Genomic DNA, 114,202 nt, shown 5'->3' with positions numbered 1-114,202 from the left:
CGATCAGGACGGCGACATCAGCCATGTCGAAACGCACTTCTGGCCGCTTCAGCAGCAAGCACTGCCGGCGCCGCTGGCACCTTTGGAGCATCCACGGGTGATCTTTCTGCATGCCGAAGAAGACGACAGTCGCGAGCCGGTGAAACGCCTGACCTGACCTCGCACAGCGCCGGTGTCAGGCCTGGATCAGCGTCCAGGCCTCTTTCATCCGCAAAGGTTGCTTCATTCGCTCGGCCAGCAGCGCCATTGCGCGTTGCTTGTCGCAGGCCACCGCCGCAACGACGATGCCGTCTTTTGCAAACAGGCCAATGAACGGCGGCTGTTCCGGCTCACCGCTGAACTCGACCTCGTCCCATTCCTGCGCGTGACCGAGATAGTCGTAATTCTTGCCAAAGTGGTAGGTCCAGAAAAACGGCACATCCAGATAATGTTCCTCGCCACCGAGCATATTGGCCGCAGCGATGCGCGCGTGTTGCTGGGCCAGGCGCCAATGCTCAATGCGGGTTGGCTGGCCATTCAACGGAAACGTGGCGATATCGCCGATGGCCCACAGGCCATCGCTGACGCGCATGCCGTCATCAACACGCAACGATTGGTCTTCTTCCTTGGGCAATGATTCGAAAGGTTCAGTGGCCGGGTGAACGCCGACGCCGGCGAGAACCAGATCCGCCGCCAGGCGCAGACCGTTGTCGAGCAGCACGCCCTCGACCTTGTCCTCGCCAAGGATCTGCGTAGCCTCGTGTTCGCTGATGAACTTCACCCCTTGCTCTTCGTGCAACCCGCGAATCGCTTTGCCCACCGCTTCGCCGAACTGCTTGGCGAACGGGATTGCATGGCGTGCCAGCACGGTGACGTCGAGGCCGAACTCGCGCAGGGCCGACGCGCATTCGAGAGCAATAAAACTGTCGCCGATGATGACCGCGCGCTGGCCCGGTTGAGCGGCGTTGATGATCTGTTCAGCCTGTGCTTTCGAACGCAGGACGAAGACGTTGGCCAACTCGGCACCAGGCAGCTTCAACGGATTGGGCGCGCCACCGGTGGCGAGTACAGCGGCGTCGTAGCGCAGGATGCCGCCGTTGTTCAGATGGAGTGCTTTGCCTGGGGCGTCGAGTGAAGTCACTTCGCCTTGCACACGTTCAATGCGTTGCGCTTGATAGAACGCCTCATCGCGCAGCGGCGGCACTTCTTTGGGCGACATCTCCCCGGCGAGGACAAATTTGCTCAACACCGTGCGGTCGTAGCCGGCATCCGGTTCGCCATCGACCAGCACGATGCGCCCGCCAAAACCCTTCTCCCGCAATGCCGCCGCGCAAGCCGTGCCCGCAGCCCCGGCGCCGACCACCACGAATGTTCTTGGGTCGTCAGCGGGCGGGGTGTGCGGATCGGGCAGGGGCTGGTCATCGACCCAGACTTCATCGCCGCGCAACTCCAGCGGATAGCGTTTGAGACTGTCCAGTGATGGCGGCTCGCACAGGCCGCCGTCCTCGGCACGGTACGCGGCTTTGTGCCAGGGGCAGATCAACCTGCCGTGACACAGCGCCCCCTCGGCCAACGGCGCCCCGGCGTGTGGACACAGGCCCTGAAACGCCCGCAACTCGCCGTTGGCACGCAGCAGGACGATCTTGCAGTCGCCGATTTCGACTTGCAGGCCACGGTCTTGCGGGACATCGGCGAAACGGGCGACACGGTGCAGGGACATGTTCGGCTTCCTCGCAGGCATTTTTCTTGTGAGTTGGCGGCGCCGCGCGAGGTTCAGCCATTTGCTACTGCCAAGGCACGAACGGTACAGCTATAGTCTGCGGGCCGACGACGGCCTCACTGCACAAGGTGCTCCCGGAATGACCCGATTGACCTCTCTCAACCCATGGCTGGCGGCCATCGCCGTGACCCTTTGCGTGCAGTTCCAGGCGCAGGCCCAGGAGCGCTTCACCCTGAGCATCCCCGGCGTGTCGGATAACCGTCTGTTCACCTCGGCAGCGGCAAGTGACGCACCCGGCTGCGGCGGCAAGAACCAGTCGCCAGCGCTGAGCTGGAATGCCGGCCCGGCCGGTACCCAGAGCTACGCCATCGTCATGCACGACCCGGACGGCCAGAAAGGCTTGGGCGTCGATCACTGGATTCACTACGGCATCAAACCCACCACCCACCAGATCGCGGCCGGCGTCGGCGCCAAATCCGCCCTCGAAGGCGTCGGCGGCACCAACAGCAAAGGCAACACCCATTACATGGGTCCATGCCCGCCAGTGGGCGACAGCGCGCACCACTACATCATTCAGATCTACGCCCTCGACCTCGCCCCGGACGCCCTGCCGGCTGGCCTGACCCGCGCCGAGCTGATGGAGAAAATCAAAGGCCATGTGCTGCGCAACAGCAGCGCGGTGCGGCGTTATCACCGCTGAGGCTCGGCCGCTCACGGGCGGCTGACTGCTCTGATTCCCCAGCCATTTGGCATTGCCCCGCGAAAACGCGCACTATCGAGCCATTGCCAATGCGCTGGAGGACACCGTGGCAGCAAAAATCGACCGCATCGCCCAGCTACTCAACTGCCCGGAAAAGGGCGAACAAATGCGGCGGGCAGTAACCGAGACACGTAAGGAATTTCTGCTGAATCAGCCGGAAGAAGACCTCGTTGAAGAAGACGAGGTATTTGACGAGGCTGAGGAGGAGGGGGATGACGACGATGAATATGATGAGTTTGACTGGACGACGGAGTGACGGCGTTCCAGCGACCTCGTCATTGCTCACAAAAAAGCCCCGGACCATCACAGTCCGGGGCTTTCTCGTATGATTCATGGTGCACCAGGCGGGATTCGAACCCACGACCCCTGCCTTCGGAGGGCAGTACTCTATCCAGCTGAGCTACTGGTGCAGCGGGCGACATCATACCTAGGTCGGCTCGGGGCGTCCATGCCGGGTTTGGCGGGTTTTGTCAGTGTGCGTGTCGGCGCAAAATCGCTGCATTCCTTAAAGCGGTAACGTCCTGCAAAACCCTCGCTTGGCGCTTTGCCGGGGTTGATCTAAGGTTTTTCCTGCGGCACGGGTTTTCAGTACGTTGATCTGAAAAACGGCATTTTTGTTCTTTTTTTCGAACGACCTATTGTCCTTTACCCCCTTTGAACCTACGATCCGTTTGAGATTTCAAACGCTCTTTGGCGGGATGTTGCAGCGCAAGTGCGCCCGGTCGTGCACTGTTGATGCGCCACAATCCGCTCACTGATTTCCCTGACGGCAGCCTTGCGAGGCGCCTTTCTACAATCATAATTTGCTCCGCGCAGGCCGCGGTGCTGTTAAGGAAAGCCGACATGCAGCTTAAAGACACCCAGTTGTTCCGCCAGCAAGCCTTCATCGATGGCGCTTGGGTCGATGCCGACAACGGTCAGACGATCAAGGTCAACAACCCGGCCACCGGCGAAATCCTCGGCACCGTGCCGAAGATGGGCGCCGCCGAAACCCGCCGTGCCATTGAAGCTGCTGACAAAGCGCTGCCGGCCTGGCGTGCGCTGACCGCCAAAGAGCGTGCCGGCAAGCTGCGTCGCTGGTTCGAACTGATGATCGAGAACCAGGACGACCTCGCGCGCCTGATGACCCTCGAGCAAGGCAAGCCGCTGGCCGAAGCCAAGGGCGAAATCGTTTACGCCGCATCGTTCATCGAGTGGTTCGCCGAAGAAGCCAAGCGCATCTACGGTGATGTGATTCCCGGCCACCAGCCGGACAAGCGCCTGATCGTGATCAAGCAGCCGATCGGCGTCACCGCTGCGATCACTCCGTGGAACTTCCCGGCAGCAATGATCACCCGCAAGGCCGGCCCAGCGCTGGCCGCCGGTTGCACCATGGTGCTCAAGCCAGCATCGCAAACTCCATTTTCCGCTTTCGCCCTCGCCGAACTGGCTCAGCGCGCGGGCATTCCGGCGGGTGTGTTCAGCGTGGTGTCCGGCAGCGCCGGTGACATCGGCAGCGAGCTGACCAGCAACCCGATCGTGCGCAAACTGTCCTTCACCGGCTCGACCGAAATCGGTCGCCAGTTGATGGCCGAATGCGCCAAGGACATCAAGAAAGTCTCGCTGGAACTGGGCGGCAACGCGCCGTTCATCGTGTTCGACGACGCCGATCTGGATAAGGCCGTCGAAGGCGCGATCATTTCCAAGTACCGCAACAACGGCCAGACCTGCGTCTGCGCCAACCGTCTGTACATTCAGGACGCGGTCTACGATGCGTTCGCCGAGAAGCTGAAAGTGGCGGTGGCCAAACTGAAGATCGGCAACGGTCTGGAAGACGGCACCACCACCGGCCCGCTGATCGACGAAAAAGCCGTGGCCAAGGTTCAGGAACACATCGCTGATGCCGTAAGCAAAGGCGCCACCGTACTGGCGGGCGGCAAGGCGATGGAAGGCAACTTCTTCGAGCCGACCATTCTGACCAACGTGCCGAAAAACGCGGCCGTGGCCAAGGAAGAAACCTTTGGTCCGCTGGCGCCGCTGTTCCGCTTCAAAGACGAAGCCGAAGTGATCGCCATGTCCAACGACACCGAATTCGGTCTGGCTTCTTACTTCTACGCTCGTGACCTTGGCCGTGTGTTCCGTGTCGCCGAAGCGCTGGAGTACGGCATGGTCGGCGTCAACACCGGGCTGATCTCCAACGAAGTCGCGCCGTTTGGCGGCATCAAGGCTTCGGGCCTGGGCCGTGAAGGCTCCAAGTACGGCATCGAAGACTACCTGGAAATCAAATACCTCTGCCTGGGCATCTAAGCCGGGAAAGGGATCGCTGCAAACGCAAAGGGCACGAGAGCGCTGTCCCTTTGCGTCGTTTCAAACAGGAATTTTCTCTGCGGCCAGGAACGCCGTGGCAGTCGATCATCGCATGCTGCCACCGCCGATTTCTCCCGCTTCATCCTTGAACCACGCCGCCCGATGAGCGGCGAATGAGGACTGTAATGAGCAAGACTAACGCTGAACTGATGGCCCGCCGCACCAATGCCGTACCTCGTGGTGTTGGCCAGATTCACCCGATCTTCGCCGAGTCGGCAAAGAACGCCACCGTGACCGACGTTGAAGGTCGTGAGTTCATCGACTTCGCCGGCGGTATCGCTGTACTGAACACCGGCCACGTGCACCCGAAAATCATCGCCGCCGTGACTGAACAGCTGAACAAGCTGACCCACACCTGCTTCCAGGTGCTGGCTTACGAGCCCTACGTTGAGCTGTGCGAAAAAATCAACGCCAAGGTGCCGGGTGATTTCGCCAAGAAAACCCTGCTGGTCACCACCGGTTCCGAAGCCGTCGAAAACGCCGTGAAGATCGCCCGTGCCGCCACTGGCCGCGCTGGCGTGATCGCTTTCACCGGCGCTTACCACGGTCGCACCATGATGACCCTCGGCCTGACCGGTAAAGTCGTGCCGTACTCGGCCGGCATGGGCCTGATGCCAGGCGGCATCTTCCGCGCGTTGTACCCGAACGAACTGCACGGCGTGAGCATCGACGATTCGATCGCTTCCATCGAGCGCATTTTCAAGAACGATGCCGAGCCGAAAGACATCGCTGCAATCATCATCGAGCCAGTGCAGGGCGAAGGTGGTTTCTACGTCGCGCCGAAGGAATTCATGAAGCGTCTGCGCGCTTTGTGCGACCAGCACGGCATTCTGCTGATTGCGGACGAAGTGCAGACCGGCGCTGGCCGTACCGGCACCTTCTTCGCCATGGAACAGATGGGCGTTGCCGCCGATCTGACCACTTTCGCCAAGTCTATCGCTGGCGGCTTCCCGCTGGCCGGCGTGTGCGGCAAGGCTGAGTACATGGACGCCATCGCTCCGGGCGGTCTGGGCGGCACCTACGCCGGTAGCCCGATCGCTTGCGCCGCTGCGCTGGCAGTCATGGAAGTGTTTGAAGAAGAGCAATTGCTGGACCGCTGCAAGGCTGTCGGCGAGCGCCTGGTCACCGGTTTGAAGGCGATTCAGGCCAAGTACCCGGTGATCGGTGAAGTGCGTGCGCTGGGCGCAATGATCGCGGTCGAGCTGTTCGAAAACGGCGACAGCCACAAGCCGAACCCGACTGCCGTGGCTGCCGTGGTGGCCAAGGCGCGTGACAAGGGCCTGATCCTGCTGTCCTGCGGCACTTACGGTAACGTGCTGCGTGTGCTGGTTCCGCTGACGTCGCCAGACGAGCAACTGGACAAAGGCCTGGCGATCATCGAAGAGTGCTTCTCTGAACTCTGATCCGCTCGTGTGACCCGCTCGACAAAAACCCGCTTCGGCGGGTTTTTTTCGTCCCTTGAAACACATCGGACCTGTTTGCGCTGTATCGAATCGCCAGCATTGGCTAAGGTTCAGGCATTGCAAGGAGAGCGCGCATGACTGCCGTTGATTTACCCGCCGTACCCCGGGTGCTGATTGCCGAGGCTGATCCCTGGTCCCGTGACCTGCTCAAACAAGTGCTGCTCAATGTGCGCTGCGATGCGCGCCTGGATTTGTGTGCCGATGGCCAGCAGGCAATGTCGTTGCTCAGCGAGGTGCCCTATGACTTGGCCATCGTCGATTGGGAGCTGCCTGGCATCGACGGATTGCATGTGCTGCGCAGCGTCCGCCAGCGCAAACGCAATCCGCCGCTGCCGTTCATTCTGATGAGCAGCCGCAACGACAGCGCCAGCGTGCGCGAAGCGATTCCGCTGGCGCCGACGGCGTACCTGACCAAACCGTTGAACATGGAAGGCCTGACCGAGCGCTTGCAGGGGTTGCTGCTCAACGCTGGCGAAGCAGTGGTTTGCGAAGTGCCGGCACTGGCGCCGGGCATAACGCTCTCGGTGTTCCTTGAGCGGCGTCGCGAGCAGGCCGATGGCGCGCCGTTGATGACCGACGTGCAAGTGGCGGTCAAGCGCAGCCTCAATCCCGAGGGGCTGGACCTCAAGCTGCTGGAAGAAGAGGTCCGCACCGATCCGCAGATTACCGCCGTGCTGATCGCAGCCGCCAACAGTGCCGCGCAACACTACGGCGCGCCGGTGCAAACCCTGGCCCAGGCGCTGCACCGACTCGGCACCGGGCAGAGCATGAACCTGATTCTCGGGCTGGCGCTCAAACGCAGCGCGCGGCTCAGCGATCCATGCCTGGCGGATTACGCCGAGCGCTATTGGGGGCTGTCACTGCACACGGCGGAATACGCCCGCACGCTGGCACGCCTGCTCGATCTGGATCAGGAGCGCTGCTATTGCGCGGGCATGCTGCATCGGCTCGGCGATCTGGCGCTGCTGCGCTGCCTGCAGGAATGGCAGCAGGCCGGCGGCGAGCTGGACGAGTTGGAGGAGGTCGGTGAAGCGTTGGCGAAGTTTGGCGCCTCTTATGGCTCGGCATTGCGCACCCGCTGGCGTCTGCCGCTGGAGTTGCGCGAGTTGATTGCTTCGGCCTACCAGCTCGGTGGTGGCGTTTACAGTCGCGAGGCGCTGGTGATGCACATGGCCGCGCAGATGGCGCGGCTGACCGAGCATGAAGGCGTTGAGGAACTGGCGAAGAGCCGGACGGCGCGGTTGCTCAAGATCGGGCTGCCGGAGTTGATGCGGATGCGCAAATGACAGATCACCACATTCCAATGTGGGAGCGAGCCTGCTCGCGAAGGCGCCAGCGCAAGCAACATTTTTGTTGAAGGTGCAGGCCTCATCGCGGGCAAGCCCGCTCCCACAGGAATTGCTGCAGCCACAAAATACGGGTCAGGCCGCAATGATCCGGTTCTTGCCCTGCCGTTTCGCCTCGTACATCGCGGCATCCGCGCGGGCGAACAGGCTGTCCAGGCTTTTGTCTTCGTCGGTGAGGTTGGTCAGGCCCTGGCTTACGGTGATGCTGAATGCTTGGCCGTCGTGGTTAAAGCGCAGTCGCTGGATCTCCTGTTGCAGGCGCTCCGCCACTTGCACCGCCATCTCCGGTGCACAGCCGGGGAACACCGCGGCGAACTCCTCACCGCCAATCCGCCCGAACAGGTCGCCACGGCGCAATGAGCCGCGCCCGCATTCGGCGATTCGTTGCAGCACATTGTCGCCTTCGGGGTGGCCGTAGCTGTCGTTGATCACTTTGAAATCGTCGATGTCCAGCAGCAGGAAGGCCAGCGGTGTGCCTTGGCGCCGCGCCTCGGCGAACTCGCGGTGGGCGCATTCGAAGAAGTGGCGGCGGTTGCTGCTTTGCGTCAGCACATCGGTGGTGGCCAAGCGTTGCAGCTCGGTTTCCATGTGTTTTTTGTCGGTGATGTCTTCGGCGATGCCGACGATGATCACCGGCTGCCCGGGCTCGTCCTGGCGATTGATAAAGCATTTGTCGCTGAGCCAGCGCACCTGGCCATCGGCCGCGATGATGCGGTACTCGCGATCTTCCACCGCACCTCGGTGCAGGACTTCGGCGAGGCTCCGCTCGGCGTACTCCAGATCGTCGGGATAAATGCTGTCGCGCCATTGGTTGTAGTCAGCCAGCACAAGCGCGGCGGAACGGCCGAAGATCCGTTCATATGCCGGGCTGACGTACAAAACCTGTCGGGTTTCCCAGTTGAAAGCCCAGAGCACGGCGTTGACGCTGACCAGCAGCGAACTGATCAATTGTTCGCGCTCGCTCAGGCGCGCGACTTCGCCCTGCGCATGCATCAGCGCCATCAGCGTTTGCGCGGCCTCAGGCCATTGGGTGAAGGATGTGTCTTTCTGGTTGTTGTTGACCATCGGCACAAATCTCAAAGGGCGCGCCGCAATGTCGACAACGGCCACAGGACAACCCGCCGGAATGGCGAAGTGTCTTTGAGATAGGGGATTTTCGGCGAAGTTCCCGGCCATTACCGAGTCCCGCCGGGCGGCGAGGTGCAGGAACCGAAGAGCGCAACGAGGCTGCGATCTTCGAGATCGCAGCCTCGTTGCCGGTCAGGCAGTCGCGGGACGCAGCGAGTAGGTTTTCAGCTGATCAGCAAAGTCACGCAACGACTGGATGCCACTGGCCTCGGCCTCGTGAATCCATTCCTTGATGGCGGCGAGCATGTCGTGGCCATTGGAACTGGTCTTGACCCAGATCTGCTGCAAAGCCAGGCGTTTCTCGTAGATCACTTTCAGCGCATGGCTGTGTTCGAGCATGGTCTGGATGCGCAAGTGATGACGGTCTTCCAGCAGGCTGGTTTCCCGCGACAGCAGGCGTTTGGCCCGGTGGAACTGGTGGCGCACCGAATGATCGACCTTGGCCAGCTCTTGCTTGACCAGCGGGCCGATCACCAATTTGCGGTACTGGGCCATGATCTGGAAGCGGTTGTTGAGGATCGCCATGGCGGTGTCCATGTCCAGGCTGCCCTTGCCTTCGACGCGGTGGGCAATCGGTGCGACCCGCTGCACCTTGGCCAGACGCAGGAAGCAGAAGACCTTGATCCACGCCCAGCCGAGGTCGAATTCCCACTTCTTCACCGACAGCTTGGCGGAGTTGGGGTAGGTGTGATGGTTGTTGTGCAGCTCTTCGCCGCCGATCAGGATGCCCCACGGCACCAGATTGGTCGCCGCGTCACGGCATTCGAAGTTGCGGTAGCCGACGGCATGGCCGAGGCCGTTGATCACGCCAGCGGCCCACACCGGAATCCACATCATCTGGATCGCCCAGATGGTGATGCCGATGGTGCCGAACAGCAGCAGGTCGATCACGCCCATGATCGCCACGCCCAGCAGCGGATAACGGCTGTAGAGGTTGCGTTCGATCCAGTCTTCCGGGCAGTTCTTGCCGTAGATACGCAAGGTTTCCGGGTTCTGCGCTTCGCTGCGATACAGCTCGGCACCGGTGCGCAGCACCGTGGACAGGCCCTTGATGACCGGGCTGTGCGGGTCATCCTCGGTTTCGCATTTGGCGTGGTGTTTGCGGTGGATGGCGGTCCACTCGCGGGTGTTCTGCGCCGTGGTCAGCCACAGCCAGAAACGGAAAAAGTGTTTCAGACCCGCATTCAGCTCGAGCGAGCGATGGGCCGAGTAACGGTGCAGATAGACCGTGACGGCAACAATCGTCACATGGGTCATCAGCAGGGTGACCGCGACCAGTGACCAGGCCGACAAGCCAAGAAAACCTTCGTACCACATAGGCTATAGGGCCCTCGATAAAGATAAAAACAGCCGTTGCATTATCACTAAGCACACAGATAAAACCAGTCGCCCTTTCAGATAAGAAGTCGCTGAATGTTTCTTGACCTATAATTCCAACCTTTTTGTAGGGACATGGACGACCGAATGTCTGCGACTTACCGCGATGCCTTGCGTGCAGCGCTGCTCTACCTCGTACTCGCCGCCGTGTGGCTGCAGGTTTCCGATCATTTATTAAGCAGATTCTTCGATGACTCCAGTTCGCTGGCCCGCTGGCAACTGATCAACGGTTATCTGCTGGCAACGATCAGCGCCGTGCTGATTTTCCTCGCACGGGCGCGGCTGTGCGGGTTTCTCGGCATCGGCGCGCATTTGCGCGAGCGCCACACCGACCGTGAGCGTCTGCGTCAGGCGGCCGCCGTGTTCGACTGCACCCGCGAAGGGGTGCTGGTTACCGACCACCGGGGCCTGATCGTCCACGTCAATCGCGCCTTTATCGAGATCACCGGTTATCGGCGCGACGAGGTCATCGGCCAGCAGCCCAGTCTGTTCAAGTCCGGCCATCATCCGCCGGGCTTCTATCAGGCGATGTTCGCTACCCTCGAGGCTGAAGGTGAATGGAGCGGCGAGATCTGGAACCGGCGCAAGACTGGCGAGATTTATCCACAGTGGCAAACCATCCGGGTGATTCACGATGATTCCGGACGGCTCAGCCATTACGTGGCGGTGTTCTCCGACATCAGTGCGATCAAGGATTCCGAGTCCGAGCTCAAACACCTGGCGCATCACGATCCGTTGACCGATCTGCCCAATCGCCTGCTGTTCAGCGACCGCGCCGAGCAGGCGTTGTCTTCCGCGCAGACACACAAGCGTGGCTGCGCGCTGCTGATGCTCGATCTGGATCATTTCAAGATGATCAACGACAGCCTCGGGCATAACGTCGGCGACCGATTGCTAAAAGCGGTGGCGACGCGTTTGCAGGAACTGTTCGGCCACGGCATTACCTTGGCGCGGCTCGGCGGTGACGAGTTCGCGGTGCTCGCGGAAAGTTGTCCACAGCCGGCCCAGGCTGCCGCGCTGGCGCAACGGACTCTGGACGCCTTGAAGGAGCCGGTGCTGGTAGATGGCAATCAACTGTTCATCAACGCCAGCATCGGCATCAGCCTGTTTCCCAGCGATGCCCTCAGCGCCGAGCAGTTGTTACGCAACGCCGACAGCGCGCTGTTCAAGGCCAAAAGCAGCGGACGCAATGGCTACGCGCTGTATACCGAAGAGCTGACCGCCCATGCCCAGCAACGGGTCGAAATCGCCTTCGAGCTGCGCCGTGCACTGGAGCAGGAGGAGTTGCGCGTCTACTACCAACCGGTGCATGACCTGCACAGCAGCCGTCTGATCGGCGTCGAGGCACTGGTGCGTTGGCAGCATCCACAGCGCGGTCTGGTGTCACCGGCAGAATTCATTCCGATTGCCGAGCGTACCGGGCTGATCGCCGAGATCGATGCGTGGGTGATGCAGCAGGCCTGCCGGCAGATGTGCCAATGGCAGCAGAGCGGCGTGGTGCTGGCGTTCGTCGCGGTGAATGTCTCCTCGCGGCTGTTTGCCCGACGTGAGCTTTACCAGCAGGTAGCGCAGGTGCTGCACGACACGGGGCTGGATCCGGCGTATCTGGAACTGGAAGTTACCGAAAGCGCGGTGATGGACGACCCGGAAGTGGCGCTGGAACAGATGTATCGCTTGCGCGAGCTGGGTGTGCGTCTGGCCATCGATGATTTCGGCACCGGCTATTCGTCGTTGCTGCGGCTCAAGCGCCTGCCGGTGCAGAAACTCAAGATTGATCAGGGCTTCGTCGCCGGGTTGCCGTGGGATGAGGATGACGTGGCGATTGTCCGGGTGATCATCGCGCTGGCGCGGAGCATGGGTATGCAGGTGCATGCCGAGGGGATCGAGCAGGCTGAGCAGGCGACATTCCTGTTGGCGCAGGAATGCGATCTGGGGCAGGGCTACTGGTTTGGGCGGCCGGTGTCTGCGGATCGGCTTGATTGGGCGAAAACGCCATTGATTGGCTGAATAGGCCTATATGGCTATCACCGACCTTGTGGTGAGGGGATTTATCCCCGTTGGGTCGCGTAGCGGCCCCAAGAAATGGGACTGCTACACAGTCCATCGGGGATAAATCCCCTCGCCACAAGTTCTCTTGACGATTTCAAATCAGCGCAAACCCCTTGCCGTCTCTCATATTATTTTCTGGTTATATAAACATTCTTAAATAGTCTTTTTAAGAATATCCATGCCTCTCTTATATTGCTCCCACGCCGAACGCAGTGCCGCCCACTGCCAGGCAAATCCCCTTCAAAGGAGCAGCACCATGAGCGCATCCCTTCGCAGTGTTGACGGTCAGGACGAAAGCACCATCTTGCGGGAAATCCAGAGCGCCCTGCGCGATCTGCGGTTCGGCGCGGTGGAGATCACTGTGCACAACGCGCAAGTCGTACAGATCGAACGCAAAGAGAAATTTCGTTTGCAGCAACCCGGTAAACAACCGGGCTGAAATCAAAAGATCGCAGCCTGCGGCGGCTCCTACAGGGGGCTGTGTGCAGGAGCTGGCGAAGGCGGCGATCTTTCAACGGGACCCGATTCCAGCAATACATAAGAACAAGCCACCACCAGGAATTCCAGGAGCTTTCACCATGTCGTCGATTCGCCGTTATGCTTTGGCCGCGCTGGCCAGTGCCGTGTTTGCCGGTTCCGCCGTTGCCAAGGATTACGAGCTGCTCAACGTGTCGTATGACCCGACGCGCGAGCTGTATCAGGAATACAACGCCGAATTCATCAAGTTCTGGCAGCAGGATCATGCCGGCGACACGGTGAAAATCCAGCAGTCCCACGGTGGCTCGGGCAAGCAGGGCCGTGCGGTGATCGATGGCCTGCGGGCTGACGTGGTGACCCTGGCCTTGGCTGGCGACATCGATGAAATCGCCAAGCTCGGCAAGAGCCTGCCCGCCGACTGGCAGAAGCGTCTGCCGGAAGCGAGCACGCCGTACACCTCGACCATCGTGTTCCTGGTGCGCAAGGGCAACCCGAAAGGCATCAAGGACTGGGGCGATCTGGTCAAGAACGATGTCTCGGTGATCACGCCAAACCCGAAAACCTCGGGCGGTGCGCGCTGGAACTTTCTCGCCGCGTGGGCCTATGGCCTGAAAGCCAACGGCGGTGATGAGGCCAAGGCGAAGGAATACGTACAAACCCTGTTCAAGCACGTGCCGATCCTCGACACCGGCGCCCGTGGTTCGACCATTACCTTCGTCAACAACGGTCAGGGCGACGTGTTGCTGGCCTGGGAAAACGAAGCGTTTCTGGCGCTGAAAGAAGACGGCGGCGCAGACAAGTTCGATATCGTCGTGCCGTCGCTGTCGATCCTCGCCGAACCACCCGTGGCGGTGGTCGACAAGAACGCCGAGAAGAAGGGCAACGCGCAGATCGCCGAAGCCTACCTCAAGCATCTGTACAGCCCGGCCGGCCAGGAAATCGCCGCGAAAAACTTCTATCGTCCACGTGACAAGGACGTAGCGGCCAAGTACGCCCAGCAGTTCCCGAAACTGGAACTGGTGACCATCGACAAGGACTTCGGCGGCTGGAAATCCGCGCAGCCGAAATTCTTCAACGACGGCGGCGTGTTCGACCAGATTTATCAGGCGCAGTAATCTCGCCCTCAACCGGCCTGATGTCTGGGCACATGACATGTGGGACTGAGCTTTTGTGGTGAGGGGATAAATCTCCTCACCACAGGGCTCGCTCCCACATTGATGCGTTTTCAACCAGGGACTTTTATGTCGCGTCGTATCTCCCCCGTCATACCCGGCTTCGGGCTGACGCTGGGTTACACCTTGGTGTACCTCAGCCTGATTGTGCTTATCCCGCTGGCGGCGATGTTCGTCCACGCCGCCCAGCTGACCTGGGATCAGTTCTGGACGATCATCTCCGCACCGCGGGTACTGGCGGCATTGAAGCTGAGCTTCGGCACCGCGCTGTGCGCGGCGATCATCAACGGCATCATCGGCACGTTGCTGGCCTGGGTGCTGGTGCGCTACACCTTCCCCGGGCGCAAGGTGATCGACGCGATGATCGATCTGCCGTTCGCCCTGCCGACAGCCGTGGCCGGTATTGCGCTGACCGCGCTGTACGCGCCGGCCGGGCTGGTCGGGCAATTTGCCGCTGACCTCGGTTTCAAGATCGCCTACACCCCGCTGGGCATCACCCTCGCGCTGACCTTCGTCACGCTGCCGTTCGTGGTGCGCACGGTGCAGCCGGTGCTGGCCGATATTCCCCGTGAAGTCGAAGAAGCGGCGGCGTGCCTGGGTGCGAAGCCATGGCAGGTATTCCGCCACATTCTGGTTCCGGCACTGCTGCCCGCCTGGCTGACCGGTTTTGCGCTGGCGTTCGCGCGTGGCGTCGGCGAGTACGGTTCGGTGATTTTCATTGCCGGCAACATGCCGATGAAAACCGAGATCCTGCCGCTGCTGATCATGGTCAAACTCGACCAATACGATTACACCGGCGCTACCGCCATCGGCGTACTGATGCTGGTGGTTTCCTTCATCCTGTTGCTGCTGATCAACTTGCTGCAGCGGCGCATCGAAACTCCATAAGGAGGCGCGAACATGTCCCAATCGTCCATTGCGGCCGCCTCTTCGGCCAACGCTGCGCGCCGTGGCAGTGCCACTTCGCGCAGAATCCTGATCGGCCTTGGCTGGCTGATCTTTTTCCTGTTTCTGCTGCTGCCGTTGTTCATCGTCGTATCGCAAGGTCTGAAAAACGGCCTCGGCGCGTTCTTCACCGCGATTTTTGAACCGGACGCGCTTTCGGCATTGAAACTCACCGTGTTCGCCGTGCTGATCTCGGTGCCGCTGAACCTGGTGTTCGGCGTCAGTGCGGCATGGTGCGTGAGCAAATACTCGTTCCGTGGCAAGAGCATGCTGGTCACGCTGATCGACTTGCCGTTCTCGGTGTCGCCGGTGATCGCCGGTCTGGTCTACGTGCTGATGTTCGGTGCGCAGGGCCTGTTCGGGCCGTGGCTGCAGGATCACGACATCCAGATCGTTTTCGCCCTGCCGGGCATTGTGCTGGCGACGATTTTCGTCACCGTGCCGTTCGTGGCCCGTGAACTGATTCCGCTGATGCAGGAACAAGGCACCCAGGAAGAAGAGGCCGCGCGCCTGCTCGGGGCCAATGGCTGGCAGATGTTCTGGCACGTCACCGTGCCCAACATCAAGTGGGGCCTGATTTACGGCGTGGTGCTGTGCACGGCGCGGGCCATGGGTGAATTCGGTGCGGTGTCGGTGGTTTCCGGGCACATTCGCGGGGTGACCAACACCTTGCCGCTGCACGTCGAGATCCTCTACAACGAATACAACCACGTGGCCGCGTTTGCCGTGGCGAGCCTGTTGCTGATCCTGGCGCTCTTCATCCTGCTGCTCAAGCAGTGGAGCGAAAACCGTATCAACCGCCTGCGCGCCAGCGCCGCGGAGGAATAATTCATGTCGATCGAAGTGCGTAACGTCAGCAAGAATTTCAACGCGTTCAAGGCGCTGGACAACATCAGCCTGGATATCCACAGCGGTGAGCTGGTCGCGCTGCTTGGTCCGTCGGGCTGCGGCAAAACCACCTTGCTGCGCATTATTGCCGGTCTGGAAACCCCGGATCAGGGCAACATCGTTTTTCACGGCGAAGACGTTTCCGGCCACGATGTGCGTGATCGTAACGTCGGTTTCGTGTTCCAGCATTACGCCTTGTTCCGCCACATGACAGTGTTCGACAACGTCGCGTTCGGCCTGCGCATGAAACCGAAAAACCAGCGCCCGAGCGAAAGCCAGATCGCCAGCAAGGTTCACGAACTGCTGAACATGGTGCAACTGGACTGGTTGTCGGATCGCTACCCGGAGCAGTTGTCCGGTGGTCAGCGTCAGCGTATCGCTTTGGCCCGTGCTTTGGCGGTGGAGCCGAAAGTGCTGCTGCTGGATGAACCGTTCGGCGCCCTCGATGCCAAGGTGCGCAAGGAACTGCGGCGCTGGCTGGCGCGGCTGCACGAAGACATCAACCTGACTTCGGTGTTTGTGACCCACGACCAGGAAGAAGCGATGGAAGTCGCCGACCGTATCGTGGTGATGAACAAAGGCGTGATCGAGCAGATCGGCTCACCGGGCGACGTCTACGAAAACCCGGCCAGCGATTTCGTCTATCACTTCCTCGGCGACTCGAATCGCTTGCTGCTGAGCGACGACAACCACGTGCTGTTCCGCCCGCACGAAGTGTCGTTATCCAGGCATGAGCTGGAAGATCACCACGCCGCTGAAGTGCGCGATATCCGCCCGTTGGGCGCGACGACGCGGGTGACACTGAAGGTGGAAGGGCAGACGGATCTGATCGAAGCGGAAGTGGTCAAGGATCACGACAGCCTGATCGGCCTGGCCAAGGGTGAGACCTTGTTCTTCAAGCCGAAGGTCTGGCAGAAAGTCGCCAATATTTAAAGGCAAAAGCTTCGCGAGCAGGCTCGCTCCCACAGGGAAAACTTATTCCAAATGTGGGAGCGAGCCTGCTCGCGAATACGATCTAGACAGCAGCGCGATTCGGATTGACCCGCACCACACCCGCCCGCAACTCGATCTCTTGTTTCAATTCCTGCCGCAGCCCGAGCAAGAACGCCAGCTCGGCCACGACAAACAACGGCCCGACAATCAGCGCGCTGATGTCATCGACAAATGCCGGTTTGCGCCCTTCATAGTGATGCCCGACAAACTGGATCACCCAGCCGATCACGAACATCGCCAGGCCGCTGCTCAGCCAGACCATGGTGCTCTGCTGCGCCAGTGCATGCCCGGCCCACACCGACAGGCCCATCAGCACGGTCATCAACACGCCGAGCTTCAATTCCAGACGCAGGTAAAACCACGCCGACGCCAGCGCCACAAAAACGGCTGGAGATATCCACAATCCGCTCAGCGTCCATTGCGGCCGTGACAGCAGCACAGCCACCGCCACCACGATCAGCGGAATGCCGATAAAGTGGCTGGCGATGTTGCGCGGGTCGCGGTGGTAGGCGGCGTATTGACTGAGGTGGTCGACGAGGCTTTTCATTGTTGTTCCTCCAGTGGGGTTGAATGCATCATCCCTCGGGATCCGCGTTCGCTCTGTCGGGCAGGCGACACTCCAGGAGTGGTTATGCAAATTCGTGCACGGTTGCTCAGCGGCCAGTGGTTCAGTCATCTGCCTGCATCTTTTCAGGATAGCCTGCTGGCGCTGGCCCGGGAGCGGCGGCTGACGGCGGGACAACGACTGTTCCAGCGTGGCGATGCGCCGTGCGGTCTGTATGCAGTGCTCGATGGCGCCGTGCGCATCGGCGCGGTCAGCGAGCAGGGCAAGGAGGCCTTGCTGAGTCTGGTGGAGGCGCCGCACTGGTTCGGCGAAATCTGCCTGTTCGACGGTCAGCCACGCACCCATGACGCCTATGCGGTCGGGCCGTGTACCTTGCTGAATATCCCGCAGGCGACGATGCTCAAATTGCTCGACGAACAGCCGGAGTACTGGCGGCATCTGGCGCTGTTGATGAGCCACAAATTGCGCCTGGCCTTCATCAATCTCGAACAGCTGAGCCTGCTGCCAGCCCCGGCACGTCTGGCGCATCGCTTGCTGATGATCGCCGAAGGCTACGGCGAACTCGACGCACCGCGTCGGGTGCTGCAACTGCCGCAGGAGCAATTGGCGGCGATGCTGTCGCTGTCGCGGCAGACCACCAATCAGATCCTCAAGGATCTGCAGGGGCAGGGGATTATCGGGTTGGCTTACGGCGAAATCGCAATCCTCGATGCCGCAAGACTGCGTGCCCTGGCTACGATCTAAAAACTCACGCCGATCCAATGTCGGAACTGGCACCTGTGGCGAGGGGATTTATCCCCGCTGGGGCGCGAAGCGGCCCTGAAAAAGGGACTGCTGCGCACGCCAGCGAGGATAAACCCCTCACCACAAAGGCTCACTCCTACAAAGGATCTGTGTTTATCTTACGACCCGCGATAGGTCGAGAAACCGTACGGGCTCAGCAGCAGCGGGATGTGGTAGTGCTGATCTGTCTGCTTGACCTGAAAGATCACCGGAATTTCCGGGAAGAACGTCTCGTGCTTGATCTTCTGGTAGTACTCGCCGGTCTTGAACACCACGCGGTATTCGCCTGCTTCAAAAGGCTGTTTGGCCGGGAAAAGCTCGGCGATCCGCCCTTGCTCGTTGGTGGTGCCTTGGGCCAGTGGCTGCCAGTTTTCGCCGACGTGTTTTTCCAGGGTGACGTTGATGCCCGGTGACGGCAGGCCGTTTTCCAGGTTGAGCACGTGCACGCTCAGCGGATTGCCGGCGGCCAGCGCCAGGCTGGAAACAGCGCTCAGGCCGAACGCGGCGAGGGTCATGCGCAGGGTGGTCATGGTGGATCTCCTTAGTGGGAACGGGTGATGCTCAGGCCGGCTTTGTCGGCGGCGGCGCGGGCGCAGTTTTCATCTTGTTCACCGCCGCCGGAACCGGCCACGCCCATGGCGCCGACCAGTTCGCTGCCGGCGAACAGCGGAATGCCGCCGCCGAGCAAGAGCAATTCATCGAGGGTGTTGAGGTTGGCGGTTTCCGGGTTGCTGCGGGCGCGCTCGGCGAACAGCCGCGTCGGCGTCTTGGTCGACAGCGCGGTGTAGGCCTTGCGCTGGCTGGCGGCGGTGTTGTGCGGGCCAACGCCGTCCCCACGCAGAGTCACCAGCAGGTTGCCGCCACGGTCGAGTACCGACACCGTGCCGGTGCAACTGCTCATCGCCTTGTCCGCCAGCCAGCGTGCGGTTTTCAGGTCGAGATCGGCGTGGCGCGGCAGTTCTGGCGTGGCGCTCGCGGCGCCGCTGAGGCCGAGGATCAGGCTGGCGACAAGGTATTTGACGGTCATGTGCAGGCTCCGGTTGGGAAGGTCTGCACCTTAACCGGCGCACTTCGTCAGAACTCCGTCAGGCGGATTACAAGTTTGTAATGGGCAACGGCGCCGAACACGCCTAGCCTGTGTGCCTGATCAATCGAGGTGTGCCATGCGTTTGCTGGTCGTAGAAGATGAAGCCAAAACCGCCAACTTCCTCGCCAAGGGCCTGGGCGAGTCGGGTTTCGCCGTGGATGTGGCGCTCAATGGCCTCGACGGCCGCTATTTTATCGAGCAGCAGGAATACGACCTGATCATCCTCGACGTGATGCTGCCCGGCCTCAACGGCTGGCAATTGTTGCAACTGATCCGTCAGCGCGGCGCCACACCGGTGCTGTTTCTCACCGCCAAGGACGCCATCGAAGACCGCGTCCGTGGTCTTGAGCTGGGCGCCGATGACTACCTGCTCAAACCCTTCGCCTTCGCCGAACTGCTCGCGCGCGTGCGCACGCTGCTGCGACGCGGGCCGATGCGCGAAGCCGAGTCGTACAGCATCGCCGACCTGGAAATCGACGTACTGCGCCGCCGGGTCAGTCGCGGCGGCCAGCGCATTGCCCTGACCAACAAGGAATTCGCCCTGTTGCAGTTGCTTGCCAGCCGTCAGGGCGAAGTGCTTTCGCGCACGCTGATCGCCTCGCAGGTGTGGAACCTGAATTTCGACAGCGACACCAACATGGTCGAAGTCGCTGTGCGTCGCCTGCGTGCCAAGGTCGATGACCCGTACATGCCGAAACTTATCCACACCGTGCGCGGCGTCGGTTATCAACTGGAAGCGCCGGACGATGTGGAGTAAGTCGATCGCCTGGCGATTGGCGCTGGCGTTCGCCATGGTCTGCGCGCTGGTGCTGAGCGCAATCGGCGTGTTCCTCTACCGCTCGCTGGCCTCGGAATTGGCCTTTCGTGACGACATGGCCCTGCTCGGTCGCCTCGAGCAAGTACGCGCCTTGCTCGCCGACAGCGACAGCCTCGACGCCTTGCAGGCACGGCCACGGCTGTATCAGAACATGCTCGGCAATCTCGACAGTCTGCTGCTGGTGCGCCGGGCCGACGGTTCCAGCGTGATCGCGATCAACCCGCGTCAGCGTGAACTGCCCGCGCTCAATGCATTACCGCGAGAGCAAATGCCGCAGCGCCGTGACGTGCTCACCTGGCAGGCCAGTGACGGCGCCGAGCTGGCCTTGCTGTCCGGCCAGGCCCAAGGCCCCAACGGTGAAACCCTGACAGTGATCGCCGGCAAGGTGCTCAGCGAGCGCGAGCAGATGCTCGGCAGTTATCGCCTGCGTCTGTATCTGTCCGTCGGCCTCGGCGCGGTGCTCGCGTTTGCTCTGGGCCTGCTGTTGCTGCGGCGTGGCTTGCAGCCCTTGCATCAGTTGAGCGAAGCGGTGCGCAGTATCGATCTGCGCAGCCTCGATCGACGCCTGCCCACCGAGGGCACGCCGAGCGAACTGCGCGAACCGGTGCACGCGCTCAACACCATGCTGGCGCGGCTGGACGACAGCGTGCAGCGCCTTTCGCAGTTCTCCGCCGACCTTGCCCACGAAATCCGCACGCCGCTGCACACCTTGCTGGCCAGCAACGGCCAGGCCCTGAACCATCCGCGCAGCACGGCCGAATATCAGGAAGTGCTGGCCTCGAACATGGAAGAGTTCGAACGGCTCAAGCGCATGGCCGAGAACCTGATGTTCCTCGCCCGCGCGGAACAGGCCGAACGTGCGCTCAATCTGCACACGCTGGACTTGCGCAACGTCGGCGACGAACTCTGCGATTACTTCGAAGCCCTGGCCGATGACCGCGACCTGCAACTGCAAAACCGCATGCACGGCGAATTGCTCGCCGACCAGCAACTGCTGCAACGCGCCCTCGGCAACCTGCTGGCCAACGCCGTACGCCACGCCGACCCCGGCACCCTGATCAGCCTGCAACGCTTCGATGAACCGGGTATGTGCTGGCTGCAAGTGCACAACCACGGCCCGGTCATCGCGCCTGAGCATTTGGGCAAACTGTTCGATCGGTTCTACCGCGTCGACCCCTCAAGGGCGGAACCGGGGGATTCGGGTGGGCTGGGGTTGGCGATTGTGCAGTCGATCATGCACTTGCATGGCGGGCGGGTGCGGGTGAGTAGTGATGTGTCGGGAATGGCGTTTGAGTTGGGGTTTGTGGTGAATTGACAGGCCTCTTCGCGAGCAGGCTCGCTCCCACAAGGAAACGCATTCCAACTGTGGGAGCGAGCCTGCTCGCGAAGGCGCTGGATCACACAGTGATGATTTCGGATCAGCGTAACCCATCGCGAAACTGCCCCGGCGTCATTCCTGTCCAGCGCTTGAACGCGCGGCTGAAGCTGCTGGTGTCGGCGAACCCCAGCAGATAGCTGACTTCACTCAACGAGCACTGCGGGTCGCGCAAGTGCAGCAGCGCCAGATTCTCGCGGCTTTCGTTGAGCAGGGTGTCGAAGCGACAGCCCTCATCCGCCAGATGCCGCTGCAGGCTGCGCAGGCTCAGGTGCAAGGCCTGGGCGATGCGTTCGGCGCTCGGTTCGCCTTCGGGCAGTTGTTCTTCAATGGCATCGCGCACCTTGCGCTCCCAGTTCAGCGGTTTGAGCTGGGCGAGGGTGCGTTTGAGTACGGCTTCGTTGTGTTCGGCCAGTTCCGGGTTGGCGTCGTCGAGGTGGCTGTCGAAGTCGCTGAGGGCGAATTCCAGGCGGTCTTCGGCGGCGCAAAAGTGCACCGGCGCGCGGAAGACTTTGTGCCATTGCTGGGCATCGCTCGGTTCGGGACGGCGCAAGTACACCGCCAGCGGTGCGTAGTCGCGGCCGAGGCGATTGCGGCAGGTGCGCACGTAGATCGCGGCGAAGGCGTCGATGGCTTCGAAGGCCGGCGTCGGGTTGCCGGGCGGGATTTTCAGGCGGAATTGATAGCGGTCTTCGCTGCGGCTCAGCTCCAGCTCCAGCGCATCGCTGACCACCGGGTGATAACGCACGATGCGTTCGAACACCTCGCGCAAGCTGCCGCTGGCCACCAGTGCATAACCGAGCGCGTGGAAGGTGGTCGGGCTGACGAAACGCGACACGCGCAAGCCCAGCGCCGGGTCGCCGCTGGCCTGCACGGCGAGTGCCCACAGGCGCGTGGTACCGGACAGCGGATAGCGCGCATTGGGGTCGTCCATGAGCGTCGGGTCGAGCCCGGCCTGTTGGCACAAGGCAAGGCTGTCCAGCCCGAGCGCGTCGAGTTGTTTGCGCAAGGCGCGGGTCCAGCTGGCGAGGGAGGTCGGTTCCTTCATGCGGATTGGCGCGTCCGGTCAACAGGTTGGCGTTCTTGGCTAGCGCGGATCGAACCCCGGCAAGGCACGATGCATTCATCTTAGACCCGAGGATGGAAGCATGGACGGTACTTCTGCAAGCCCTGAACGACTGAATGCGGCGCAGCGCTCGGCACATATTCGCCAAGTGGTGTTGGCAAAAGGTGCGCAATTGCGTGAGCGCTACCCGATTCTTCAGCATCAGGATGCCCTTGGTGCGGGGATTCTGGCGTTCGCGCTGGCCGGGATGATCGGCTCGGCGGCGCTGTACATCACTGGCCATATGGCTTGGTGGGTGTGCCTGCTGCTCAATGCTTTTTTCGCCTCGCTGACCCATGAGCTGGAACACGACCTGATCCACAGCATGTACTTCCGCAAACAACGCGTGCCGCACAACCTGATGATGGGCCTGGTCTGGCTGGCGCGGCCGAGCACAATCAACCCGTGGATCCGTCGTCATCTGCACCTCAACCATCACAAGGTTTCCGGCACTGAGGCCGACATGGAAGAGCGCGCAATCACCAACGGCGAGCCGTGGGGATTTGCCCGTCTGCTGATGGTTGGCGATAACGTCATGTCGGCGTTTATCCGCCTGCTCCGCGCCAGGACCTGGGCACACAAGTGGAGCATCGGCAAACGCGTGCTCAAGGTCTACGCACCGCTGGCGCTGCTGCATTGGGGCGCGTGGTATGTGTTTCTCGGCTTTCACGCAGCCAATGGCATCGCGCATTTGCTCGGCTCGTCCATCGAATGGTCGGCCACCACGCTGTCGGTGATGCAGGTAATCGATATCGCCGCCGTGGTGATCATCGGCCCGAATGTGCTGCGCACTTTTTGCCTGCACTTCATCAGCTCGAACATGCATTACTACGGCGACGTCGAACCGGGCAATGTGCTGCAGCAATGCCAGGTGCTGAACCCTTGGTGGCTGTGGCCGTTGCAAGCGTTCTGCTTCAACTTCGGCAGCAGTCACGGGATTCATCACTTCGTGGTCAAGGAGCCGTTTTACGTTCGCCAGATGACCGTGCCGGTGGCGCACAAGGTGATGCGCGAGATGGGTGTGCGCTTCAATGACTTCGGCACGTTTGGCCGGGCGAACCGGTTTGTGCGCGGAGACGAGGAAGTGGTGTCCGGGGAGGCGGTGGAGGCCTGACAGATGCCCCTCACCCTAACCCTCTCCCAGGGGAGAGGGGACTGATCTAGCTGTTTATGCTGGATACATCGACCTGAAATTTCGAGCCGACCTCAGGTTGGAAAAGCATGAAGATCTGCTCCCTTTCCCCCTCTCCCTCAGGGAGAGGGCTGGGGTGAGGGGGGCTTTTGATCTTGGTTCAATCCGGCTGAAACGGCGAAGCACTGAGGATCACTCCGGTCTCTTCCACATACCGCTGCCAATGCCCGATCAGGTCAGTGAGTTTCTGCGGCTGACTCAACGCCAGATCATGAATCTCCCCTGGATCGCTCGCCAGATCATAAAGCTGCCAGGTCGCCGGCCCGACCGGTCCAGGAATCCACACGGCTTTCCACGACCCTTGACGAATCGCCCGGCGTCCGAACAATTCCCACCCTGTCACGGTGTGCTCGTCATGCACCTGCGCGGTCTCGCCGGACAGGAAGCCCAGCCATGATTTACCGCGCAGTGGCGCCACGGCTTTGCCTTTCCAATGTTTGCCCGGATGCCGCACGCCAGCCAGATCGAGAATGGTCGGGGTGATATCCATCACCGTGCCGAAACCATGGCTGATCTGCCCTTTGAGCGGCAGTTGCGGATAGTGCAGCAGCGCCGGCACGCGGATCCCGCCCTCGGTGGTGAAAGCCTTGAACAAGCGTGACGGCGCGGTTGCCACTTGCGCCCAGTTCGGCCCGTACCAGACGTAGGAATTGGCCCGGCCGATGTTGTCGAGGCTGTTGTCGTAATGCTGGTTGAGGTAGGTCATCAGCTCCGGGCCGAACTTGGGGAACGCTTCCAGCAGCGCGCCTTCGGCACCGTTGTCGGACATGAACAGGATGAAGGTGTTGTCGAGCTGTCCTTGCTGGCGCAGGTAATCGACGACCCGGCCGATGTTCCAGTCCATGCGCTCGACCATCGCCGCGTACACCTCCATGGCTCGTGCGGAAATCTGCTTTTGTTCATCGCTCAACGCGTCCCACTGCGCGCTGAGCTGAATCAGCGGGTGCGGTTCGACGTCTGCCTCGATCAGACCCAGCGCCTTGAGTTTTTCCAGGCGTTCGAGGCGCAGCACTTGCGGGCCGGCGTCATAACGGCCACGGTATTTCTCGACGATCTCGGCCGGTGCCTGCAGCGGCCAGTGCGGCGCGGAGAAGGGCAGGTAAGCGAAGAACGGCCGGGTCTGATCGCGCTCCTTGAGGTACTGCAGCAGCTTGTCGCCGAAGGCATCGGAGGAATAGAAATCCTTCGGCAACACGTCAACAAACTGATCGTCCTCGATGTACAGCGCCGGGGTGGATTTCAGCAGGCCCGGCGTTTGCTCATCGTAGGTCGGCTCGAAACCATAGTGGTTGGCAGCGCCCGGCAACAGTGAAAACGAGCGCTCGAAACCGCGCGCATGGGGCGCCAGTTCAGCCTTCAGACCCAAGTGCCATTTGCCGCTCATCAAGGTTTGATAGCCGGCCTCGCGCAGCAGCTCGGGCAGGGCGACGACGCGGTCATTCAGGTAGCCTTCGTAGCCAGGTTTGCCGATCAGTTCCGGGGTCAACGCTTCGGCCATGGTGCCAATACCGGCGATGTGGTGATCGGTGCCGGTCAGCAGCATCGAGCGCGTCGGCGAGCAGGTCGGTGCGGTGTGGAAATCGGTCAGGCGCAGGCCGTTCTCGGCCAGCGCATCGAGGTTCGGCGTAGCGATTTCGCCGCCGAACGCACCGATGTCGGAAAAGCCCAGGTCGTCGGCCAGAATCACTAGAAAGTTGGGACGTTGCGGCATCGCGAAACTCCTGTTCAGCAGGCAATGAACGTCAGCGGCAGATCGCGGATCTGCACCGGTGCGCTCGGTTGGTAATGGTCATCACTGGTCAGCTCGTGCAGCAGTTCTTCACGCAGCTGATGAAAGTCGTAACCGCTGCGTTGGCGCGGGTGCGGCAGGGCGATGTCGACCACTTGCTTGATCCGCCCCGGACGCGGCTCCATCACCACCACGCGGTCGGCCAGAAAAATCGCTTCCTCGACATCGTGGGTCACCAGAATCGTGGTGATCTGTGCCCGCTCGCGGATCGCCAGCAGCTCGTCCTGCATTTGCTGGCGGGTCAGTGCGTCGAGGGCGCCGAAGGGTTCGTCGAGCAACAGGATTCGCGGGCTGGCGACGAGGCCGCGCGCGATCGCCACGCGTTGCGCCATGCCGCCGGAGAGTTGATGCGGATAGGCCGCGGTGAAATCGCTGAGGCCGACCAGCTCGATGAAATCCTTGATGCGTTGTTGTTTCTGCGCTCCGCTCAGCGGTTCATTGACCAGACCCAGGCCGATGTTGTCGGCGACCGTCAGCCACGGAAACAGACGATGTTCCTGAAAGACGATACCGCGCTCGCCGCCGATGCCGCTGACGGCCTTGCCATCGACACTAATCTGTCCGCGAAACTCGGTGTCGAGGCCGACCAGCAAACGCAGCAAAGTGGATTTGCCGCAGCCGCTGGAGCCGACGATGGCGACGAATTCGCCCTCGGCAATGTCCAGGTTGAATTCGCGAATCGCCTCCAGTTCGAAACCGTTGACGGCGAAGGATTTGCCTACGTGGTTGAAGCTGACAATTGGTGCGTTCATGCGTGTCTCCAGCGGGTCGCGCGAATTTCCAGGCGTTGGCCGATCAGGTTGAGCAGGGCGCCGGTGAGGCCGACCAGCAGCATGCCGGCCATGATCAGGTCCATGCGCAACAACTGTTGTGCGCCGATCATCTGGCTGCCGATGCCGCCATTGGAAGGCATGAAATATTCAGCGCCGATGGTGCCGAGCCAGGCGTAGATCAGGCTCAATCGCAGCCCGGCGAAGATCCCCGGCGCAGCACCGGGCAGGACCAGTCGACGCAGGCGCTGGCCGAGGCCGAGGCGCAGCACTTGCGCGGCTTCGTTGAGTTGCGGCGAGAGGTTGGCGACGCTGCGCTGGGTGGCGATGAACAGCGGGAAGAAGGCGGCGAGAGCGACGAACACCCACTTGGCCAGTTCGCCGAGACCGAACCACGCGGTGAGCAGTGGCACCCAGGCGAAAATCGCGATCTGCCGCAGTGCGGCGAGTGTCGGGCCGAGCAGGCGTTCGCTGAGACGTGACAGGCCGAGCAGCAAGCCCAGGGCGAAACCGAGGCCGCCACCGATCAGCAAGCCGCCCAGGGTGCGGCTCAGGCTCAGCGCCATGCCGTTGACCAGCGTACCGTCGAGCAGTCCGTCCCATGTCGTGCTCAGCACAGCCGCAGGGCTGATCAGAATATTCGCGTCGACCCAGTGCTGATCATTGGCGTGTTGCCAGAGCGCCAACAAGCCCAGCGGCAACAGCCACGGTTGCAGGCGTTGCCAGCCCTGATAGCGCGGGCCGCGTGTGATGTGCGCGGTGGCCGGGTGCGGCCAGTGCACCAGTTTGCGGTCGAGCAGGCCGATGCCGCGATCCATGGCCACACCGATCACACCGATGACCACGATGCACACGAACACGATGTCGAGCATGAACAGCTGCCGCGCCCAGACCATCAGATAGCCGATGCCTTCGCTGGAGGCCAGCAGCTCGACCGCCAGCAACGAGGTCCAGCCGGCAGCGAGTGCCAGGCGCACGCCGGCCATGAACGCCGGCAGCGCAGCGGGAAGCACCAAGCGCCGAATCAGCAAGCGCGGCGGCAGGCGCAACACGGCGGCGGCTTCGCGCAGTTTCGGTTGTGCATCGCGCACACCAACCAGTGTGTGCAAGGTCACCGGGACCACAATGGCCTTGATCAGCACCACCAGTTTCAGCAGTTCGCCGATGCCGAAAAAAACCATGAACAGCGGAATCCACGCCAGCGTCGGCACCTGCGCCAATCCGGCGAATGTCGGAAAAACCAGGCGCTCCAGACGTCGACTGAAGCCCAGTGCGGCGCCAAGCACCGCGCCGGTCGAAACGCCTGCCAACAAGCCCCAGAACAACCGTTGCAGGCTGATCCACAAATGACTCCACAACTCGCCTTGGGCCAGTTCCACAGCGCTGCTCCACACCAGCGATGGCGCCGGCAGGATCTGCTCGCTCATCCACTGATTGCGCGCGGCCAGCCACCACAGGACGAACAGGCTGACGGGCAACAGCCAAGGCAGCAGGCGTTGATTCAGGCGGGGCCAGGTGCGACGGCTTTTCAGCGGCGGCGCGGCCAGCGGCAGGCTGAGCAGAGATTGACGGGCCATGGGTGACCTCCGTTGTCGGGTTGCATGGCGAACCGCTTTTCATGTGGCAGCGAGCCTGCTCGCGAATGGCTGTTTCAGGCAGCACTGATGTCGGCTGGCATTGCCTCTTCGCGAGCAGGCTCGCTCCCACACTGGGTTTCGTCATATATGAAACTGATCTAACAAACTTGCGTTAGATGCTATCGGGAGATAAGCGAATCCATTTAAGGCTTGCCTGCTTGCGCGCATCCAATGCATTCGAAGAATATTTTCGATGCTGTTAATGCATATCGCGCTGCAAGCCGCACACGCCCTCACTTAGGTCATATGGATATAAAAATGTGCATTTATAGTATTTAAGTGAAGGTATGCATCCAGCCTACTTTCGGCTCCTCAGCGATCAAGGAGCCGCACCCATGAACCTTCCCTTCAAACGAATCATCAGCCTGCTGGCCGCCCCGGCGCTTGCAGGCTTTCTTGCGCTTGGCGCCCAAGCCGAAGAACTCAAGGAAATCCGCATCGCCGTGCCCGACCTCAGCGCCGGCACTCAATACAGCGGCGGCGGCATTGTCGATGTGCTGCGCGATCAGCAGATCTTCGAAAAGGCCTTCGCCGAGCAGGGCATCAAGATCCAGTGGAGTTTCTTCAAGGGCGCCGGGCCGGTGATCAATGAGGCGTTTGCCAACGGCCAGGTTGATCTGGCCTATCTCGGCGATCTGGCCGCGATCATCGGCAAATCCAATGGTCTGGACACGCGCCTGCTCAGCGCTACGGCGCGTGGGGTCAAGCAATACCTCGGCGTGGTGCCCGGCTCGGGAATCAAGACCCTGCAGGATCTCAAGGGTAAACGCGTGGCGATCTTTCGCGGGACGGCGACGCAGCTGTCGTTCGATGCGGCGCTGGCCAGTCAGGGCCTGAGCGAGAAGGACGTGAAGGTCATCAATCTGGATTTCAACGCGGCGGTCTCGGCACTCGCGGCCAAGCAGATCGATGCCTCGTGGGGCAGCTCCGCGCTGAGTGCCTTGCAAGCCAAAGGCCTGGCGGAATTGCCGCTCAACACCAAGGACCTTGGCGGCGCTGGCAGCGTGCAGGCGGTGTTGCTGGGTAATGGCAAGTTTGTCGACGCCCATCCTGAGGTCATTGCGAAACTGCTCAAGGCGCAGCAGCAAGCGGTCGAGTGGCTGACGCAGGACAGCAACAAGGATGCGTATGTGCAGCTGGTATCAGGGCTGGCCAGTTATCCGCCGGTGATTCTGGCTCAGGATCTGAAGGATCAGAATCTCAGCGAGATTTTCCCGTCGACACTGGATCCGGTGTTCTTGAGCGGCCTGCAGGACAAGGTCGACCTGGCGGCGCAGCAGAAGCTGATCCGCAAGCCGTTCAAGGTCAGCGATTGGGTGGCGCCAGAGCTTTCTGCAGCCAGGCTTTAGATCTCCAGCGACTTTCCAGATCGTTTCCACGCTCCGCGTGGGAATGCAGCCGAGGACGCTCCGCGTCCTTTGTGACGCAGAGCGTCACGGGTTTCATTCCCACGCAGAGCGTGGGAACGATCGGCGTGTGCCACGAAGGTTTTTCAGACGGCGACGCTGACGTCCTGCCGATCCACCGCGACCAACGTCTCGATCATTGCCCTCGCCGCCGGCGACAACCGGAATCCGGTGCGGCTGACGATGCCGCAGCGGGCGTTCATGCTTTCGAGGTTCTGCGGCAGGTTGCGCCAGTGCAACAGCACCAGCGAACCCTTGGCGACATCCTCAATAAACGCCTCCTCCGTGCCGACGCCGATTGCATTGGATTGCAGCACCACTTTGACCAGTGCCGGAAAGTGCTCGGTCTCGATGGTCGGCGAGAAATCGATGCGCCCGCTGAGATTCGCCAGCAGCTTGCGAATGCCCGGCGGGATCAGGGTGGCGGCCAGCGGGTAGTCGAACATGTCGTTGGTCGACAGGCTTTCCTTGGCCAGCAACGGATGCCCCGGCCGGCAGAAAGATACCCCGCGCTTGGGCGTCAGCGGTTGCGTCTGGAAATTCGGATCGGACTCGAAATGACGGATGTCGGCGATGAAGAATTCGATCTCTTCGCGGCTCAGCGCGCGGCTCAGTTTTTCCCAGTTATCAACCTGAAAACAGGTGCGCACTTTCGGGTGCGCATTGATGAATTGCGCCACCGCGTCCGGCACCAGTTTCACCGCCGGCGCCGGCCCGCAACCAAAATGCACTTCGCCGGCGTCGAGCTTGGTCATTTGCGTCACTTCAGCGCTGAGCAACGCTGCGCCCTGCACCAGGCTCAAGGCGTGTTGCAGCACCACCTGGCCCTCGGGCGTGGGGCGCAGATCCTTGTTGCCGCGATCGACCAGCACGCAACCGAACTCCTGCTCCAGCCCCTGAATGCTGCGGCTGAACGCCGGTTGAGTGATGCCCATGGCGTCGGCCGCACGGACAAAACTGCGGTGTTCGTTGAGGGCGATGAAGTAGCGCAACTGGCGAAGATCCATATGCTTTTCTGGCATCCTAAAAATAGCTCGAAGGCATTTGCGACGAGGGTTGCTTGAGGTTTTAAATGCAAGCTCTTATTCCGTCAACGAAGCATGTGAATATCTATTAGATATAAATGGAATATAGATAGAGCGTTGTTTCGCTGCCGCCAAAACCGCAAACCGTCGATGAGGGTCTTCCCATGAGCAATGCTGCACTCGCCGTAAAACCCGTTTCTCACGCGCTGGAAATTCATCCAGTGGCCGGTCGTATCGGTGCCGAAATCCGCGGCGTGCACCTGTCCGGTGAGCTGGACGCCGCCACTGTCGAGGCCATCCAGCAAGCCTTGGTCGAATACAAAGTGCTGTTCTTCCGCGAGCAGACGCAGCTCGACGATCAGCGTCAGGAAGCCTTCGCCCATCTGCTTGGCGAACCGGTGGCACACCCGACCGTGCCATCGCGCGAAGGCACCCGTTACCTGCTCGAGCTGGACGGCGCCGAAGGTCAGCGCGCCAACTCCTGGCACACCGACGTGACTTTCGTCGACGCTTACCCGAAAGCCTCGATCCTGCGCTCGGTGGTCGCCCCGGCCTTCGGCGGCGATACGCTGTGGGCCAACACCGCAACGGCATACAGCGGCTTGCCGAGCGAGCTGCGTGAGCTCGCCGACAAACTGACCGCTGTGCACAGCAACGAGTACGACTACGCCGGTGCGAAGCCGGACGTCTCGGCAGAGAAGCTGGAGCGCTATCGCAAAGTCTTCACCTCGACTGTCTACGAAACCGAGCACCCGGTGGTGCGCGTGCACCCGATCAGCGGCGAGAAGAGCTTGCTGCTGGGGCATTTCGTCAAACGCATCAAAGGTTATTCACAGGCAGATTCGGCACACCTGTTCGGTTTGCTGCAGAGCCATGTGATCCGCCAGGAAAACACCGTGCGCTGGCGCTGGCAGGCTGGAGATGTGGCGATCTGGGACAACCGCTCGACGCAGCATTACGCGATTGATGATTACGGCACCCAGGATCGCGTGGTGCGCCGGGTGACGCTCAAGGGCGAGGTGCCAGTGGGGGTGAGTGGGCAGCGAAGTCAGACCATCAAAGGTCCGGATATCGTCGGCGTCTGATTGGCCTCTTCGCGAGCAGGCTCGCTCCCACATTGATCGTTCCCACGCTTTGCGTGGGAATGCCTCAACGGACGCTCTGCGTCCGGTTTTGGGACGCGGAGCGTCCCGGGCTGCGTTCCCACGCGGAGCGTGGGAATGATCATTTGATCACAGCTACCACACACCAATCTGAACAACCTTCTCGGTTTCCGGCTCACCATAACGAAACCGCTGCCCGCGCAAATCGATCTCCGGATGGCTGATCGTCGTCCGCCGCTTCAATCCACGCATCCACTCAAACAGATACCCCGCATGCTCCTCGCGCACCGCCGCGTACGCCGGATCCTCACCCAGATCATTCAGCTCCTGCGGATCATTCAACAGATCAAACAACTGCGGTCTAAACCCGTCGTACGCCAGGTATTTCCAGCGCTCGCTGCGGACCATGGTCATGCGGCACCGGTCGATCGGCTGGCCGAGGCGTTCCCGCGCCGGTGCCTGGAAGGCGTAGTCGTATTCGCTGATCGCATAGCGGCGCCAATCGGGATTTTCCCCGTGCAGCAGCGGGATCAAGGAACGCCCTTCCAGCCGGTGTTCCGCGCCCGCTAATCCCAACGCTTGAAGAAACGTCGGCAGCGCATCGATGGTTTCCGCGAGCCGCTCATCGACAGTGCCGCGAGTGACATCCGCCGCCGCCCGAGGGTCGCGCACGATCAACGGCACGCCCACCGCCTGCTCGAGCAAAAACTCCTTCTCACCGAGCCAATGATCGCCAAGGAAATCGCCGTGATCGCTGGTGAACACGATCAACGTGTCATCCCAACGCCCGTTGCTCTGCAGAAAATCGAACAGCCGCCCCAACTGATCATCCACTTGCTTGATCAGGCCCATGTAGGTCGGGATTACATTCAATCGTACTGAGTCGCGGGAGAAGTTGAGGCTTTCCTCATGCTGGCGAAAGGCAGTGTATACGGGGTGTTTGCTGGCTGCGGAGGGCGTCGCGCGGACCGCTTCGAGAATCGATTTCGTACTGTACAAGGCGTGGTACGGTTCCGGTACGATGTAGGGCCAATGCGGTTTGATGTACGAGAGGTGTAAACACCAGGATTTCTCGCCTTGCTCGGTGATGAAGTCGATGGCGCGATTTGTAGTGTAGACAGTCTCTGAGTGTTGCTCGGGAATTCGTGCTGGCAAATTCGCATGACGCATTTTCCAGCCGCTGAGGATTTCACCGTTCTCGCCTTCGGCGGCATTCGCCCAGTCGTGCCAGGGATTGCGCCCCTCGAAACCGTGTTCGCGCAGATAGTGGGTGTAGGGCGCGGATTCACGCTTGTCGTCGAATGAAGGATCGTCGGGGTAGATACCGTCGTGGCGCAGATACGGTTCGAAGCCGACCTCATTGAGCAACTCGGCTTGCGCGCTTTCCAGGTTGATCGCCAGACGCTGCAAGGCGTCGACATTGGCCGTCGCATGGGTCTTGCCGACCAGCGCGGTGCGGATGCCGTGAGGTCGCAGGTAATCGCCGATCGTCAATTCATCCAGCGGCAACGGCACCGCGTTCCAGGCCACTTGATGGCTGCTGACATAGCGCCCGGTGTAGGCCGACATCCGCGACGGGCCGCATATCGTGCCTTGGGTGTAGGCACGGCTGAAACGAACGCCTTCGGCGGCGAGGCGATCGATGTTCGGTGTGTGCAGATGCGGGTGGCCGTAGCAGGACAGGTAATCGCGGCGCAGTTGATCGCACATGATGTACAGCACGTTGCGCACGGGATTGGGAGGAGTGGGCATGGAGTTCACCGGTCAGTGGGACAGGTGAGGGTTTTCGCTGTCGGTGGGGGTTTTCGGCAAGTGCATTTGGGGAATGGTTTTTATGCAGCGATTGCATCAGCCTCTTCGCGAGCAGGCTCGCTCCCACATTGGAAATGCGTATTCCTGTGGGAGCGAGCCTGCTCGCGAAGGGGCCAGCTCAGACAGCAAAATTCTCCAGCGAACACACTTCCTGATCCTCCGCATCAACCACTTTGATCTGCTCAATCATCGCTTCGGCCAACGGTGACAACCGATACCCGGCGCGGCTGACGATGCCATAGCGGGTGTACAGCTCCTCCAGATCATCGGCCAGGCCTTCGATCTTCAAACAGACCAGCTCACCCTTGGCCAGATGCAGCGCATCGGAATACGCGCCGACAATTCCGATCGCCTCCGAGCGCAACACCACACTCAATAGACTCGAGCCGTTTTCGCATTCCACATTCGGGGTGAAATCCGGACGACCACTGAGGTCGACGATGACCTTGCGCAGGTTCGGCGGGCGGATGCTGACCGCCAGTGGATAATTCAACAATTGCTCGGCGGTGATGCGTGCGAACGCCGTCAGTGGATGCCCGGCGCGGCAGCAGAAATGCCATTTGCGTGCCCGCAAGCGGTAGGTCTGGTAATCCGGATCGGCCTCGAATTGCCGGGTATCAGCGACGAAGAATTCGAACTCTTCGCTGAGCAGGCGTTTGCTCAGGCTCTGCCAGTCATCGACTTGAAATTGCACCCGCGCTTTCGGGTAGCGGCCGATGAACGCGCCGATCGCGCGTGGGATCAATCCAGCGGCTGGCGCCGGCCCGCAGCCAAAGCGCAATTCCCCGGCCTCGAGGCCATTGAACTGGCTGATCTCATTGGCCATCTGCTGCGCACCGCTGACCAGTCGCCGCGCATGTTCGAGCAGCACATGGCCCTGTTTGGTCGGCGGCAATTCCTTGCGCCCACGGTCGACCAACTGGCAGCCGACGCTGTGTTCCAGTGCTTGGATGCTGCGGCTGAATGCCGACTGCGACAGGTTCACCGCCTGCGCGCCAGCGACGAAGCTGCGTTGCTCAACCAGAGCAATGAAGTGACGCAATTGGCGCAAGTCGATATGCATTTTTCACATAAAAAATATCCGGGAAATGCATTGGATATGCATTAGGTCGACTCCTTATAAAGGCAATCTCTTATGCAGTAAATATTTCTAAATCCATAAATAAATAACTGAAAAGAATATGCAGCACTGAAGATGTCTGTGTGTTTTTTGACCAGGAGCCGCGCCATGAGTCCGTTGAATCTCGCGTTACCCTCATCACCCCGACGGCTCAAACGCCTGCCTTTGGCGCTGTTGCTGGCAGGCAGCGCCAGCTGGACTCACGGCTATGCCGCCGAAGCCGAAACCCCTCCGCCCGTCCCCGCAGGCACAGCGGCGGCCAACGGTTCGCAGCTGGAAACCGTGACCGTCACCACGCGCCGCCGCGAAGAAAGTTCGCAAGACGTGCCGACGCCAATGAGCGTGGTCAGTGGGCAGAATCTGGAGACGCAACGGGTTTACCGGATTCAGGACTTGCAGCAACTGGTGCCCAGCGTCAACGTCGCTTACATGCATGCGCGCCAGTCCAGCGTGTCGATCCGTGGCCTCGGTAACAACCCGGCCAGCGATGGCCTGGAAGGCAGCGTTGGCCTGTACATCGACAACGTTTATCTGGGCCGTCCGGGGATGGCGGTGTTCGATCTGATGGACATCGAGCAGCTCGAAGTCTTGCGCGGTCCGCAAGGCACGCTGTTCGGCAAGAACACCACCGCCGGGGTTATCAACATCAGCACCCGCGCGCCCAGTTTCACGCCTGAACGCAGCATCGAAACCTCGGTCGGCGAGGATGGGTACTTCCAGACCAAGGGTACGATTTCCGGACCGCTCAACGACCAACTGGCCGGGCGCTTCTCGGCGTATCGCACGCGCAGTGACGGCGACATCAAGAACGAATACGACGGCCACGACCTCAACGGCGGCTCCCGCGAGGGCTTCCGCGCGCAGCTGTTGTTCAAGCCCAATGAAAATTTCAATCTGCGCTGGATCGGCGATTACAACGAAGAAGATTCCAGCGCCGGCACTCGCGTGTTGTACAACACCGGGCCGACCATCAACGGCGTCAACCTGTATGAATCGCGGGCCAGTGCAGCCGGGGCAACGCTGGTCAACGGCCGGCATCGCAAGGTCAATCTCGATAACGACCAGCACGTCACCGTGCATCAGGGCGGCACTTCAGTGGAAGCCAACTGGACGTTGCCGAGCGACTTCACCCTGACGTCGGTCAGCTCTTATCGTTTCTGGAATTTCACCCCGCGCAACGACGATGGCCTCAACGTGCCGGCCAGTTACAACGCCGGCGTGTCGGTGGAAGACAAACAGTATTCGCAGGAATTTCGCCTGGCCTCGCCCAAGGGTGAGTTCTTCGATTATGTGGTCGGCGCCTACTATTTCGGCTCGGATCTGGACAACAAATCCTTCTCCTATTACGGCCCGCAGGCCGACATCTGGAATGGCACACCGGCGGGCAGCCTGGCCAACGTCACCAGCGTCGGCAACGGCCATATCCAGACCGACAGTTTCGCCCTGTTTGCCCAAGGCACCTGGCACCTGAGCGAACGTCTCGATTTCACCGCCGGGGTGCGTGGCACCTACGAAGAGAAAAACGCCTCGGTCGGCCGCAACGCGCCGCTTGGCGGTGTGGCGGTGGCGGGTGCGGCAGCCAATGCGCGTCGCGGCCGTGCCGGCGTCTACGATTCCGGTGACTTGAATCAGTACAGCTCCAGCCCCTCGGGACTGCTCAACCTGAGCTATCGCATCACCGATGATGTGCTCGGTTACGCCACGCTGTCCCACGGCGAGAAATCCGGCGGGGTCAACCTCGCGGTCGGTTCTGCGCCCACCGCGGGTGCCGACTCGCTATTGATCGGCACCGAGCGTGCGAACAACGCCGAACTCGGTTTCAAAAGCACCCTGTGGGATCACCGCCTGCAACTCAACGCCAACGTGTTCTGGACCCAGGTCAACGCCTACCAGACCAACGCCTATGACGCCGCCAACCGTGTGCAATACCTGACCAACGCCGGCTCGGTGCGCTCGCGCGGCATCGAGTTCGAAAGCACCGTGGTGCCGCTGCGTGGCCTGACCCTGAATTTCAACGGCTCCTATAACGACGTCAGCTACCTCTCCTACAAAGATGCACCGTGCCCGCCGGAAGTCAGCCAGGCCCCGGGTGCACCGGCCTCCTGCGATCTCAGCGGCCATCAAGTGGTCGGCGCGTCGAAATGGATCGGCAACGCCAACGGCGAATACAAATGGAATCTGGATAACGGCTTCGAACCCTACGTCACCGGCAGCTATGCGTTCCGCTCCAAAGCGGTGGGCACGGTCGAGGATTCCGACTACGGGCAGATCCCCAGTTACGCGGTGGTCAACCTATCCACTGGCTTGCGCGGTGATTTCAATCAGGGCCAGTGGGACGTCTCGCTGTGGCTGAAAAACGCCTTCGACAAAACTTATTACACGACTCTGTGGACCGGCGGCAACGGCGGCTATGAAGGCCTGCTCGGCACCCCGCGAACCCTCGGCGTTACCGGTCGCTACGACTTTTAATTGAGCTTTCAAGGCGCTGACCTGGACATGGCCGTTCAACCAATCCTCAGCGGCGCCGGCAAGCAGACGCAGCTGATCGACAGCGACGGCGGCAATCGCGCCTAACGTCGGCATTCAGCGAACCAAAACCAGCCTTTTAAGGCGTTAACGGATGCCGTATCCGAATACTTTTCATGCCGCAAAAGCATGGGGTTTATAGCAGATCGCTGCAGCCCTTGTGGTGCGCGGCTTCGGTGAAAACGGGCGATTTGCATATTCCTTGAAGGCCTATGCATAACGTCAAAGATTACTTTCGGTGATAAGCGTGCAAGCCCAATGATTACCCCCATCGACTACGCCGTGGGGGCTTCAAGAATGACGGGTCGATCGCTTTGGCTCGTAGAACGAAAGAGACCGCAGGGAGTTGAACAATGGGCAATGTCCAGACCGCCGCCAGCGCAGGGGAATTGCTGTGGTGGCACACGCCGAGTGGCGAACTGGTCGATCTTGGCCGGCCGCACCGGGTGCCGTTGGGGCAGTTGCGTTTGCAGCGTGCACCCAAGGGGATTTTGAGTCGGCGCGAAACCCTTCTGCTCGGTGTGCTCGCGTTGATCGTGCACGGTGCAGTGATTTATTGGGTCAGCCAGAAACCGACGCCGGTGCTGCCGGTGGTACCGCCGGAAATTCCGCCGATGACCATCGAGTTTTCACGCCCGGCTCCGCCCGCGCCGCCGGTTGTTGCGCCGCCACCACCGGCGCACGTGGTCGAGCCACCACCGCCAGTGGAGGACGAGTTGGCGGTGAAACCGCCGCCGCCCAAGCCGATCGCCAAACCCAAACCGGTGGTGAAACTGCCGCCCAAACCCGCGCCGAAGCCGGTAGAGCAGCCGCCAGCGCCAACGAAACCGGCAGCCCCGGTCGCAGCGCCAGCGCCCCCCGCGCCACCGGCACCTGCGCCCGTTACCCCGGCTTCAGCCAATGCGGCATACCTGAAAAACCCGGCGCCGGAATATCCGTCGCTGGCCCAGCGGCGCGGTTGGGAAGGCACGGTGTTGTTACGGGTGCATGTGTTGGCCAGTGGCAAACCGGGGGAGATTCAGATAGCCAAAAGCAGCGGCCGGCAGCAGCTCGACGATGCGGCGCTGAATGCCGTCAAGCGCTGGAGTTTCGTCCCGGCCAAGCAGGGTGATGTCGCCCAGGACGGCTGGGTCAGCGTGCCTATCGATTTCAAGATTCATTAAACCGAAACCAAATTCGCGCGAAATGTTTACACGAGGGAACACATCATGACGTTACTGGCATCTCCACTGGAATCCATCGAAAGCGCGGTGATCTGGCTGCTGGTGGTTTTTTCCGTCGCCACTTGGGGCCTGGCGTTGCTGAAGGCTGTGCAGTTCGGTCGTTTGAAAGCGCAGGATCGGCGCTTTCATAAACGTTTCTGGGCGGCGTCGAGCCTGGATGCCGCCGCCGAGTTGAGCGAAACCCAGCCCGGCGCCGCAGCGCGAGTGGCGCAGGCCGGTTATGCGGCGATCCAGGTGGGCGAGGCGCCGCAGGCAAATGACCTGAGCCAGGCGATCAACCATCAGGATCGCCTCGAACGCGCCTTGCGCCAGCAGATCGTGCGCGAGCGGCGTTCGCTGGAAACCGGTCTGGCGGTTGTCGCGAGTATCGGCAGCACCTCGCCGTTCATTGGTCTGTTTGGCACGGTGTGGGGAATCATGGAGGCCTTGAAAGGCATCAGCGCCGCCGGTTCGGCGAGCCTGGAAACGGTGGCCGGGCCGATCGGTGCGGCACTGGTCGCGACTGGCGTGGGGATCGCCGTCGCGGTGCCGGCGGTGCTGGTTTACAACTACTTTCTGCGTCGTCTGAAATTGACCGCGGCGGATCTCGATGACTTCGCCCACGACTTCTACAGCCTGGCGCAGAAGAGCGCGTTCCGCGTGCTGATCCACCCGACCGCACACAAGGTGGCAACGTCGGGCAACGCGGCAAAAGTGAAGGAGGCGTCCTGATATGGCTTTCTCCACGCAAGACACGGATGAGGTGCTCAGCGAAATCAACGTGACGCCGCTGGTAGACGTGATGCTGGTGCTGCTGGTGGTGTTTATCGTCACCGCGCCGCTGCTGACCAACGCGATCCCGATCAACCTGCCGAAGACCGAAGCGGTGGCACCGGTCGAGCAGAAGGATCCGCTGGTGGTGAGCATCGACGGCGCCGGCAAGCTGTTTATCAACAAGGACCAGATTCAGCCCGACTTGCTGGAATTCAACCTCAAGTCGGCCAAGGCCAAGGACCCGGAAGTGCGCGTGCAATTGCAGGCCGATGACGGGGTGAACTACGGCGAAGTGGCGCGAGCCATGGCTTCGATCGAACGGGCGGGGATTACCAAGTTGTCGGTGATTACTGCGCGGTGACAGGTTTTTGCTTTTCCGGGGCCGTCTCCTTGGCAGGGTGCGGCCCTTTTTTTATCCCGCGTTATTGCCACAACACACTCACCCTGTGGGAGCGCCTCATATGCATTATGGGTATTAATAAATAGCTTCTTATTCCTTAACGAATATAACTCCCATCCCTATACTCGACCCGGAACAGACACGCCGCAGGAGAGCTTCCCCATGCGCAACGAATCAATCCGCTACCTGATTGTGCCGGGCTGGCAAGGATCGCCAGAAGATCATTGGCAAAGCCACTGGCAGAACAGCCTGCCGAACAGCGCGCGGGTCGAGCAGGCCGATTGGCTGACGCCGCGCCGTGAGGACTGGGTCGCCGCGCTGGCCGAAGCGATTGCCGCCGACAGCACGCCGGTCATTCTCATCGCTCACAGCCTCGGTTGCATCACCGTTGCTCACTGGGCGGCGACTGCGCCGTTGCAGTACCTGCGTCAGGTGCGCGGGGCGTTGCTGGTCGCGCCGGCCGATGTCGAGCGTCCTGCCTGCGCGCCAGCGCTGCGCAACTTCGCACCGATTCCGACGGACCTGTTGCCATTCCCCAGTCAGGTCGTCAGCTCCGACAACGACGCCGCCGTCAGTGCGCCGCGCGCATTGGAACTGGCGCGCAACTGGGGCGCGGAGGCGGGGATTCTCGCCGGGGCCGGGCACATCAACGTCAAGTCCGGGCATCAGCGTTGGGAGCAGGGATTTGCCTATCTCTATCGCCTGCAAAACCGTCTGGAACATCACGCCCGCCGTCGCGCCTGACCTTACTATTCAACGCCCCCGTCGGCTGGCGGTTTTGGGCGGGAGCCTGCCATGAGTCTCGAAACCTTCGGTCAGCCCTTGTTGACCTTTCCCGATGCGGAAAAAAGCCCCCTGAGCATTCGCGCCAAGGCGTTGGTGTTCGTCGACCCACGCTCGCGGCAATTGCGCGAGGAGTTGGAGCAGTTGGCTCCACGTGCGATTTCAGTGTTGATTCGCGGTGAGACTGGCACCGGTAAAGAGCTGCTCGCCCGGCATATCCACCGCGCCAGTGATCGCAGCGGGCTGTTCGTTTCGGTGAACTGCGGCGCGATCAGCCCGACCTACGCCGACGCCGAACTGTTCGGCTACGCCGCCGGCAGCTACAGCGGTTCGGCCAGCAGCCGCGCCGGCTGGTTCGGTTCGGCCAACGGCGGCACCTTGTACCTGGATGAAATCGGCGATCTGCCGCTGCCCATCCAGATCAAGTTGCTCGCGGCATTGGAAAACCACGAAGTCACCCGCGTCGGTGCGCATCAGCCGAGCCCGGTGGATGTGCGCCTGGTTGCGGCGACCAGCATCGATCTGGCCCAGGCCGTGGACGCCGGAAAATTCCACGAGCGGCTCTATCACTACCTCAGCGAGGGTCATCTGGAGCTGCCGGCGTTGCGCGCGCGCACCGGCGATATCCTCTCCCTCGCGGAGTATTTCCTCGGCATCTACAGCCAGCGTCTTGATCTGCCCGTGCCGCTGATCAGCGAAGCCGCTCAGCATGTACTCGAACAACACAGCTGGCCGGGCAACACTCGCGAACTGGAAAACGTCATCCACTTTGCCCTGCTGGTCAGCACCGGCGACGAAATCCTGCCGGAACATCTGAACCTGCCTGACGCGTCTGCGCCGCAGGTTCAGATCGAACGTCTGGTCAGGCAGACCCATATAGGTGGTAGCAGTGCAGAGCGTAAGGCCTTGAAAGACTGGCTGATTCGCTTGAGCGAGGCGGTGTGAGCGTTTTCTTCAACATGAACAAAATGGAATATGAAGCTGAATAAACGTTATTGTCCGGGAATAAAAAATCCGGGTATTGTCCGCCTCACGCCAGCGATATCACTTCACTGGCACACGTATTAAATGCCGTCGTCGATGACGACCGTGATTTTCGATAAGGACACTGCATGAAAAAGGTTCTGTTGTTTACCGCATTGGCGGCTGCTCTGACGGCTTCTTTCGCCAACGCCGGCGAGAAACTGGTAGTTGCCGCAACGCCGGTGCCCCACGCTGAAATCCTTGAGCTGATCAAACCGACCCTGGCCAAAGAGGGCGTGGATCTGGAAATCAAGGTTTTCACCGACTATGTGCAACCGAACGTACAGGTCGGCGAGAAGCGTCTGGACGCCAACTACTTCCAGACCCTGCCGTACCTGAACAGCTTCAACCAAGGCAAATACAAGGACGACAAATCCAAGTATCTGGTGACCGTGCAGGGCGTGCACGTTGAACCGTTCGGTGGCTACTCGAGCAAGTACAAGACCCTGGCTGAACTGCCGGACGGCGCAACCATCGCCATCCCCAACGAAGGCAGCAACAGCGGCCGCGCCCTGATCCTGCTGCAAAAGGCCGGCCTGATCGAACTGAAAGATCCTAAAAACGCTCTGGCAACGCCGAAAGACATCGCCAAGAACCCGCATAACTTCAAGTTCAAGGAACTGGAATCGGCCCTGCTGCCGCGCGTGCTGAAGGAAGTTGATCTGGACATGATCAACACCAACTACGCGCTGGAAGCCAAGCTGAACCCGCAGAAAGATGCGCTGGTGATCGAAGGCGCTGACTCGCCATACGTGAATTTCCTGGTTGCCCGTGAGGACAACAAGAACAGCGACGCGATCCAGAAACTGGCCAAGGCCCTGACCAGCCCGGAAGTCAAAGCGTTCATCGAGAAGAAGTACAGCGGCGCGGTGTTGCCGGCGTTCTGATCTGACGCTTGAGTAAATCCGTTTCAGACGTGAAAACGCCGATGGCCAGTGATGGTCATCGGCGTTTTTGTGCGTGCGTTTCAAGCCGTTGAAAAGATCGTTCCCACGCTCTGCGTGGGAATGCCTCATCGGACGCTCCGCGTTCGGCTCTTAATGGGACGCGGAGCGTCCCGGGCTGCATTCCTTTGCTGCGCGTGGGAACGATCAAAGGCTCAGGCCACCTGCGTCTTCAACGCCCGGCGCAACGCCCTGAGCAATTTCACGATGTCCTGCGGATCCAGCCGCTGCGGCACTTTTACGTCCATTTTGTTCTTCCTTGTGGTGAATGGGCCGGAGAGTCTGGCCAAAAGCTGTGGTTCCTTGGAGGTCTTTCCTGAAAAAAAGATCCGTCCTACAGCGCAAAGAAAAATAGCCGTCTTATTCCTTCCCGGCAAACCCACAGGATAGTTTTTTGGGTGATATCAATATGCTTTAAAGGTATTTAAATTATGGTTTTTATACCTATAAAGTCAGTGCCTGCCGGACGGCCATCCGCCGTCCATGGATTGCATCATCGCCGCTTACCAAGCAGCGTCAGGACGCTTCATGACTTTCGACTACGCCTTTATCCTCAGCACTCTGCCGGCTTTTCTCAAAGCCGTCGGCGTGACTCTGCAGGTCGGTTTGATTGCGATCGCCACTTCGCTGCTGGTGGCGCTGCTCAACGCGACGATTCTGGTGTTTCGCACGCCATACCTGCAGAAAATGGTCGGCCTCTACGTAGAGCTGGCGCGCAACACGCCGTTGCTGATTCAGCTGTTCTTCGTCTACTTCGCGTTGCCGGCAGTGGGGATCCGGGTTTCCGGTTTCACTGCGGCAATCATCACCATGACTTTTCTCGGCGGCGCCTACCTCACCGAAGTGCTGCGCGCCGGCGTCGATGCGGTGCCCCAGGCACAACTGGAATCCGGGCGGTCGATTGGCCTGTCCCACGGCCAGTTGCTGCGCTATGTGATCCTGCCGCAGGCGGGGATTCTCAGCCTGCCGTCACTGTTCGCCAATTTCATTTTCCTGCTCAAGGAAACCACCGTGGTCTCGGCGGTAGCGGTGCCGGAAATCCTCTACACCACCAAGAGCTATATCGCGCTCTACTACAAAACCTACGAAATGCTCGCCGTGCTGACGCTGATCTGCGTGTTGCTGTTCTTGCCGCTGTCGCTGTTGCTCAGCCGTCTGGAAAGGAGGCTCCAGCATGGCCAGTTCGGGTCTTGAACTGCTCTGGGTGTCGTTGCCGCAACTGGCAAAAGGCGCCGGGCAAACCCTGTCGATCTCGTTTCTGAGCATCGCCATCAGCACGATCGGCGGCGTGTTCTACGGTGTGTTGCGCACGTTGAACGTCACGTGGCTGAACGTGATTCTGCGCATCTATCTGGAGCTGTTCCGGGCAATTCCGGTGCTGGTCTGGTTGTATCTGCTGTTCTTCGGTCTGCCGATTTTCTTCGGTCTGAGCCTGCCGAGCTTCTGGTGCGCGGTGCTGGTGCTGTCGCTGTGGGGCGCCAGCGAAGTTGGCGAGGTAGCGCGCGGTGCGCTGCATTCGTTGCCGCGCGGACAGCGTGAAGCGGGGCTGTCGATCGGCCTCAATGCGGCCCAACTCTATGGCTACGTGCTGCTGCCGCAAGCGCTCAAGCGCATGACGCCGCCGACCATCAATGTTTATACGCGGATCATCAAGACCAGTTCCCTGGCGGTACTGATCGGCGTCGTAGATGTGATCAAGGTCGGTCAGCAGATCATCGAGCGCACCTACGAATCGGTACTGATTTACGGTGCGCTGTTCCTGTTTTTCTTTTTCATCTGCTACCCGCTTTCGGCCGCTTCGCGCGTGCTGGAGCGGCGCTGGACGCAAGCATGAGCGCACTGATCAAGTTTCACGGGTTCAACAAATTCTATGGCGCGCAGCAGGTGCTCGACGGCATTGACCTGCAAGTGCAGAGCGGCGAAGTACTCGTCATTCTTGGTCCCAGCGGTTGCGGCAAAAGTACTTTGCTGCGGTGCCTCAATGGTCTGGAAGAGGCCCACAGCGGCAGCCTGAAATTCCTCGACCGAGAGCTGTTGGACAAGGCCACTGACTGGCGCGAAATTCGCCAGCAGATCGGCATGGTGTTCCAGAGTTATCACCTTTTCCCGCATATGAGCGTGCTCGACAATCTGCTGCTCGGCCCGCTCAAGGTGCAGAAGCGTCAGCGCCGCGAAGCGCAACAGCAGGCTGAAGCCCTGCTTGAGCGTGTTGGCCTGCTGGACAAGCGCGATGCTTTCCCGCGTCAGCTCTCCGGCGGCCAGCAGCAACGCATCGCCATTGTTCGCTCGCTGTGCATGAATCCACGGGTCATGCTCTTCGACGAAGTCACCGCCGCCCTCGACCCGGAAATGGTCAAGGAAGTGCTGCAAGTCATTCAGGGTCTGGCTCGCGAAGGCATGACCCTGCTGATCGTCACTCACGAAATGGCCTTCGCCCGCGCGGTGGCCGACCGCATCGTGTTCATGGATGCCGGGCGCATCCTCGAACAATCCCCACCCGAGATTTTCTTTACGAACCCGCAAACCGCACGCGCGCAGCAGTTTCTGGAGAAGTTCTCCTTCGTTGCCACATCGCCAGAAACGAATCCGAAAAAGGAACTGGAACTGCTATGAAAACTGCCGCTTTGTTACTGCCCCTGCTCAGCCTCGCCTTGCTTGCCGGTTGCGGTAAGACCGAAGAGCCACCAAAGCCGAAAGTCGCCAGCGAAAGCGCCGCGCCGGCCGGTTATCTGGACAAGATCAAGGCCCGCGACAAATTGATCGTTGGTGTATTTATCGACAAGCCCCCGTTCGGTTTCGTCGATGAGGCCGGGCGTTACGTCGGCTTCGACACCGACATTGGCCGGCGCTTCGCCAAAGATCTGCTCGGCGACGAAAACAAGGTCGAGTTCGTCGCCGTCGAGCCGGCCAGTCGCATTCCATTTTTGCAGAGCGACAAGGTCGACCTGATCCTCGCCAACATGACCGTCACCCCGGAACGCAAGGAAGCGGTGGAATTCACCAACCCTAACCTCAAGGTGGCCGTGCAGGCGCTGGTGCCGCAGGGCAGTTCAGTGAAAAAACTGGATGATCTGGCGACGCGCACCACGATTGTCACCACCGGCACCACCGCGGATATCTGGCTGACCAAAAACCACCCGGACTGGAAACTGCTCAAGTTCGAGAAAAACTCCGAGTCGCTGCAAGCCCTGGCCAATGGTCGTGGCGATGCTTACGCGCAGGACAATCTGGTGCTGTTCAGCTGGGCCAAGCAGAACCCGGGCTATCGCGTGCTTGAGGAAAAGCTCGGAGCCGAGGCGCCGATTGCGCCGGCAGTGAAAAAGGGCAATCTCGAGTTGCGTGATTGGGTCAACAGCGAATTGGCCAAATTGGGTGAGGAGAAGTACCTGCTCAAGCTATATGACCAATATGTGCGCAAAGAACTGAGTGATGACACCCGGCCCGAGAGTGTGATTGTTGAAGGGGGCAAGTGGCAGGGGTGATTGCCTGTTGATCGTTCCCACGCTCTGCGTGGGAATGCCTCCAGGGACGCTCCGCGTCCAGTGACGCAGAGCGTCACGGGCTGCATTCCCACGCAGAGCGTGGGAACGATCGAATGGGCTAGTCTGGCCAATGCCACGCCGGCTCATCCAGCACCCGCTGCCCGACAATCCCGGTCTGGCCCAGCGTCTTCTCCAGCACGATGCAATTGCATTCCGGGTCTTCCTGCAACGCCGAGATCAGTCGCCGTGCATGTGACACCACCCACACCTGACACTGCTCCGAAGCGCGAATGATCAGCCGCGCCAGCGCCGGCAGCAGGTCCGGGTGCAGGCTGGTTTCCGGTTCGTTGAGCACCATTAGTGTCGGCGGTCGCGGTGTCAGCAACGCCGCAACCAGCAGCAGATAGCGCAAGGTTCCGTCTGACAATTCCGCCGCCGACAATGGCCGCAACAAGCCTTCCTGATAAAACTCGATAGCGAAGCGTCCACCGGCCAACAGCGCGATTTTCAGTCGCGCGCCGGGAAACGCATCGCTGATCGCCGCTGTTAACGCCTGCGGATCGCCAATCTCGATAATCGTCTGCAAGGCCGCCGCCAGATCGCGGCCGTCGTGGTGCAGCACGGGCGTGCGAGTGCCCAGTTGCGGCTGACGCACCGGCGCGTCGGCATCGCTGCGAAAGTGATCATAAAAGCGCCAGCGGCGGATGAATTCGCGCATCTGGAATACTTCCGGCGAGCTGCGCAGATTGCCGACCTGATCGAACAGGCTGTCGAAGTTCGGCGTGTGTTGCGCCAGTACATCCCAGGCGCGACCTTCGCGGGCGCGGATCATCGGGCCGTTGCGGTCGACCAGCAGGCTCGCCGGGCGAAACACCGGGCCGGCCCAGATGCATTCCCGCTTGATCTCCGGGTCGAGGGCAAAGCATGAAGTGCTTGGCTCCGGCAGGCCCAGGCCGATGGCGTAGCTGAAATCCTCGCCGGCGAATCCCAGTCGCAAGCGCTTGGCGCCGTGGCGCACCGTCGGCTCGATGGCCACTTCACCGTTGCGCATGCGTCGACTGATGGTTTCCGGTCCGGCCCAGAACGTCGAGTCCAGCCCGCCTTCACGCGCCAGCGCATTGACCACGCCGCCCTGGGCGGTTTCCGCCAGCAGGCGCAAGGCGCGGTAGAGGTTGGACTTGCCGCTGCCGTTGGGCCCGGTAATCAGGTTCAGGCGCCCGAGCGGAATCACCAATTTGTTGATTGAGCGGTAATTGGCCACCGCCAGGGTGTTGAGCATGAAATCCTTCTCCGGGTCACTGCGATACGCGGGCAGCATACCTTTAATGAGATAAATCTGGTGTTGGCGCCCGCAACCGTGGAACCCTGTTCTAAGCTCTGAAGTCGTATCGTCTCGACAGCAGCATTTAAGGCCAAGGAGTGTGCATGGCGGGTCCCGGATTGAAAGTGCTGATGGCCGTGAGCGCCATGGCGTTGCTCACCGCATGCGGCGACAAGAAACCTGCTCAGGAATACTTGCCACGGGTCTTTGTGCAAGAGGTCGAACCGGCCAACTACGCCGCCGCGGTGACCCTCACCGGTGATGTGCAGGCGCGGGTGCAGACCCAGTTGTCATTCCGCGTCGGCGGCAAGATCATCCAGCGCATGGTCGATGTCGGCGACCGCGTCACGGCCAAGCAGGTGCTGGCCAAACTCGATCCGAAAGATCTGCAGACCAACGTCGATTCCGCTCAGGCCCAGGTCGTCGCCGAACAGGCCCGCGTGAAGCAAGCGGCAGCCGCTTTCGTGCGTCAGCAAAAACTCCTGCCCAAGGGCTACACCAGCCAGAGCGAATACGATTCGGCACAAGCCGCGCTGCGCAGCAGCCAGAGCGCATTGAGCGCGGCGCAGGCGCAACTGGCCAACGCCAAGGACCAGCTCAGCTACACCGCACTGATCGCCGATGCACCCGGGGTGATCACCGAGCGCCAGGCCGAAGTCGGCCAGGTAGTGCAGGCCACCGCGCCGATTTTCAGCCTCGCCCGCGATGGCGACCGCGACGCGGTGTTCAATGTCTACGAATCGCTGCTGGCCGAGCGTCCGTCCGATCGCTCGATCGTGGTCAGCCTGCTCGACAACCCCGAGATCAAAACCACCGGCACCGTGCGTGAGATCACGCCGTCGGTGTCGGCGCAATCGGGCACCGTGCAGGTCAAGGTCAGCCTCGACAAGCTGCCGCCGGGCATGCAGCTCGGTTCAGTAGTGAGCGCCACCGCCAAAGGCACCGGTAAATCGGCGGTGGAACTGCCCTGGTCGGCGCTGACGAAAAACATCAGCGACCCGGCGGTATGGCTGGTCGATGACAAGGGTGAAGCGCAACTGCACACGGTCACGGTCGGCCGTTACCTGACCGGCAAAGTGATCATCAGCGAAGGCCTCAAGGGCGGTGAGAAAGTCATTGTCGCCGGCGGCCAGTTGCTGCACCCCGGCATGAAAGTCGAGATTGCCGAAAACACCTACAAGGATCTGCAACCGGGAGCGCAGCCATGAAGCGCCTCGGCCTGTTGTGCATGGCGTTGCTGCTGGGCGCCTGCTCGGAAAAGGAAACCCCGCCGGAACCGGTACGTCCGGTGCTGTCGGTCACGGTCAAAGCGCTCAACGAAGAAAGCCTCGGACGCTTTGCCGGGAGCATTCAGGCGCGTTACGAGAGCAACACCGGTTTCCGCGTCGGTGGACGCATCGCCAGTCGCAACGTCGATGTCGGCGCCGAGGTGCAGAAGGGCACCTTGCTCGCCACCCTTGATCCGTCCGATCAGCAGAACCAGTTGCGCTCGGCCCAGGGCGATCTGGCGCGGATCCAGGCGCAGCTGATCAACGCCCAGGCCAACGCACGTCGTCAGCAAGCGCTGTTTGATCGCGGCGTCGGTGCGCAGGCGCAACTGGACGTCGCCAACACCGATCTGAAAACCACTCAGGCCTCGCTTGATCAGGCGCGCGCGGCGGTCAGCCAGAGCAAGGATCAACTGAGCTACACCGAGCTGCGCTCCGATCACAAAGCCGTGGTCACCGCGTGGAACGCCGAAGCCGGGCAAGTGGTGACCGCTGGGCAACAAGTGGTGACGCTGGCGCAACCGGACATCAAGGAAGCGGTGATCGATCTGCCCGATACGCTGGTCGATCAGTTGCCCAGCGACGTGGTGTTCTCGGTGGCTGCGCAACTCGACCCGAGCATCAACACCACGGCGATCATTCGCGAGATCGAACCCCAGGCGCAAAGCGCCACACGCACCCGCCGCGCGCGCCTGACCCTGTCGGATACGCCGGACGGTTTCCGCCTCGGCACCGCGATCAGCGTGACCCTCAGCTCGGCGATCAAGCCGCGCATCGAGCTGCCGCTGACGGCGTTGCAGGAAGCCGACGGTAAAACCCGCATCTGGGTGATCGACACGCAGAACAAAACCGTCAACCCGCGCGACGTCAGCGTAGTCAGCCGTGGCGACAACAGTGTGGTGCTGGCCGGTGGCGTGCAGAATGGCGAGCGCGTGGTCAGCGCCGGCGTCAACAGTCTCAAACCCGGACAATCGGTAAAACTTGACGAGGACAGTCAATGAAAGGCTCTTTCAACCTCTCCGAATGGGCCCTCAAGCACCAGTCTTTCGTGTGGTACCTGATGTTCGTCGGGCTGCTGATGGGGGTGTTCTCGTACTTCAATCTCGGCCGCGAAGAAGACCCGTCCTTCACCATCAAGACCATGGTGATCCAGACCAAATGGCCCGGCGCGACCCAGGAAGAAACCCTCAAGCAGGTCACCGACCGCATCGAGAAAAAACTCGAAGAGCTCGATTCTCTCGACTATGTGAAAAGCTACACCCGCCCCGGCGAATCGACGGTGTACGTGTACCTGCGCGACACCACCAGCGCTGAGGACATTCCGCAAATCTGGTACCAAGTGCGCAAGAAGATCGACGATATTCGCGGCCAGTTTCCCCAGGGCATTCAGGGGCCGGGGTTCAACGATGAGTTCGGTGACGTGTACGGCTCGGTCTACGCCTTCACCGCCGATGGCCTGACCATGCGCCAGTTGCGCGATTACGTGGAACAGGCGCGCGCAGAAATACGCAGCGTGCCGGGGCTGGGCAAGATCGAAATGGTCGGCCAGCAGGACGAAACGATTTACCTGAACTTCTCCACGCGCAAACTCGCCGCACTGGGTATCGACCAGCGCCAAGTGGTGCAGAGCCTGCAATCGCAGAACGCAGTGACTCCGGCCGGGGTGATCGAGGCGGGGCCGGAGCGGATCTCCGTGCGCACCTCGGGCCAGTTCGAGTCGGAGAAGGATCTGGCCGAGGTCAATCTCAAACTCAACGATCGCTTCTATCGTCTGGCCGACATCGCCGAGATCAGCCGTGGCTACGTCGATCCGGCGACACCGGAATTCCGCTTCGACGGCAAACCGGCGATCGGCCTGGCGATTGCCATGCAGAAGGGCGGCAACGTTCAGGAATTCGGTAAAGCGCTGCATGAGCGCATCGACCAGCTCACCGCTGACTTGCCGGTGGGCGTCGGCGTGCACACCGTTTCCGACCAGGCGGTGGTGGTGGAAGAGGCCGTTGGCGGTTTCACCAGCGCGCTGTTCGAAGCAGTCATCATCGTGCTGGTGGTGAGTTTCATCAGCCTCGGCGTGCGCGCCGGTCTGGTGGTGGCCTGCTCGATTCCGCTGGTGCTGGCCATGGTCTTCGTGTTCATGGAATACAGCGGCATCACTATGCAGCGGATTTCCCTCGGCGCGCTGATCATCGCCCTCGGTCTGCTGGTGGACGATGCGATGATCACCGTGGAGATGATGGTCACGCGCCTGGAAATGGGCGAGAGCAAGGAGCAGGCGGCGACGTTCGCCTACACCTCGACCGCATTCCCGATGCTCACCGGTACGCTGGTGACTGTCGCCGGTTTCGTGCCCATCGGCCTCAACGCCAGTTCGGCGGGTGAATATACCTTCACACTGTTCGCGGTGATCGCGGTGGCGATGATCGTCTCGTGGGTGGTCGCGGTGTTCTTCGCACCAGTGATCGGCGTGCACATCCTCAGCGACAAGGTGAAAGCCCACGATGCCGAGCCGGGTCGTGTTGGCCGGGCGTTCAACGGTGGTCTGTTGTGGGCCATGCGAAATCGTTGGTGGGCGATCGGCGTCACCGTGCTGTTGTTCGTGCTGGCGGTGTTCTGCATGCGTTTCGTGCAGAACCAGTTCTTCCCCGCTTCGGATCGTCCGGAAATTCTGGTCGACCTGAACCTGCCGCAAAACGCCTCGATCGACGAAACCCGCAAAGCGGTGGACAAGCTCGAAGCGACGCTCAAGGGCGACCCGGACATCGTGCGCTGGAGCACTTACATCGGTCAGGGCGCGATCCGTTTCTACCTGCCCCTTGATCAGCAATTGCAGAACCCGTACTACGCGCAACTGGTGATCGTCAGCAAGGACTTCGAAGCCCGCGAGGCACTCAGCCAGCGCCTGCGCGAACGGTTGCACAAAGACTTCGTCGGCATCGGCAGCTACGTGCAGGCTCTGGAAATGGGCCCGCCGGTGGGGCGTCCGATTCAGTATCGAGTCAGCGGCAAAGATGTCGATCAGGTGCGCAAACATGCCATCGACCTGGCCACTGAACTGGACAAGAACCCGCACATCGGCGAGATCATCTACGACTGGAACGAGCCGGGCAAAGTCCTGCGCATCGACATCGCCCAGGACAAGGCGCGGCAACTCGGGCTGTCGTCCGAAGATGTGGCCAACCTGATGAACAGCATTGTCAGTGGCTCGCCGTTGACCCAGGTCGATGACGACATCTACCTGATCAACGTGGTCGGTCGCGCGGTGGATTCCGAACGCGGCACGCCGGAGACCCTGCAGAACCTGCAGATCGTCACGCCGAGCGGCACCTCGATTCCGCTGCTGGCGTTCGCCACCGTGCGCTATGAACTGGAACAGCCGCTGGTGTGGCGTCGCGATCGCTTGCCGACCATCACCATCAAGGCCTCGGTGCGCGACGAGATTCAGCCGACCGATCTGGTGAAATTGCTCAAGCCGTCGATCGACGCTTTTGCCTCGAAGCTGCCGGTCGGCTACAAGGTCGCCACCGGCGGTACGGTCGAGGAAAGCGGCAAGGCCCAGGGGCCGATTGCCAAGGTGCTGCCGCTGATGCTGTTCCTCATGGCGACGTTCCTGATGATCCAGTTGCACAGCGTGCAGAAGATGTTCCTGGTCGCCAGTGTCGCGCCGCTGGGGTTGATCGGCGTGGTCCTGGCGTTGGTGCCGACGGGCACGCCGATGGGCTTCGTGGCGATCCTCGGGATTCTCGCGCTGATCGGCATCATCATCCGCAACTCGGTGATTCTGGTGACGCAGATCGATGAGTTCGAGCAGAAAGGCTATGCGCCATGGGACGCAGTCGTGGAAGCCACCGAACACCGACGCCGGCCGATCCTGCTGACCGCAGCGGCAGCGAGCATGGGCATGATCCCGATCGCCCGCGAAGTGTTCTGGGGGCCGATGGCTTACGCGATGATTGGCGGCATCGTCGTGGCGACGCTGCTGACGCTGTTGTTTCTGCCGGCGCTGTATGTCGCCTGGTACAAAATTCGCGAGCCGCAAAAGGATGAAAAGCCGGCGCAGTGAGCTAGCCCCTGCGATCTTTGGGAAAGGTCTGACTTACAGGGTGAGCTGACTGCGCTAACGTCCCTTCTTCATTCGAAGAGGGACGTGCCATGTCGACTGTTTCCGGCTGGTTACGCGGATGGTTGCTGCTCGCTGGCTTGAGCCTGTCGCCGGAAGTACTGGCCGAAGTGCTGCTGGAAAACCAGCTTTGGCGGGTGCAAGTCGATCCTGCGACGCTGGCGGTGCGCGTTGAAGCCGCCGGCGCTGCGCCGGTGCAGGCCTCGGCCGGTATGCTGCGGCACAAGGTCAGCGACATGGTCAGGCGCGGCAATCGCATCGATTGGCAATGGGACGATGGGCGCTGGTTGCTCAGTGTTGACCTGAATCAGCGTGACCTGACGTTTTCGATTACGGCTAGCTCGCCCTCGCAGATCGAGTTTATTCATCAGCCCGCTAGTGCAATGGGCCAGGCGCTGATCTGGCCGCTTGCCGAAGGGCGCTACGTGCCGCGCGGTGACCGGGTCTGGCAGAAGTTCCTGCTCGCGCAGGGCGCGCTCGATACCACCCAGGACTTGAGCCTGCCGCTTTGGGGGATGAAGTACGAGAATTTCAGCCTGCACTGGCTGCTGACCAATCCTTACAACAACCAACTGCGCTTCAAGACCAATGGTGATGCACTGGGGCTGTCGGCCCGGCATCGATTCACATCGCTTGAACCCTCAAAACCGCTGACCTTCAGCCTGTTTCTCGGCGATGTCGATCCCTTGGCCGGGGCCAAGCGCTACAAGCAGTGGCTCATTGAAAGCGATCAATATGAAACCTTGGCGAACAAGCTGATCAAGACCCCGCAAGCCGCCAAGCTGATCGGTGCCGCGCATGTCTATCTATGGGGCAACGACCTGCTCGGCCCTGACGATGTGGGCAACTGGCCGCTGCTGATTGCCCGGTTGCGCGGCTCGGGTGTGCTGGTCAGTGAACTTCGGGCAGCGATGGATCCTGAAGCGCTGCGGTTGCTCGCCAGCGAGACCGTACTCAATCGCTATCAACAGACTGTGATGCTGCGCAGTCTCAATCGCGCGCTGAACGTTCAGGCGCGCAAAACCTGGCAGGCGCGTGCGGTGCCGGACATGCAGGCGCTGGTCAAAGGGTACGCTGAGGTGCGCGAGCAGCTGGCCGTTGTTCTGAAGGATACGTTGGCGCCTGATCCTGCGCGCTGGGGGCGCACCTTGTCGCGGCGAACCATTGAACGATTGCAGGGCGCAGGACTTTCGCGTTTATGGCTTGGGCTCGGCGAGGGCTGGGAAGGTGGACTCTGGCACCCGGAGACGGTGCGCGCCGCCGTCTCTGCGGGATATCTGATTGCCCCCTATGACTCCTACGAAACTGCGTTGCGCGAGGACGAAAATCCGGACTGGGCCACCGCGCACCTCGGCGATCGGGCCAATACCGAGTGCGCGATCGTGGAGGAAAACGGTGCGCTGAAAAGCGGGTTTCAGCAGTCCGGTCACTATACCGATCCGCGATGTGTGCGACCGTTGCTTGAGCGGCGCATCGATGCAATCCAGAAGGTTGCCGGGTTCAACAGCTGGTTTCTCGATGCCTATGCCGCTGGGATGCTCTTTGACAGTTATCGTCCCGGCGCACCGATGACCCAGGCGCAGAATGCCGCGGGCAACGTCGGAGCATCGCGCTGGATCAGCGAAGTGTTGCAGCTGCCGAGCGGCTCCGAGGATGGCAATGCGGCCACCGCTCAAGGGGTTTTGTTCGCACATGGCATGCAGACGCCAGTGATCGGTTGGGGCGATCGCGACATGCATCAGCCGGGCACAGCGGACTTTTTCGTCGGCCAATGGTACCCACCGGAGCAGCCAGCGGTGTTCTTCAAACCGACCCGGTTGAAGGCTGACTACCGACGCGTTCATTTCGCCCCCGTCAGCCGTTTACCGTTGTATCAGGCGGTGTTCCACGGCTCTGTCATCACCAGTCATCACTGGTTGTTCGATAACCTGAAACTGAGCGACGTGCGGGTGGAAAACGAGCTCACGCAGTTGCTCTACAACGTACCGCCGCTGTACCACCTGAGTGCGGCCAGCCTTGATCAGCGCTTGCCGTTGATCGTGCGTCAGGATCGATTATTTCGTCCGCTGCACGAACGTCTGGCGACGCAAGCGCTGACCGCTTTTGACTGGTTGAGCGAGGATCGCCTGGTCCAGCAGACGACGTTTGCCGACGGCACGCGACTGCTGGCCAATTTCGACGCCGCTCCACGCAACTGGCAGGGCCGGACGTTACCGGGACACAGCATGACTGCACTGTTAGCGGACGGCAGCGACAGCCAGTATCAGGTACAAGCGGCGCCCTGATTCAGACTTTGCGCCACACGCTCGCCAGCCACGGCTGCTGTTCGCGCGGCAAGCCCGCAGGCCGGTAATAATGCTCCAGCTCGACAAAACCCGCCGCCGTCAGCAACCCGCGCCAGGCCTCGAGATCGTGATACGAGCCATAGCGCGGCCCGTTCCAGCCCTCTTGGTTGTCGCCACGCGGATTGGAACTGAACAGCGCGCCACCCGGTTTCAAGGTGCCGTGCAGTTGCCGTAGCACTTGCGGCAACACCTGCAACGGCACATGAAACAGCACGGCATTGGCGAAGATGCCGTCGAAGCGCTCGGCCGGCAGATCAAGCTTGAGAAAGTCCTGCTGCCAGACTTCGCAACCGCTGTCCTGGCGGGCCATGCGCGCGAATTCCTGTGAGCCATCAAGGCCGATCGCGACGTGGCCCATGCGCGTGAAGGTTTGCAAATCCCGGCCCGGACCGCAGCCGAAATCGAGAATCGAGAAGGGTGCTTCACCGTGAATGTGGCGCAGCAAGGCCTCGATGTTCTGGCTGACATCGTGGTCGCGAGTGCCTTCGCGGAAATCCTCAGCCACCGAGTTGTAGTGACCGAGGGTAGTGGCGGTGATCTGTTCGAGGTCGCTGGGCGTTTGCTTCATGATCGATGCTGTATTGGCGGTGTGAGGGCGGACTATAAGCTTTTTCACCGGCAAAAAAACGCCGCCTGCGCTGGGGCCAGTGCAGGCGGCAATGGGTGCCAGGCTTCAGTGCTGCTTGGCTCCCAGACAATCGATCGAGCGGTCCATCATCGCCTTGGCCATTTCCAGCAGATGCCAGACCGAGAACACCATGGCCCGATCCGCGCCCCCGAGCTGGTCACCGCATTGATGGACGGTCACCGAAGCGCAGCGCAGCAGATCGGCAACATACAGTTGGGCGTCCTCCAGCGTCACATCTTCGCTGATGCTGTAGACGCGTTTCTGTCCAGCCAACGTGACCTGATTGCCGGCCAGATGTGAGTCGACGGCGCGGCACAGTGCAGAGCGATCCTTGAGCAAATCCTCGGTGAACCGCTTGCTTGAGGTAAGGCTGAGTGGCGGATCGGCAAGTTTCTTTTCCATGGGTAAACTCCTGACTTCAAGTGGGAGCCAACCATTTCGCGACTAAACGAGCAGGACGGCGGCTGCACGCGGATCAGTTGCCGGCCGGACAACTGAATCCAGTCACCGCAAAACAGTGACGACCGGAGATTAGCTACAGGATATTTCGGGTACAAGCGGGCAAATTATTCTAGGAATCGTCCTGCAAACCCGCGTGCTTCAGGCTGGCGAAACGACAAAAGTGGTGTAGGAAGCATCTGATTTTTACGAAGGGCATCGCCCAAAATACTGCGATCACATGGGCCTGGTTGATGGCCACCTGCCGCTATCGACCTTAGCGCTTATTCAGCCCCCGCGCCAGCCTGTCGCCACCCAACTGAATCACCGCCACCAGCGCCACCAGCAAGACGATCACCGTCAACATGATCTGGCTATCGAAGCGCTGATAACCGTAGCGATAAGCGATATCCCCCAGCCCACCAGCACCAATTGCCCCAGCCATGGCCGACGAATTGATCATCGTCACCAGGGTGATGGTGAAACCGCCGACAATCCCCGGCAGCGCCTCGGGCAGCAGCACATGCCAGACGATATGCCAGCGCCGGCAACCCATGGCCTGTGCGGCTTCGATCAGACCATGATCGACCTCGCGCAGACTCACTTCGGCGATCCGCGCGAAGAACGGCGTTGCGGCGATTGTCAGCGGCACCACAGCGGCCCACACGCCATAGGTAGTGCCGACGATCAGGCGGGTGAACGGAATCAGCGCAACCATCAGGATCAGGAACGGGATCGAGCGGAACAGGTTGACGAAGGCGCCCAGCGCACGGTTCAACAGCGGCTCCTCATAGATCCCGCCCTTGTCGCTGGTGACCAGAATCACCGCCATGGGAATCCCCACCAGCAGCGCGATCAACGAGGACACGCCAACCATCAGGAAGGTGTCGATAAAACCCTGCAGCAAGCGATCAAACCACATAGCCCAATACCTCCACTCGTTGCGCCCACTGCCCGGCGCGCTCGCGCAATTGCTCGGCGCTGGACGCCGAACCGCTGACGGCCAGTAAAAGCTGCCCCAGCGCGTGTCCCTGAATTCGTTCGACGCCGCCCTGAAGCAGCTTCACTCGCCCACCCAACGCCGCAAACAACGCGGCCAGATCCGGCTCATCAGCGGCACTGCCGTTGAACTGCAAACGCAACACCACCGCTGCATTTGAAGCCGTAGATAGCGCCTGCAAGCGGCTTTGCAGTTCTTCCGGCAAGGCGTGTTGCAGCGGCGCGAGCAAGGTCTGGCTGACTGCGTGTTGCGGATTGCCGAACACTTGCCACACCGGCCCTCGCTCGACCACATGGCCATGCTCAAGCACGACGACGCGATCGCAGATCTCGCGGATCACTGCCATTTCGTGAGTGATCAGCACAATGGTCAGGCCCAGGCGTTTGTTGATCTCGCGCAACAGGCCGAGGATCGACTGCGTGGTCTCCGGATCCAGCGCCGATGTCGCCTCATCGCAGAGCAGAATGTCCGGGTCATGCACCAGCGCGCGGGCAATGCCGACACGCTGTTTCTGCCCGCCTGAGAGTTGCGCCGGATAGGCCTTGTGCTTGCTTTGCAGGCCGACCAGTTCGAGCAGTTCGCGAACCTTGTTGTCGCGCTGCTCCTTCGGCACGCCGGCGACTTTCAGCGGCAACTCGACGTTCTGCCAGACGGTCTTGGCCGACATCAGATTGAAGTGCTGGAAGATCATGCCAATGCGCCGGCGCAGGGCGACGAGGCGGTCTTCATCGAACTCGCCAATGTCGACCTGATCGATCAGCACCCGCCCCGACGTTGGCTGTTCCAGGCGATTGATCGTGCGGATCAGCGACGACTTGCCGGCGCCGCTGCGGCCGATGATGCCGAACACTTCACCACGCTGAATCGCCAGGTCGATGCCCTGCAAGGCCGCGACCGGACCTTGCCGGCCGTCGTAGGTTTTGCCCACGCCGATAAAGCGTACGTGGGCGCGATTCAACTCGGGGTGCAGCTCGGTTTTTTCAGCATTGTGTGGCTCTGGAAGCTCCAGTCGCCGTTGGATCGCCGCAGTCATGTTCAGCTTTCCCAACCGGCCTGATAGAGCTTGCCGTAGGCCTTGTCCAGCGCCGCGCGAACGGCCGGTGAATGCTGATAGATGTCGACGAACTTGATCAGGCGCGGGTCGGTTTTGCTCTTCGGCTGGATGACGAACTGGATCACGTATTCCTTGTGATCGAGGCCGTCGAACAGCAGCGGCGAGCCGGCATCGAAGGTCTTCGCCAGACGGATGTAGGCTGGATAACCCTGGACCAGATCAGCGTCGTCATAAGCGCGCACCAGTTGCACGGCTTCGACCTGCAGAATCCTGATGTTCTTCGGATTGGCGACGATGTCGTCCTCGGTAGCCTTGTAGCCGACGCCGGGTTTCAGGGTGATCAAACCGGCCTTGGCGAGCAATTGCAGACCGCGACCGCTGTTGATCGGGTCGTTGGCGATGGCAACGCTGGCGCCTTCGGGCAGTTCATCGAAGCTTTTGTATTTCTTCGAATACAGGCCGACGTTGTTGATGATCCCGGGTGCGAACGGCACCAGATCGAAACCGGACGCGGCTTTGGCGTTTTCCAGGAACGGGATGTGCTGGAAATAATTCACATCAATGTCGCCAGCGGCGAGGCTGACGTTGGGCGCGATCCAGTCGGTGAATTCCACCAGCTCGACTTTCAGGCCTTGTTTGGAAGCTTCCTCGACGGCGGCTTCCAGCGGAATGGCGAAAGCGGCGGTGGTACCGATTTTCAACGGGGCGTCGGCGGCGAAGATAGCCGAGCTGAACAGGCCGAAGGCCAGGGCCAGTGCTTTGACTGGGTGGGACAGGTTTTTTTTGGTCATGGTGGTTTTTCCAGTCAGTGCATGAATTTGTTGTGCAGGGGAGGGCCTCTTCGCGAGCAGGCTCGCTCCCACAGAGGCACGCATTTCAAATGTGGGAGCGAGCCTGCTCGCGAAGCTTCTGATGCCGGTACGAAGAGCCGCTGTGTTGTTCAGGCAGCTGCGCCTCGCCGTGAAACAACTTCTCGCGTAAGGTCCCGCTGTCATACGCAGTCTTGTACGAGCCGCGTCGCTGCAACTCGGGAATCACCAGTTCGATGAAATCGACATAGCTTTCCGGGGTGACGATGCGGGTCAGGTTGAAGCCGTCCAGACCGGTCTCGGCGATCCACGATTCGAGTTCATCCGCCACTTGCTCGGGCGAACCGACCACGGTGATGTAACGGCCGCCGAGGGCGTGCTGGTCGAGCAATTTGCGCCGGGTCCAGTCGTTGTTCTGCAGGTTTTTCGTCGCCGACTGAATCGCATTGCTCTTCACGTACTGGATCGGTTCGTCGATTTCGTACTGGGCAAAGTCGATGCCGGTAGACGCGGAAAAATGCGCCACGCCGGCCTCGGCGCTGGCATAGCTCAGGTATTCGGCATGCTTGGCCCACGCTGCTTCTGCGGTGGCGCCGACGATCACGTTGAGGCCCATGAACACCTTGATGTCTTCAGGATTGCGCCCGGCTTCGACGGCGCTGGCGCGGACCTTGTCGACCTGCACTTTGGTCGATGGTTTGTTCTGGCCGCTGATGAACACGCACTCGGCATGACGCCCGGCAAACAGCAAGCCGCGGTCGGAGCTACCGGCCTGAAACAGCACCGGCGTGCGCTGCGGTGACGGCTCGCAGAGGTGATAACCCGCGACCTGATAGAACTCGCCCTGGTGCTCGACCTTGTGCACTTTGTCCGGGTTGGCGTAGATGCGCTGCTCGCGATCGTTGCGCACCGCGCCGTTCTCCCAGCTGCCTTCCCAGAGCTTGTACAAGACCTGCAGATATTCTTCGGCCTGGTCGTAGCGGCGGTCATGTTCGACCTGTTCGCGCAGCCCCATGGCTTTGGCGGCGCTGTCCAGGTAACCGGTGACGATGTTCCAGCCAACGCGGCCGCGACTCAAATGATCGAGCGTCGACATGCGTCGGGCGAACAGATACGGCGGCTCGTAAGTGAGATTGGCGGTGAGGCCAAAGCCGAGGTTTCTGGTGACGGCGGCCATCGCTGAAACCAGCAGCAGCGGATCGTTGACCGGCAACTGGATCGACTCTTTCAGCGTGACGTCCACCGAGTTCTGATAGACGTCGTAGACGCCGACGATGTCAGCGATGAACAAGCCATCGAACAATCCACGCTCAAGCAACTGCGCCAGTTCGGTCCAGTACTCGATCGTGTTGTAGCGGGTCGAGGTGTCGCGCGGATGCGTCCAGAGGCCGTGATTGATGTGGCCGACGCAGTTCATGTTGAACGCGTTGAGCAAAATTTTCTTTTTCGCAGCAGTCATCAGATCGTCCCTCGCAGCGGAGGGTTTTCATCGTTGAGGTAGTAATTGCCCACGGCGTGATATTTCCAGCGCACCGGGTCGTGCAGGGTGTGCACGCGCGCGTTGCGCCAGTGCCGGTCGAGGCCGTGTTCACTCAGCGTCGCCTGGCTGCCGGCCAGTTCGAACAGCGTGCTGCCGGCGGCGAGGGAAATTTCCGTGCTGATCGCCCGCGCCTCGGCAACCGCGATCGACGCGGCGGCGACGGTTTCCGCGTTGGTTTCGGCTTGCGCGGCATCGAGGATTTCGCCGGCACGTTCGAGCAAGGCTTCGGTGGCGTGCAGCCGAATGCTCAAGTGGCCGAAGCTCTTCAATGTCAGCGGATCTTCGGTGGCCGTGTCGTTGCCGGAATCGATCCACGGACGGGTCTTGCTGCGCACGAAATGCAAGGCGTCTTCGTAAGCAGCGCGGGCAATGCCGGTGTCGATGGCGGCGTGGAGAATCTGCGCCAGCGGGCCGACCGTGGTCGGGCGCTCGAAAGCGCTCTGGAACGGCAGCACGTCTTCCGCCGCTACATACACATCTTCGAACACTACCGAGCCGCTGCCAGTGGTGCGCTGGCCGAAGCCGCTCCAGTCGTCGATTACCGTCAGGCCCTTGCTCTCGCGCGGGACGAAGGCCAGTTGCTGTACGCCGTTTTCATCGACCACCGACGTCGGAATGCGCTGCGCGTAAATCGCCCCGGTCGAGTAGAACTTGCGACCGTTGATGCGATAACCATCACCATCGCGGGTGAGACGGGTGACGCGGTCGTGAGCGGTTCTGGTGCCCAGTTCTGCCAAGGCATTGCCAAAGCGCTGGCCGGCGAGGACCTCGGCGTACAGGCGCTTTTTCTGTTCATCGCTGCCATTCACGCGCAGCACTTCCAGTGCGTAGAAATGGTTCTGCGGAATCTGCCCGAGCGAACCGTCGGCCTGAGCGATGAGTGCGATGACTTTGGCCAGGGTGATGTTGGATACGCCCGCGCCGCCATATTCTTTCGGCACGCTGATGCCCCACAGGCCGGAGCGGGAAAACACTTCCAGCTCGGCCAATGGCAGGCGGCGTTCGCGGTCGCGCAGGGCGCTGTCGCGTTTGAAATCTTCGGCCAGGTCGCTGGCGACGATCAGGGCTTGCTCATCGCTGGTGATGAGCGCGACGTGATGGGAAAGCGTCATAGGGGGTTCTCCAGATGACTGGTCGTCTCAGATCCAGGAATGGCGAGCCGGCAAAGTGCCGTTCAGGCGATAGGCGCCGACCGCGTGATATTTCCAGCGCACCGGGTCGTGCAGGGTGTGCACGCGGGCGTTGCGCCAGTGGCGGTCGAGATTGAATTCGGCAAGGGTCGCGCGGCTGCCGGCCAGTTCGAAGAGCTTTTCGCTGGCCAGCAGCGAAATCTCGGTGGTCAGCACTTTTGCTTCGGCCACGGCGATCGAAGCGCGTGCGGCGGATTCGGCAGTCAGCGGCGCGGCGTGGACGTCATCGAGCACTTTTCCGGCCTTGCGCAGCAGCGCTTCGGCGGCGTGCAGTTCGATTTTCAGTTTGCCGATATCGGCGATCACGTAGAGGTCATCGCTGGCGCGCTCGACCTTGGCGTCGATCCATGGCCGTGCGCGGGTTTTGACGAAGTCGATGGCGTCGTCGATGGCGCCACGGGCGATGCCGGCGTCAATGGCCGCTTGAATCAGCTGCGACACTGCGCCCTGGGTGTTCGGCTTGTCGTTGATCTTCCAGTTGTCGATGACCAGGCTCGACTCGACGCGCACGTTGTTCAGCAGGATCGTGCCGCTGGCGGTGGTGCGCTGGCCGAAGCCCGACCAGTCATCGACGATGCGCAGACCCGGCGTGCCGCGCCGGACGAAGGCCAGCACCTGTTTACCGTCATCGTTGAGCGCTTTCACCGCGACCCAATGCGCAAACAGCGCGCCGGTGGAGTAGAACTTCTGGCCGTTGATCACGTAGTCGTCGCCATCTGCACTGATTCGCGCCTTCAGTTCCAGGGTGTTTTTGGTGCCACGTTCCGGGCCGGCATTGCCGATGCGCCAGCCTTCCAGAACACTCTGGAACAGCTGCTTTTTCTGCGCTTCGGTAGCGGTGCCGAGCAGCAGATGGATGATGCCGAACTGGTTCTGCGGGATCTGCCCGAGCGCCGGGTCGGCGGCAGAAATGATCGCGAATACTTCGGCCAGCGTGACGAAGGAAACCTGCGGGCCACCGTACTCACGCGGGATGGCAATGCTGCCCAGACCGCTGCGGGTGAACTGTTCAATTTCCGACCACGGCAGCTTGCGCTGCCGGTCGCGTTTGGCCGCCTGCACACGGGCGGCTTGCGCCAGATCAAAGGCGGCCTTGATCGCTTGAGCGTCGTTGCGCAGTACTTGCGCGGGCAACAACAGCGGGGCGATGTCCAGATCGGACTGCACGTTGGCATCTGCAAGACTGGACATCAGTGCCGCTCCCTGGCTGCACGCAATGCCCTGGCGATCTGCACTGGGGTGATTGTGTTCCGGACCATACCTACCTCACATCTCATGAAAAACGCCGCGAAGTGCGACGATTGAAAGAATGTCCGGTGGTCCGGTTCATATACCCTAAGCGTGTATAAAAATTAAATAAACTAACTTTTAGGAATATGCATAGAAGGGGGGATGTTCGGCTTGGTTAACGAGTTTCAGGTGAGAGGCGACTGACCTCCCACCTTGGGCAGGTCTCACTTGGTGCGTGATTCGGCGGCCTTTAATTCGGTTTTCAACGGGACTTTTACGTACGGATTCACGCAACCGATTTTCAACGTGCGCGGCGGTGCCCAGCGCGAGTTGTTACCGACCCGGTCGAGGATGCAGTACGTCACGTCCAGCCGCAGGTCTTCGCCCGCTTCGACAATCACCGCCGGTGGCACCCAGACCTGAATCGGCAGCCCGACATCGGCCGCAGTGACCGCCGCCAGATCCATGCGCACATCACCCCAGCGCAATGTGATGGCGTCGTCTTCTGCCATGTTCAGATAGGGCTCGATAGTCAGCGGCACGCCGCGTTTGATCTGGCTGGGGTTCACGCCCTGACGGCGAATCGCTTCGGGGATGATCACTGGTGCCAGTTGCTGGTTTTCGTCTTCGCACTGCCCAGTGGGCTGGCCACCGGGGCAATCGAGTTTGACCTGCACCCGGGTCGCCGCCGACAGTGCCGGACCCTGGCCGACCTGCATCACGCGGTAGTGAATGCGCGCGGTGCCATTGGTGATGAAACTCTCCGGCACCCGCAGGCTGACCGACTCACCCACATCGTCTGCGCTGAGGACTTTTGACGCGACATAGCATTTGTTCCAGAACAGTTCGATCAGATCGCCAACGTCCATGTCGCGGTAGGGCGGTACATCGATCAGCAGATGGGCCGCTGTCGCCTGGTTGATGCCGGTTTTTTGGGCGCATGCCAGCGTTGGCGCTGCAAGTTCGGGGGTGTGCGAAGTGCGGGTCATCGGTTTCTCTCCTTGAAGTCTTGCAGCGAAATCCGTTTCTGGAAAACAAAAAAGACGCGAATCAACTGGCAATAAAAGCGAGAACTATTTGTTCGGTTTTAGTGCGAGTTGTTTGAACTAATTGGCGCCGGTTGCCGACTAGATAAAAGTCTGCGGAGAGGGGTGTCAATAGAGCGGCTTAGTTAATGCGTGAATTACAAATTAATCAGAAAGCTCCTACGTCACCTAGGCAATATGCCTAGTGGTACGCGCGAAACCAGCTACAGATAAACGGCTATTGCGCAGGGTTTTGCGCGGGTTTGTTCGCAGGCAAACGTATGAAAATATGACGAGTCGAAGATGCGCGTAACCGTTGCGCAATATATATCTGCGCTCGCTAGTAACAAATGTAGAAAAGATTGAAATGCCGGGAGAGAGGTAACTTCCATCCGTGGAAGTGGAGGGGTATTGCTGAGAAAGTTCTCAGGCGTGATTCAGGAACTTGCTGAGAAACTGTTTGGTGCGTTCTTCTTTCGGGTTGGCAAACAGTGCCTTGGCTTCACCCTGTTCAACAATTACGCCCTTGTCGAAAAACACCACGCGATTGGCCACGTCACGGGCAAAACCCATTTCGTGGGTGACAATCACCATGGTGCGATTTTCTTCGGCAAGACCGCGAATGGTCGCCAGCACTTCACCGACCAGTTCCGGGTCGAGCGCTGAAGTCGGTTCGTCGAACAGAATCACTTCCGGCTCCATCGCCAGCGCCCGGGCAATCGCCACGCGCTGTTGCTGGCCACCGGAGAGACGGCGCGGATAGGCGTCTTCTTTGCCGGCAAGCCCCACCTTGTTCAGCAGTTTTTTACCCAGAGCAACTGCCTGGTCGCGCGGCATCTTCTTGACCACGATCGGGCCTTCGATGACGTTTTCCAGGGCGGTGCGATGGGGGAACAGGTTGAAGTTCTGGAACACGAAGCCGACGTGCTGGCGCAGATTGCGCACCAGACTTTGCTGCTGATTCAGCGGGCGTCTGGTATCGATTTCGATATCGCCGACCTTGATCCGGCCGCTGGTGGGTTCTTCAAGGAAATTCAGGCAACGCAGGAACGTCGTTTTCCCCGAGCCACTGGGCCCGATGATCGCGACGACTTCGCCTTCCTTTACCTCAAGGTCGATGCCGTTGAGCACGACCTGACCCTTGAATTGCTTGGTCAGTTTTTCCACGACAATCATCGCGTCAGGACTCCTGGTCGTGCCGATTGACCCGCTCTTCCAACTTGTTCTGCAAGTGCGAAAGCACCGTGGCCAGAATCCAGTAGATCAGCGCGGCGGCAAGATACATGGTGAAGACTTCGAAAGTCCGGGCGGTAATCAGCTGCGCCTGACGGAACAGCTCCGGCACCTGAATGGTCGCGGCCAGCGCCGTGTCCTTGACCAGCGAAATGAAGCTGTTGCCCAGCGGCGGCAATGCCGTGCGCATCGCTTGCGGCAGGATGGCCCGGCGCAGGGTCTGCGCGCGGGTCATGCCGATACTCGCGGCAGCTTCCCACTGACCGCGTTCGATCGAACCGATCGCGGCACGCAGGATTTCACAGGCATAGGCGGCCATGTTCAGCGAGAAACCGATCAGTGCTGCCGGCAGCGGATCAAGCTCCATGCCCAGTTGCGGCAAGCCGTAATAGATCACGAACAGCTGCACCAGCAACGGCGTACCGCGAAAGAACGACACGTAGATGCGGGCCAGCCAACTGACCGATTTGAAGCGTGACAGACGCATCAGCGCGAGGCCGAAGCCCAGCAGCAGACCGAAGAACATCCCGCCGAGGCTGAGGACTACCGTGTAGTACGCGCCCTTCAACAGAAAGGGCGCGGAATCCAGCGCGAGTTGGAAAGCCTCTTCCATTATTTAGTGACGTCTGCGTTGAAGTATTTCTTCGACAGTTTCTCGAGAGTGCCGTCAGCACGCAGTTCGTCGAGCGCCTTGTTCACCGCAGCCAGCAGTTCAGGCTCGCCTTTGCGCAGGGCGATACCGGATTCCTGACGCGAGAAGGCCTCACCGGCTGCGACGGTTTTCGGGGCTTTCTTGGCGTATTCGAGGGCGGCCAGACGGTCGATCAGGATGGCATCGGTACGACCGTTGTTGAGGTCGGCGAACTTGGTCGGATCATCGTCGTAGGTGCGCACGTCAGCACCCGGCACGTTGGCGCGAACCCACTGCTCGTAGTTGGTACCCAGGCCGACACCGACTTTCTTGCCGGACAGGTCAGCGGCAGTCTTGATGTTCAGCGCCGACTCTTTGCTTTTCAGCACAAGGGCCTGGATGCCGGACACGGTGTAGGGTTCGGAGAAGTCATACTTCTTCTTGCGCTCGTCGGAGATGGTCACTTGGTTGACCACCAGATCCAGACGCTTGGATTCCAGTGCGGCGAGGATGCCGTCCCATTTGGTCGGCTGGATCTTGGCTTTGACGCCGAGCTTTTGCGCCAGCGCTTCGGACAGCTCCACTTCGAAACCGGACAGCTTGCCGTTTTCGTCAACAAAGCTGAACGGTGGGTAAGTGCCTTCCAGGCCGACGTTGAGCACGCCTTTGTCCTTGATCTGTTGCAACTGCTCACCGGCCACTGCCTGACCGATCAGGCCAGCGCTGAGCGCAAGACCCAGCGAACCGACCAGCAGAGTGCGACGTAGTGCGGAAAAATTCATGACAAGCCCCTGTGTTTTCTTATGGAAGACGCTTAAGGAATGTAGGCAAATTGGTGATTTGAACGACAGCGCTATCCTGCCTTAAAGCAGCTTAAGCGTCTCGCCCGAAATTCGCCTGCGGCGAGACTATAAGATGTCTGTTTTAGACTTGAAAATACTAGATTGTGTTTCTTTTAAGGTTTTTTGGAATATGCGCCCGTTCAGTTGTGGCGAGGGGATTTATCCCCGTTCGGCTGCACTACAGTTGCAAAGTCCTGCGACGTGTACTCACTTGCGAAAGCAAGGGGCCGCTCCGCGACCCAACGGGGATAAATCCCCTCGCCACAGGTAACTGCAATCTGGCGTGATCATCTTGTCAGAAAATCCTTGTAGGCAAACAACGCCGGCGCGCCACCGGTGTGCAGGAAGATAATCGGGCCGTCATCGAAGCGCTGCCGGCCAATCCCGTCTAACAGGCCGGCCATGGCCTTGCCGGTGTATACCGGGTCAAGCAACAGACCTTCCTGAGCCGCCAACAGTTTCACCGCCGCCAAAGTCCCGGCATTTGGTTCGCCATAACGTGGGCCGAAATATTCGTCCCACAGCTCGACCTTGAAGCTGGCCGGCAACTCGACGCCCAGCAGCTCTGCCGTGCGTTCGGCCAGACCCTGCACCTTCGGGCGCTGATCTTCTTCACTGCGCGAAACGGTCACGCCGATCACCGGCAGTTGCGGCAGCGCCTCACTCAGCGCCAGTCCGAGACCACTGTGAGTACCGGCACTGCCTGAAGCCAGCACCACCGCGGCGAAATCGAGGCCGCTGTCCTTGATCTGGTCAGCAAGCTCCAGCCCGGCGCGCACATAACCCAGAGCACCAAGGGCGTTGGAGCCGCCGATCGGCACCAGATACGGCTTCTTGCCGTTGCTGCGCAGGCGGGCGGCGAGGGCAGTCAGTTGTTCGTCGGCGTTGTCGAGGTTGTCGACCAACTCGACCTTGGTGTCGAACAGATCCAGCAGCAGGCGGTTGCCGTTGCCGGTGTAATTTCCGTCATCAGTGCCCAGCGGGTTTTCCAGGAGCGCCACACAACCGAGGCCGAGTTTCGCCGCCAGCGCGGCGGTTTGGCGCACGTGGTTCGATTGCAGCGCACCGGCCGTGATCAGCGTGTCAGCACCTTGCGCGAGCGCGTCGGCGGCGAGGTATTCGAGTTTGCGCAGCTTGTTGCCACCCATCGCCAGCGGCGTCAGGTCATCGCGTTTGATGTACACCTCGCGACCGAGCCAAGTGGACAGGCGCTCGAGTTTTTCCAGCGGCGTGGGGTGGCTCAGCAGTTCGAGACGGGGGAAGCGTTGCAGCTGTTGTTTGATCATGGGTCCGTACTGGCGCAGAAGAATGAAAGGACTATAGGCACGCGTTTTTGCACGGGCAACCGCCAATCGCTTATAGCCAAATGGACTGAGGCCAGCACTATCGGTTCTTAATTCGTCGGCAAAGGCATGCCGTAAAGTAGGCGCCGATGACGCGGCCAGACAGTCCGGCCGCCCGTGAGGAGTCTTTACCGTGAGCGAGCGTTCCAGCCATTGGCAATTGCAGACCATCGTCAGCCAGCTGCGCAGCGCGCGGGATCAGTGGCGCGCACAGAATGGTCGCGCTTCAGGGGAGCAGGGCGGCCGCGAATTGCCATCGCGAGCGGCGATGGCGGAAATCCTCGAGGCGCTGTGTGGCGCGCTGTTCCCGATGCGTCTGGGGCCGGTCGATCTGCGTGAAGAAAGTGAAGATTTCTACGTCGGCCACACGCTTGATGTAGCGCTGAATGCCTTGCTGGCGCAGACGCGCCTGGAGTTGCGTTACGTTGCCCGCCACAGCGCGCAGGACGACAATGAAGTCGAAACCCGCGCCATCCAGATCGTGCAGGATTTCGCCTTGGCCTTGCCGGGCCTGCGCACGCTGCTCGACACCGATGTGCTGGCGGCCTATCACGGCGACCCGGCGGCACGCAGCGTTGATGAAGTGCTGCTGTGCTATCCGGGCATTCTTGCGGTGATTCACCATCGCCTGGCGCACCATTTATACCGTGCCGGGCTGCCGCTGCTGGCGCGGATCAGCGCGGAGATCGCGCATTCGGCGACGGGCATCGATATCCACCCGGGCGCGCAGATCGGCCGCAGCTTCTTTATTGATCACGGCACCGGTGTGGTGATTGGCGAAACCGCGATAATTGGTGAGCGGGTGCGGATTTATCAGGCGGTGACCCTAGGGGCCAAGCGCTTCCCGGCGGATGAGGACGGCCAGTTGCAGAAGGGCCATCCGCGTCATCCGATCGTTGAGGATGACGTGGTGATTTACGCCGGGGCGACGATTCTCGGACGGATCACCATCGGCAAGGGCTCGACCATTGGCGGCAACGTCTGGCTGACGCGCAGCGTGCCGGCGGGGGCGAATCTGACGCAGGCGAATCTGCAGCATGATGACGGGACGCAGAAGTAAGTCTTGAATCTGTGTTGTTGTATCGGGCCTCTTCGCGAGCAGGCTCGCTCCCACATTGGAATGCGTTTCAGATGTGGGAGCGAGCCTGCTCGCGAGATTTCCAGGCCGGATCAAGGTAGTGGCCTTAAGCCAATTCATCAGTGAACGAATCTCTCCAAACCCGCGTCATACCCCTCTTTGGGCGCTGTAGGAAACCTACCGCCCAGCCTTGCGATTAGTCCTTACCACCCCATTAATGTTTAACTTGAACGTTCATTCAAGTTAAACCGGTGGTTCGCTGCCCGCTCACAACAGGAGGCTTGCCTTTGCTGAGTCCGATCATTTCAGCCACGCTTCAAACCTTCGAGGTGCACCTTTCATGAGTGCATCGTCTACCCCCGCCAGCGGTCTGGTACGCATGAATCCGCCGGTGTTCTACTTCGCCGCGACGGTCATTCTGCTGTTTGGTCTTGTCGTCATCGCCATCCCTGAGCAGGCCGGCGCCTGGTTGCTGGAAGCGCAAAACTGGGCGGCCAACACGGTCGGCTGGTACTACATGCTCGCGATGACCCTGTATCTGGTCTTCGTGGTGGTCACCGCCTTATCCGGCTACGGCAAGATAAAACTCGGTGCCGACCACGACGAGCCCGAATTCAGTTACCTGTCCTGGGCCGGCATGCTGTTCGCCGCCGGGATCAGCATCACGCTGTTCTTCTTCTGCGTCTCCGAACCGCTGACCCATATGCTCCAGCCACCGCAAGGCGACGCGGGCACGGCGGATGCGGCGCGCCAGGCGATGCAGATTCTGTTTCTGCATTGGGGCCTGCATGGCTGGGGCGTGTTTGCCTTTGTCGGCATGGCACTGGCCTATTTCGCTTATCGGCACAATCTGCCGCTGGCCCTGCGTTCGGCGCTGTACCCGCTGATTGGTAAGCGCATCAACGGCCCGATCGGCTACGCGGTGGACGGCTTCGGCATCATCGCCACGGTGTTCGGCCTTGGTGCCGACATGGGCTTCGGCGTGTTGCATCTGAATTCCGGTCTGGATTATCTGTTCGGCATCGCCCACACCCAGTGGATTCAGGTCGGCCTGATCACCCTGATGATGGGCGCGGCGATCATCGTTGCGGTCTCCGGTGTCGATAAAGGCGTGCGGGTGATGTCCGACATCAACATGCTGCTGGCCTGCGGGCTGCTGCTGTTCGTGCTGTTCGCCGGGCCGACACAGCACCTGCTCAACACGCTGATCCAGAACGTCGGCGACTACCTCGGCGCCCTGCCGATGAAGAGTTTCGACCTCTACGCCTACGACAAACCGAGTGACTGGCTGGGTGGCTGGACAGTGTTCTACTGGGCCTGGTGGATTGCATGGTCGCCGTTCGTGGGCCTGTTCATCGCGCGGATCTCCCGTGGCCGCACCATCCGTGAATTCGTCTTCGGCGTGCTGCTGATTCCGCTCGGTTTCACCCTGGCGTGGATGTCGATCTTCGGCAACAGCGCCTTGGACCAGGTGCTCAATCACGGCATGAGCGCGCTCGGTATGTCGGCCATCGACAATCCGTCGATGAGCATTTACCTGCTGCTGGAAACCTACCCGTGGAGCAAGACCGTCATCGCCGTGACGGTGTTCATCAGCTTCGTGTTCTTCGTGACGTCTGCGGATTCCGGCACTGTGGTGCTCTCGACCCTGTCGGCCAAGGGTGGCAACCCGGATGAAGACGGACCGAAATGGCTGCGGGTGTTCTGGGGCGCGATGACCGCGCTGATCACCAGTGCGCTGCTGTTCTCCGGCAGCATCGATGCGCTGAAGTCGGCGGTGGTGCTGACCTCGTTGCCGTTCTCGTTGATTCTGCTGCTGATGATGTGGGGCCTGCACAAGGCGTTCTATCTGGAGTCGCAGAAGCAGATCGCGCAGTTGCATTCGCTGGCGCCGGTCTCCGGTTCGCGGCGTGGCACCGGCGGCTGGCGCCAGCGCCTGAGTCAGGCCGTGCACTTCCCGTCCCGCGATGAGGTGTACCGCTTCATGGAAAGCACGGTGCGTCCGGCAATCGAGGAAGTGACCGCCGTGTTCGTCGAAAAAGGTCTGCACGTCGTCACCCAGCCGGATCCGGCGCATGACAACGTCAGCCTGGAAATCGGTCATGGTGAGCAGCATCCGTTCATCTATCAGGTGCAGATGCGCGGCTACTTCACGCCATCGTTCGCGCGCGGCGGCATGGGTTCCAAGCAACTCAACAATCGTCGCTACTACCGCGCCGAAGTGCACTTGCGCGAGGGCAGTCAGGACTACGATCTGGTCGGCTACACCAAAGAGCAGATCATCAACGACATCCTCGACCAGTACGAACGGCACATGCAGTTCCTGCATCTGGTGCGTTGATCGACGGCTGAGTGCCGGGTCTGCTCAGGACTCGGCGCTCAGCAGCATGAACAACACCATTGCCGCCACCGGCACGCCGAACACCGCACTGCCCATTGCAATCGCCGACCCCAGCGGTTGCCCCGCATGCACCACGCCGACCGCGCCATTAATCAGCGTCAACGCCAGCCAAAGCGCCGCAAAAGCGTACGCCAGCGTGTAGCGGCTGAAGCCGATGTGTTCGCCTATATAAAGCATCAGCGCGAGCAGCACCAAGCCGAAGAAGATGATTATGGTGGTGTGCATGGCAGGTTTGGCCTGGTGGATGGGTGTTGCCTGATCGGCCGCCTTCGCGAGCAGGCTCACTCCCACAATGGATCTCGGATGGACATGAATTTCATGTCCCCAGGAGAACTCTGTGGGAGCGAGCCTGCTCGCGAAGGGGCCAACTCGACGGCACTTTGAGCATAGCCAATCCAGCCTCTGCCATATTCATAAAGTGCTTTCGCGCTCGATCACTTGGCATCGCAGCAGGTTCAGTCGTTGCACTGCGTCGTTTGGCAGGACGCCAAGACTCTTCAGCACCCGCGTTGCCGCCAGCACACCAATCTCCAGCGAGGCTGAAGCGCAGGAAAAAATGTGAAACGTTTCAGCAATTGGTCGAACCGGAGATCGGCGCCGCGCCGCTTGGGCGTATGCTGGGCGTGTTGTTCAGAACTGGATATGAAGGCCGGACGTTGCGGCAGAACCTGGGGCTGGTTCGGCCTGCAAATCGTTTTGCATGATTGATGGGGCTTTTGTGGCGAGGAGAATCATCCCCGTTCGGCTGCGAAGCAGTCGTAAAACCAGCGCACTCGGTACACCTGATTCACCGAGGTTTCAGGTTTTGGGACGGCTTCGCCACCCATCGGGGATAAATCCCCTCGCCACATAGTTTGGTTTCACCCTCAATCTGCTGTTAATCAAACAAGAGAGGATTCGATGACTTACACCGCTGCCGAAAACCGCTACGACTCCATTCCTTACCGCCGCGTCGGCCGCAGCGGTCTGGTGCTGCCGGCCTTGTCGCTGGGCCTCTGGCACAACTTTGGCGACAGCACTCCGATCGAAACCCAGCGTGCCTTGCTGCGCACCGCGTTCGATCTGGGCATCAACCATTTCGATCTGGCCAACAACTACGGCCCGCCCTATGGCAGCGCCGAGATCAATTTCGGTCGGCTGCTGCGCGAAGACTTCAAGCAATACCGCGACGAGTTGATCATCTCCAGCAAGGCTGGTTGGGACATGTGGCCCGGCCCGTATGGTCAGGGCGGCGGTTCGCGCAAATACGTACTGGCCAGCCTCGACCAGAGCCTGCAACGCCTCGGCCTGGACTATGTGGACATCTTTTATTCGCACCGCTTCGACCCGGACACTCCGCTGGAGGAAACCGCCAGCGCCCTCGCCACCGCCGTGCAGCAGGGCAAGGCGCTGTACATCGGTATCTCGTCTTACTCAGGCGTGAAAACCCGCGAGATGGCCGCGCTGCTGAAAGAGTGGAAAGTGCCGCTGCTGATTCATCAACCAGCGTACAACCTGCTCAACCGCTGGGTGGAAAAGGATCTGCTCGATACCACTGACGAACTCGGCACCGGCGTCATCGCCTTCACGCCGCTGGCGCAGGGTTTGCTCACCGACAAATATCTCAACGGCGTACCGGCCGATGCGCGAGTCAATCGCCCGGGCGGCGGCTCGTTGCAGGCGTCGCATTTGTCCGAAGAAAACATTGCTCACGTGCGAGCGTTGAACGAGATCGCCCAGCGTCGCGGCCAGAGTCTGGCGCAACTGGCACTGGCGTGGACGCTGCGTGATCCCCGAGTGACCTCGGCACTGATCGGCGCGAGCCGGCCGGAGCAGATTATCGAGAATGTCGGCGCGCTGAAGAATCTGAATTTCAGTGCTGAAGAGCTGGCGGAGATTGATCGGTTTGCCCAGGAGGGCGGGATCAATCTGTGGGAGAAGCCTTCGACGGCCGAATAAGCCGCTTAGAGGATCGTTCCCACGCTCTGCGTGGGAATGCCGCCCGGGACGCTCCGCGTCCCATCTAAAGCCGAACGCGGAGCGTCCGTTGATGCATTCCCACGCGGAGCGAGGGAACGATCATCAGCGATCACTTGAAGAACGGCACATCCCCCAACACCGTCGCCCGCTGCATCACCCGCCGCGCCGGTCGGTAATCGTCCACCGCGTAATGCTGCGTCACGCGGTTGTCCCAGAAGGCAATATCGTTTTTCTGCCAGCGCCAGCGAATGGTGAATTCCGGTCGCGTCGCGTGGGCGAACAGAAACTTCAGAATCGCCTCACTCTCGGTTTCCGACAGCTCGTTGATCTTCGAGGTAAACCCTTCATTGACGAACAGTGAGCGCCGGCCGCTCACCGGGTGCGTACGGATCACCGGGTGCGACAGCGGCGGATTCTTGCTGCGCGCTTCTTCCCACTGCGCCAGCGCTTCAGGCGTGTTGCCGTAGCGCTCGAGCGGAAACGATCGGGTGAAATCGTGGGTGGCGCTCAGACCTTCGAGCAGGGTTTTCATCGGCGCCGACAACGCTTCATATGCCGCGATCCCGCTGGCCCACAACGTGTCGCCACCGAACTCCGGCAGCAACTTGGCACTGAGCACTGCGCCCATCGCCGGCGTCGGCAGGAAGGTCACGTCGGTGTGCCAGATCGCGTTATCGCGCACGTCGGTGACGGCGGTATCAAGAATCAGCACTTCCGGTTGTTCCGGCACGTTCGGGTAGATCGGATGAATGTGCAGGTCGCCGAAATAATGCGCGAAACGTGCCTGCTGTGCCGGCTCGATCGGCTGGTTGCGGAAAAACAGCACCTGATACTTGAGCAGCGCCTGTTCGATGGCGTCGCGGTGTTCCAGGCTCAGCGGCTGGCTGATGTCGACGCCTGTGATCTGCGCGCCGAGGGCCGAGCTTAACGGGGTGATGCTGAGGGTGCTCATGGTCGTTCTCTTCGAATTCGGAGTGTCATGCTTTTGTGGGAGCGAGCCTGCTCGCGAATGCAGAGTGTCAGGCGACAGTGCAGTGACTGATCTGACGCTTTCGCGAGCAGGCTCGCTCCCACAGGGGAATTTTCACAAGGCGATTTAGTGCGCCTGGCCGTGCCATGGCACCAGTCTGCGCTGCAATGCGCGCAGGCCCATTTCCATGGTGAAGGCGATCAGGGCGATGACCAGAATCCCCAGCACCACGACATCGGTGACCAGAAACTGCGCGGCCGACTGCACCATGAAGCCCAGGCCACTGGTGGCCGCGATCAGTTCAGCGGCGACCAGGGTCGACCAGCCGACGCCCAGACCAATGCGCACGCCGGTGAGAATGTCCGGCAGAGCGCTCGGCAAAATCACATGGCGAATCAACTGCGCGCGCGTCGCGCCCAATGACTGAGCGGCGCGCAGTTTTGCTGGATCAACCGTGCGCACACCCGTCGCGGTGGCGATGGCAATCGGCGCAAAAATCGCCAGATAGATCAGCAGCACTTTCGACAACTCGCCGATGCCGCACCAGATCACGATCAGCGGCAGATAGGCCAGCGGCGGGATCGGGCGGTAGAACTCGATCAGTGGATCGAGCACACCACGGGCAATGCGGTTGGCGCCGATGGCAATGCCCACCGGCACGGCGGTCAGGATCGCAAAAGCGAGACCCAGGCCGATGCGGCTCAGGCTCGCGCCGAGGTGCTGCCACAGCGTCGAATCCATGTATCCGGATGTCGCCAGCAACCAGCCCTTTTGCAGCACGGCAGAGGGTGGCGGCAGGAACAGCGGTTCGATCAGGCCGGTCGCGGTCACCGCCCACCAGATCGCCAGCAGGCCGAACAGGGTCAGCAGGCTGATCCAGCGAGTGCTGAGGCTGCGGCGCACCGGGATGCTCACCGAAGGTGTTTTCACCGCCGCAGCGGAAACGTCGTAACTGCTCATGCGCGCTCCTGCCGGGGTACGGCGCTGCGTTGCGAGAAGACTTTGCTCAGCACGTGCTCGCGGGTTTCGATAAAACGCGGATCGGATTTGATCGTGCGCGCCGACTCGCCAGCGGCATAACGCTGACCGAAATCCAATTGCAGACGCTCGACGATCTGCCCTGGATTCGGCGCCAGCAGAATCAGGTCCGTGGCGAGGAACACCGCTTCTTCAATATCGTGGGTAATCAGGAAAACCGGCTTGGCCGTGCGTTGCCAGACTTGCAGCAACAGCTCCTGCATCTGCTCGCGAGTGAATGCATCAAGCGCACCGAACGGCTCGTCCATCAGCAACACGCGCGGGTCGGCGGCGAGGGCGCGGGCGAGGCCGACGCGTTGTTTCTGGCCGCCGGACAATTGCCAGATGCGCCGCTCTTCGAAGCCGGCGAGATCGACCAGCGCGAGCATTTCCCGGGCGCGCTGTTCGCGTTTGTCCTTGCCGACACCGGCCAGTTCAAGGCCGAAGGCGACGTTGGCCAATACGTCCTGCCAGGGCAGCAAGGCGTCGTCCTGAAACACCACGCCACGTTCGGCGCTCGGGCCTTTGACTGGCACGCCGTCGAGGGTGATGCGCCCGGCACTCGGTTCGACGAAACCGGCAATCAGGTTCAACAGCGAAGTCTTGCCACTGCCGGACGGGCCGAGGGCGACCAGCAATTGCTGCGGCCCCAGGGTCAGAGAAATATCCGCCAGCACCGGCTCCGGGCTGCCCGGGTACTGTGCGCTGATGCGCTCCAGCTGTAGCAAGGCCATCGCTGTATCTCCCGATCAGTTGGTGATGTATTTGGCGCTGACGTAAGGCGCGTAGTCCGGCAGGACGGCTTCGACCTTGCCTTGCTCCTTGAGGAACGCGGCGGTGTCAGTGATGGCTTTGGTGGTCGGCGCGCCGAGGTCACTGACCTGATCCGCCGCCAGCGGGTAGACGTTGCCCTGCAGCAGCAATGGGATGTCGCTGGCCTTGGCGCCGGAGAGTTTGACCAGTTTGTCGACGTTGCTCTGATTGGCCAGCCAGGCCTGCGGATCCCTGCGGTAATCGGCGTAGGCGTCGAGGGTGACCTTGGCGAACGCGGTGACGATTTCCGGGTGCTTTTCGGCGAAGTCTTTGCGCACGATCCAAGCATCGAAGGTAGGCGCGCCGAACTTGGCCAGCTCGCCGGAGGTGATCAGCACTTTGCCGTTTTCCTTGGCCACGCCCAGTGCCGGATCCCACACGTAAGTGGCGTCGATGTCACCGCGTTTCCACGCCGCGATGATGGCTGGCGGCGCGAGGTTGAGCACGGTGACTTTCGACGGGTCGATGTTCCAGTGCTTGAGCGCGGCGAGCAGGCTGTAGTGCCCGGTGGACACGGACGGCACGGCGATTTTCTTGCCGATCAGATCCTGCGGAGTCTTGATGCCGGAGCCGTCGCGCGCGACCAGTGCTTCAGCGGCGCCGATCTGCGTGGCAATCAGGAAGGTTTCTACCGGTACCTTGCGGGTGATCGCGGCGGTCAGTGGACTCGAACCGAGGTAGCCGATCTGCACATCGCCGGACGCGATGGCGGCGATGATGTCGGCGCCGTTATCGAACTTGCGCCAGCTGATATCGGCCTTGGTAGCTTTCTCGTAGGCGCCGTCGGCCTGAGCGACCTTGGCCGGGTCGACGGTAGTCTGGTAGGCGACAGTGAGGTCGGCCGCCTGGGCCAGGAAGCTTGCAGCGGCCAGTGAGGCGGCGGCGAGCAGGCGAAGCGGGAAATTCAGTTTCAAGTGAGAGCTCCAGATCAGGCGACCGAATGTCGGCATGAGTGGAGACTAAATGATCTAAGAATCTCGAAATAAATAACTTTTTCGAATGAGCTTATGAGCGGAAAAATCTAAGACAGGCGAGGATGTGAGCCTTTGACTGATCGTTCCCACGCTCTGCGTGGTAACGCCTCAAGGGACGCTCTGCGTCGAAAGTGACGCGGAGCGTCACAGGCTGCATTCCCACGCAGAGCGTGGGAACGATCAAGGCCGGGGCAGCTTTAATTGCTGATGGCGAGGATGCTCGCCTGATACGCGCCGACAAACACATCGAAATCGCCGACTTCGTTCTGCTCAAGCTCGGTCTGCTGCGCCAGCGACGCGCGCGCCAGTTCTTCAAACCTCGCTTGCTCGTCAGCTGCCAACGGCTCGCTGCGAAAGAACTCGGCATGGGCCTGGCTCTGGCGCAGGGAGAATTGGGCAAAGCTTTCCTTGTGCTCAGCCATGGCCGCCAGTACCTGCGCCGATGGCGTCAGGGACGGGTCGTTGACCTTGGCCAGTTGCGCATCCAGCGCCTTGCTGTGGGCATCGCCGCCGACGCTCTGATCGAGCATCGCCGCCAGCGGAGCAATCTGTTCCAGCAGTTCAGCGGCCCATTGCTTCATTTCGACCGACTCACCATCACGCTGCAATTGCAGGCCCGGACGGCGACCTTCCTTGACCACGCTGAGGAAGTTCGAAGTGGCGTTGCCGCACGAAGTGTTGGTCAGCAGCGGACTGTCGTTCAACGCGCAATACAGCAGGAAGGCGTCGATGAAGCGCGACTCGGTGATGTCGATGCCCATTGGCAGGAACGGGTTGATGTCCAGGCAGCGCACTTCGACGTACTGGATGCCGCGCGCCATCAGCGCCTGGATCGGCCGCTCGCCGGTGTAGGTCACGCGTTTCGGGCGGATGTTGGAGTAGTACTCGTTTTCAATCTGCAGGATGTTGGTATTGAGCTGCACCCACTCGCCATCCTTGTGCGTGCCGACTTCCACGTACGGCGCGTAGGGCGTGGCCACCGCTTCGCGCAGGCTGTCGGTGTAGCTCGCCAGATCGTTGTAGCACGGTGTCAGGCCGGCCTGGGCGTTGCTCTGATAACCGAGATCGCTCATGCGCAGGCTGGTCGCGTATGGCAGATACAGCGTGTCCGGGTCGAGCTGCTCGAGCTGATGCGAACGCCCGCGCAGGAAGCCGGCGTCCAGCGCTGGCGAGGCACCGAACAGGTACATCAGCAGCCAGCTGTAGCGACGGAAGTTGCGGATCAGCGCGATGTAGGACACCGACTGGAAATCGCGATCGGTGCCGACGAAACCTTCGGCCTCGCGCAGCAATGGCCAGAGTTGTTCCGGCAGGGAAAAGTTGTAGTGAATACCGGCAATGCACTGCATGGTCTTGCCGTAACGCAGGGCCAGGCCCTTGCGATAGACGTACTTGAGCTGACCGATGTTGGAGGTGCCGTAATAGGCAATCGGGATATCTTCCTCGGCCGGCAACGGGCACGGCATCGATGGACTCCACAGGTACTCGTTGCCGAGTTTGCTGTAGGCAAAACGATGAATCTTGTCCAGGCTCGCCAGCGTGTCGGCAGGATCCGGCAGGGCAGGCGTGATGAATTCCAGCAGCGACTCGGAGTAGTCGGTGGTGATCTGTTCGTTGGTCAGCGCGGAACCCAGGGCTTCGGGGTGCGGCGTTTGCGCCAGGCGACCTTCACTGGTCACGCGCAGGCATTCACGTTCGATACCGTGCAGGCACTGCTTGAGCAGAGAGAGGTTAGCGCGCTCGCCGAGCAGAGCCAGGCGGCGGTTGAGAAGTTCGCTCAATTTGGATTCCTTCACGCGTCAGTCGCCCCAATATGGGGGTGGGCAGGACGGTCTACAAGGGTGAAGTTGAAACTGGCGTTATCGCCTGGTTTGTAGCGGCAGGCCATTTGCCGGTCAGTCAAGAACTGCACAATCCCTGTGGGAGCGAGCCTGCTCGCGAAGAGGGTTTTGCAGTCAATATCATCGTCGACTGACACACCGTCTTCGCGAGCAGGCTCGCTCCCACAGGATTCGTTGCGCCGAAATTAACTCAAAATGATGAGCAACATCTACAGGACAGCGAAGGTGCCTTGTGCTTTTGCGACCAGTTTGTCGCCCTGCATCACCTCGGCTTCGACCACCAGCGTGCGCCGGCCCGGGTGGATCACCCGCGCCGTGCACAGCACCTCGCCATCGGAAACGGCGCGGATGTAGTTGATCTTGCATTCGATGGTCGCACTCTGCTGATCGAAGCCATGGCTGCTGGAACACGCCAGGCCCATAGCAATATCGACCAGACTGAACAGCGCACCGCCGTGCAGTTTGCCGCCGCGGTTGCGCAGTTCGGGCTCAAGCGCCAGGGCGACTTGCGCCACCCCGGTTTCGAGACTGTGCAGGCGACAGCCCAACAGCTTGAAAAACGCGCTCTCGACGAGCCCGGCCGGCATTTCCATCAGCGTTTCTTCAACTGTTTGGCGTTGGCGAACAGCGAGGCCATCGCATTGTTTACCGGCGCGGCGGTGACGGTTTCCTTGCGTGGCGCATTGTTCGACGGCTGGCGTTGTGCCGAGCCCGGACGCGAGCCACGGGCGCCATCGATTTTCTCGCCCGGGGTGTCGCCCATGCGCATCGACAGGCCGACGCGTTTGCGCGGGATATCGACTTCCATGACCTTCACTTTCACCACGTCACCGGCCTTGACTGCTTCGCGCGGGTCCTTGATGAACTTTTCCGACAGCGCCGAGATGTGCACCAGACCATCCTGATGCACGCCGATGTCGACGAACGCACCAAACGCCGTCACGTTGGTCACCACGCCTTCAAGGATCATCCCCAGTTGCAGATCCTTGAGGTCTTCGACGCCTTCCTGGAACTCGGCAGTCTTGAACTCCGGACGCGGATCGCGACCAGGTTTTTCCAGTTCTTGCAGGATGTCGGTGACGGTCGGCAGACCGAAGGTTTCGTCGGTGAATTTCTTCGGGTCCAGACGTTTGAGGAACGCGGCATCGCCGATCAGCGAGCGAATGTCGCGGTCGGTTTCAGCGGCAATGCGCTGCACCAGCGGATAGGCTTCCGGGTGAACCGCCGACGAATCCAGCGGGTTGTCGCCGTTCATCACGCGCAAGAAGCCGGCGGCCTGTTCGAAGGTTTTTTCGCCCAGTCGCGCAACTTTCTTCAGCGCTGCACGAGTCTTGAACGCGCCGTGTTCGTCACGGTGAGCGACGATGTTTTGCGCCAGCGTTGCGTTGAGGCCGGAGATCCGCGCCAGCAATGCCACGGAGGCGGTGTTCACATCCACGCCCACGGCGTTCACGCAATCCTCGACCACGGCATCCAGACCGCGCGCCAGTTTCAGCTGCGAGACGTCGTGCTGGTACTGGCCGACACCGATGGATTTCGGATCGATTTTCACCAACTCGGCCAGCGGATCCTGCAGGCGACGGGCAATCGACACGGCGCCACGGATCGACACGTCGAGATCCGGGAATTCCTTGGCCGCCAGTTCCGAGGCCGAGTACACCGAGGCGCCGGCTTCGGACACCATGACCTTGGTCATTTTCATCGCTGGATATTTTTTGATCAGTTCGATCGCCAGCTTGTCGGTCTCACGGCTGGCAGTACCGTTGCCGATGGCGATCAGATCCACCGAGTGCTTGGCGCACAGCGCGGCCAAGATGGCGATGGTCTGATCCCACTTGTTGTGTGGCACGTGCGGGTAAACCGTGGCGTGGTCGAGCAGCTTGCCGGTGGAGTCGACCACGGCAACCTTGCAGCCGGTACGCAGGCCCGGGTCGAGGCCCAGGGTCGCGCGCGGGCCGGCCGGAGCGGCCAACAGCAGGTCGTGCAGGTTGTGCGCGAACACGTTGATCGCTTCGGTTTCGGCACCGTCGCGCAACTCGCCCAGCAGGTCGGTTTCCAGGTGGGTGTAGAGCTTGACCTTCCAGGTCCAGCGCACCACTTCACCGAGCCATTTGTCCGCCGGGCGGTTCTGGTTCTGGATGCCGAACTGCTGAGCGATCATGCCTTCGCACGGGTGCATGGTGCCGGGCAGCTCATCGCCGACTTTCAGCGCGGAGCTGAGAATGCCTTCGTTGCGGCCACGGAAAATGGCGAGGGCGCGGTGCGAGGGCATGCTTTTCAGCGGCTCGTCGTGTTCGAAATAATCACGGAACTTGGCGCCTTCCTCTTCCTTGCCAGCGATGACGCGGGCACTGAGGATCGCTTCCTGTTTGAGGAAATTGCGCAGCTTTTCCAGCAGGCTGGCGTCTTCGGCGAAGCGCTCCATGAGAATGTATTTGGCGCCTTCCAGCGCAGCCTTGATGTCGGCCACGCCCTTTTCGGCGTCGACGAAGCGCGCGGCTTCGGTTTCCGGCGACAGGTTCGGGTCGTTGAACAAGCCGTCGGCCAGTTCGCCGAGGCCGGCTTCGAGGGCGATCTGGCCCTTGGTGCGGCGCTTCTGCTTGTACGGCAGGTACAAGTCTTCGAGACGGGTCTTGGTGTCGGCGAGCTTGATGTCGCGCTCAAGGGCAGGGGTGAGTTTGCCTTGCTCCTCGATGCTGGCGAGGATGCTGATGCGCCGTTCGTCGAGTTCTCGCAGGTAGCGCAGGCGCTCTTCCAGATGACGCAACTGAGTGTCATCGAGGCTGCCGGTGACTTCTTTCCGGTAACGGGCGATGAAGGGGACGGTAGAACCTTCATCGAGTAGCGCGACGGCCGCTTCGACCTGTTGTGGGCGTACGCCGAGTTCCTCGGCGATGCGGCTGTTGATGCTGTCCATAAAACCACCTGACATAGTATGAAAGCAGGCTCGCAGGCACGCAGATAATGGCCTGGAGGCTGATTGAGCGGCTGGAAAATTGCCGCTGCCTGGATCAAGAAGCTGCCCATTGACCCGTGAAATCGAACAGTTACTGCACAGGGCCGGAAAAAATACCGGCCACTTACGGTAACGATTCAGACGTTGCCTGGCGCAAAACGCCGCGCATTATAACCAGCGTTCTGTCATTCGGGGGCGTTGCAGGCTGTAGGCATAAACCTCGGTTTTCTGGCAGTGAAGGAAAAATCTGCTAACAATGCACACGGTGCGTATAACGGCAGCTACGCCATAATGCGCGCCGAGCTAAAAGGAGCATCCAATGAGCAGCACAGCACAAACGGCTGAAGGCGAAAAAATTCTTATCGTTGATGACGATCCGGGGCTGAGCAGCCTGCTGGAGCGTTTCTTCGTCAGCAAGGGCTACCGTGCCCGTACCGTTCCGAACACCGAGCAGATGGATCGTCTGCTGGCGCGTGAAGTGTTCAATCTGGTCGTTCTCGACCTGATGCTGCCGGGCGAAGACGGCCTGACCGCGTGCCGCCGCCTGCGCAGCGCGAACAACCAGATTCCGATCATCATGCTCACCGCCAAGGGCGATGAGCTGAGCCGTATCAAGGGCCTTGAACTGGGCGCCGACGATTACCTGGCCAAGCCGTTCAACCCCGACGAGCTGATGGCGCGGGTCAAAGCGGTATTGCGCCGTCAGGCTGCCCCGGTACCGGGCGCGCCGGGCAGTGAAGACGAAAACGTCACCTTCGGTGATTACGTGTTGTCGCTGGCGACCCGCGAGCTCAAGCGTGGCGATGAAGTGCACATGCTCACCACCGGTGAGTTCGCGGTACTCAAGGCGCTGGTGATGAACGCGCGTCAGCCGCTGACCCGCGACAAGCTGATGAACCTCGCCCGTGGCCGTGAATGGGATGCGCTGGAGCGTTCCATCGACGTGCAGATCTCGCGTCTGCGCCGGATGATCGAACCCGATCCGTCGAAACCGCGTTACATCCAGACCGTCTGGGGTGTGGGTTACGTGTTCGTACCGGATGGCACCGCCACCAAGTGATCGGTGATTTGTAGGAGCGGGTCTGCAAGGCTCTGGCCGCACGGCCATTGCCACAGACTCGCAATCCGCAATATGCGAGCATTGCTCGCTCCTGCAAGTGTGTAGCGGTTAAAGATGAAAACCCCCGTCTGGTTCCCCCAAAGTTTTTTCTCCCGCACCCTCTGGCTGGTGCTGATCGTCGTGCTGTTTTCCAAGGCGCTGACCCTGGTTTATCTGTTGATGAACGAGGACGTGCTGGTGGACCGCCAATACAGCCATGGTGTCGCTCTGACGCTGCGCGCCTATTGGGCCGCCGACGAAGAGAACCGCGCAAAAATTGCCGATGCCGCGACCCTGATTCGTGTGGTCGGCGCCGGTGTGCCGGAAGGCGAGCAGCACTGGCCGTACAGCGAAATCTATCAGCGGCAGATGCAGGCGGAACTGGGTGCCGACACCGAGGTGCGTTTGCGCATGCACTCGCCGCCGGCATTGTGGGTGAGGGCACCGAGCCTGGGCGATGGCTGGCTGAAAGTGCCGTTGTATCCGCACCCGCTGCGCGGCCAGAAAATCTGGAACGTGCTCGGCTGGTTCCTCGCCATCGGCCTGTTGTCGACGGCATCGGCATGGATCTTCGTCAGCCAGCTCAATCAGCCGTTGAAGCGCCTGGTGTATGCCGCGCGGCAACTCGGCCAAGGCCGCAGCGTGCGCCTGCCGATCAGCGACACGCCGAGCGAAATGACCGAGGTTTATCGCGCCTTCAACCAGATGGCCGAGGACGTTGAACAGGCCGGACGCGAGCGCGAGCTGATGCTGGCGGGGGTTTCCCACGACTTGCGCACACCGCTGACGCGCTTGCGCCTGTCGCTGGAATTGATGGGCGATCACACCGATCTCACCGACGACATGGTCCGCGATATCGAAGACATGGACGCGATTCTCGACCAGTTCCTCGCGTTCATCCGCGATGGTCGTGATGAGTCAGTGGAGGAGGTGGACCTCAGCGATCTGGTGCGTGAAGTCGCCGCGCCGTACAACCAGAACGAAGAGAAAGTGCGCCTGCGCCTGGAACCGATCCAGCCGTTCCCGCTACGTCGAGTGTCGATGAAGCGCCTGCTCAACAACCTGATCGGCAACGCCTTGAACCATGCCGGCACGGGTGTTGAGGTCGCGGCTTATGTGTCCGGAGATACCAGCGCGCCGTATGTAGTGCTGAGCGTGATGGACCGTGGCGCCGGGATTGATCCGTCCGAGCTTGAGGCAATCTTCAACCCGTTTACCCGAGGTGATCGGGCTCGCGGTGGCAAAGGCACCGGGCTGGGGCTGGCGATCGTGAAAAGGATTGCGGCGATGCATGGCGGCAACGTCGAATTGCGCAACCGGTCCGGGGGTGGACTTGAGGCCCGCGTGAGATTGCCGCTGGGGTTGATGTTGCCGAGAGATGCGGTTTAGAAGCAGCTACAAGCTACAAGCTACAAGTTACAAGTTACAAGCTACAAGCAAGAGCGCTTTTCACTTGCCGCTTGAAGCTTGCCGCTAGCAGCTGCTTCTCTACCCCTTGCCCTTGGTGCGGGTCATATTCGGCCCGCCATTCTTTTCCAGATGCTCGATGATGATCCCCGCCACATTTTTCCCCGTGGTGGTCTCGATGCCTTCCAGTCCCGGCGACGAGTTCACTTCCATCACCAGCGGCCCGTGATTTGAGCGCAGGATATCCACACCCGCCACCGCCAGGCCCATGACCTTGGCAGCGCGTAGCGCGGTCATGCGCTCTTCCGGGGTGATCTTGATCAGGCTGGCGCTGCCGCCGCGATGCAGGTTGGAACGAAATTCTCCCGGTTTGGCCTGGCGCTTCATTGCCGCGATCACCTTGTCGCCGACCACGAAGCAGCGGATATCCGCGCCGCCGGCTTCCTTGATGTATTCCTGAACCATGATGTTCTGCTTCAGGCCCATGAACGCTTCGATCACCGACTCTGCCGCCGTGGCTGTTTCGCACAGCACCACGCCTATGCCCTGAGTGCCTTCGAGCACCTTGATCACCAGCGGTGCACCGTTGACCATGGCGATCAGGTCGGGAATATCGTCCGGCGAGTGGGCAAAACCGGTGACCGGCAAACCGATGCCGCGCCGCGACAGCAACTGCAGCGAACGCAATTTGTCCCGCGAGCGGGCGATGGCCACCGACTCGTTGAGCGGGAACACGCCCATCATTTCGAACTGACGCAACACCGCGCAGCCGTAGAACGTCACCGATGCGCCGATCCGCGGGATCACCGCGTCAAAACCTTCCAGCGGTTTGCCGCGGTAATGGATCTGCGGCTTATGGCTGGCAATGTTCATGTAGGCGCGCAAGGTGTCGATCACCACCATTTCATGCCCGCGCTCGATTCCGGCTTCGACCAGACGGCGGGTGGAATACAGACGCGGATTACGCGACAGCACAGCGATCTTCATGCAACACCTGTGGAGGAGGTAGATACCGGGAACACCGGCTTGTCTTGTACATACTTGATGCCCGGATTAACCACCAACTGGCCATCGATCAGGGCTTTGGAACCGAGCAACAGGCGATAGCGCATGGACTTGCGGCAGGCCAGGGTGAACTCCACCGGCCAGACCCGATCGCCCAGGGCCAGCGTGGTGCTGATCACATAGCGCACTTGCGCATGGCCGTTGGAGCTCTTGATGGTTTTGCGCGTGACCAGCGGCGCTTCGCAGCGCCGGTGACGCAACTGCACCACCGTGCCGAGATGCGCAGTGAAGCGCACCCATTTCTCGCCGTCGCGTTCGAACGGTTCGATATCGGTGGCGTGCAGGCTGGAGGTGCTGGCTCCGGTGTCGATTTTTGCGCGCAGGCCCGCGACTCCCAGGCCCGGGAGCGCCACCCACTCGCGCAGACCGACAACGGTCAAATGATCAAATGTCTTCAAAGAAAAAAACCAAGGGTTAACGCTTCCAGGCCTCGTCCGGCACCTGGGCCAACGCTTTGAATGCCGGTCTGGCGAACCAGTAGCCCTGCATCAGAAATATTCCACAGTCCGCGAGGAAATCCCGTTCCCCGGCGCTTTCTATGCCTTCGGCAATGACTGTAACGTCCAACTCCGCACACATTGTGACAATCCCCCGCACGATCACTTGACGGACACGGTCCTGGTCAACATCGCGGATCAGCGCCATGTCGAGTTTGATCAGGTCCGGTTGGAAATCAGCCAGCAGATTGAGCCCCGAATAACCGGCACCGAAATCGTCGATGGCGGTCTTGAAGCCGAATTCGCGGTATTCACGCAGAATATTGGTCAAATGGCGATAATTATCTACGTGCTCGATTTCCAGGGTTTCGAAAATCAGCCGGTCGATCGGAAAGTTGTGTTTGCGTGCGGCCTCCAGTGTGCTGCGAATGCATAGCTCTGGACGGTAGACGGCGTTGGGCAAAAAGTTGATCGACAAGTGTGTCTGCATATTAAGGCTCGCCGCGCCTTCGATGGCGCGGGTCCGGCAGAGCTGGTCGAAACGGTAGCGGTTGTCTTCTGTAACCTGATTTAACACCGACAGTGCACCTTCCCCGGCCACGCCTCGCACCAACGCCTCGTGGGCGAATACCGACTGGTCGCGCAGGTCGACGATCGGCTGGTAGGCGAAGGCAAAATCGAAGTCCAGCGGCTCGCTCTGCTGGCAGCCCTGGCAACCGCCCTTGGGTGAGGTCAACGAAGTTGGAAATTTAGTCACGCGGTCACTCCAGGCCGGTCAGGCGGCGAAGATCACAGTCTATCTGGAGGGCCGAGTTCTTGCGCCCGACAGAAACGGTAGTACAGTTCCGACTACTGGCTGAGCGAGGAATTCATATGGGACAGAAGCAGGAGGAGGACGACAAGGTCCGTCTCGATAAATGGCTATGGGCAGCGCGTTTCTACAAGACCCGTGCATTGGCCAAAGCCGCCATTGAAAGTGGCAAGGTGCATTGCCGTGGCGAGCGCTGCAAACCGGGCAAGGAGCCGCGCATCGGTGATGAGTTCGAGATTCGCACTGGCTTCGAAGTGCGTACGGTGAAGGTCGAGGCATTGTCGATCGTGCGTCGTGGCGCACCCGAGGCGCAGACCTTGTATGCCGAAACCGAGGCGAGTGTCACCAAGCGTGAAGCGGCTGCGGCAATGCGCAAGGCGGGGGCGTTGGGCGTGAGCACCGATGGCAAGCCGAGCAAGAAACAGCGGCGGGATCTGTTCAAGTTTCGCGGTAGCAGCAACGAAGATTGAAACGTTGTGCCGGCTTCTTCGCGAGCAGGCTCGCTGCCACATTCGATCGAGTCGTCTGTGGCAGCGAGCCTGCTCGCGAATCGAGTACGACGCGGTATCAGGCGCTACGCACCACACTCATCCGCGACACCATCGGCAGCTTGCCCAGCAACGCGAAAACCGGCGCGGTCAGCTTCAACCAGAAGTTCGCCGCGTGCCAGGCAAACGGTGTGTAGTAACCCCAGCCCAACGCCCACACCGCCAGCAGCACGCCGCCGATGTAATCGTCCTGACCCCAATGCGCGCCGGCCACCAGACGCGGCAGCATGAACAACACTGCCAGACCCCATACTGTTAGAAATTGTCCGACGGTGCGGCTGAACACGCCCATGAACAATGCCCAGATCAACAGCACTGAGGCATGATCACCGGGGAAACTCTGGCCGGAACGGTCCTTCAGCTCCCAGGTTTTTTCCAGGTGCGGAAAGTAATCGCTGATGTGCACGGCGCCCTCAAGCACCATTGACGGGCTGCTGTGCTGCCAGCCCATGTGATCGGCGAATTTGGAAAACAGCGCGCGGATCACCACCATCAGCAGCAGGATCGAGAAAAAACCGAAAAACGCGCGACGCACGTCGATCGCCCTGAAAACCCAGTCGCCCTTGATCAGCAGCGTCAGCAGAATCAGTCCGACGACGATGTCGAACGGGCGCAGACTTGCAATCGCCCAGATGTGGAGCCATATCGGGTTGCTGGCCAGCGGTGCATTCAGCGAGCGGAACAGCCACTCGTCGAAAATCACACACAGCATCTGGCCGGTAGGCCATAACCAGAAAGCCAGTAGCGCCAACGGCACTACGTTACACAGAACCAGCCGGCCGAGGTTCCACCTTGATTGGAACAAACCCGGATTGTTCATAAAATGCCTCCCATGGCGAAAAAGCGCCGGCACCAAAAAAAGTGCCAGCAAGCGCAAATTTTCACGTTTTGTAATCATTTTGTCATCACATTCAGATACCCAGACCTATGACCGACCTAGCGGATACCGATTTCACTCAACGCTTCATCTTCGATGACAGCGACACTCGCGGCGAACTGGTAGCGCTGGAGCGCAGCTACGCCGAAGTCCTCGCCAAACACCCGTACCCGGAACCTGTCGCGCAGTTGCTCGGCGAACTGATGGCGGCCGCTTCGTTGCTGGTCGGCACGCTCAAGTTCGATGGCTTGCTGATTTTGCAGGCACGCTCGGAAGGGCCGATTCCGCTGCTGATGATCGAGTGCTCCAGCGAGCGTGAGATCCGTGGTCTGGCGCGTTACAACGCCGAGCAGATCGCCGCAGACGCCACCCTCAGCGATCTGATGCCGGACGGCGTTCTGGCCCTCACCGTCGACCCGACTGTTGGCCAGCGCTATCAGGGCATTGTCGATCTCGACGGCGAAACCCTGTCGGATTGCTTCACCAACTACTTCGTCATGTCGCAGCAGGTTGGCACCCGCTTCAAGCTGTTCGCCGACGGTCGTCGTGCCCGCGGCATGCTGCTGCAACAACTCCCCGCTGATCGCTTAAAAGACGAAGAGGATCGCGCCGCCAGCTGGCAGCACCTCACCGCGTTGGCCAGCACTCTGAGCGCCGATGAGCTGCTGAGCCTGGACAACGAAACCGTCCTGCATCGCCTGTACCACGAAGAGCAGGTGCGCCTGTTCGATGTGCAGCATTTGCGCTTCAGTTGCAGTTGCTCGCGGGAACGCTCCGGCAATGCGCTGGTCAGTCTTGGGCTGGAAGATGCGCTGGCGCTGGCCGCCGAGCAGGGCGGCAAAGTCGAGATCGATTGCCAGTTCTGCAATCAGCAGTACCTGTTCGACGCGGCCGATATTGCTCAATTGTTCGCTGGCGCGGGCGTCGATACGCCGTCAGATACCCGTCACTAAAACGGTTCAGCGCAGGTAAATTCACTGCGGAATGACGGAATATCGCCGTTACGACGGGAGGACCCTACTCTTTTTGGGCTTTTCTGGCATAATCCGGCCCACTTTTTTCGCGGTAGTAGTGCACGACTTTCTACTACAAAACGTTTGGAGCACACTCGGCCACTGGCCGACGGGGAACCTCATGACGCAAGCCAATAACGCCGTGTACACCGATCTGAGTGTTGATGATCTGGTAAAAGAAGCCCTGAATCGCGGTGAAGGCGAGCTTGCCGATACCGGCGCTCTGGTTGTTCGCACCGGTCACCGCACCGGCCGTTCGCCAGTCGACCGTTTCATCGTAGAAGAGCCTTCCACCCAGGCTGCTATCGCCTGGGGCCCGATCAACCGCAAGTTCCCGGCCGACAAGTTCGATGCCCTGTGGGCTCGCGTCGAGGCCTTCAACAACGCGCAAGAGCACTTCGTTTCCCACGTGCATGTAGGCGCGGCGGAAGATCACTACCTGGCCGTGAAAATGACCACACAGACTGCCTGGCAGAACCTGTTCGGTCGTTGCCTGTTCATCAACCCGGCCCAGTACAACCCGGCTGGCCGTGAAGAATGGCAAGTGCTCAACGTCGCCAACTTCGAGTGCGTGCCTGAGCGTGACGGCACCAACTCCGATGGTTGCGTGATCATCAACTTCGCGCAGAAGAAAGTGCTGATCGCCGGCATGCGTTACGCCGGCGAGATGAAGAAAGCCATGTTCTCGGTGCAGAACTTCCTGCTGCCGGCCGCTGACGTGCTGCCAATGCACTGTGCTGCCAACATCGGCGAAGACGGCGACGTGACCCTGTTCTTCGGTCTGTCGGGCACCGGTAAAACCACCCTGTCGGCCGACGAAAGCCGTTACCTGATCGGTGACGACGAACACGGCTGGGGCGAAGGCGTGGTGTTCAACATCGAAGGCGGTTGCTACGCCAAGTGCATCGACCTCTCCGAGAAGAACGAGCCGGTAATCTGGAAAGCCATCAAGCACGGTGCAGTGCTGGAGAACGTCGTTATCGACGACGCCAAGCACGCCGACTACGCCGATGTCAGCCTGACCCAGAACAGCCGCGCCGCCTACCCGCTGGAGCACGTTGCCAAGCGCTCCGAGAAGAACCTGGGTGGCGAGCCAAACGCGGTGATCTTCCTTACCTGCGACCTGACCGGCGTGCTGCCGCCAGTGTCGATCCTCAACGAAGAGCAAGCGGCCTACCACTTCCTGTCCGGCTACACCGCACTGGTGGGCTCGACTGAAATGGGTTCGGGCAGCGGCATCAAGTCGACCTTCTCCACCTGCTTCGGCGCACCGTTCTTTCCGCGTCCGGCTGGTGAGTACGCAGAACTGCTGATCAAGCGCATCCGCGGTTTCGGCTCCAAGGTCTACCTGGTCAACACCGGCTGGACCGGCGGCGGCTACGGCGTCGGCCAACGCTTCAACATCCCGACCACCCGCGCGGTGATCGCAGCGATCCAGAGCGGCGCGCTGATCGGTGCAGCCACCGAACACCTCGACACCATCAACCTCGACGTGCCTCTGGCGGTCCCGGGCGTCGACACCAACCTGCTCAATCCACGCAACACCTGGGCTGACAAGGCTGCGTACGACGAGGCAGCCAAAGCATTGGCCGGTCTGTTCATCGAGAACTTCAAGAAGTTCGAAGTGAGCGACGCGATCAAGGCGGCTGGGCCGAAATTGTAAGTAGTGGTTTGCAGTGAATAAAAAACCGCCCTTTGGGGCGGTTTTTTATTTCCGATCTGAAATGCAGCTTGGTTGGACTCAAAGACGTGGCTTGCCCTGGCTATGTGTCAATCAGCCAGTGCACTCAGCACATGGACAGGATCGTTATGAATGGCCTTGAGTAGTGCTTTGGCCGGCCCAGTCGGCTGACGACGACCTTGCTCCCAATTGCGTAACGTTCCCAATTGGACATCGATCAAGGCTGCGAACTTTGCCTGCGTCATTCCCGTCGCTTTGCGAATCTGTTTAACCTGTAATGCATCCACATAGAATTCGCGGGACGGCTTTTTTTCACCCCGAAGAATCTCATCCATTTCCTGCACGCTTTCCATCAGCTCATCAAAAAACTTGCTCATGGTTACCTCCAGTTTCCAATCAGGGCCTTCAGTGCTTTCCGTTCGTCATGGGTAAGATCCTGCTGCTCGTTTTTTGGATCAACAACGCGATCTGTGATGCTGAAACGAAGTGGTAGTAGATAACCCGTGCGCCACCCCGTTTGCCATGGCCTTTGGAGGCGACTCGTGCTTTACGCACCCCGCCGGTTCCTTCGATTACATCACCAATAGACGGGTTTGCGACCAACTGCTTTTGAAAGGTGGCGTAGGCATCGTCGTCCAGTAACTCTCTTACTCGGCGGGTAAAGACTGAAGTCTCAATAAAAATCATGGTCAATGTACGCCAGTGACTTACTTCCAGGCAATGCTGAACTGTTGATAACGATGACTGGTGCCTGGTCGCCGACAGATGATCGGCGGCGATCAGGCTGCTCGCCTTAGGCAGGGGCTTTCCAGTTGAGCATCTGTGTCTGCGCGACTTGCAGCAGCTCGCAGTCGACCTGTAAGCAGGTACAGAGCGTGGGTGATGTGGGTGTCGCTGACCGAAGCAGTGACACCCACGACTATAGGTTCGCACCACCACCTCGCGATAGCCGACAAGGCATCGCGTGAAGTAGGAACGGGACGAACAAAGCGCCAGACGTTGCTACGGATTATTCAACGCCTTTCAACGCAAATGCTGGTACCCGGAAATATCCAGCAGGCTTGTGGTCAGTCCGGTTGCCGGGCGGTAGATCGTGCCTTTGACTGCTGAAAACGGCACGCCTTTGCTGCCCAGCGAGACATAGCGCTCGCCTTTGTCCAGTTCGGTGAAATAAGTGTAGGACTGGCTGTGCATCTTCTTGTAGCGGGCTTCGTCGCTGACGATGGCGCCGGTGAGGCGGCGCAGGTCGGTATCGTTCAGGTTGAGAGTTTTGCTCAGTGGCGCGCCCCAGCGCTTGAGGCAGGTCTCGGCGAGATGGCGAACGATGCGGCCGGGCTCGATCAGCGCGTTGAGGTCGCTGCTGCTACTCGGCTCGCCGCCGAGCGCCGTGGCGTTGCCAGCAAGGGTGGCGTGGCGACCGGCCATTGGATAGATCGAAGTCCTGGTGCCGGTAGCGGTTTGCGGGATCACGCAGCTGAAGCCTTTTGAGCGCTCGTCGCGGGCATAGAAGGCGATGTATTCCTTGACGTTGGATTCGAGTTTGACGCGGTTTTCCTGGAAGTTGCCAATTCCCGGGACTGGATCAATCGCAAAGATATTCACCGGAATATGTTTGAGCGCAGCGTCCCTGGACATTGCATTGGCAAGCATATGGCAACTGATACCACCCCGGCTCCAGCCGAGCAGATTGACACGCGTCGGAATAATGTCGTCCTTGCGGAAAGTCTTGATGATCTGTTCCTGCAACTTCTGTTGCGTGATACTTCGGTCGCCATAGTTATACTGGCGCCAGAACCAGGAACCTTCCTCTTTTACATCTTCAATAGGAATGCCTGCGGCTTTCAGACGGTTATATTCTGCCTCGGTAAGTTGTTTACGCTGCCAATCGCATTTGCCTTTGATGATATTCAACGCGTGCTGCACGTTTTCATCCCAGCCTTTGCCGAACAGCGTGCCGGACAAGCCGTATTCAGAGGTCTTGGTGAACAGGTCGTCGGCTTGCAGATTGCCGCTGCCAGGGCCGTCGACGACGATCCACTCGGCAAATTCGCGTCCGCTGTGGTGTGCAGCGAGCGTAGAAACGATTTCGCCGTCCCAGAAGTTTTTATGTTTGTCATCAAATTTGTTGGAGCCGGTGCCGCAGAAAAAGATTGTTAAAGTTGTCATTTCGTTGCTCTTGCTTATGTATAAGAGCAGTCAAATTAGTTTTAGGCGGTGTTAAAAATAAAGGGCGTTGTTGTGTCTGCGTTTGTAATGTGAAGTTTGTTATATATATGTAGCTGAGCTTTTCGAAAGTATGTCGAGGCGCTTTGATTGTTAAACGCTTGGTTTTCGCTTCCCATGTATCATTCAGTATCGATTCAACCCCGACCTTTTCTCGACTCGCTGCAATCGCCCGCTAGGCTTTGGGCATGGCAGCAGTCAAAGGAGTGACAGTAAATGCACCACACCCTGGAACAGGTTTTTGGTTATCCACAGTTTCGCCCCGGTCAGGAGGCCGCTGTCAGCGCGGTGCTGGCGGGGCGCTCCGCGGCGGCAATCTTTCCCACCGGCTCCGGCAAATCGCTTTGCTATCAGCTGCCGGCGCTTTTACTGCCACACCTGACATTGGTGGTTTCGCCGTTGCTGGCGTTGATGCAGGATCAACTGGCGTTTCTCAAGCGCCACGGTATCTCCGCAGGCAGTATCGATTCGGCGCAGAGCCGCGAGGATGCCAACGACGTCATGGCCCGTGCGCGTTCGGGGGAATTGAAGATTCTGATGATCTCCGTCGAACGCCTGAAAAATGAGCGCTTCCGCAATTTTCTGCAGCAGGTGCCGATCTCCTTGCTGGTGGTCGACGAGGCGCACTGCATTTCCGAATGGGGCCACAACTTTCGGCCGGACTACCTGAAATTGCCGGACTACCAACGTCAGTTCAACATCCCGCAGGCCTTGCTGCTCACCGCCACGGCGACACCAAAAGTCATCGCCGACATGCAGGCCAAATTCGCCATATCTCCGGACGATGTAGTGACCACCGGTTTCTATCGGCCCAACCTCAACCTGCTGGTCGAGCCTGTACGCGGTCAGGACAAGCGCCGGCGTCTGGTCGAATGGATGAGCGAGCGTCCCGGGCAACCGAGCATTGTCTACGTGACGTTGCAGAAGACCGCCGAGCACATCGCCGAGCATCTTCAACGCAACGGAATCCAGGCCGAGGCATACCACGCAGGTTTGCCCCACGATGAGCGTGAAGACATTCAACGCCGCTTCATGGCCGGGCAGTCCAATTGCATTGTCGCCACCATTGCCTTCGGCATGGGCATCGACAAGAGCGACATCCGTAACGTCGTGCATTTCGATCTGCCCAAATCCATTGAAAACTACAGCCAGGAAATCGGCCGCGCCGGGCGTGACGGACAGCCTTCGGATTGCCTGGTACTGGCAAATCGCGACAGCCTCAATGTGCTGGAAAACTTCGTCTACGGTGATACGCCCGAGCGCGACGGGATTCGCTATGTGCTCGATGAACTCGAAGCCTCGGTCCCGGAAGGACAATGGGAGTTTCTGCTTGGGCCATTGGCGGATCAGAGCAACATTCGCTCTTTGCCGTTGAAGACTTTGCTGGTGCAGCTGGAACTGCGCGGCCTGATCGCGCCGCGCTACGCTTATTACGCTGAATACCGCTTCAAATATCTGCTTGAGCCTGAAGCATTGCTCCAGCGCTTCGAAGGCGAGCGCAGGGATTTCGTTGCGGCGATCATCAGAACGTCCACGCGAGCACGCACCTGGGCCACAGTAGATTTCGAGGCGATGTATTCGCAGTATTCCGCCGAGCGCAATCGCGTAGTGACAGCGCTTGATTACTTCCAGGAAAAAGGCTGGGTCGAGCTTGAAAGCAAGCAAATGACCGAGGTTTACAGCCTGCTGCAAAGTGATTTTGCCAGCGACGCCCTGAGCGCTGAGCTGCACGAGTATTTCACTCGCCATGAACGGACTGAGGTGGCGCGGATTCACGCCATGCTTGAGGTGTTCGCCACCGAACGCTGCCTGGGTTATCGCCTGGCCGAGTATTTTGGTGACCAAAATGCCCCTGAACATTGCGGCCATTGTTCGGTATGTCACGGCCAGATCGCGCGGTTGCCCGAGCCGCCGCCATTGCCGCCGCTTGTGGATAAAAACTTCGCGCAGCTGTGTGGTGAATTTATCCACAGGCATGAGCAGCACACAGGCAGCCTTCCGACGGCCGAACGCCTGACACGGTTCCTGTGCGGAATCAGCGTGCCGTTGTTCACCAAACTCAAGGCGCGGGCGATACCGGGTTTTGCTGCGTTGGAAGAGTATCCCTACGCAGAGGTCCGCGAGTGGGCGGACAGTCACTTGCTCGATTAAGCAGAGAGTCTGTGGGCGCTGCATCCATCCGCTGAATGTCGATCATCACGCTAATAAACTTCAAAAAGCGTCGTGGCCTGACTAAGGTTGGAATCTGTCTTTGGGCCACCCACAAGAGAACAACATGAGCCAGACAAGCTTCGAGATTCAGCAGGCTGCCGTGATCGGCGCGGGCACCATGGGCCGTGGCATCGTCATGTGCCTGGCCAATGCTGGCGTGAACGTGCAATGGGTGGATAACAATCCACAGATGCTTGAGCAGGCGCTGACGACGGTCGCGCAAACTTATGCACACAACGTGCGCCAGGGCCGCATTGATCAGGCCGAGGCGGATGCGCGAATGGCTCGCGTATCTGCAGCGGCGGATTACGCGGCGATCCGCAACGTCGATCTGGTGATCGAAGCGGTGTACGAGAACCTCGAACTGAAGCAGAAGATTTTTCGCGAGCTGGATGGCCTGCTCAAGCCTGAGGCGCTGCTGGCGAGCAACACCTCGGCGCTGGACATCGACGCCATCGCAGCTGCGACCCGGCGCCCGGCACAGGTGCTGGGTCTGCACTTCTTCAGCCCGGCGCACATCATGAAACTGCTGGAAATCGTGCGCGGTGCGCAGACCTCGCCAGCGGCGCTGGAGGCCGCGCTGGCACTCGGCAAGCGCATGGGCAAGGTCAGCGTAGTGTCGGGCAACTGCCACGGTTTTATCGGCAACCGCATGCTGCATCCGTATGTACTGGAAGCGCGCAAGATGCTCCTCGAAGGTGCTTATCCACAGCAGGTGGATGCCGCGCTGCAAGGTTTCGGCTTCGCCATGGGGCCGTTTCGCATGTACGACGTGGTCGGCATCGATCTGGAATGGCGTGCTCGGCAGCTAGCTGGCAAGGGGCAGGATGCGCCCGAGGTTCAGGTCGATAATCGTCTGTGCGAAATGGGTCGGTTCGGGCAGAAGTCCGGCAACGGCTACTACCACTATGAGCCGGGCAGTCGCCAGGCCGAGCATGATCCCGAAGTGGATGCACTGGTGCTGCGGGTCAGCGAAGAGCTGGGCTTCCAGCGTCGCGACATCGGTCCTGAAGAAATCCTCGAGCGCTGTTTGCTGGCGCTGGTCAACGAAGGCGCGAAAATTCTGCAGGAAGGCATTGCCGGCTCGGCCCACGACATCGATCTGGTGTACTTGAACGGCTATGGTTTTCCAGCAGAAAAGGGTGGGCCGATGGCGTGGGCGGATCAGCAGGGGCTAGCGGATATCCATCAGCGCTTGCTGGCGCTGGAGACACGCCAGGGCGATCAGTGGAAGCCGGCGCGGTTGATTGGCGAACTGGCGGCGCAGGGGAAGGGGTTTGCTGATCGTTGACACCAGTCGGCTGTGCTGACGCCTTCGCGAGCAGGCTCGCTCCCACAGGTAAAGTGTTCGTCATCACGATCAAATTCAATTAAGAGAATGCGAGAACCCTGCATGAATCAACGCTCCGACTACCCCCACTTCCAGCCCATCACCACACGCTGGCACGACAACGACGCCTACGGTCACGTCAACAACGTTACCTACTACAGCTTCTTCGACACGGCGGTGAACACTTATCTGATTCAGGTCGGTGGCCTGGATATTCATGACGGCGAAGTGGTGGGATTCGTGGTCAGTTCCGCCTGCGATTACTTTGCCTCGATCGCTTTCCCCGATCTGATCGAGATCGGACTGCGGGTCGGCAAACTGGGCAACAGTTCGGTGCAATATGAACTGGCTGTGTTCAAGGTCGGCGAAAGCGAGGCGTGTGCGGCGGGGCGTTTTGTGCATGTGTTTGTCGATCGGGCGAGCAATCAGCCGGTGCCGATTCCTGCCGGTTTGCGTGGGGCGCTGGAGCGGTTGGTCGTCTAGACGCGCAAAAAAAATCGCAGCCCCAAGGGCTGCGATTTTCGTTCAAGCCTTCGCCTTAGTGGTGGCGATAGTACTTGTGATGCTTGCGGTGGCCGTAGGCATGGCCGCGACCTGGATGACCACGGTCGCGGTAGTAGCGACGGTCATCATGGCGACGGTCGTAGCGACGATCATCGTCGTCACTCTTGTTGCCCATGTAGTTACCCAGCGCGCCACCTGCACCGCCACCAGCAGCGGAGCCGATCAGGCTGCCGGTGGTGCCGCCGAGACTGCGGCCGACGACGTTACCGCCGGCTGCACCCAGTGCACCACCAATGGCTGCTTCGCCACGGCTGCGCTTGTCTGCGCCGACCGCACTACCACCCGCGCCGCCCAGGGCTGCGCCGATGGTGGAACCTGTATTGCCGCCTAACGATTGACCGACGACCGAGCCAAGAACCCCGCCCAATGCGCCGCCCACACCTGCTTCGGTGGTGCCTCCGGCAGAAGCGAAGCCACTGACCAGGCCAAGGGACAACAAGAGAATCGAGGAGAACTTCATAGAGGATGAGCCTCAAAGGGATGACGGCGCCGATCCTGAGGCTCTGCAATGGGCGTGACAATCAAAATCCGACGAATAACACGACTTGTATACAATAATGCAAGTTACTGTTTTTTCACCGGAACTTAACCGATTTTCGCCGGTCTTTAGCTACTTCGGACAGGCCGTTTTCATGCAGAAACGGCCTTTTTTGTGGGCGGTCGAAAATCTTTGCCACGGCAGATCTGTTGACAGGTCGATGGCTTTCGCGAGCAGGCTCGCTCCCACATTTGAAATGCATTCCAATTGTGGGAGCGAGCCTGCTCGCGAAGGGGCCGGATCTGGCTCCGCGGTTAAGCGGATTTAGCCATGATCAACCCCGTCTCACTCGCCGCTTCCAGCCGGATCGCAATGAACTTCGACGTCGGCGTGTGGCTACCATCGCCAGTGCTCTCCAGCGGCACCAGCGGATTGACCTCCGGATAGTACGCCGCCGCCTGCCCCGCAGGAATGTCGAACGCCAACAATGTAAAACCTTTCACCCGACGCTCGCGACCGTCGTCCCAGATCGACACGATGTCGGCCTTCTGTCCCGGACGGAAGCCCAGACGAATGATGTCGGCCTCGTTGGCGAACAGCACGTCACGCTGGCCCTTCACGCCACGGTAGCGGTCGTCGAGACCATAGATCGTCGTGTTGTACTGATCGTGGGAGCGCATCGATTGCAGGATCAGATCCGGCACTTGGCCGGTGGCGCGGGTGCGTTCGTGGACCAGATCTTTCGGCAACTGGTTAGCGCGGAAGTTGGCGCGGCCTGACGGCGTGTTCCACTTGCGGGCGCCAGCCGAGTTGCCCAGATAGAAGCCGCCCGGGTTTTTGATCTTGTCGTTGAAGTCTTTGAAACTCGGGATGGTGTCGGCGATCAGTTCGCGAATGCGCCCGTAATCGGCTACCAGCCAGTTCCAGTCCACCGGTTGGCTACCCAACGTCGCGGCAGCGATGCCGGCGATGATCGACGGCTCCGAGCGCATCTGGTTCGACAGCGGCTGCAACTGGCCGTTGGACGCGTGGACCATGCTGAACGAGTCTTCCACGGTCACCGCTTGCGGGCCTTCGGTCTGGATGTCGATGTCGGTGCGGCCCAGGCACGGCAGGATCAACGCGTCTTTGCCGTGAGCGAGGTGGCTGCGGTTGAGCTTGGTGCTGATCTGCACGGTCAGGTCACAATTGCGCAGCGCTTCGAAGGTGCGCGAGCTGTCCGGCGTGGCCTGGGCAAAGTTGCCGCCCAAGCCGATGAACACCTTGGCGCGACCTTCGGCCATCGCATGAATCGCCTCGACCACGTTGTGGCCATTGTGGCGTGGCACCTTGAACTGGAAGCGACGCTCCAGCGAGTCGAGGAACGCCACCGGTGGACGCTCGTTGATGCCCATGGTGCGGTCGCCCTGCACGTTGCTGTGACCACGCACCGGGCACAGACCGGCGCCAGGTTTGCCGATATTGCCGCGCAGCAGCATCAGGTTGGCGATTTCCTGAATGGTCGGCACCGAATGACGGTGCTGGGTGATGCCCATGGCCCAGCACATGATCACGTTCTTGCCTTTGGCGTACATGCGCGCAGCTTGCTCGATCTCGACCAGGGTCAGCCCCGATTGCTCGACGATCTGCTCCCATGAGGTGTCGTCGACAGTGGCGAGGTACTCCAGCACGTTAGCGCTGTGGGCATTGAGGAAATCATGGTCGAACACCGCCGGCTCGCCTGCCTTCTGCGCATCGCGTTCCCATTGCAGGAGGAACTTGGCCATGCCGCGCAGCACCGCCATGTCGCCGCCGAGTGCCGGGCGGAAATACGCGGTGTTGGTCGGCTTGTCGCCGTTGGTGAGCATTTCGATCGGGTGCTGTGGATGCTGGAAACGCTCCAGACCGCGCTCTTTCAGCGGATTGATGCACACGACTTGGGCGCCGCGTTTCACCGCTTCACGCAACGGTTCGAGCATGCGCGGATGGTTGGTGCCAGGGTTCTGGCCCCAGACGAAAATCGCGTCGGCGTGTTCGAAGTCGTCGAAGGTCACCGTGCCTTTGCCGACCCCGACACTCTGCGCCAACGCCACGCCGCTGGCCTCGTGGCACATGTTCGAGCAGTCAGGAAAATTGTTGGTGCCGTAAGCCCGCACGAACAGCTGATACAGATACGCCGCTTCGTTGCTGGCACGGCCCGAGGTGTAGAACTCGGCCTGATCCGGGCTCGGCAGATTGCGCAGGTGCTTGCCGATCAGAGCGAAGGCATCTTCCCAACTGATCGGCTTGTAGCGATCGGACTCGGCGTCGTAGACCATCGGCTCGGTCAGGCGGCCCTGATATTCCAGCCAGTAATCGCTCTGCTCCAGCAGGGAAGTGACGCTGTGCTTGGCGAAAAACTTCGAATCGACGCGACGCTTGGTCGCTTCCCAGTTCACCGCTTTGGCGCCGTTCTCGCAGAACTTGACCATGCCGCTTTCCGGCGAATCACCCCAGGCGCAACCCGGGCAGTCGAAGCCGCCATTCTGGTTGGTCTTGAGCATCATGCGCAGGTTTTTCAGGGCGTTGTCGCTGGTCAGCCACGCCTGGGCCACACTGATCAGGGCGCCCCAGCCGCCGGCGGCACCTTTGTAAGGCTTGTAGCGCGGGACAGGTTTCTGGTCGGCTTGATGATGTTGGCTCACGCTTGATTCTCCATCGCGGGGCTGTACACCCGCGGCGCACTTTTCTGCGGCAGGTGGATGAGATTGAGGTTGTGGCGCCGGGCCCATTGCACGGCGAGGCCGGTGGGTGCCGACAGGCTGACCAGGGTCTGGATGCCGGCACGCAAAACTTTCTGGATCAATTCGAGGCTGCAACGGCTGGTGACAATCGCCAGGCCGCCTTCGGTGGAAATCTTCTGGCGTATCAGTCCGCCGATCAGCTTGTCCAGCGCGTTGTGTCGGCCGATGTCTTCGCGGCCGAGCAGCAATTCACCGCTGGCGTTCATGAACACCGCCGCGTGCACCGCGCCGCAATGCTGGCCCAGCGGCTGGAACGCGCCGATGCGCTGGCGCAGACCATCAAGCCACTCGATCGGTGGCAACGCTGCGCCTGGCAACACCTTGAGATCAGGCAGCGCCTGTTCGACGGCTTCGACGCCGCACAGTCCGCAGCCGCTGGTGCCGGCCAACTGGCGCCGCTGTTGCTTGAGGTTCCAGAACGCACGGTTGGCGATCGTCACCTGCGCGTATTGCGCCGAGCCTGCGCCTGTCAGTTGCAGATCGTAGATATCGCTGGCGTCTTCGATGATGCCGCTGCCGAGGCTGAAGCCGACAATGAAGTCTTCCAGATCGGTCGGGGTCACCAGCATCACCGCCTGGCTGATGCCGTTGTAGGCGATCGCCAACGCGACTTCCTCGGCCAGCGCGGTGCTGGCCGATGCCTCAAAGGGTAGATCGCTGTAGCTGTAGGTCTGGCTGGCGGCTGGCGCGGGCGTTTCAATTGCTGGCGCCGCGCAGGCTGGGCGCTTGGCGTTCATGGCATCACCGACGGTTTGATCTAGGTCAAGACTAGGCGCGGCAAGTTGTCGCGTCTAATCGCTATTACCGATCTACCGATAGATGCCGTCGATCAAGCGTCTTTTGGCGATTTCTGATAAAGCGTGAAACAGGCTTCCGCCAGCGCTGAACGCGGCGCGCCACGGCGCATGATCAGCCCCAGCGGCGCGAGGGTGTGGGCATTTTCGATCGGTTGCAGACGCAGGTGATCAGCAAGGGTTTCCGCGCCGCCATCGAGCGGCATGATCGCGCAGCAAAAACCGCCGTGGACTGCTTGCAGCAGTTGATGCACGGCGTCGGTTTGCAACAGCGGTTGCGGGGTCAGGCCACGGCTGTGGAAGTTGTGGTCGATGGACTGGCGAAAGTGCATGCCGCTGGTGAGCATGCACAGCGGCAGTTCGATCAGCGATTCCCAGCTCAGGGGTTCTTCGCCGAAGTTGAACGAGCGCTCGTCATAGAGCAGGCCCATGCGCGTCTCGTTGAAGGCCAGCGAATCGAAGCGCTCGCTGTCCAGGCGCTCCAGATACGACACGCCAATGTCGATGCGGTTGTTCGCCAGGTGTTCGAGCACCTGCTCGGAGCTCAGCGACGACAGTTCGAAGCGCAAGTCCGGGTGCGCCGCGTGCAGTCGTTGCATCAGCGGCAAGGGATCGAAGCTCGACAGCGGCACCACGCCCAGGCGCAGCGTACCGATCAGGTTGCCGCGACAGGCCGCCGCTTCCGCCTGCAAGCCGTCGTAAGCCGCCAGCACCGTACGCGCCCACGCCAGCACGCGTTCGCCCGGTGCGGTGAAGCCTTCGAAGCGCTGGCCGCGATTGACCAATGGCAGGTCGAGTTCTTCTTCGAGGCTGCGCAAGCGCATCGACAGGGTCGGCTGGGTGATGTGGCAGCGCGCGGCGGCCTGGCCGAAATGGCGGGTTTCGTCGAGGGCGATGAGGAATTTCAGTTGCTTGATGTCCATCTTCGCTCCGGGCGGTTGGCGGGGTGTGGCGATTCTACCGCCTGCGGCGCGGCAGCGTCATTGGTCGGACTGGAACCGGGTTTGGCTAGGGTGGTCTAGGCTTGGACGACTGACCCTTTATTACATGGAGTGAATGCGATGAGCCTGTTCAGTTTTTTGAAAGAAGCCGGTGAAAAGATTCTCGATGCACTGACGCCGGACAAGGCCGAGGCCAACAGCGCAGCGCTGACCAAGCACGTGCAGGAAGCGCTGACCGGTATTGATACGTCGAAGATCCAGGTCAAGGTTGAGGGCGAGAAAGTCATCGCCACGGGTGAAGCGGCGAGTCAGGAAGAGAAAGAAAAGATTCTCTTGGCCCTGGGTAACGTCGCCGGCGTGAGTGGCGTGGACGATCAGATCACCGTGACGGGTGGCGTTGCCGCCGCTGCGAAATTTGTCACGGTCGAGAAGGGCGATACGCTGAGTGCGATTTCCAAGCGCGTGTATGGCGACGCCAACCAGTACAACAAGATTTTCGAGGCCAACGAACCTCAGCTCAAACATCCAGACAAGATCTACCCGGGACAAGTATTGCGTATTCCTGAATAACATTCGAAAGCGCTTTCGCGAGCAGGCTCGCTCCCACATTTGAAACGCATTTCGGTGTGGGAGCGAGCCTGCTCGCGATGGCAGCAACGCGACGTCAAAGCCCTGCAATCAAATCCCGGTAATCCTCGACGGCGGCAAACTCCGCTGTGTCCTTCGGTCCTTTGCGGCTGTCCGGTTCTTTCACCGCCAGCAAGTGCGCCACGCCAAAATCCCGTGCACTGCGCAGGATCGGCAAGGTGTCATCGATAAACAGGCTGCGCGCCGGATCAAAACCGATGTCCGCCTGCAAGGCATCCCAGAATTGCGGGTTCTCCTTGGGATAACCATAGTCGTGCGAGCTGATCAGCCGCTCGAAGTATGGTGCGAGTTCGATCCGTTCCAGTTTCAACGACAGCGAATCGCGGTGCGCATTGGTGATCATGATCACCCGTTTGCCGGCGCGTTTGATTGCATCGAGGAAGGTATCGGCATCGGCGCGCAGGGCGATCAAGTGGGCGGTTTCCTGTTTCAGTTCACGCACCGACAATTTCAGTTCCGCGCTCCAGAAATCCAGGCAGTACCACTGTAACTGGCCGGCGTGGCGCTCGAACAATGGCTGCAATTCCAGCTCGGCCATGGCCCGGCTGATGCCGTGCAGCTCGGCGTAGCGCTGGGGCAGGTGTTCGAGCCAGAAATGGTTGTCGAAGTGCAGATCCAGCAGCGTGCCGTCCATGTCGAGCAGAACGGTATCGATGTCGGACCACGGTAAAGAAGGCATGGCAACGTCTCGAACGGTGAAAGGATATCCGACGCAAACAATCGGGAAAGCCGCGTTATAGTAGCGCGTTCACGCCAAGGAGCTTTGCATGCGCCAGAAACCCACCGTACTCGCCCGCGAGATCGTCGCCACCAGTCGCCTGTTTCGCGTCGAAGAACTCAAGCTGCGATTTTCCAATGGCGTGGAGCGTACTTACGAGCGTCTGGTCGGCAAGGGCGCGGGTTATGGCGCGGTGATGATCGTCGCGATGCTTGATGCCGAACACGCAGTGTTAATCGAGGAATACTGCGGCGGCACCGACGAATACGAACTGTCTCTGCCCAAAGGCCTGATCGAGCCGGGCGAGGACGTGCTGGCGGCGGCCGAGCGGGAGCTCAAGGAAGAGGCCGGTTATGGCGCGCGTCAACTGGAGCATCTGACCGAGCTGTCGCTGTCGCCCGGTTACATGAGCCAGAAAATCCAAGTGGTGCTGGCCACCGACCTGTATGAAGAGCGGCTGGAAGGCGATGAGCCGGAGCCGATGCGGGTCGACAAGGTCAACCTGCGCGAACTGTCGGCGCTGGCGCAGAATCCGCAATTTTCCGAGGGCCGCGCCTTGGCGGCGCTGTATCTGACCCGCGACCTGCTGAGCCAGCGCGGGGTGTTCAGCTTTGAGTGAGACGTCGATGAATTTTCCCCATCCGCTGATGGCACCTGTGGTTGCGCTGGCTTTACAGGCTGGCGAGTCGATTCTGCCGTTCTGGCGTGCCGGCGTCGAAGTCACCGCCAAGTCCGATGATTCGCCGGTGACGGCTGCCGATCTGGCTGCGCATCACCTTATCGTTGCCGGGCTGACGGCGCTGGATCCGAGCATTCCGGTGCTCTCGGAAGAGGACGCCGATATCCCGCAGAGCGTGCGCGCCGGTTGGCAGCGCTGGTGGCTGGTGGATCCGCTGGACGGTACCAAGGAGTTCATCAGCGGTAGCGAGGAATTCACCGTCAACATCGCGCTGATCGAAAACGGCCGGGTGGTGTTTGGCGTGGTGACGATGCCGACCAACGGGCGCTTTTACATCGGCGGTGCCGGGCTCGGTGCATGGCGTGGCGACAAGGGCGCTACGCCGGTAGCGATTCAGGTGCGCGATGTGCCTGCGCCGGGCGAGGCGTTTACCGTGGTGGCCAGCCGTCGCCATTCAAGTCCCGAGCAAGAGCGTTTGCTGGCCGGGTTGAGCGCGAGCCTTGGTGAGTTGCAACTGGCCAATATCGGCAGCTCCTTGAAGTTCTGTCTGTTGGCCGAAGGTGCTGCTGATTGCTATCCGCGACTGGCGCCGACTTCGCAGTGGGACACGGCGGCAGCGCAGGGCGTGCTGGAAGGCGCGGGGGGCGAGGTGCTGGATCTGAGCGGCGAGGCGTTCAGTTATCCGCCGCGAGAATCACTGTTGAACGAGTTCTTTCTGGCGCTGCCGGCGAAGGCTGCGTGGCGCGGACGGTTGTTGGAGTTGGCCCGAGGCTAACTGCCTGATCCGCAATTCCCCTCACCCCAGCCCTCTCCCCCAGGAGAGGGAGCCGACCGAGTTGTCTGGCGCTATGCATCGACCCGGAGAATCGAGTCGATTGTGGATTCGGCGAAGCAGTTTCAGGTCGACGTAAATCTGTAGCATCCCCGTATCGGTTCCCTCTCCCTCGGGAGAGGGCTAGGGTGAGGGGCTGTTGATCTTCAACGGTGCAAAACGTACTGCCCGGTAAATCTCACCGCCTCGTCCTCGCTTCCCGCATTCAGGATCCGCGTATCCAGCGTCAACCGCGCCCGTCCGTATCGCCGATACATCGCCACAAAGCGCTTCCACACCGCGGCATCCGGTGCCGGGCAGATCGCCACGGCGTCCCCGGTCACCGGCAGCGGATAACTGATCTGCCCTTCCTGAATGACGATGTGTCCGTCGGTAATCCCTTCTTCCTGCAAACGTAGATGCAACCAGCCCCAGCCGGCCAGCACCGCGCCGCAGTAGAGGCTGCCGCCAAACATGGTGCTCTTGTGATTGACGTTGGGCGCAAGCGGCAGGTGCAGGCTCAATTGCTGCTCACTCCACTCGAGCACTTTGAGGCCCATCTCGGCGGTCAGCGGAATGTCGTGATGCAGCACCGTTTGCAGGTATTCGCTTGCGCTGCTCATTCGTTGTCTTCCCCGTGGCTGCTGTCGCCGAAATTCAGACCGTGTTTGCGCAGCTTGTCATGCAGGGTCTTGCGCGGAATACCCAAGGCTTCGGCGAGGCTGCGCACCGAGCTGTGCGAGCGCGCCAGCTCGGCGGCGATCAGCGATTTCTCGAAGTTTTCCACTTGCTCGCTGAGGCCGCCACTGACCACTTCTACCGGCGTGCCGCCGCTGCCATCAGCGCTGTTGTCCAGTGCCAGTTCAAGCCCGAGGGCGAAGCGTTCGGCGGCATTTTGCAGTTCACGCACATTGCCCGGCCAGGTGTGGCGCAGCAGCAGGGCGCGGTGTGCCGGTTGCAGTTCGTGGGGGGGCAAGCCGTGGCGGGCGCTGGCTTCATCGGCGTAGTGCTGAAACAGCACCAGTGCGTCTTCGCCCCTTTCGCGCAGCGGCGGGATGCGCAGCGGCGCGACGTTGAGGCGGTAATACAAGTCGGCGCGGAAGCGGCCCTGATCCGCCGCTTGGCGCAGGTCCTCCTTGGTCGCGGCGATGACGCGGATGTCCAGCGGGATCAACTGATTGCCGCCCAGACGCTCGACGACTCGCTCCTGCAGCATGCGCAGCAGTTTCACTTGCACGTCCATACTCATGCTTTCGATTTCGTCGAGGAACAGCGTGCCGCCGTTGGCGAATTCGAATTTGCCGATGCGGCGTTTCTGCGCGCCGGTGAAAGCGCCGGGCTCGTGACCGAACAGTTCGCTTTCCACCACCGATTCGGCCAAGGCGCCGGCGTTGATCGCTACGAACGGGCCGTTGCGGCGGCTCGACAAGTCGTGCAGCGCGCGGGCCACCACCTCTTTGCCGGCACCGGTCTCGCCGAGGATCAGCACGTCAGCCTTGGTCGCCGCCAGCGCACCGATCTGCTCACGCAGACGCAGCATCGGCGTCGAATGGCCGACCAGTCGCGCGCTCAATTCGTTGCGGTCGCTCAAGGCCAGACGCAGGCTGCGGTTGTCCAGCACCAGCCGCCGTAGCGCGAGGGCGCGACGGACGCTGTCGAGCAGCGCATCGCTGGCAAAGGGTTTTTCCAGAAAATCGTAAGCGCCGGCGCGCATCGCCTGCACTGCCAGCGGTACGTCGCCATGGCCAGTGATCAGCAGCACCGGCAGCTCCGGATCCTGTGCATGCAACTCGCTCAATAGTTCGAGGCCGTCCATGCCCGGCATGCGGATGTCGCTGACCACCACCCCCGGCCAGTCACGCTCGAGTTGCGCGGCCAGGCCCTTGGCTTCGGACAGCGGCAGGATTTTCAGGCCGGCCAGGTCCAGCGTCTGGCCGAGGGCCTGGCGCAAGTGCGGATCGTCGTCGATCAACACTACCTGGATGCGATTGTCGATGGTCATGCACTTCGATCCTCGGACGGTTGCAGGCTGACTCCGGGCGCACCGGCGCGCAGGCGCAGGGTGATCAGGGCGCCGCCTTGCTTGTGATTGGCGAACGACAGCTCGCCACCAAAGGCGCGCATCAGCGTTTCACAAATGGCCAGCCCCAGACCCAGACCCTGGGTGCGGGTCTTGGTGGTGTAAAAGGGCTCGCTGGCGCGGCCAAGAGCTTCCATGCAGAACCCGGGGCCGTTGTCGCGAATGTACAGATTGACGCCGTCGGCGGTGGCTTCGGCACTCAGCCACAACTTACGCGGCGGGCCTTTTTCGGTGAGCGCATCGAGAGCATTGGCGAGCAGATTGCCTAGCACTTGGCGCAGGCGGGTTTCGCCGGCCTCGACCCACAGCGTCGCGGCTGGCAGATCGCGGATCAATTCGACCTCCATGCTGCGCCGACGTTTGGCCAGCAATGCCAGCGCATCGTCCAACGCCGGTTGCAGAGCGACGCTTTCCGGTGCGTGGCGATCGCGGCGGGCGAAGGCACGCAGATGGGCGATGATCGAGGCCATGCGCCCGGTCAGTTCGCTGATCAGCTTGAGGTTGCCGCGCGCATCCTCGGTGCGCTGATGATCGAGCAGCACTTCGGCGTTTTCCGCATAGCTGCGAATCGCCGCCAGCGGCTGATTGAGTTCGTGACTGATGCTTGCCGACATGGTCCCCAGCGCCGACAGTTTGCCGGCCTGAACCAGATCGTCCTGGGCGCGTACCAGCTCCTGCTGCGCCTGCTCACGCTCGAGCACTTCCTGCTTCAAACGCCGGTTGAGGCCTTCCAGATCGCTGGTACGTTCGGCCACCCGGCCTTCCAGTTCGCGGCGCGCCTTGGCCTCGAAGGCGATGCGCTCCAGATAATGCCGGCGACGTTGCATCATCAAACCCACCAGCAGCATGACCACCAACAGTGTGGCGCCGCCGATCGCGACCACCGTGCGCACGGGACGATCAATCAGCGTGCGCGGGGCGAGAATGCTGACGCTCCAGCCGGTCTCGGCAATGTCGTGGGTCTGCGTCAGCCAGGCGTCGGCGCTCAGGTTAAGCGGTCGGGGTTCGCGGGTCGGGTAGGGCTGGATCGCGGTGATCGCGGCGCGCTCGGCATCGCTCAACGCGCGAGTGGAGCGGAAACGCCATTCCGGGCGCGACGTCAGGATGACCACGCCGTTATGGTCGGTCACCAGCAGTTGTTCCGGGGTTTTGCCCCACAGGCTTTCGGTGTGGTCGAGGTCGACCTTGATCACCAGCACGCCGATGATTTTCTCGCCGTTGCGCACAGCAGCGGCGAAGAAGTAGCCGCGTTTGGCCGAAGTGGTGCCGAGACCGAAGAAGCGTCCGAGGCGCCCGGCCATGGCTTCGCTGAAATACGGGCGGAAAGCGAAGTTGCGGCCGACGAAGCTGTCGCGTTTGTCCCAGTTCGACGCCGCCAGCGTCTGGCCGGATGTGTCCATCAGGTACATGACTTCAGCGCCGGTCTGCGCGGCGATGTTTTTCAGCAAGCGATTGGCGTTGCCTTGGGTCACGCCGTCGTCCGGCGCACCGAGCACCGCGCGCAGGGCTGGCAGGTCGCCGAGAATCTGCGGCAACACTTCATAGCGATGCAGGGTGCCGAGCAGGTTGGCGACGTAGAGATCGAGAGTCTGGCGATTCTGCCCGGCGAGTTCGCTGCGGTAATAGCGTTCGGCGAGGTGTTCCAGCGGCCACAGCAGCGGCGCCAGGCACAGGGCCAACAGTGCGAGGCTGCGCCAGCGAGGTCTGCGGGGGAGCGGTGGTTTCATGTGCCGGATACGCCTGAGGTGACAGGCGCATTATGCCTTTGCTCTGTACGAAAACTGCCTGTGCGTCGATCATGCTGCGTTAAAAACAGGCTCGGAATGCTCATTTAGGGACCTAGACTCCGCTTCCTCGCCTGTTTTTGCCTTGCCTGATCACCGCTCGGCGAGTTTTTGTACAGACCTGGCCTCAGGCGAAGACGTCAGCGTCCTTGAGCAGCGCGGCCGCCTGGTCCTTGGCCGACAGCTTCGGCGCTTCGTCCAGTTGCCAGTCGATGCCCAGCGCCGGGTCGTCCCAGCGAATGCTGCGCTCGGAAGACGGGTCGTAATAGTTGGTGGTCTTGTAGAGGAATTCGGCGAACTCGCTCAGCACCACGAAACCGTGAGCGAAACCTTCCGGTACCCATAGCTGACGATGGTTTTCCGCCGACAGGCGCACCGCCACCGATTTGCCGAAATGCGGCGAGCTGCGACGGATGTCCACCGCCACATCGAGCACTTCACCCGCGGTCACGCGAACCAGTTTGCCCTGGGTGTTCTGCAACTGGTAATGCAGACCACGCAGCACGCCTTTTTGCGAGCGCGAATGGTTGTCCTGCACAAACTGCGTTTCCAGACCGGTAGCGTCCTGAAACGCCTTGGCATTGAAACTCTCGTAGAAAAAACCGCGCTCGTCGCCGAACACCTTGGGTTCGATGATCAGAACACCGGGCAGATCGGTGGTGATGACATTCATGGGGATTTCCATTGATAGGTGTGAATGGCCGACATTCTTGCGCAAAGCGCTGCGGGGCGCGAGTGCGGACTACGCCGGAGCGTCAATCGACCTCGCCAAAATACCAGCGTTCCTCTTCATAAGTCTGCCCATCCCAGCCTTCAACCTCGTAGCGCAAACCTCGTTCGCCCATGCCCTTTGGCAACACAAGACCCCATTCTTGAGCCAGGCTTTTGCCGGTTTCGACATATTCGCTGTCGGAGGCAGGGATATGACCGCGGTGGTATTCCAGATCCGTATAGATACAGATTTCGCTGGAAAACATGCCGGGAACACAAATGGCTGCGACCACTCGGCAGTCAAGCGCATGCACCGGGCGAGCCAGGCGTAAAAGCTGCGCCGCGTCGATCAAGTGCTGGGCACATTGCTTTTTCAGCTCGGTTGTTGCCTGCCTTCCTTCCACCATTGCCATGTGGATCGGAATTTTCCAGTTCCAGTATTTGTCCTCAAGAGTAAGGTCAGCAGGAAAATACCCTTCGAAATCGGCGGCCCAAGCGGCGAGAGCTCGCAAGCGGCGAGGGATATTGCGGACTTTTTTGTTCGTAAGGGCGAGGCGACGATGGGACATGACGTGGGCTTGCATCCGTGCTGTGAATTTGTGGCGCAGATTGCACAGAGCTGCGCTGAAAAACAATCTGAAAGTCTTGCAGGAAAGTTTGCCTGGAAGGCTTTCATGATCGCATTTCCGTTTTCGGTTGACCGGGCAACGTCTTAAGGGGTTGCGTAACCGCCAAGGCAATGGCGATATAAGCGCCTAATAAAATTTCAGGGGTCGTTTCATGCCGCTCGCCACGTTGATTCATCGCGCCAGTTTGCCCGGTCCGCAGGTTTCAGAGGCGCAGGCGCTGCAATGGCTGGCCGAATATTACGGGTTCAGCGGCACGTTGCTGGCGCTGGGCAGCCAGCAGGATCTGAATTATCGCGTCGACAGCGCGCGTGGACGCTTCGTGCTGAAAGTCTGTCGTGGCGACTACGCTCTTGTGGAGTTGCAAGCCCAGCACGCCGGGCTCAAATACTTGGCCGAGCATTCGGCGATCAAGGTGCCGCGCGTCATCGCAGCCAATAACGGTGCCGATCTGTTGTCGTTGCAAGCCAATGGCGAAACGGTGCATGTGCGCTTGCTGGAGTACATCGACGGCCAACCATTGACCGATTTCGATCATCTTGGCAAAGACGTGGTCGCCGGATTTGGCCGACTCTGTGGCGAGATGGATCTGGCCCTGGCAGGCTTCGATCACCCGGGCCTTGAACGCACCTTGCAGTGGGACGCGCGTCACGCCAACGCTTTGATCAGTCATCTGTTGCCGGTGATCACCGACGCGCAGCAGGGTGCGGTGATCAGCGCTGCCGCCGAGCAGGCCGAGCGCCGTTTGCAATCGTTGCTGGACAAACTGCCGGTGCAGGCGATTCACATGGATATCACCGATGACAACGTCGTCTGGGCGCGTGATGCCCAGCGGCATTGGCAGTTGCAGGGTGTGATCGACTTCGGTGATCTGGTGCGCACCTGGCGTATCACCGATCTGTCGGTGACCTGTGCGGCTTTGCTGCATCACGCCGATGGCGATCCGTTTGTCATCCTGCCGGCGGTCCAGGCTTATCACGCGGTCAATCCGTTGCAGTACGCTGAGCTGCAAGCGCTGTGGCCATTGATCGTGGCGCGGGCGGCGGTGCTGGTGCTCAGTGGCGAGCAACAGGTGAGTATCGACCCCACCAATATGTATAGCCGCGACAATCTCATTCACGAGTGGGAAATCTTTCGCGTCGCGACATCGGTGCCACAGGCGCTGATGGAAGCGGCGATTCTCAGCGCCGTGGACGAGACCGTGCCGAAGGTCGAAAACCCGGAATTTGCACCGTTGTTGCCAGGGCTGGTCGGGCGCGAATTCGCGCTGATCGATCTGGGCGTGTTGAGCCCGCACTTCGAGGCGGGCAATTGGGAGCAGCCGGGCATTGATCAGCGCTTGCTGACAGAAGCCGCAGCGGTGCACGGGCTGGCGGCGACGCGTTATGGCCAGTACCGCTTGTCACGTACTCGGCCAGACAGCGCGACTGAGCCGGACACGTTCCCGTTGCATGTCGAATTGCGTGTGCCGACCGGAACCGAAGTTCAAGCACCGTTCGCCGGCGTGCTGAAGCAAGCGGCAAACGGTGCGCTGCAACTCGATGGCCCACAGTTCAGCGTTCGCCTGTGGGGCGTGACGCCTGTTCTTGAACATGGGGTGGCAGTGGATAGAGGCCAGAAACTCGGTGAAGTCACTGGGCCGCTGATTGTGCAGTTGTGCCGAGAAGCAGAGCTCGACGCGCCGCTGTTCTGCACGCCGTCCCGTGCATCGGCGTGGCAGGCGTTGTGCCCGTCACCGGCGATGCTGCTCGGGCTGGCCTGCGACGCCGAGCCTGAGCTGGACGCGAAAACCCTGATCGAACGCCGCGATGCCAGTTTCGCCCGCACGCAAAAACACTATTACGTTGACCCGCCGCGCATTGAACGCGGCTGGCGCAATCACCTGATCGACATGCAGGGCCGTTCGTATCTGGACATGCTCAACAACGTCGCCGTGCTCGGCCACGGTCACCCTCGGATGGCGGCGGTCGCGGCGCGGCAGTGGTCGTTGCTCAATACCAATTCGCGTTTCAACTACGCGGCGGTCGCCGAATTTTCCGAGCGCTTGCTGAAGCTGGCGCCGAAGGGCATGGATCGTGTGTTTCTGGTCAACAGCGGCAGCGAGGCCAATGACCTGGCGATTCGTCTGGCCTGGGCCTTCAGCGGCGGGCGCGACATGATCAGCGTGCTCGAGGCGTATCACGGCTGGACGATCGGCGCCGATGCGGTATCGACGTCGATTGCCGACAACCCGAAAGCGCTGGAAAGTCGCCCGGACTGGGTGCACCCAGTGCCAGCGCCGAACACGTATCGCGGCGAATTCCGTGGCGCCGATTCGGCGCCGGATTACGTGCGCAGCGTCGAGCATCATCTGCAAAAACTGGCCGAGCAGAAGCGGCAACTGGCCGGTTTCATCTGCGAGCCGGTCTACGGCAATGCCGGGGGTATTTCTTTACCGCCGGGCTATTTGCCGCAGGTGTATGAAATGGTCCGCGCGCAGGGCGGGGTGTGCATCGCGGACGAAGTGCAGGTCGGTTACGGGCGCATGGGCCATTTTTTCTGGGGCTTCGAAGAGCAGGGCGTGGTGCCGGACATCATCACCATGGCCAAGGGCATGGGTAACGGTCAGCCACTTGGCGCGGTGATCACTCGCCGGGAAATCGCCGAGGCGCTGGAGGCCGAAGGCTATTTCTTCTCGTCGGCGGGCGGCAGTCCGGTCAGTTGCCAGATTGGTATGGCGGTGCTCGATGTGATGGAGGAAGAAAAGCTCTGGGAAAACGCCCAGGTCGTCGGCGGCCACTTCAAGGCGCGCCTGGAAGCGTTGATCGATAAACATCCGCTGGTCGGCGCGGTGCACGGCTCCGGGTTTTATCTGGGGCTGGAACTGATCCGCAATCGGCAGACACTGGAACCGGCAACCGCCGAGACTGCGTTGCTGTGTGATCGCCTGCGCGAGTTGGGGATTTTCATGCAGCCGACGGGCGATGATTTGAACATCCTCAAGATCAAGCCACCGATGGTGACGTCGCGCCAGAGCGTGGATTTCTTCGTCGAAATGCTGGATCGGGTGTTGAGCGAAGGCCTGTAAGCAAGGCACATCCCCTGTGGGAGCGAGCCTGCTCGCGAAAGCTGTGTATCAGTCGCCACATGCGGTGACTGACACAGCGCATTCGCGAGCGGGCTCGCTCCCACATTTGTTTTCGGTCTGAAGTCCGATTTGTATCGATTTAATTGGCGTTCAAACAGAGAGATTTCTTCTTTACAGCTTCTAAAGCCGATATTTATCGGTTATAAAGTTGCCATTGCTCCGGCATGGCGATCTTTTGTCCGGTGCGCGCGTTTTCTTTTCGGTCGAATTCTTCGACCGTCAAAGCACTAGCCCGGAGATGATTCATGAGCCGTATCGTTACCGTCGCCGCCACGCAGATGGCCTGTTCGTGGGACCTGGAAGCCAACCTCGAAACCGCTGAAAGACTGGTCCGCGAAGCCGCCGCCAAAGGCGCGCAGATCATCCTCATCCAGGAACTGTTCGAGGCACCGTACTTCTGCCAGAAGCCCAATCCGGATTACCTGCAACTGGCAACGACGGTTGAAGAAAACGTGGCCATCAAGCATTTCCAGAAAATCGCCAAAGAGTTGCAAGTAGTACTGCCGATCAGCTTCTACGAACTGGCCGGACGTGCACGCTTCAACAGCATCGCGATCATCGACGCCGACGGCAGCAACCTCGGGATTTATCGTAAAAGCCATATCCCCGACGGCCCGGGCTATCACGAGAAGTATTACTTCAACCCGGGCGACACCGGCTTCAAGGTATGGAACACCCGTTACGCGAAAATCGGCGTCGGCATCTGCTGGGACCAGTGGTTCCCGGAAGCGGCGCGCAGCATGGCCTTGCAAGGCGCGGAAATTCTCTTTTATCCAACCGCGATCGGCAGCGAGCCGCACGACAAGACCATTTCTTCGCGCGATCACTGGCAGCGGGTGCAGCAGGGCCATGCCGGCGCCAACCTGATGCCGCTGATTGCCAGCAACCGCATCGGCAATGAAGAGCAGGACGGCTACGACATCACCTTCTACGGCTCGTCGTTCATCGCCAACCAGTTCGGCGAAAAAGTGCAGGAGCTGAATAAAACCGAAGAAGGTATTCTTGTGCACACGTTCAACCTCGACGAGCTGGAACATGTTCGCAGCGCGTGGGGTTCATTCCGCGACCGCCGGCCGAATCTGTACGGCGCGTTGAAAACCCTCGACGGTTCCCTGGAGTCCTGATGACCACATTGAAAAGTACCCCACGCGCCGATGGCTTCTACATGCCGGCCGAGTGGGCGCCACAAACCCAGACCTGGATGATCTGGCCCGAGCGCCCGGACAACTGGCGTCTGGGCGGCAAACCGGCGCAGGCCGCGCACGCCGCCGTGGCCAAAGCCATCGCCCGTTTCGAGCCGGTCACCGTTGCCGTCTCCGCCGGCCAATACGAAAACGCCCGCGCGCGCCTCGATGTGCCGAATATCCGCGTGGTGGAAATGTCCAGCGACG

Annotated in this window: 101 protein-coding genes, 1 tRNA gene and 2 pseudogenes (2 of these 104 only partly in view); 50 read left to right on the top strand and 54 right to left on the bottom strand. The window is 60.6% G+C overall.

What is annotated here, in order from left to right:
* On the top strand, positions 1-157 hold the 3' portion of the coding sequence (gene pgaD, locus JWU58_RS26455; protein WP_123444120.1) for a poly-beta-1,6-N-acetyl-D-glucosamine biosynthesis protein PgaD. It extends 374 nt beyond the left edge of the window; 157 of the gene's 531 nt are visible here — the last part of the coding sequence; its start codon lies off the left edge, out of view; the stop codon is at positions 155-157.
* 18 nt (positions 158-175) lie between these two features.
* Here the strand turns inward: pgaD and JWU58_RS26450 are convergent, their stop codons facing one another.
* A complete protein-coding gene (locus JWU58_RS26450) occupies positions 176-1,699 on the bottom strand; it encodes an FAD-dependent oxidoreductase (protein ID WP_206421273.1) in 1,524 nt (507 codons plus the stop codon).
* A 139-nt stretch (positions 1,700-1,838) separates the two neighbouring features.
* On the opposite strand from JWU58_RS26450, the gene JWU58_RS26445 reads away from it, so the two are divergent.
* Positions 1,839-2,399, top strand: coding sequence for a YbhB/YbcL family Raf kinase inhibitor-like protein (locus tag JWU58_RS26445; protein ID WP_206421272.1), 561 nt, complete (start codon positions 1,839-1,841; stop codon positions 2,397-2,399).
* 46 nt (positions 2,400-2,445) lie between these two features.
* Positions 2,446-2,715 (top strand): hypothetical protein, encoded by a 270-nt coding sequence (locus JWU58_RS26440; protein ID WP_016772252.1) that lies wholly within the window; start codon positions 2,446-2,448, stop codon positions 2,713-2,715.
* A gap of 77 nt (positions 2,716-2,792) precedes the next feature.
* On the opposite strand, the gene JWU58_RS26435 is transcribed toward JWU58_RS26440, so the two are convergent.
* Positions 2,793-2,869: transfer RNA gene (locus JWU58_RS26435), tRNA-Arg, on the bottom strand.
* 433 nt (positions 2,870-3,302) lie between these two features.
* On the opposite strand from JWU58_RS26435, the gene gabD reads away from it, so the two are divergent.
* The 3 genes from gabD to JWU58_RS26420 all read left to right on the top strand — a co-directional run bounded on the left by gabD (position 3,303) and on the right by JWU58_RS26420 (position 7,554).
* Complete coding sequence (gene gabD / locus JWU58_RS26430) at positions 3,303-4,745, top strand: NADP-dependent succinate-semialdehyde dehydrogenase (RefSeq protein WP_024011131.1); 1,443 nt, start codon at positions 3,303-3,305, stop codon at positions 4,743-4,745.
* A gap of 185 nt (positions 4,746-4,930) precedes the next feature.
* Complete coding sequence (gabT, locus tag JWU58_RS26425; protein ID WP_016772251.1) at positions 4,931-6,208, top strand: 4-aminobutyrate--2-oxoglutarate transaminase; 1,278 nt, start codon at positions 4,931-4,933, stop codon at positions 6,206-6,208.
* Positions 6,209-6,342: 134 nt separating this feature from the next.
* Positions 6,343-7,554, top strand: coding sequence for a response regulator (locus JWU58_RS26420; protein ID WP_206421271.1), 1,212 nt, complete (start codon positions 6,343-6,345; stop codon positions 7,552-7,554).
* 135 nt (positions 7,555-7,689) lie between these two features.
* On the opposite strand, the gene JWU58_RS26415 is transcribed toward JWU58_RS26420, so the two are convergent.
* Together JWU58_RS26415 and desA are read right to left on the bottom strand one after the other, a co-directional pair.
* Positions 7,690-8,679 (bottom strand): GGDEF domain-containing protein, encoded by a 990-nt coding sequence (locus JWU58_RS26415; protein WP_206421270.1) that lies wholly within the window; start codon positions 8,677-8,679, stop codon positions 7,690-7,692.
* A gap of 195 nt (positions 8,680-8,874) precedes the next feature.
* On the bottom strand, positions 8,875-10,059 hold the full coding sequence (gene desA / locus JWU58_RS26410) for a delta-9 fatty acid desaturase DesA (RefSeq protein ID WP_071174023.1): 1,185 nt from the start codon (positions 10,057-10,059) through the stop codon (positions 8,875-8,877).
* Positions 10,060-10,206: 147 nt separating this feature from the next.
* Between desA and dibA the strand changes: the two genes are divergently transcribed.
* From dibA to JWU58_RS26380, 6 genes are all read left to right on the top strand, one after another.
* A complete protein-coding gene (gene dibA, locus JWU58_RS26405; RefSeq protein ID WP_206421269.1) occupies positions 10,207-12,126 on the top strand; it encodes a phosphodiesterase DibA in 1,920 nt (639 codons plus the stop codon).
* Positions 12,127-12,424: 298 nt separating this feature from the next.
* On the top strand, positions 12,425-12,607 hold the full coding sequence (gene oscA, locus JWU58_RS26400) for a sulfur starvation response protein OscA (protein ID WP_007917682.1): 183 nt from the start codon (positions 12,425-12,427) through the stop codon (positions 12,605-12,607).
* A gap of 139 nt (positions 12,608-12,746) precedes the next feature.
* Positions 12,747-13,760 carry a sulfate ABC transporter substrate-binding protein gene (locus tag JWU58_RS26395; RefSeq protein WP_024011134.1) on the top strand — a complete coding sequence of 338 codons (1,014 nt, stop codon included), beginning with the start codon at positions 12,747-12,749 and terminating at the stop codon, positions 13,758-13,760.
* A 126-nt stretch (positions 13,761-13,886) separates the two neighbouring features.
* Complete coding sequence (cysT, locus tag JWU58_RS26390; RefSeq protein ID WP_016772245.1) at positions 13,887-14,705, top strand: sulfate ABC transporter permease subunit CysT; 819 nt, start codon at positions 13,887-13,889, stop codon at positions 14,703-14,705.
* Positions 14,706-14,717: 12 nt separating this feature from the next.
* Complete coding sequence (cysW, locus tag JWU58_RS26385; protein WP_007917679.1) at positions 14,718-15,590, top strand: sulfate ABC transporter permease subunit CysW; 873 nt, start codon at positions 14,718-14,720, stop codon at positions 15,588-15,590.
* 3 nt (positions 15,591-15,593) lie between these two features.
* On the top strand, positions 15,594-16,583 hold the full coding sequence (locus JWU58_RS26380) for a sulfate/molybdate ABC transporter ATP-binding protein (RefSeq protein WP_206421268.1): 990 nt from the start codon (positions 15,594-15,596) through the stop codon (positions 16,581-16,583).
* An 82-nt stretch (positions 16,584-16,665) separates the two neighbouring features.
* Here JWU58_RS26380 and JWU58_RS26375 read toward each other — a convergent pair whose 3' ends face one another.
* Positions 16,666-17,190, bottom strand: coding sequence for an Mpo1 family 2-hydroxy fatty acid dioxygenase (locus JWU58_RS26375; RefSeq protein WP_206421267.1), 525 nt, complete (start codon positions 17,188-17,190; stop codon positions 16,666-16,668).
* A gap of 84 nt (positions 17,191-17,274) precedes the next feature.
* On the opposite strand from JWU58_RS26375, the gene JWU58_RS26370 reads away from it, so the two are divergent.
* Positions 17,275-17,952: a Crp/Fnr family transcriptional regulator gene (locus JWU58_RS26370; protein ID WP_123444115.1), complete on the top strand. Its 678-nt coding sequence runs from the start codon at positions 17,275-17,277 to the stop codon at positions 17,950-17,952.
* A 158-nt stretch (positions 17,953-18,110) separates the two neighbouring features.
* On the opposite strand, the gene uraH is transcribed toward JWU58_RS26370, so the two are convergent.
* Entirely contained in the window at positions 18,111-18,521 is a 411-nt protein-coding gene (gene uraH / locus JWU58_RS26365; protein WP_206421266.1) for a hydroxyisourate hydrolase, read from the bottom strand.
* 11 nt (positions 18,522-18,532) lie between these two features.
* Positions 18,533-19,018, bottom strand: coding sequence for a GlcG/HbpS family heme-binding protein (locus JWU58_RS26360; protein ID WP_122611176.1), 486 nt, complete (start codon positions 19,016-19,018; stop codon positions 18,533-18,535).
* Positions 19,019-19,154: 136 nt separating this feature from the next.
* Here JWU58_RS26360 and JWU58_RS26355 point away from each other — a divergent pair, with 136 nt between their 5' ends.
* A complete protein-coding gene (locus tag JWU58_RS26355; protein WP_041477440.1) occupies positions 19,155-19,835 on the top strand; it encodes a heavy metal response regulator transcription factor in 681 nt (226 codons plus the stop codon).
* Positions 19,825-21,210 (top strand): heavy metal sensor histidine kinase, encoded by a 1,386-nt coding sequence (locus JWU58_RS26350; protein WP_206421265.1) that lies wholly within the window; start codon positions 19,825-19,827, stop codon positions 21,208-21,210. Before JWU58_RS26355 ends, JWU58_RS26350 begins: the two co-directional genes overlap by 11 nt.
* 103 nt (positions 21,211-21,313) lie before the next feature.
* Here JWU58_RS26350 and JWU58_RS26345 read toward each other — a convergent pair whose 3' ends face one another.
* Positions 21,314-22,318: an AraC family transcriptional regulator gene (locus JWU58_RS26345; protein WP_206421264.1), complete on the bottom strand. Its 1,005-nt coding sequence runs from the start codon at positions 22,316-22,318 to the stop codon at positions 21,314-21,316.
* A 100-nt stretch (positions 22,319-22,418) separates the two neighbouring features.
* On the opposite strand from JWU58_RS26345, the gene JWU58_RS26340 reads away from it, so the two are divergent.
* Positions 22,419-23,489 carry a fatty acid desaturase gene (locus tag JWU58_RS26340; protein ID WP_206421263.1) on the top strand — a complete coding sequence of 357 codons (1,071 nt, stop codon included), beginning with the start codon at positions 22,419-22,421 and terminating at the stop codon, positions 23,487-23,489.
* A 178-nt stretch (positions 23,490-23,667) separates the two neighbouring features.
* On the opposite strand, the gene JWU58_RS26335 is transcribed toward JWU58_RS26340, so the two are convergent.
* Genes JWU58_RS26335 through JWU58_RS26325 form a run of 3 tightly spaced genes read right to left on the bottom strand, consistent with a single transcriptional unit; the run spans position 23,668 to position 27,703 of the window.
* A complete protein-coding gene (locus JWU58_RS26335) occupies positions 23,668-25,278 on the bottom strand; it encodes an arylsulfatase (protein ID WP_123444110.1) in 1,611 nt (536 codons plus the stop codon).
* Positions 25,279-25,292: 14 nt separating this feature from the next.
* Positions 25,293-26,108: an ABC transporter ATP-binding protein gene (locus JWU58_RS26330; protein WP_123444109.1), complete on the bottom strand. Its 816-nt coding sequence runs from the start codon at positions 26,106-26,108 to the stop codon at positions 25,293-25,295.
* On the bottom strand, positions 26,105-27,703 hold the full coding sequence (locus tag JWU58_RS26325; RefSeq protein WP_123444108.1) for an ABC transporter permease: 1,599 nt from the start codon (positions 27,701-27,703) through the stop codon (positions 26,105-26,107). Before JWU58_RS26325 ends, JWU58_RS26330 begins: the two co-directional genes overlap by 4 nt.
* A 395-nt stretch (positions 27,704-28,098) precedes the next feature.
* Here JWU58_RS26325 and JWU58_RS26320 point away from each other — a divergent pair, with 395 nt between their 5' ends.
* Complete coding sequence (locus tag JWU58_RS26320; RefSeq protein WP_123444107.1) at positions 28,099-29,112, top strand: ABC transporter substrate-binding protein; 1,014 nt, start codon at positions 28,099-28,101, stop codon at positions 29,110-29,112.
* Positions 29,113-29,255: 143 nt separating this feature from the next.
* Here JWU58_RS26320 and JWU58_RS26315 read toward each other — a convergent pair whose 3' ends face one another.
* Positions 29,256-30,176 carry a LysR family transcriptional regulator gene (locus JWU58_RS26315; RefSeq protein WP_123444106.1) on the bottom strand — a complete coding sequence of 307 codons (921 nt, stop codon included), beginning with the start codon at positions 30,174-30,176 and terminating at the stop codon, positions 29,256-29,258.
* Between the two features lie 182 nt (positions 30,177-30,358).
* Between JWU58_RS26315 and JWU58_RS26310 the strand changes: the two genes are divergently transcribed.
* Positions 30,359-31,279, top strand: coding sequence for a TauD/TfdA dioxygenase family protein (locus JWU58_RS26310; protein ID WP_024011146.1), 921 nt, complete (start codon positions 30,359-30,361; stop codon positions 31,277-31,279).
* 153 nt (positions 31,280-31,432) lie between these two features.
* Here JWU58_RS26310 and JWU58_RS26305 read toward each other — a convergent pair whose 3' ends face one another.
* Both JWU58_RS26305 and JWU58_RS26300 read right to left on the bottom strand, forming a co-directional pair.
* Complete coding sequence (locus JWU58_RS26305; RefSeq protein ID WP_206421262.1) at positions 31,433-33,049, bottom strand: alkaline phosphatase family protein; 1,617 nt, start codon at positions 33,047-33,049, stop codon at positions 31,433-31,435.
* Positions 33,050-33,227: 178 nt separating this feature from the next.
* Positions 33,228-34,172 carry a LysR family transcriptional regulator gene (locus tag JWU58_RS26300; RefSeq protein ID WP_206421261.1) on the bottom strand — a complete coding sequence of 315 codons (945 nt, stop codon included), beginning with the start codon at positions 34,170-34,172 and terminating at the stop codon, positions 33,228-33,230.
* A gap of 165 nt (positions 34,173-34,337) precedes the next feature.
* Here JWU58_RS26300 and JWU58_RS26295 point away from each other — a divergent pair, with 165 nt between their 5' ends.
* From JWU58_RS26295 to JWU58_RS26245, 11 genes are all read left to right on the top strand, one after another.
* Positions 34,338-36,698 carry a TonB-dependent receptor gene (locus JWU58_RS26295; RefSeq protein WP_206421260.1) on the top strand — a complete coding sequence of 787 codons (2,361 nt, stop codon included), beginning with the start codon at positions 34,338-34,340 and terminating at the stop codon, positions 36,696-36,698.
* 410 nt (positions 36,699-37,108) lie between these two features.
* On the top strand, positions 37,109-37,918 hold the full coding sequence (locus tag JWU58_RS26290) for an energy transducer TonB (protein ID WP_206421259.1): 810 nt from the start codon (positions 37,109-37,111) through the stop codon (positions 37,916-37,918).
* A 45-nt stretch (positions 37,919-37,963) separates the two neighbouring features.
* Complete coding sequence (locus JWU58_RS26285; protein WP_041477454.1) at positions 37,964-38,689, top strand: MotA/TolQ/ExbB proton channel family protein; 726 nt, start codon at positions 37,964-37,966, stop codon at positions 38,687-38,689.
* A 1-nt stretch (position 38,690) separates the two neighbouring features.
* Positions 38,691-39,092, top strand: a complete 402-nt coding sequence (locus JWU58_RS26280) for an ExbD/TolR family protein (RefSeq protein WP_024011153.1) — start codon at positions 38,691-38,693, stop codon at positions 39,090-39,092.
* Positions 39,093-39,293: 201 nt separating this feature from the next.
* Positions 39,294-39,875: an alpha/beta hydrolase gene (locus JWU58_RS26275; protein WP_007918704.1), complete on the top strand. Its 582-nt coding sequence runs from the start codon at positions 39,294-39,296 to the stop codon at positions 39,873-39,875.
* 51 nt (positions 39,876-39,926) lie between these two features.
* Positions 39,927-40,859, top strand: a complete 933-nt coding sequence (locus JWU58_RS26270) for a sigma 54-interacting transcriptional regulator (protein ID WP_016772223.1) — start codon at positions 39,927-39,929, stop codon at positions 40,857-40,859.
* Between the two features lie 167 nt (positions 40,860-41,026).
* On the top strand, positions 41,027-41,824 hold the full coding sequence (locus JWU58_RS26265) for a MetQ/NlpA family ABC transporter substrate-binding protein (RefSeq protein ID WP_016772222.1): 798 nt from the start codon (positions 41,027-41,029) through the stop codon (positions 41,822-41,824).
* Between the two features lie 585 nt (positions 41,825-42,409).
* Positions 42,410-43,075 (top strand): amino acid ABC transporter permease, encoded by a 666-nt coding sequence (locus tag JWU58_RS26260; RefSeq protein ID WP_206421258.1) that lies wholly within the window; start codon positions 42,410-42,412, stop codon positions 43,073-43,075.
* Positions 43,056-43,715 carry an amino acid ABC transporter permease gene (locus JWU58_RS26255; RefSeq protein ID WP_206421257.1) on the top strand — a complete coding sequence of 220 codons (660 nt, stop codon included), beginning with the start codon at positions 43,056-43,058 and terminating at the stop codon, positions 43,713-43,715. Before JWU58_RS26260 ends, JWU58_RS26255 begins: the two co-directional genes overlap by 20 nt.
* Entirely contained in the window at positions 43,712-44,494 is a 783-nt protein-coding gene (locus JWU58_RS26250) for an amino acid ABC transporter ATP-binding protein (protein ID WP_206421256.1), read from the top strand. The genes JWU58_RS26255 and JWU58_RS26250 overlap by 4 nt, the downstream gene beginning before the upstream one ends.
* A complete protein-coding gene (locus tag JWU58_RS26245) occupies positions 44,491-45,363 on the top strand; it encodes a transporter substrate-binding domain-containing protein (RefSeq protein WP_206421255.1) in 873 nt (290 codons plus the stop codon). Before JWU58_RS26250 ends, JWU58_RS26245 begins: the two co-directional genes overlap by 4 nt.
* 118 nt (positions 45,364-45,481) lie before the next feature.
* Here JWU58_RS26245 and JWU58_RS26240 read toward each other — a convergent pair whose 3' ends face one another.
* Entirely contained in the window at positions 45,482-46,642 is a 1,161-nt protein-coding gene (locus tag JWU58_RS26240) for an AAA family ATPase (protein WP_206421254.1), read from the bottom strand.
* A gap of 146 nt (positions 46,643-46,788) precedes the next feature.
* Between JWU58_RS26240 and JWU58_RS26235 the strand changes: the two genes are divergently transcribed.
* From JWU58_RS26235 to JWU58_RS26220, 4 genes are all read left to right on the top strand, one after another.
* A complete protein-coding gene (locus JWU58_RS26235; protein WP_024011162.1) occupies positions 46,789-47,892 on the top strand; it encodes an efflux RND transporter periplasmic adaptor subunit in 1,104 nt (367 codons plus the stop codon).
* Positions 47,889-48,953 carry an efflux RND transporter periplasmic adaptor subunit gene (locus JWU58_RS26230; RefSeq protein ID WP_110644770.1) on the top strand — a complete coding sequence of 355 codons (1,065 nt, stop codon included), beginning with the start codon at positions 47,889-47,891 and terminating at the stop codon, positions 48,951-48,953. Before JWU58_RS26235 ends, JWU58_RS26230 begins: the two co-directional genes overlap by 4 nt.
* Positions 48,950-52,012, top strand: coding sequence for an efflux RND transporter permease subunit (locus JWU58_RS26225; RefSeq protein WP_024011164.1), 3,063 nt, complete (start codon positions 48,950-48,952; stop codon positions 52,010-52,012). Before JWU58_RS26230 ends, JWU58_RS26225 begins: the two co-directional genes overlap by 4 nt.
* Positions 52,013-52,101: 89 nt before the next feature.
* Positions 52,102-54,354: a glycoside hydrolase gene (locus JWU58_RS26220; protein ID WP_206421253.1), complete on the top strand. Its 2,253-nt coding sequence runs from the start codon at positions 52,102-52,104 to the stop codon at positions 54,352-54,354.
* A gap of 1 nt (position 54,355) precedes the next feature.
* On the opposite strand, the gene JWU58_RS26215 is transcribed toward JWU58_RS26220, so the two are convergent.
* From JWU58_RS26215 to JWU58_RS26155, 13 genes are all read right to left on the bottom strand, one after another.
* Positions 54,356-54,982: a class I SAM-dependent methyltransferase gene (locus JWU58_RS26215; RefSeq protein WP_016772211.1), complete on the bottom strand. Its 627-nt coding sequence runs from the start codon at positions 54,980-54,982 to the stop codon at positions 54,356-54,358.
* 105 nt (positions 54,983-55,087) lie between these two features.
* Positions 55,088-55,444, bottom strand: coding sequence for a DUF6124 family protein (locus JWU58_RS26210; protein ID WP_016772210.1), 357 nt, complete (start codon positions 55,442-55,444; stop codon positions 55,088-55,090).
* A gap of 313 nt (positions 55,445-55,757) precedes the next feature.
* A complete protein-coding gene (locus JWU58_RS26205; RefSeq protein WP_206421252.1) occupies positions 55,758-56,402 on the bottom strand; it encodes a methionine ABC transporter permease in 645 nt (214 codons plus the stop codon).
* Positions 56,392-57,513 carry a methionine ABC transporter ATP-binding protein gene (locus tag JWU58_RS26200; protein ID WP_206421251.1) on the bottom strand — a complete coding sequence of 374 codons (1,122 nt, stop codon included), beginning with the start codon at positions 57,511-57,513 and terminating at the stop codon, positions 56,392-56,394. Before JWU58_RS26200 ends, JWU58_RS26205 begins: the two co-directional genes overlap by 11 nt.
* A 2-nt stretch (positions 57,514-57,515) precedes the next feature.
* Positions 57,516-58,325 carry a MetQ/NlpA family ABC transporter substrate-binding protein gene (locus JWU58_RS26195; RefSeq protein WP_206421250.1) on the bottom strand — a complete coding sequence of 270 codons (810 nt, stop codon included), beginning with the start codon at positions 58,323-58,325 and terminating at the stop codon, positions 57,516-57,518.
* An 85-nt stretch (positions 58,326-58,410) separates the two neighbouring features.
* Positions 58,411-59,802, bottom strand: a complete 1,392-nt coding sequence (locus JWU58_RS26190; protein ID WP_206421249.1) for an LLM class flavin-dependent oxidoreductase — start codon at positions 59,800-59,802, stop codon at positions 58,411-58,413.
* Positions 59,802-60,995, bottom strand: a complete 1,194-nt coding sequence (locus JWU58_RS26185; protein ID WP_206421248.1) for an SfnB family sulfur acquisition oxidoreductase — start codon at positions 60,993-60,995, stop codon at positions 59,802-59,804. Before JWU58_RS26185 ends, JWU58_RS26190 begins: the two co-directional genes overlap by 1 nt.
* Before the next feature lie 27 nt (positions 60,996-61,022).
* Positions 61,023-62,264 (bottom strand): SfnB family sulfur acquisition oxidoreductase, encoded by a 1,242-nt coding sequence (locus JWU58_RS26180; RefSeq protein WP_206421247.1) that lies wholly within the window; start codon positions 62,262-62,264, stop codon positions 61,023-61,025.
* Between the two features lie 263 nt (positions 62,265-62,527).
* Positions 62,528-63,292 (bottom strand): hypothetical protein, encoded by a 765-nt coding sequence (locus tag JWU58_RS26175; protein WP_123444087.1) that lies wholly within the window; start codon positions 63,290-63,292, stop codon positions 62,528-62,530.
* A 462-nt stretch (positions 63,293-63,754) separates the two neighbouring features.
* Entirely contained in the window at positions 63,755-64,504 is a 750-nt protein-coding gene (gene tcyN / locus JWU58_RS26170) for an L-cystine ABC transporter ATP-binding protein TcyN (protein ID WP_206421246.1), read from the bottom strand.
* Between the two features lie 4 nt (positions 64,505-64,508).
* The gene (gene tcyL / locus JWU58_RS26165; protein WP_016772200.1) at positions 64,509-65,174 is read right to left on the bottom strand and encodes a cystine ABC transporter permease; all 666 of its coding nucleotides are present in this window, start codon (positions 65,172-65,174) and stop codon (positions 64,509-64,511) included.
* Positions 65,174-65,974 (bottom strand): cystine ABC transporter substrate-binding protein, encoded by an 801-nt coding sequence (tcyJ, locus tag JWU58_RS26160; protein WP_122508407.1) that lies wholly within the window; start codon positions 65,972-65,974, stop codon positions 65,174-65,176. The genes tcyL and tcyJ overlap by 1 nt, the downstream gene beginning before the upstream one ends.
* A 347-nt stretch (positions 65,975-66,321) precedes the next feature.
* Complete coding sequence (locus JWU58_RS26155; protein ID WP_206421245.1) at positions 66,322-67,320, bottom strand: D-cysteine desulfhydrase; 999 nt, start codon at positions 67,318-67,320, stop codon at positions 66,322-66,324.
* 190 nt (positions 67,321-67,510) lie between these two features.
* Between JWU58_RS26155 and epsC the strand changes: the two genes are divergently transcribed.
* On the top strand, positions 67,511-68,437 hold the full coding sequence (gene epsC / locus JWU58_RS26150; protein ID WP_206421244.1) for a serine O-acetyltransferase EpsC: 927 nt from the start codon (positions 67,511-67,513) through the stop codon (positions 68,435-68,437).
* Positions 68,438-68,834: 397 nt separating this feature from the next.
* Positions 68,835-70,796, top strand: a complete 1,962-nt coding sequence (gene betT, locus JWU58_RS26145) for a choline transporter BetT (protein ID WP_206422227.1) — start codon at positions 68,835-68,837, stop codon at positions 70,794-70,796.
* A gap of 24 nt (positions 70,797-70,820) precedes the next feature.
* Here the strand turns inward: betT and JWU58_RS26140 are convergent, their stop codons facing one another.
* Positions 70,821-71,081, bottom strand: a complete 261-nt coding sequence (locus tag JWU58_RS26140) for a hypothetical protein (protein ID WP_122508675.1) — start codon at positions 71,079-71,081, stop codon at positions 70,821-70,823.
* A gap of 186 nt (positions 71,082-71,267) precedes the next feature.
* Positions 71,268-71,393, bottom strand: a pseudogene (locus JWU58_RS26135) (LacI family transcriptional regulator); the annotation flags it as partial.
* 363 nt (positions 71,394-71,756) lie between these two features.
* Between JWU58_RS26135 and mgrA the strand changes: the two are divergent.
* Entirely contained in the window at positions 71,757-72,794 is a 1,038-nt protein-coding gene (gene mgrA, locus JWU58_RS26130; protein WP_122751832.1) for an L-glyceraldehyde 3-phosphate reductase, read from the top strand.
* Positions 72,795-72,924: 130 nt separating this feature from the next.
* Here mgrA and tauD read toward each other — a convergent pair whose 3' ends face one another.
* The 7 genes from tauD to JWU58_RS26095 form a co-directional block, all read right to left on the bottom strand.
* Complete coding sequence (gene tauD, locus JWU58_RS26125; RefSeq protein WP_206421243.1) at positions 72,925-73,767, bottom strand: taurine dioxygenase; 843 nt, start codon at positions 73,765-73,767, stop codon at positions 72,925-72,927.
* Positions 73,768-73,911: 144 nt separating this feature from the next.
* Positions 73,912-74,745: a taurine ABC transporter permease TauC gene (gene tauC / locus JWU58_RS26120; RefSeq protein ID WP_122611142.1), complete on the bottom strand. Its 834-nt coding sequence runs from the start codon at positions 74,743-74,745 to the stop codon at positions 73,912-73,914.
* Positions 74,742-75,536 (bottom strand): taurine ABC transporter ATP-binding subunit, encoded by a 795-nt coding sequence (gene tauB, locus JWU58_RS26115; RefSeq protein ID WP_206421242.1) that lies wholly within the window; start codon positions 75,534-75,536, stop codon positions 74,742-74,744. Before tauB ends, tauC begins: the two co-directional genes overlap by 4 nt.
* Before the next feature lie 15 nt (positions 75,537-75,551).
* Entirely contained in the window at positions 75,552-76,529 is a 978-nt protein-coding gene (tauA, locus tag JWU58_RS26110) for a taurine ABC transporter substrate-binding protein (RefSeq protein WP_206421241.1), read from the bottom strand.
* 257 nt (positions 76,530-76,786) lie between these two features.
* Positions 76,787-78,370 carry a glutamate--cysteine ligase gene (gene gshA, locus JWU58_RS26105; RefSeq protein ID WP_206421240.1) on the bottom strand — a complete coding sequence of 528 codons (1,584 nt, stop codon included), beginning with the start codon at positions 78,368-78,370 and terminating at the stop codon, positions 76,787-76,789.
* Positions 78,371-78,639: 269 nt separating this feature from the next.
* On the bottom strand, positions 78,640-79,023 hold the full coding sequence (locus JWU58_RS26100) for a PaaI family thioesterase (RefSeq protein ID WP_052512482.1): 384 nt from the start codon (positions 79,021-79,023) through the stop codon (positions 78,640-78,642).
* Positions 79,023-81,347 carry a Tex family protein gene (locus tag JWU58_RS26095; RefSeq protein ID WP_206421239.1) on the bottom strand — a complete coding sequence of 775 codons (2,325 nt, stop codon included), beginning with the start codon at positions 81,345-81,347 and terminating at the stop codon, positions 79,023-79,025. The genes JWU58_RS26100 and JWU58_RS26095 overlap by 1 nt, the downstream gene beginning before the upstream one ends.
* Positions 81,348-81,705: 358 nt before the next feature.
* Between JWU58_RS26095 and ompR the strand changes: the two genes are divergently transcribed.
* Both ompR and JWU58_RS26085 read left to right on the top strand, forming a co-directional pair.
* Complete coding sequence (ompR, locus tag JWU58_RS26090) at positions 81,706-82,446, top strand: osmolarity response regulator transcription factor OmpR (protein WP_016772186.1); 741 nt, start codon at positions 81,706-81,708, stop codon at positions 82,444-82,446.
* Between the two features lie 114 nt (positions 82,447-82,560).
* Positions 82,561-83,874, top strand: coding sequence for an ATP-binding protein (locus JWU58_RS26085; protein ID WP_016770645.1), 1,314 nt, complete (start codon positions 82,561-82,563; stop codon positions 83,872-83,874).
* A 99-nt stretch (positions 83,875-83,973) separates the two neighbouring features.
* On the opposite strand, the gene rimK is transcribed toward JWU58_RS26085, so the two are convergent.
* Genes rimK through rimA form a run of 3 tightly spaced genes read right to left on the bottom strand, consistent with a single transcriptional unit; the run spans position 83,974 to position 86,151 of the window.
* Entirely contained in the window at positions 83,974-84,879 is a 906-nt protein-coding gene (gene rimK / locus JWU58_RS26080; RefSeq protein ID WP_024011184.1) for a 30S ribosomal protein S6--L-glutamate ligase, read from the bottom strand.
* Positions 84,876-85,355, bottom strand: coding sequence for a retropepsin-like aspartic endopeptidase RimB (rimB, locus tag JWU58_RS26075; RefSeq protein WP_016772184.1), 480 nt, complete (start codon positions 85,353-85,355; stop codon positions 84,876-84,878). Before rimB ends, rimK begins: the two co-directional genes overlap by 4 nt.
* 16 nt (positions 85,356-85,371) lie before the next feature.
* Positions 85,372-86,151 (bottom strand): S6 modification regulatory phosphodiesterase RimA, encoded by a 780-nt coding sequence (rimA, locus tag JWU58_RS26070; protein WP_122881279.1) that lies wholly within the window; start codon positions 86,149-86,151, stop codon positions 85,372-85,374.
* A gap of 116 nt (positions 86,152-86,267) precedes the next feature.
* Between rimA and JWU58_RS26065 the strand changes: the two genes are divergently transcribed.
* The gene (locus tag JWU58_RS26065; protein ID WP_206421238.1) at positions 86,268-86,675 is read left to right on the top strand and encodes an RNA-binding S4 domain-containing protein; all 408 of its coding nucleotides are present in this window, start codon (positions 86,268-86,270) and stop codon (positions 86,673-86,675) included.
* Between the two features lie 97 nt (positions 86,676-86,772).
* Here the strand turns inward: JWU58_RS26065 and JWU58_RS26060 are convergent, their stop codons facing one another.
* Positions 86,773-87,573, bottom strand: coding sequence for a phosphatase PAP2 family protein (locus JWU58_RS26060; RefSeq protein ID WP_122693213.1), 801 nt, complete (start codon positions 87,571-87,573; stop codon positions 86,773-86,775).
* A 107-nt stretch (positions 87,574-87,680) separates the two neighbouring features.
* Here JWU58_RS26060 and hslO point away from each other — a divergent pair, with 107 nt between their 5' ends.
* Both hslO and JWU58_RS26050 read left to right on the top strand, forming a co-directional pair.
* Positions 87,681-88,583: an Hsp33 family molecular chaperone HslO gene (gene hslO / locus JWU58_RS26055; protein ID WP_016772180.1), complete on the top strand. Its 903-nt coding sequence runs from the start codon at positions 87,681-87,683 to the stop codon at positions 88,581-88,583.
* 181 nt (positions 88,584-88,764) lie between these two features.
* Positions 88,765-90,306 (top strand): phosphoenolpyruvate carboxykinase, encoded by a 1,542-nt coding sequence (locus JWU58_RS26050; RefSeq protein WP_016772179.1) that lies wholly within the window; start codon positions 88,765-88,767, stop codon positions 90,304-90,306.
* A 107-nt stretch (positions 90,307-90,413) separates the two neighbouring features.
* Here JWU58_RS26050 and nadS read toward each other — a convergent pair whose 3' ends face one another.
* The 3 genes and pseudogenes from nadS to JWU58_RS26035 all read right to left on the bottom strand — a co-directional run bounded on the left by nadS (position 90,414) and on the right by JWU58_RS26035 (position 92,490).
* On the bottom strand, positions 90,414-90,701 hold the full coding sequence (gene nadS / locus JWU58_RS26045; protein ID WP_016772178.1) for a NadS family protein: 288 nt from the start codon (positions 90,699-90,701) through the stop codon (positions 90,414-90,416).
* Between the two features lie 2 nt (positions 90,702-90,703).
* Positions 90,704-91,011, bottom strand: a pseudogene (locus JWU58_RS26040) (type II toxin-antitoxin system RelE/ParE family toxin).
* Between the two features lie 336 nt (positions 91,012-91,347).
* Positions 91,348-92,490 (bottom strand): hypothetical protein, encoded by a 1,143-nt coding sequence (locus JWU58_RS26035; RefSeq protein WP_206421237.1) that lies wholly within the window; start codon positions 92,488-92,490, stop codon positions 91,348-91,350.
* A 273-nt stretch (positions 92,491-92,763) separates the two neighbouring features.
* Between JWU58_RS26035 and JWU58_RS26030 the strand changes: the two genes are divergently transcribed.
* From JWU58_RS26030 to JWU58_RS26020, 3 genes are all read left to right on the top strand, one after another.
* The gene (locus tag JWU58_RS26030; protein WP_206421236.1) at positions 92,764-94,698 is read left to right on the top strand and encodes a RecQ family ATP-dependent DNA helicase; all 1,935 of its coding nucleotides are present in this window, start codon (positions 92,764-92,766) and stop codon (positions 94,696-94,698) included.
* A gap of 124 nt (positions 94,699-94,822) precedes the next feature.
* Positions 94,823-96,049: a 3-hydroxyacyl-CoA dehydrogenase gene (locus JWU58_RS26025; RefSeq protein ID WP_206421235.1), complete on the top strand. Its 1,227-nt coding sequence runs from the start codon at positions 94,823-94,825 to the stop codon at positions 96,047-96,049.
* Between the two features lie 102 nt (positions 96,050-96,151).
* Positions 96,152-96,571 (top strand): acyl-CoA thioesterase, encoded by a 420-nt coding sequence (locus tag JWU58_RS26020; RefSeq protein WP_231990980.1) that lies wholly within the window; start codon positions 96,152-96,154, stop codon positions 96,569-96,571.
* A gap of 55 nt (positions 96,572-96,626) precedes the next feature.
* Here the strand turns inward: JWU58_RS26020 and JWU58_RS26015 are convergent, their stop codons facing one another.
* From JWU58_RS26015 to JWU58_RS26000, 4 genes are all read right to left on the bottom strand, one after another.
* Positions 96,627-97,112, bottom strand: a complete 486-nt coding sequence (locus JWU58_RS26015; protein ID WP_039756448.1) for a glycine zipper domain-containing protein — start codon at positions 97,110-97,112, stop codon at positions 96,627-96,629.
* 332 nt (positions 97,113-97,444) lie between these two features.
* Entirely contained in the window at positions 97,445-99,793 is a 2,349-nt protein-coding gene (locus JWU58_RS26010) for an FdhF/YdeP family oxidoreductase (protein ID WP_206421234.1), read from the bottom strand.
* Positions 99,790-100,629: a formate dehydrogenase accessory sulfurtransferase FdhD gene (gene fdhD, locus JWU58_RS26005; RefSeq protein ID WP_016772170.1), complete on the bottom strand. Its 840-nt coding sequence runs from the start codon at positions 100,627-100,629 to the stop codon at positions 99,790-99,792. Before fdhD ends, JWU58_RS26010 begins: the two co-directional genes overlap by 4 nt.
* Before the next feature lie 92 nt (positions 100,630-100,721).
* Entirely contained in the window at positions 100,722-101,609 is an 888-nt protein-coding gene (locus JWU58_RS26000) for a LysR family transcriptional regulator (RefSeq protein WP_206421233.1), read from the bottom strand.
* Between the two features lie 138 nt (positions 101,610-101,747).
* Here JWU58_RS26000 and lysM point away from each other — a divergent pair, with 138 nt between their 5' ends.
* Complete coding sequence (gene lysM / locus JWU58_RS25995; RefSeq protein WP_123444070.1) at positions 101,748-102,197, top strand: peptidoglycan-binding protein LysM; 450 nt, start codon at positions 101,748-101,750, stop codon at positions 102,195-102,197.
* A gap of 94 nt (positions 102,198-102,291) precedes the next feature.
* Here the strand turns inward: lysM and yrfG are convergent, their stop codons facing one another.
* Positions 102,292-102,954: a GMP/IMP nucleotidase gene (yrfG, locus tag JWU58_RS25990; RefSeq protein ID WP_071174081.1), complete on the bottom strand. Its 663-nt coding sequence runs from the start codon at positions 102,952-102,954 to the stop codon at positions 102,292-102,294.
* Between the two features lie 88 nt (positions 102,955-103,042).
* Between yrfG and nudE the strand changes: the two genes are divergently transcribed.
* Positions 103,043-103,612, top strand: a complete 570-nt coding sequence (nudE, locus tag JWU58_RS25985; RefSeq protein ID WP_197890718.1) for an ADP compounds hydrolase NudE — start codon at positions 103,043-103,045, stop codon at positions 103,610-103,612.
* 7 nt (positions 103,613-103,619) lie between these two features.
* Positions 103,620-104,447: a 3'(2'),5'-bisphosphate nucleotidase CysQ gene (cysQ, locus tag JWU58_RS25980; RefSeq protein ID WP_206421232.1), complete on the top strand. Its 828-nt coding sequence runs from the start codon at positions 103,620-103,622 to the stop codon at positions 104,445-104,447.
* A gap of 203 nt (positions 104,448-104,650) precedes the next feature.
* Here cysQ and JWU58_RS25975 read toward each other — a convergent pair whose 3' ends face one another.
* The 5 genes from JWU58_RS25975 to JWU58_RS25955 all read right to left on the bottom strand — a co-directional run bounded on the left by JWU58_RS25975 (position 104,651) and on the right by JWU58_RS25955 (position 109,627).
* The gene (locus JWU58_RS25975) at positions 104,651-105,106 is read right to left on the bottom strand and encodes a YiiD C-terminal domain-containing protein (RefSeq protein ID WP_206421231.1); all 456 of its coding nucleotides are present in this window, start codon (positions 105,104-105,106) and stop codon (positions 104,651-104,653) included.
* A complete protein-coding gene (locus tag JWU58_RS25970; RefSeq protein WP_016772163.1) occupies positions 105,103-106,485 on the bottom strand; it encodes a sigma-54-dependent transcriptional regulator in 1,383 nt (460 codons plus the stop codon). Before JWU58_RS25970 ends, JWU58_RS25975 begins: the two co-directional genes overlap by 4 nt.
* Complete coding sequence (locus JWU58_RS25965; protein ID WP_122508427.1) at positions 106,482-108,290, bottom strand: sensor histidine kinase; 1,809 nt, start codon at positions 108,288-108,290, stop codon at positions 106,482-106,484. The genes JWU58_RS25970 and JWU58_RS25965 overlap by 4 nt, the downstream gene beginning before the upstream one ends.
* 184 nt (positions 108,291-108,474) lie before the next feature.
* The gene (gene rfbC, locus JWU58_RS25960; protein ID WP_016772161.1) at positions 108,475-109,020 is read right to left on the bottom strand and encodes a dTDP-4-dehydrorhamnose 3,5-epimerase; all 546 of its coding nucleotides are present in this window, start codon (positions 109,018-109,020) and stop codon (positions 108,475-108,477) included.
* 82 nt (positions 109,021-109,102) lie between these two features.
* On the bottom strand, positions 109,103-109,627 hold the full coding sequence (locus JWU58_RS25955; RefSeq protein WP_206421230.1) for a DUF3916 domain-containing protein: 525 nt from the start codon (positions 109,625-109,627) through the stop codon (positions 109,103-109,105).
* 211 nt (positions 109,628-109,838) lie between these two features.
* Between JWU58_RS25955 and JWU58_RS25950 the strand changes: the two genes are divergently transcribed.
* The 3 genes from JWU58_RS25950 to aguA all read left to right on the top strand — a co-directional run.
* The gene (locus JWU58_RS25950) at positions 109,839-112,751 is read left to right on the top strand and encodes an aminotransferase (RefSeq protein WP_206421229.1); all 2,913 of its coding nucleotides are present in this window, start codon (positions 109,839-109,841) and stop codon (positions 112,749-112,751) included.
* Between the two features lie 305 nt (positions 112,752-113,056).
* On the top strand, positions 113,057-113,935 hold the full coding sequence (gene aguB, locus JWU58_RS25945) for an N-carbamoylputrescine amidase (RefSeq protein WP_123444064.1): 879 nt from the start codon (positions 113,057-113,059) through the stop codon (positions 113,933-113,935).
* Positions 113,935-114,202, top strand: the beginning of a protein-coding gene (gene aguA / locus JWU58_RS25940; protein ID WP_123444063.1) for an agmatine deiminase. Its footprint extends 839 nt past the window's final position; the window shows 268 of its 1,107 coding nt (coding positions 1-268); its start codon is at positions 113,935-113,937; the stop codon falls past the right edge of the window. Before aguB ends, aguA begins: the two co-directional genes overlap by 1 nt.

Origin of the sequence: Pseudomonas atacamensis (assembly GCF_017167965.1) — a bacterium.
GTDB classification, from domain to species: Bacteria; Pseudomonadota; Gammaproteobacteria; order Pseudomonadales; family Pseudomonadaceae; genus Aquipseudomonas; species Aquipseudomonas atacamensis.
Note: the sequence above shows the minus strand (reverse complement) of the source record. Positions and strands in the feature narration are given on the sequence as shown.

Excerpts from the sequence above, each read along its gene's own strand:
- JWU58_RS26450 (WP_206421273.1), bottom strand. The coding sequence starts at position 1,699 with ATGTCCCTGCACCGTGTCGCCCGTTTCGCCGATGTCCCGCAAGACCGT.
- JWU58_RS26445 (WP_206421272.1), top strand. The coding sequence starts at position 1,839 with ATGACCCGATTGACCTCTCTCAACCCATGGCTGGCGGCCATCGCCGTG.
- gabD (WP_024011131.1), top strand. The coding sequence starts at position 3,303 with ATGCAGCTTAAAGACACCCAGTTGTTCCGCCAGCAAGCCTTCATCGAT.
- gabT (WP_016772251.1), top strand. The coding sequence starts at position 4,931 with ATGAGCAAGACTAACGCTGAACTGATGGCCCGCCGCACCAATGCCGTA.
- JWU58_RS26420 (WP_206421271.1), top strand. The coding sequence starts at position 6,343 with ATGACTGCCGTTGATTTACCCGCCGTACCCCGGGTGCTGATTGCCGAG.
- JWU58_RS26415 (WP_206421270.1), bottom strand. The coding sequence starts at position 8,679 with ATGGTCAACAACAACCAGAAAGACACATCCTTCACCCAATGGCCTGAG.
- desA (WP_071174023.1), bottom strand. The coding sequence starts at position 10,059 with ATGTGGTACGAAGGTTTTCTTGGCTTGTCGGCCTGGTCACTGGTCGCG.
- dibA (WP_206421269.1), top strand. The coding sequence starts at position 10,207 with ATGTCTGCGACTTACCGCGATGCCTTGCGTGCAGCGCTGCTCTACCTC.
- oscA (WP_007917682.1), top strand. The coding sequence starts at position 12,425 with ATGAGCGCATCCCTTCGCAGTGTTGACGGTCAGGACGAAAGCACCATC.
- JWU58_RS26395 (WP_024011134.1), top strand. The coding sequence starts at position 12,747 with ATGTCGTCGATTCGCCGTTATGCTTTGGCCGCGCTGGCCAGTGCCGTG.
- cysT (WP_016772245.1), top strand. The coding sequence starts at position 13,887 with ATGTCGCGTCGTATCTCCCCCGTCATACCCGGCTTCGGGCTGACGCTG.
- cysW (WP_007917679.1), top strand. The coding sequence starts at position 14,718 with ATGTCCCAATCGTCCATTGCGGCCGCCTCTTCGGCCAACGCTGCGCGC.
- JWU58_RS26380 (WP_206421268.1), top strand. The coding sequence starts at position 15,594 with ATGTCGATCGAAGTGCGTAACGTCAGCAAGAATTTCAACGCGTTCAAG.
- JWU58_RS26375 (WP_206421267.1), bottom strand. The coding sequence starts at position 17,190 with ATGAAAAGCCTCGTCGACCACCTCAGTCAATACGCCGCCTACCACCGC.
- JWU58_RS26370 (WP_123444115.1), top strand. The coding sequence starts at position 17,275 with ATGCAAATTCGTGCACGGTTGCTCAGCGGCCAGTGGTTCAGTCATCTG.
- uraH (WP_206421266.1), bottom strand. The coding sequence starts at position 18,521 with ATGACCACCCTGCGCATGACCCTCGCCGCGTTCGGCCTGAGCGCTGTT.
- JWU58_RS26360 (WP_122611176.1), bottom strand. The coding sequence starts at position 19,018 with ATGACCGTCAAATACCTTGTCGCCAGCCTGATCCTCGGCCTCAGCGGC.
- JWU58_RS26355 (WP_041477440.1), top strand. The coding sequence starts at position 19,155 with ATGCGTTTGCTGGTCGTAGAAGATGAAGCCAAAACCGCCAACTTCCTC.
- JWU58_RS26350 (WP_206421265.1), top strand. The coding sequence starts at position 19,825 with ATGTGGAGTAAGTCGATCGCCTGGCGATTGGCGCTGGCGTTCGCCATG.
- JWU58_RS26345 (WP_206421264.1), bottom strand. The coding sequence starts at position 22,318 with ATGAAGGAACCGACCTCCCTCGCCAGCTGGACCCGCGCCTTGCGCAAA.
- JWU58_RS26340 (WP_206421263.1), top strand. The coding sequence starts at position 22,419 with ATGGACGGTACTTCTGCAAGCCCTGAACGACTGAATGCGGCGCAGCGC.
- JWU58_RS26335 (WP_123444110.1), bottom strand. The coding sequence starts at position 25,278 with ATGCCGCAACGTCCCAACTTTCTAGTGATTCTGGCCGACGACCTGGGC.
- JWU58_RS26330 (WP_123444109.1), bottom strand. The coding sequence starts at position 26,108 with ATGAACGCACCAATTGTCAGCTTCAACCACGTAGGCAAATCCTTCGCC.
- JWU58_RS26325 (WP_123444108.1), bottom strand. The coding sequence starts at position 27,703 with ATGGCCCGTCAATCTCTGCTCAGCCTGCCGCTGGCCGCGCCGCCGCTG.
- JWU58_RS26320 (WP_123444107.1), top strand. The coding sequence starts at position 28,099 with ATGAACCTTCCCTTCAAACGAATCATCAGCCTGCTGGCCGCCCCGGCG.
- JWU58_RS26315 (WP_123444106.1), bottom strand. The coding sequence starts at position 30,176 with ATGGATCTTCGCCAGTTGCGCTACTTCATCGCCCTCAACGAACACCGC.
- JWU58_RS26310 (WP_024011146.1), top strand. The coding sequence starts at position 30,359 with ATGAGCAATGCTGCACTCGCCGTAAAACCCGTTTCTCACGCGCTGGAA.
- JWU58_RS26305 (WP_206421262.1), bottom strand. The coding sequence starts at position 33,049 with ATGCCCACTCCTCCCAATCCCGTGCGCAACGTGCTGTACATCATGTGC.
- JWU58_RS26300 (WP_206421261.1), bottom strand. The coding sequence starts at position 34,172 with ATGCATATCGACTTGCGCCAATTGCGTCACTTCATTGCTCTGGTTGAG.
- JWU58_RS26295 (WP_206421260.1), top strand. The coding sequence starts at position 34,338 with ATGAGTCCGTTGAATCTCGCGTTACCCTCATCACCCCGACGGCTCAAA.
- JWU58_RS26290 (WP_206421259.1), top strand. The coding sequence starts at position 37,109 with ATGGGCAATGTCCAGACCGCCGCCAGCGCAGGGGAATTGCTGTGGTGG.
- JWU58_RS26285 (WP_041477454.1), top strand. The coding sequence starts at position 37,964 with ATGACGTTACTGGCATCTCCACTGGAATCCATCGAAAGCGCGGTGATC.
- JWU58_RS26280 (WP_024011153.1), top strand. The coding sequence starts at position 38,691 with ATGGCTTTCTCCACGCAAGACACGGATGAGGTGCTCAGCGAAATCAAC.
- JWU58_RS26275 (WP_007918704.1), top strand. The coding sequence starts at position 39,294 with ATGCGCAACGAATCAATCCGCTACCTGATTGTGCCGGGCTGGCAAGGA.
- JWU58_RS26270 (WP_016772223.1), top strand. The coding sequence starts at position 39,927 with ATGAGTCTCGAAACCTTCGGTCAGCCCTTGTTGACCTTTCCCGATGCG.
- JWU58_RS26265 (WP_016772222.1), top strand. The coding sequence starts at position 41,027 with ATGAAAAAGGTTCTGTTGTTTACCGCATTGGCGGCTGCTCTGACGGCT.
- JWU58_RS26260 (WP_206421258.1), top strand. The coding sequence starts at position 42,410 with ATGACTTTCGACTACGCCTTTATCCTCAGCACTCTGCCGGCTTTTCTC.
- JWU58_RS26255 (WP_206421257.1), top strand. The coding sequence starts at position 43,056 with ATGGCCAGTTCGGGTCTTGAACTGCTCTGGGTGTCGTTGCCGCAACTG.
- JWU58_RS26250 (WP_206421256.1), top strand. The coding sequence starts at position 43,712 with ATGAGCGCACTGATCAAGTTTCACGGGTTCAACAAATTCTATGGCGCG.
- JWU58_RS26245 (WP_206421255.1), top strand. The coding sequence starts at position 44,491 with ATGAAAACTGCCGCTTTGTTACTGCCCCTGCTCAGCCTCGCCTTGCTT.
- JWU58_RS26240 (WP_206421254.1), bottom strand. The coding sequence starts at position 46,642 with ATGCTCAACACCCTGGCGGTGGCCAATTACCGCTCAATCAACAAATTG.
- JWU58_RS26235 (WP_024011162.1), top strand. The coding sequence starts at position 46,789 with ATGGCGGGTCCCGGATTGAAAGTGCTGATGGCCGTGAGCGCCATGGCG.
- JWU58_RS26230 (WP_110644770.1), top strand. The coding sequence starts at position 47,889 with ATGAAGCGCCTCGGCCTGTTGTGCATGGCGTTGCTGCTGGGCGCCTGC.
- JWU58_RS26225 (WP_024011164.1), top strand. The coding sequence starts at position 48,950 with ATGAAAGGCTCTTTCAACCTCTCCGAATGGGCCCTCAAGCACCAGTCT.
- JWU58_RS26220 (WP_206421253.1), top strand. The coding sequence starts at position 52,102 with ATGTCGACTGTTTCCGGCTGGTTACGCGGATGGTTGCTGCTCGCTGGC.
- JWU58_RS26215 (WP_016772211.1), bottom strand. The coding sequence starts at position 54,982 with ATGAAGCAAACGCCCAGCGACCTCGAACAGATCACCGCCACTACCCTC.
- JWU58_RS26210 (WP_016772210.1), bottom strand. The coding sequence starts at position 55,444 with ATGGAAAAGAAACTTGCCGATCCGCCACTCAGCCTTACCTCAAGCAAG.
- JWU58_RS26205 (WP_206421252.1), bottom strand. The coding sequence starts at position 56,402 with ATGTGGTTTGATCGCTTGCTGCAGGGTTTTATCGACACCTTCCTGATG.
- JWU58_RS26200 (WP_206421251.1), bottom strand. The coding sequence starts at position 57,513 with ATGACTGCGGCGATCCAACGGCGACTGGAGCTTCCAGAGCCACACAAT.
- JWU58_RS26195 (WP_206421250.1), bottom strand. The coding sequence starts at position 58,325 with ATGACCAAAAAAAACCTGTCCCACCCAGTCAAAGCACTGGCCCTGGCC.
- JWU58_RS26190 (WP_206421249.1), bottom strand. The coding sequence starts at position 59,802 with ATGACTGCTGCGAAAAAGAAAATTTTGCTCAACGCGTTCAACATGAAC.
- JWU58_RS26185 (WP_206421248.1), bottom strand. The coding sequence starts at position 60,995 with ATGACGCTTTCCCATCACGTCGCGCTCATCACCAGCGATGAGCAAGCC.
- JWU58_RS26180 (WP_206421247.1), bottom strand. The coding sequence starts at position 62,264 with ATGTCCAGTCTTGCAGATGCCAACGTGCAGTCCGATCTGGACATCGCC.
- JWU58_RS26175 (WP_123444087.1), bottom strand. The coding sequence starts at position 63,292 with ATGACCCGCACTTCGCACACCCCCGAACTTGCAGCGCCAACGCTGGCA.
- tcyN (WP_206421246.1), bottom strand. The coding sequence starts at position 64,504 with ATGATTGTCGTGGAAAAACTGACCAAGCAATTCAAGGGTCAGGTCGTG.
- tcyL (WP_016772200.1), bottom strand. The coding sequence starts at position 65,174 with ATGGAAGAGGCTTTCCAACTCGCGCTGGATTCCGCGCCCTTTCTGTTG.
- tcyJ (WP_122508407.1), bottom strand. The coding sequence starts at position 65,974 with ATGAATTTTTCCGCACTACGTCGCACTCTGCTGGTCGGTTCGCTGGGT.
- JWU58_RS26155 (WP_206421245.1), bottom strand. The coding sequence starts at position 67,320 with ATGATCAAACAACAGCTGCAACGCTTCCCCCGTCTCGAACTGCTGAGC.
- betT (WP_206422227.1), top strand. The coding sequence starts at position 68,835 with ATGAATCCGCCGGTGTTCTACTTCGCCGCGACGGTCATTCTGCTGTTT.
- JWU58_RS26140 (WP_122508675.1), bottom strand. The coding sequence starts at position 71,081 with ATGCACACCACCATAATCATCTTCTTCGGCTTGGTGCTGCTCGCGCTG.
- mgrA (WP_122751832.1), top strand. The coding sequence starts at position 71,757 with ATGACTTACACCGCTGCCGAAAACCGCTACGACTCCATTCCTTACCGC.
- tauD (WP_206421243.1), bottom strand. The coding sequence starts at position 73,767 with ATGAGCACCCTCAGCATCACCCCGTTAAGCTCGGCCCTCGGCGCGCAG.
- tauC (WP_122611142.1), bottom strand. The coding sequence starts at position 74,745 with ATGAGCAGTTACGACGTTTCCGCTGCGGCGGTGAAAACACCTTCGGTG.
- tauB (WP_206421242.1), bottom strand. The coding sequence starts at position 75,536 with ATGGCCTTGCTACAGCTGGAGCGCATCAGCGCACAGTACCCGGGCAGC.
- JWU58_RS26100 (WP_052512482.1), bottom strand. The coding sequence starts at position 79,023 with ATGGAAATGCCGGCCGGGCTCGTCGAGAGCGCGTTTTTCAAGCTGTTG.
- JWU58_RS26095 (WP_206421239.1), bottom strand. The coding sequence starts at position 81,347 with ATGGACAGCATCAACAGCCGCATCGCCGAGGAACTCGGCGTACGCCCA.
- ompR (WP_016772186.1), top strand. The coding sequence starts at position 81,706 with ATGAGCAGCACAGCACAAACGGCTGAAGGCGAAAAAATTCTTATCGTT.
- JWU58_RS26085 (WP_016770645.1), top strand. The coding sequence starts at position 82,561 with ATGAAAACCCCCGTCTGGTTCCCCCAAAGTTTTTTCTCCCGCACCCTC.
- rimK (WP_024011184.1), bottom strand. The coding sequence starts at position 84,879 with ATGAAGATCGCTGTGCTGTCGCGTAATCCGCGTCTGTATTCCACCCGC.
- JWU58_RS26065 (WP_206421238.1), top strand. The coding sequence starts at position 86,268 with ATGGGACAGAAGCAGGAGGAGGACGACAAGGTCCGTCTCGATAAATGG.
- JWU58_RS26060 (WP_122693213.1), bottom strand. The coding sequence starts at position 87,573 with ATGAACAATCCGGGTTTGTTCCAATCAAGGTGGAACCTCGGCCGGCTG.
- hslO (WP_016772180.1), top strand. The coding sequence starts at position 87,681 with ATGACCGACCTAGCGGATACCGATTTCACTCAACGCTTCATCTTCGAT.
- JWU58_RS26050 (WP_016772179.1), top strand. The coding sequence starts at position 88,765 with ATGACGCAAGCCAATAACGCCGTGTACACCGATCTGAGTGTTGATGAT.
- nadS (WP_016772178.1), bottom strand. The coding sequence starts at position 90,701 with ATGAGCAAGTTTTTTGATGAGCTGATGGAAAGCGTGCAGGAAATGGAT.
- JWU58_RS26035 (WP_206421237.1), bottom strand. The coding sequence starts at position 92,490 with ATGACAACTTTAACAATCTTTTTCTGCGGCACCGGCTCCAACAAATTT.
- JWU58_RS26030 (WP_206421236.1), top strand. The coding sequence starts at position 92,764 with ATGCACCACACCCTGGAACAGGTTTTTGGTTATCCACAGTTTCGCCCC.
- JWU58_RS26025 (WP_206421235.1), top strand. The coding sequence starts at position 94,823 with ATGAGCCAGACAAGCTTCGAGATTCAGCAGGCTGCCGTGATCGGCGCG.
- JWU58_RS26020 (WP_231990980.1), top strand. The coding sequence starts at position 96,152 with ATGAATCAACGCTCCGACTACCCCCACTTCCAGCCCATCACCACACGC.
- JWU58_RS26015 (WP_039756448.1), bottom strand. The coding sequence starts at position 97,112 with ATGAAGTTCTCCTCGATTCTCTTGTTGTCCCTTGGCCTGGTCAGTGGC.
- fdhD (WP_016772170.1), bottom strand. The coding sequence starts at position 100,629 with ATGAACGCCAAGCGCCCAGCCTGCGCGGCGCCAGCAATTGAAACGCCC.
- JWU58_RS26000 (WP_206421233.1), bottom strand. The coding sequence starts at position 101,609 with ATGGACATCAAGCAACTGAAATTCCTCATCGCCCTCGACGAAACCCGC.
- lysM (WP_123444070.1), top strand. The coding sequence starts at position 101,748 with ATGAGCCTGTTCAGTTTTTTGAAAGAAGCCGGTGAAAAGATTCTCGAT.
- yrfG (WP_071174081.1), bottom strand. The coding sequence starts at position 102,954 with ATGCCTTCTTTACCGTGGTCCGACATCGATACCGTTCTGCTCGACATG.
- nudE (WP_197890718.1), top strand. The coding sequence starts at position 103,043 with ATGCGCCAGAAACCCACCGTACTCGCCCGCGAGATCGTCGCCACCAGT.
- cysQ (WP_206421232.1), top strand. The coding sequence starts at position 103,620 with ATGAATTTTCCCCATCCGCTGATGGCACCTGTGGTTGCGCTGGCTTTA.
- JWU58_RS25975 (WP_206421231.1), bottom strand. The coding sequence starts at position 105,106 with ATGAGCAGCGCAAGCGAATACCTGCAAACGGTGCTGCATCACGACATT.
- JWU58_RS25970 (WP_016772163.1), bottom strand. The coding sequence starts at position 106,485 with ATGACCATCGACAATCGCATCCAGGTAGTGTTGATCGACGACGATCCG.
- JWU58_RS25965 (WP_122508427.1), bottom strand. The coding sequence starts at position 108,290 with ATGAAACCACCGCTCCCCCGCAGACCTCGCTGGCGCAGCCTCGCACTG.
- rfbC (WP_016772161.1), bottom strand. The coding sequence starts at position 109,020 with ATGAATGTCATCACCACCGATCTGCCCGGTGTTCTGATCATCGAACCC.
- JWU58_RS25955 (WP_206421230.1), bottom strand. The coding sequence starts at position 109,627 with ATGTCCCATCGTCGCCTCGCCCTTACGAACAAAAAAGTCCGCAATATC.
- JWU58_RS25950 (WP_206421229.1), top strand. The coding sequence starts at position 109,839 with ATGCCGCTCGCCACGTTGATTCATCGCGCCAGTTTGCCCGGTCCGCAG.
- aguB (WP_123444064.1), top strand. The coding sequence starts at position 113,057 with ATGAGCCGTATCGTTACCGTCGCCGCCACGCAGATGGCCTGTTCGTGG.